Genomic DNA, 113,245 nt, shown 5'->3' on the forward strand with positions numbered 1-113,245 from the left:
GTCTGTTGTTGTGCTGGTGTTGCTGGCTGCGTCCGTGATCGCCGGTGTCGGTGCGATCGCCGCGATGTTGGTGAAGAAGGAGCCTTTCTACGGCGTGGTGGGGCTCTGCATCGTCTGCTTGCCGAGCTCGCTGCTGGCGTTCCTGTACCTCACGGTCGCGTGATGCCTCGCGCGATCCCGAGCTCGACCAGGTCCTGCGGCCTCAGCTTGAGCTGGTCGGCGGTGGCCTGCGTCTGCGCCGGATCCCGTTTCAGGATCTGCGCCGCCAGTTCGGGCGAGATCACCGCGAGGTAGCTGTCGGGCGTCACCCAGGTCCGGTCGGGTGCCGCGAACGCCAGCGCCCCACCGGACCCGCCCTCGCCGATCAGCAACGTCGTCACCGGCACCCGCGCGGCGGCGACCGCGGTGAACATGTCCGCGATGGCAGCGCCGATCCCTGCCTTCTCGGCTTGGACGTCGTTGGCCGCACCCGGTGTGTCGACCAGCGTCAGCACCGGAATCCCGAGCCGGTCCGCCAACCGCACCAGGCGCGCGGCCGTGCGGAACCCCGCGGGTTGCGTGGCCGTGCCGCACTGGGCGGCGTACGCGATCGTCTGCCCGTCACGGCTGCCGAACCCGCACAGCACCCCGGCGTCGATGCCACCGCACCGGTCACCGCTGATCGGTTCGTGCCAGTCGAAGTACGCGCCGAGGTACACCTCCGCCCGTGGACGGGTCGTCTTCCGTGCGCGCTGCACGGCTTCCCAACCGGTGGCCGGCAGGTCGGGCTCACCCAGCGCCGCCGGGACTTCTGCCGGACCGGTCAACGGATTGGCGAGCAACCGCAGCCAGCGTTCCAGCCTCACACGCAGGTCGTCGGCCGGCACGAGCTGGTCGACGAGGCCGACGGCGAACTGCTGCGTCACGGTGTAACCCGGCGGCCGCACCCGTGATCCGGCGAAACCCACCTGCGCACCTCGCAGGCCGAGCACGACGTCGGCACCCGCGCCCAGCGTCGCCCACCCGCCGCCGGTGGTGGGGTCGCGCAGGACGGAGAGGTGCGGCAGGCCTGCCTCGCGGGTCAGCGCGAGCTGGCGGGCGATCCGCTGGAGCTGGGTCAGCGCGGGGGTGCCCTCCTGCATGCGGCTGCCGCCGGTGGCGACCAGCGACACGACGGGCACGCCCAGCTCGCGGGCCAGGGTGAAGGCCTGCTCGATCCGGTGGCCGGTCCGGGTGCCCAGGGATCCGCCCAGGAAGCCGAACTCGAACGCGATCACCACCGCCGTCACGCCACCGATTTCGGCGACACCGCAGACGACGGACTCACGCTCGCCGGTGCGTTCGGCCGCGTCGGCGAGCGCATCGCCATAGCCCGCCCAGCCGAGTGGGCCGTCCACTTCGGACCCGCCGCCCTCGGCCGGCAGCTCCGCGAACGACGACGCCACCTCTCCGATCAACGCGCGAGCGGACTCAAGCTCGGAGCGCACGCTTCACGACCTTGCCCATGTCGTTGCGCGGCAACGACTCCACGAACCGCACGACGCGAGGCCGTTTGTGCGGGGTCAGCAACCGGGCGACGTGGTCGGCCAGCTCGTCGGCGGCGGGCCGGGCGCCGACCGGCACCACCCAGGCGATGATCCGTTCGCCGAGGTCGTCGTCTGGCTCGCCGGTCACCGCCACCTCGGCCACGCCGGGGTGTTCCAGCAGCGCGTTCTCGATCTCGCCGGCGCCGATCTTGTAGCCGCCGCTCTTGATGATGTCCGTGGCCTTGCGGCCGACGATGCGGTAGTAGCCGTCGTCGTCGCGGGTGCCGACGTCGCCGGTGCGGAACCAGCCGTCGGCGAACGCCTCAAGAGTGGCGTCCGGGCGGTTGAGGTACTCGGTGAACATGTTCGAGCCGCGCACCTGGATCTCGCCGACAGCGCCGGAACCGGACAGCGTCGAGCCGTCGTCGTCGACGAGCCGGACCTCCACGCCGGGCAACGGAACGCCGACCGCGCCGGGCTTGCGGTCGCCGTCGGCGCGGACGCTGGTGTTCATCAGCGTCTCGGTCATGCCGTACCGCTCGACCACGCGCTGCCCGGTCGCCAGGAAGATCCGCTCGTGGTCGCGCACCGGCAGCGCCGCCGAGCCCGACACCAGCAACCGCGCCTGCCGCAACGCGTCGGCGAGGGCCGGGTTCGTGTCGACCTCCTCGGCGATGCGGTGGTACATCGTCGGCACGCCGAACATCATCGTGCCCTCCGCGGAGAGCGCCCGCGCCAGCTCGGTCGTCGAGAACTTGCCGAGGTGGTGCAGGGTGCCACCGCGCCGCACCGGGCCGAGCACGCCGAGGATCAGGCCGTGCACGTGGAACAACGGCAGCGCGTGCACCAGCACGTCGTCAGGAGTCCACTCCCACGCCTCCGCCACGGCGTCCAGTGTGGACACAAGAGCGCGGCGCGGCAGCACGACGCCCTTGGGTGAGCCCGTGGTGCCGGAGGTGTAGACGATCAACGCGGGCGTCAAAGGACCAGGCTCCGGCAACAGGTCGACCGGGCCGCCGTCGAGCGTGACATCCCGGCGTGGCACCGACTCCAGTCCCGCAGGCAACTGCACGCCCGGCGCTACGAGAACGCAAGCGGGCGCGCTGTCGGCGACGATGTGTGCGAGCTCGCGTTCGCCGACCTTCGGGTTCAGCGGCACGGCGGGCACGCCCGCGAGCAGCGCGGCCACGACGGCGACGCAGGTCTCGATGGTCGGTGTCGCCCAGATCGCGACCCGAGGCAGCCCAACGAGCTGTGAGGCCAGGGTTCCCGCGCAGGACGCCAGTTCGGCGTGGGTGAGGGTGCGGTCGCGGAAGCGGAGTGCGACGCGGTCGGAGGACAAGGGGAACATCACGGGTTCACCAGATTTCGGGGACGACGAGGGCGAGCCAGACCAGCGGCGGCGCTGCCGCGACCATGATCCCGCCGTAAACCATGAGCTGCTTGAAGAACTTGTCGCGGTCGACGTCCTGTGCGCCGGCCAGCACCAACGCTCCGTTGGTGGAGAACGGGCTCACGTCGACCACGGTCGCGGACACCGCGAGGGCCGCGATCAGGCCTACCGCGCTGACCTCGCCCTGGAGCAGGAACGGCACGGCCAACGGGATCAGGGCGCCCATGATGCCGACCGACGAGGCGAACGCGGACACGATCGCACCGATGTAGCAGATCAGCAGCGCGGCGAGCAGTGGTGCGCCGACGCCTGCGACCGAATCGCCCGCCCACTTGATCGTGCCCATGGTCTGGAGGACGGCGACGTAGGTCAGGATGCCGCAGATCAGCAGCACGGTCGGCCAGGTGATCTGGCTGATGGCCTGCTTGGACGTCTCGGGCCACACAACGCTGAGCAGCACGGCGACGGTGATGGCGGCGAGGCCGACGTCGAGGTCGAAGACGAGAGCGGCGACGACGAGGGCCGCCAGGCCGGCCAGGGTGGCGATCCGCGGGGTGGTCAACCTGATGCGCTCGCCGGCTCCGCCGTCAGCCTCCCCGTTGCCACCCGCGCGCTCACCGTCATCCCCTCCACCGGCCCGACCGCCACCACCCACGTGGCCACCGCCATCCCCGCCGCCACGGCGAGCGAGGGCGGGCGCGTGCAGCGGCTGCCGGGCGAGCTTCAACCCACCGCACACCACGAACACCACGGCGGCGATCAGCAGGTTCACCACAAGGCTGGCCAGGAACAGCACGATCTCGTTGCCCGGCAACCCCTCCTTGTCCACGATGCCGTTGACGATCGTCCCGTAGATGGAGATGGGCGAGAACCCGCCGGCCTGCGCCCCGTGCACCACCATCACGCCCATCAGCAGCGGGCTGATCTTGTACTTGGCCGCGAACCCCATCGCGATCGGCGCCACGATCGCCACGGCGGCCGGGCTGACCGCTCCGATCGCCGTCAGCACGCCGGTGATCGCGAACATCACCCACGGCATCAGCGCGATCCGCCCGCCCACCAGCCGGATCGCCGCGTGCACCAGCCAGTCCGTCGTGCCGTTGGCCCTGGCGATGGCGAACAGGAACGTCACCCCGACCAGCACGACGAACAACGAGCCGGGGAAGCCCTTGAAGATGTCGTCGGCCTTCATGTCCGCGACCAGCGTGCCGACCCCGAACGCGGCGGCGAACGCGAGTGCGCCCATGTTGATCGACCGGGTCGTGGCGACGACGAAGACCACGACCAGCACGAGTATCGAGATCAGTTCGGGGGACATCGGCAGGGCTCCCGTCGTTGGGTTGTCCCAGAAGCAACAGTGGCAAAGTGGCTGAGCCACTTTCCGCCCTCTGTCCACCGGCTGTCAAGAGGTGGCCTAGTGGCTGAGCCACTTCACCCGATATCCTGGGCCGATGTCCGAGGCACTGAGGCCCATGGTGAAGTCCCGCCTGTACGAGCAGGTGCTCGAACGCCTGCGCGCGTACGTCAGCGAGGCAGGGCTGAAGGCGGGGGACAAGCTGCCCGCCGAACGCGACCTCGCCGCCAGTCTCGGCGTGAGCCGCGCGTCGGTGAAGCAGGCGATCGTCGTGCTGGAGGTCCAGGGCCTCGTCGAAGCACGTCACGGCGGCGGTACGTACCTGGTGCGCGACACGCTCGACGTCGAACCGGTCGACCAGCTCGTCGAACGCCGCAAGCGCCTCCCGGAGGTGCTGGAGGCGCGTGAGGCACTGGAGACCAAGCTCGCCGAGCTCGCCGCCGAACGTCGCACCGAGACCGAGCTCCAAGACATCCGCGAAGCACTCGACTTCATGCGCGACGAGATCGAGAACGGTGAGAACGGCGTGGAGGGCGACCGCCGCTTCCACGCCGCCGTCACCGCCGCCGCGCACAGCTCGTTGCTCGCCGACTTCATGAAGACCATCGCCGGCCAGATCACCGAGAGCCGCACCGAGTCGCTGCGCCAGCCGGGGCGTCCGTCCCGTTCGCTGGCGCAGCACACGGCGATCTACGAGGCCATCGCCGCGGCCGACCCGAAGAAGGCGGCCGCGGCGATGCGCAAGCACGTCCGCACCGTCGCGAAGGTGCGACTGCTCACGTGGGTTCCGGAGGACTGACCCGGCTGGAACCGTCGGGGTTGTGCACGACGACCGTCCAGTCGCGTTTGGTCGCTGAACGCACCACCACCTTGCCGTTGTCGTGGATGATCCGAGTGCCGTCGTACAGCGTGAACTCGCCGCGTGCACCGGCCGTCACGTGCACGGTCAACGCGTCCACCGCGTGCTGGTCGTTCACAACGTCACGAGTCCGCTCGACCAACGTGCCGCCCGCCCGCAGGAACACCGGCATGGTGTCCCACCCGGCGCTCACCGTCGCCCAGCTGTTGCCCTGATACACCTGACCGGTGAAGTAGTCCGTCCACTGGCCAGGAGGGAACCAGACGCGCGTTGAGCCGATCAAGCCAGGCGTGGTGATCGGCGCGACCAGGACGTCCGGCCCGAGCAGGAACTGGCTGTCCACAGTGGAGTAAGCCTCCGCCGAACCCGGATAGTCGACGTAAGCCGGACGCACCACCGGCACGCCCGTCCGATGGGCCTGCTCCGCCAACGTGTAGACGTACGGCACGAGCCGTTCGCGCAGGTTGAGGAACTTCGTCGCGGAAGCCTGCGCCTCCGGACCGTACTGCCACGGCAGGCGGTCGCCGTGGTTGCTGTGCAGGCGCATGATCGGCTGGAACGCGCCCAGCTGCACCCACCGCGCGTACAGGTCGTCCGGCAGCTTGGTGGTGTACCGCAGCTGGCCGTTCTCCAGGTAGGTCTCCGACCCGCGCAGCCCGGTGGTGTCGTTGTGACCGCCGATGTCGTGGCTGATCGCCGACATCCCGGTCGAGACGGCCTCGGCCGAGGTGTAGCCGATGGTGGCCTTCATGGCACCCCACGTCGACGAGGTGTCGCCGGTGAAGTGCAGCGTGTTGCGCTTCTCCGCCCACGGCCCGGTCTGCAACGGCCCAGAACCGCTGTAACCGCCGGCCTGCAACGAACCGAACCCGCGCGAGAACGCGAACGAACCCATCCGAGCGTACTGCTCGTTGATCCACGAGTCGGCCGTGACCCCGCGCAACGACGAACCCGAGCCGTCACAACACCAGTCGAGCCACCAGAAATCGGTCGGCATCGAGCGGTGCAGCTCCACGTAGGCGCGCAGCTGATCCGGGTCACCCCAGTCGAACACGTAGCAGTCCGCGCAGGAACCCTTGGCCAGCTTGCCCTTCGCGGTGGCCTGCGCCCGTGCGAAGTCCGGATCCGTGCCCTGGATGCTCGGGTGGATGTTCAACGTGCTGTGCAGGCCCTCGCTGTGCACCCAGTCCAGGAACCCTTGCGGATCAGGGAACTTCGACCGGTCCATCTGCCAGCCGTTCCACGTGTTGTGCGCCTTGAAGTCCGTGTCGACCACCAGGACGTCCAGCGGCACACCGTGCTGCCGGAACGCGGGCAGGATGCGATCGCGGTAGTCCGCGGCCGTGCGGTCGATGTACTCCGAGTACCAGACACCGTAAGCCCAGCGCGGCAACAACTTCGGCCCACCGGTCAGCGCGGCGAGATCGCCCAGCGCTGTCCGGTAGTCCTGGCCGTAGCCGAACACGTACCCGTCTTGGTACGGCTGCGCACCCCGATCGGGCCGGGGCGTGCCGTTCGCATAAGCGGAAGCCGTGTCGTCCAGCAGGCACCAGCCATCGCGGTACATCAGTCCGGGGTAGAGCCGCGGATCGCCGCTGTTCCCGGTGTAGCCGTCCAGCGAGCGCCGATAGCCGCCGAGCGCAAGGTGCTGCGCCGACGCGTTGATCCCGATGGTGTCGAGGTTGACATGGCACCCGGCAGACGGGCACGTGATCGCGAGCGAGGAACTGCCTGCCGGCAACGGGATCTGCGCGGAAACGGTGGCCCAGGTGGTCCAGCCGGCCGTCGTCGGCAACGTGACCGCCTGCCCGTTCACCAGCACAGTCCGCGGTTCGTGCTTGCCGTCACCGCCAACACCGTTGCTGTACCGCAGAACCACGGGATAGGTGCCCGCGGTCGGAACGGAACTCACCCGCTGGCTCACCCGGGTCCCACCGACGAGCTCGGCGACGAACCCGGTTCCGGCGTACCCGACGTGCTCGTCGGCGATCTCGGCGGCACCGGTCAAGGTGCCGTTCTCCGCCTCGCACACCGTGCCGAACCGGCAGTCGTCCATCGCGCGCCCGCCGGGATAGGGCTGGCCAGCAGCGAGCAGCGCGAGGCTGTCAACGTTGACGTTGCCGGAATCCGCAGCCCGCCGGGTCAAAGCGACGCGGTGTTCGCCGGCGGGCAGATCGATCTCGGTCTCCAGGAGTCGCCAGTCACGCCAGTCCGCGGTCGCCGGCAACGTCACCTGGCGCGCAGCCTGACCGTCGACGCTGAGCCCGAGCGTGCGGTTCTCGTGCTTGCCGTCGCCACCACGCCCGTTGGTGTACCGGAAGACGAGCCGGTGCCGGCCAGCGCTAACGGCTCTGACCGTCGCCGTGATCCCGTTGTTGGCATAAGAGAACCCGGCGACGAAGCCCGCGCCGGTGTGGCCGGGGTGCTCGGCCGCGACCAGCATGCCCTCCCGTTGCTGGTCCTCGGCCTCACAGAGCTGACCGGTCGCACAGACCACCCGCCGCCACGGGGACGCGGTCGTGCCGGCCGTCCTGAGTTCGAGGTTGTCCGCGCGGAACGGCCCGGAACCCACGCGGTAGCGCAAGGTCAGCGCCGAGGTGGTGATGACCAGCCACCCGTTCTCGACCCGCGACCGGTAGGCCGTGCGCGGGAAAGATCGATTTACAACGTTGTAAGTGCCCTGGTTCTCGAAGCGGTGATCCCCGGCGAACTCCGTCCGCACGAGGGTGGGGGAGAGGATCTGGAACCTGGCCTGCCCCGAGACGACCGTGTTGGTCGGCTGTGCGATCGCGGGAGTGGGCAGAACCAGGGTCAGTAGGGCGAGCAGTGCTGTACGTTTCCGCATCCGTGCTCCTCGTCTGACGCCGTCGGCTTCCGAGGTGTTCAGGTACGTGAACGTTCCTCAGCTTGGCGTGACGATGTTGAGCGATCAAGACGCCAGTCGGCGCACGATCTCGACGAACGAACGGACCAACGGGCTGGCCGAGTGCTCCGGCCAGGCGAGCGCGATTCGAAGCGGTTCGATGTCGACGATCGGCCGCCAGGTGAGGTCCGGGTGCACGTAGAAGCTCTTCATCGACTCCGGCCCGATGCACACCCCGGACGTGGTCGCGACGTGCTCCAGCATCTCCTCGACGTTCTCGTTCTCCGGCCCCCACAACGGTGTCGACCCGTCCGGCCGCGGGTTGACCGCCCAGAAGTCGACCCACTCCGGGGGCGCCAGGCGAGTCCACATGAGAGGTTCGTCGCGCAGGTCGTCGATGCCGACGTTCTCCTGTGCCGCCAAGGGATGCGAGGACCTCACGGCCACCCACCGCTGTTCCAGGGCGACGGTCTCCGACCGCAGCCCGGTCAGGTCCGCGGGCAGCCAGGTGAAGGCGACGTCGGCCAGCCCGTCGCGCAACGCCCGTGCCTCACCGCCCCAGTCGAACCGCTTCGGTTCAACTGTCACCGACGGATTCCGCGCGGTGAACACGTCCCTCGCCCGGCGTGCCAGCTCACCGCCACCGGTGGCCACAAAACCGATCCGCAGCACGTTGAGGGAGGACGCCGCTGCGGTGCGGGCGAGCCTGACGGCCTCCTGCCACTCGGTGAGCTGACGTCGTGCGGCGGGCAGCAAGGCTCGGCCCGCAGCGGTCAGCGAGACCGCGGAACTGCTCCGGACGAAGAGATCCGCGCCGAGCCGGGACTCCAGCTGCTTGATCTGCCGGCTCAACGACGGCTGCGCGACGTACAGCTCCTTGGCCGCCGCGGTGAAGCTGAGGTGGTCCGCGACCGCGACGAAATACCGCAACAGCCGGGTGTCGACGTCCATGCCTGAAACGTATGGACGCGGGTATTGGACCGCTGTGAGGCACGCTGGTTGCGTTGTGGTCGTGCAACGACGAACCGTGATCCTGACCGGCGTGGCAGGTCTGGCGGCAACCACCGTGCCGACCCCATCCGCTTCCGCCGCACGCGAGCACCCCAACGTCGCGCTGATCCGCCGCTACTACGAGGCTTACGGCTCGGGCGACCTGGAGTCGTTGCGGCAGTTCTTCGCCACCGACATCCGCTGGACGATCCCCGGCCACCACCCGCTCGCCGGCACCAAGACCGGTGCCACCGAGCTCCTCGCGTTCTTCGCCCAGCTGGCGAAGTCCGGGTTCCGCGCGGAGGTCCTGTTCCTCGCAGCTGACGGCGAGTGGGTCGTGGACATGCACCGCGGCTGGAGCACGACCCCGGCCGGACTCGACATCACCTGGACGCTCGCGTACCGGATCCGCGGCCGCAAGATCGTCGAAGCGGTCAACTTCGCCGCCGACCAGCACGCCGCCGACGCGTTCTTCTGGCGCCAGTACCCGTTGGCGCCGATCCCGAAGCGTTTCGACTAGTCGGGCAGCAGCGGCACGGAGATGCCGGGATCGCGGCCGAGCATCGCCGCACGGGTCACCGCCGCACTGCCGAAGCGGTCCTTCACGTGGTCCAGCGCGGCGTCGAGCGCGGCGGGTTCGCAGTCCTCGAACGGCAGCATCAGCTGGATCGTGTCCTCGTCGCTGAGGTTGGCCAGCGACACGCCCAGCAACGTGATGCCGCGGTTCGTGATCATCGGCATCGCGGCGACGAGCAGCTGTCTCGCGGCCGTCAGCAGAAGCTCGGTCTCCGCCGTCGGGTGGATCAACGTGTGCGAGCGCGTCGCGCGCGTGAAGTCGGTGAACCTGAGGCGCAGCACCACTGTCCGAGCTGCGCGGTGGGCGTTGCGCAGCCGTCGCGTCACGCCGTCGATCAACGAGGCCAGCATGGCGTCGAGATCGTCCTGCGTCCGCTCGCGGCGGCCCAGCGCCCGTTGCGAGCCGATCGAACGGCGGCGGCGTCCCACCTGGACCGGACGCGGATCCCGGTTGTGCGCCAACGCGTGCAGGTGCCGGCCCGCCGCCCGGCCGAGGATCGAGACCAGGTCGTGCTCGTCGAGCCGTGCGACCTCGCCGACCGTGCGGATGCCGAGGGCGTGCAGCTTGGCCGCCGTCACCGCGCCGACACCCCACAGCCGTTCGACCGGCAGCGGGTGCAGGAACTCGAGCTCGCGGTCCGCCGGCACGACCAGCAGCCCGTCGGGCTTGGCCACCGCGCTCGCGACCTTGGCGAGGAACTTCGTCCGCGCCACCCCGACCGTGATCGGCAGGCCGACCTGCGCGAGCGCGTTCGCGCGCAACCGCTGGGCGATCACCTCGGGCGGCCCCGCGATCCTGTGCAGGCCACCGACGTCGAGGAACGCCTCGTCGATCGACAGGCCCTCGACGAGCGGTGTGGTGTCGCGGAAGACCTCGAAGACCGCCTTGCTGGCCGCCGAGTACGCCGACATCCGCGGCGGCACCACGATCGCGTGCGGGCACATCCGCAACGCCCGCGCGCCACCCATCGCGGTCCGGATCCCGAACGCCTTGGCCTCGTAGCTCGCGGCCAGCACCACTCCGCCGCCCACGATGACCGGACGGCCGCGCAGGCGCGGGTCGTCCCGTTGCTCGACGGAGGCGTAGAACGCGTCGAGGTCGGCGTGCAGGATGGGCGTGGCGCTCACGAACACATGTTCGCATCCCTCACCCGATCAGCACAGTGCTCACTCCGTCCACCCACGACAGTCGCCAGCGTCTCGATGCTCGGCAGGTCGGTCGCGGACGTCGGATCGTCGGAGAGGATCACGAAGTCGGCGTACTTGTTCGGGGCCAGACTTCCCTTCACGTCCTCCTCGAACGTCCCGTACGCGGCGTCGACCGTGAACATCCGCAGCGCCTGCTCGACCGTGAGGCCGTGACCGACCGCCTGGTGGACCGCCTCCAACGGCGTTCCGTGCGGCATGTCGGTGGCATGCCCGCCGTGGACGAGCACCAGCCACGGCATGTCGGTGCTCCCGATCGTGCGGACACCTTCGTCCAGGAGGTCTTGCCACCGCGCGATCCACCCCGGTTCGCCGCGTGCCACGAGTGCCGGGAAGCCTGCCTCCTTCGCGGACTCGCCGGGCAGTCCGGGTTGGATCGACGCGATCAGGCCCAGCTCGCGCATCCTGGCCAGCTGGTCGTCGCGGAGCTGGATGACGTGCTCGACGCGATGGCGTGCGTCCGGGTTCGGGTGTGCCTTGAGTGCTTCGGTGATCGCGGTCAGGTACTGGTCGTGGGCTTCGGCGCTGACCACGTGCGCGCTGATCTGCCAACCGTTTCGATGGGCGACCCCGACGTAGTCGTTCAGCTCGGCCTGGTTCCAGTGGAACGTGGTGCCCCAGTCGTGGTCGAGGAACAGCTTGATGCCGGCCACGCGCAGGTGCGGGCTGTAGGACTGTCGTGGCTGGATTCCGAGGTACCAGCCGCCGAACTTCTCGTCGCCGTAGTTGACCGGCAGATAGGCGTTGACCCGCAGTCGTAGCGCGCCGGCCCGGTCCAACGAGCGCAGGTTCCCGAACCGTTCGATGTCGACGAACTGCTCGTTGATGCTCGTCCAGCCTCGTGTCAACGCCGCGGAGACAGCCTGCTCGGCGGTGTAGCCGATCATCTCCCCGTCGCCGATCCAGTGTGCGTGGGAGTCGATGAACCCCGGCATCACCGTGTGCCCGTTGAGGTTGATGAGACGGGTGGTGCGACTTGCCAGTGACAGCACGGTTTCGTCGTCGCCGACCGCCACGATCCGGTCGCGCAGGATCGCGATCGCCTCGGCACGCGGCTGCGTCGCGTTCATGGTGAGCACGACACCGTGGTGGTAGATGGTGTCGGGCGCGGCCGGACTGATCGCGTCCGGCGGTGCGCCGAGGACGGTCAGGCACCCCAGGAGGGCGGCCGTCAACGGGAGTGTTCCGTTCATCGACACACCTCCTCCCGCAATGACAGCACCTGCGAGGCGCCGGGCATACCCTCCGCTCATGCGCCTGCACGTGCACCGGTGGGGCCGGGGACCTCGGGTCGTCCTGGTGCACGGTGGCGTGCTCGGCGGCCGGGAGACGTGGCGGAACCAGCGTCCGCTCACCGAGCGGTGGACCCTGCTCGCCCCCGACCGCCCCGGCCACGGCCAGTCGCCGCCCGCAAGGCAGGACTTCGAGCCCGAGGCCGCGCTGATCGCCGACCAGCTGCTCGACGAGCCGAGCCACCTCGTCGGCCTGTCCTACGGCGGAATCGTTTCGATGTACGCCGCCGCTTTGTGCCCGCAGAACGTGCGCTCGCTGACCGTCCTCGAACCGCCGTCCGCCGGCGTGGCTCGCGGAGTTCCGGCTGTGGACGAGTTCGGCGCAGCGACGCGTGCGGTGATCGAGTCCGACCTGGACGCCGTGGAGGCGTTGCGGCGCTTCTTCCCGGTCGCCGGAGTTCCGCTCACAGTTCCGGACGAACCGCACGAGGTCCTGCTGAAGGGGATGCGACAACTGCTGGGAGCAAGGCCGCCGGACGAGGCCGAGCCGCCGCTCGAAGCGTTGCGTGCCGCCGGTTTCCCGATCCTGGTGGTCTCCGGCGGGCACACCGAGGCGAACGAGATCATCTGCGACACGATCGCCAGCGAGACCGGTGCGGAACGGGCCGTGTGCCGCGGCTGCGACCACCTCGTGCCGGACGCTCCCGGCTTCAACGAGCTGCTCGAGAACTTCCTCACTCGCGCTTCGTAAAGCGCCGATTCTCGCCGTCTCTCGCATGTGGACAGCCAGGCCGCTGTGCGCGTGATCCGTTTGCGCTAGCCAGATGAACCGGTCCTACCAGGTAGTGACTTGACGGACAACCGCCGGTATAACTTGTTCTCATACGGCTAGAGTGAGGAAGATCACATGGCCCACACAATGACGTGTGACAACGGTTTCAATGGTCCCTCTCGACGTTCGTTCATTACTGGAACCGGTTCTATTCTGGGTGCGCTGGCCCTCGGCGGTCTCAGTTCCCGGGCACGAGCCGACACGTCCACTTCGATCTCCGATGCCGCCAGCGTCCCTGCTCTGGTGATCGGCACCGGTTACGGCGGTTGTGTGACAGCCCTGCGTCTCGCCCAGGCCGGCGTGGACGTCCACATGATCGAGATGGGCATGGCCTGGGACACGCCAGGCGCGGACGGCAAGATCTTCGCCAACACGACGACTCCGGACCAGCGGTCGTTCTGGTTGCGCACCAGGACGAAGCAACCGCTGAGCAACTTCCTGGGTTTCCCGCTCGACAAGGACATCCCGCGCTACACCGGGATTCTCGACGCCGAGGAGTTCAGCGGCATCACCGTCTACCAGGGTCGTGGCGTCGGTGGCGGCTCGCTCGTCAACGGCGGCATGGCGGTCACGCCCCGGCGCGAGTACTTCGGCGAGGTGCTGCCGACGGTGAATCCCGACGAGATGTTCGGCACCTACTACCCGCGGGCCAACGCGGAGCTCGGCGTCAGCGTCATCGATCCGGCCTGGTTCGACAGCACCGCGTGCTACCAGTACGCGCGCGTCGGCCGGAAACACGCGCAGCGGTCCAACTTCCCGTTCGTCTACGTGCCCAACGTGTACGACTGGAACTACATGAAGCAGGAGGCGGCCGGGACCGTTCCCAAGTCGGCGCTGGCCGGCGAGATCCTCTACGGCAACAACCACGGCAAGAAGTCGTTGCAGAAGACCTACTTGCCGAAGATCGCGGCGACCGGCCGCGTCACCATTTCACCGCTGCACCGGGTCACGTCGGTCGTGCCGGCGTCCGGTGGTGGCTACACGGTGACCATGGAACAGCTCAACACCACCGGTGGTGTGGTCACGACCAAGGCCGTCACCGCGGCCAGGGTGTTCTTCGCGGCGGGCAGCGTCGGCACGAGCAAGCTCTTGGTCAAGCTCAAGGCGACCGGCGCGTTGCCGAACCTCAACAACGAGATCGGCAAGGGCTGGGGCGACAACGGCAACGTGATGTGCGGTCGTGCCAACCACATGTGGGACGCGACCGGGGCGCTGCAGTCGTCCATGCCGACCGCCGGCATCGACAACTGGGCCGCCGGGGGAGCGTTCGCCGAGGTGGCGCCGCTACCGACCGGGATCGAGACGTACGCGTCGTTCTACCTGTCCATCACGAAGACCTCTCAGCGTGCGGAGTTCTCCTGGAACGCCGGGGCCGGGCGGGTCGACCTGAGCTGGCAGACCGCCTGGAAGCAGACGTCCATCAACGCGGCCAAGACCATCTTCGACAAGATCAACGCGAAGGAGGGCACGATCTACCGCACGGATCTCTTCGGCATCTACAAGATCTGGGGAGACCACCTGACCTACCACCCGCTCGGCGGCGCGATCCTGAACAAGGCCACCGACAACTACGGCCGCCTGCACGGGTATCCGGGTCTGTACGTGATGGACGGCGCGCTGATTCCCGGCAACACGACCGTGAACCCGTTCGTCACCATCACCGCTCTGGCCGAGCGCAACATCGAGAAGATCATCGCTACCGATCTGTGAAGCTCGGCAGCACGCACATCGCGTCCAGTCCCAGCACGCGGTTGAGCCTGCCGAACGCCAGCCAGGAACCGATGCTCATGCTCAGTTCCGCGATCTCGACCTGGCTGTAGTGCTCGCTCATCCTCGACCAGAACTCGTCGTCGATGCTGTGGTGATCCAGTGCGTACCGCTCGGCGTACTCCGCGGCCAGCCTCGTGCGGTCGTCGAAGGCGTCGGTGGTGCGCCACTGGGTCACCGCGTCGAGGAACCCGTCCTCGACCTTCTGCCCGTCCCGTTCGGTCCGCCAGTCCAGGCAGAACATGCACCCGTTGATCTGCGCGATCCGCAGCCGCGCGGCCTCGAACTCGCGCAGGCCCAACGTGGTGTGCTGGTAGACGGCGAGCGAGAAGTTCGCCGCGGCGACCCCGATCCCGGGCACCATCTCGCCCCACACGTACGCGATCGGGTCCTTGCCCTCGGGGATGTCGAGGTTCATCGCGGTGTCCTTCCCAGCTTGCCGGCGGCGGGTCGCAACGGGACGTCGAGCGCGTCGTAGAGTCCGGACTCCGCCTCGACCAGCCAGTCGATCGCGTTCACCAGACGCCCGACCGCAGTGGCGTTGCCGCCGGCGGCCCGGTTCTCGCCCTCGTCGGTGGCCTCCACCGAGACCTCGATGCGCGGGCGCCCCTCGATGATCACCTTGTGCGCGCCGTCGCCCGACGGCGGCATCGGCCAGTCCGTGGCGCACGACGCGTGGATGCGCGTGACGTGCTCGATGACGATGAGCGGCTCGCCGTTGACGATGCCCTGCACCTCGAACCGGATCGCGCCCTGCGTGCCCTTCTCGAACTCGCCCATGGTCCGCGTCTGGACTGTTTCGTCGAGCGCACGCCGGTCGACGGTCTCGCGGATCTCCTCGACCTCGACGCCCAAGGCCCTGGCCATCAACCGGATCTGCCCGCCCCACACCATGGTCGGCACAGTCGGCATGAGCATCGGCGCCTGGTAGTCGAGCGGCTGTCCGAAGCCGATCAGCCACCGCACCGCGTCGGGCTGGTCGTAGGTGGAGTAGTCGAAGATCTCCTGGCAGCGCACGGCGTCGATCTCGCTGCCGAGCCCGCTGATGAGCATCGGGAGCACGTCGTTGCCCCAGCCCGGATCCACACCGGAGACGAACAGCGACCCGCCGCCTTCTTTGATCGCGGCTAGAACCGGTTCCCGTAGCTCTTCCGGCGCGCTGCGATGGTCGTAGAGCGCGTACAGCGACGGCGTGACGACCACCGCCCCGGCCCGGATCGCCTTGGTGATGTCGGCGAGCGCGTCGTCCGGCCGAATGTCACCGGAGGCCGCGTACATCACGGCACCCGGACTCGCGGCCAGCACCGCGTCGACGTCATTGGTCGCAGCGATCCCGAGTTCGTGGCTCAGGCCGGCGAGATCGCCCGCGTCCCTGCCGACCTTCTCGGGGTTGTTGACGATCACCCCGGCCAGCTTCAGCCCCGGATGGGCCTCGACGGCCCGGATCGCGGCGCGACCTACGTTTCCCGTGCCCCACACCACTGTGGCGATCATGCCACGCAGCATAACTAGAACACGTTTCAGTTGTGAAGCGGTGCGGGAGGTCCCGGTACGAGATTTACCTGCGGGGAGCAGTGTCAGCGGGTGAGGCGGGTCAGGATCTCCTCGACTTCACTGACCTTCGTCGTGATCCGCTCACTGTCGGCGGGGAGTCCGCGCAGCAGGTCCAGGCTTGCCGTGAGGACGCTCATCGCCCCCTGGCCCGGTGCGGTCTTCGACATCGTCACGGCGTGAGTGTGGAGAATCTCTGCCAGGTAGAGGGTGTACAGCTCCGGTCTTTTGGTGATCGCCGGTGTGAGCATGGTCAACGCTTCGGTGGACGACCAGAGCGACTCCTCGTGCCGGTCGAGGTGGCGCAACACGATCGCGCGAGTTTGCAGGGCGCGTGCCAGGTTGCCGAGAAAGGTGTCGGGATACCTGGGGTGGAGTTTCCTCAGCACTGCGAGCGCGTCGTTTGCTGACTGCAGCGCTTCGGCGTGCCGGCCGAGGTGGCGGAGGCTGAAGGCCCTGTTGCCGAGTGTCGTCGCCAGGTTGTCGGCGTATTCGACGGTGTTCGTGTGGAAGGGGAGTCCGAGCAACATCAGTGCCTCGTCCGCTGCATCGAGCGCCTCCTGGTACTTCTCCAGGGCTGTCAACGCGTTGTTGAGGTTGAGCAGGCTGATGACCAGGTCGATGTTGTACTTCTCGATGTCGGTTCCGTGGAGAAACCGGAAGATGTCGACCGCCTTCAGCGCCCACACCGCGGCTTCGGGAATTCTGTCGAGGTTGCGCAGGGTGCTCGCGCCGCCGGAGTACGTGTTCGCGACCCTGCGGTAGCCGTCAGCGTCGTCCTGGTTGTCGTGGACGTAGGCGATCGTCAGTTCGAGCAGGGTGGTGTCCTGGGTGAACGCTTCGGCGAACCGGCCGAGTTCTCTCAGGGTGAAGGCGCGCGCGGAAATCACGTCAACGAGGTTCAGCCTGAATTCCGGCGTCTCCGGAAGCACGTCGCGAGTCCGGGCCTCGGCTTCGTCGATGAGGGTCAACAGGCCCGCGGATTTCGTGGTTCTGGTCAGGAGCGCGCAGTGTCTTTGGAGCTGGAGGGCGAGCAGCTGGCGATTTCGCAACGACGGGTCATTCGTCGCGAGGGCGCGGGCGATCCTCACCGTTTCGTCCTGGTGTGCCACGGCTTCAGTCAAGTTGCCGGCTTCCTGAAGTCTTTCCGCGAGCTCTGAGACGAGGACGGCGAGTTCCTCGGTGCCGGGGCTGTGTTCGCGCATCTCGTTGACGATCGATTTCAGCTGTGCGCAGCGACATTGCACGTACGGGTGCGGGATGGTGAGTGAAGTCAGGGCGGAGCCCGCGGTGACCAGCGCGCTGTCGAGCTCGTGTGAGTACGGCGCGTGCTCGAACACCGCCGTGACGATCTCAGCGGCGTGCGCCGGGTTCGCCTTCAGCACTGGTTCGACCATGGTGAGGTTTTCCGGGTTGCGCACCATCCTGGCGATGAGCGTGCCGAGGCGCCTCGCCTCGCCGGCGCCGACGTCGATGAGCGCCGGAACACGGGAGACCGTCGTCCTGAGCAGGTGTTCCGCGAGCAGTTGCGGATGCAGGTCCAGGTAGCCACCGCAGGTCTTGGGCAGGCGGTCGTGGGTCCATTCCGCGATGGCGCTCAGCACCGCTGTGTCCGTGCTGGCGAATCGCGGCAGCCTGCGCAACGACTCGGCTGACTCCGGCACGGTGGCGGCGGGTTGAAGGACTTGTGCCGCAACGATTTCGGCCAGGGCGGCGGGGCTTCGTACCGTTGCCGGCAGTCTGGTGTCGGCCGACCACCGGTTCGCGGTCTCCTGCCACAGGACTTCCAGGAGGTCGCTGAGTGCCGGGCCGGTCGTGTGCCCGAGGACGGTGAGCAGGGCACGAATCTGGATCACGCCGATGGCGTCCGCGAGGCCGCCGACAGGGCCGCGGGTTTCGGGCGGCGCCGGCACCTTCCAGGCTTCCGCGTACGCCCGCACCGCGTCCCAGTACCAGCGGTGGAGGTCGCTCACGTCGCCGACCTGCGTCAGGTGGATGGTCGAGGACGAGGTGAGGACGTGCCGCAGTTCCTCGGGAAGCTGTGGCCGCCAGGCCGTGGGGGAGCGAGAGCAGAGGACGAGCCGTACGGGAACGGTCGTCGGTGCCAGAGCCATGACGAGCGCGGCGAGATGATCGGCCAGGTCGGCGTCGTCCACGAGCACCAGGCACGGATCTCCGCACGCTTCCACGGCTTCCGCGACGCCGACCGCCGTGATGGCGCGGCCCGTGTACCAGTTGTCCGGCAGCTTGCGGGCGAGTTCCACGACGAGACGGGTCTTGCCCACTGCGGCGTCGCCGATCAACGCCGTGACGCTGAGGCCCGGCGAGTCGTCCAGGCACCAGTCGGTCAGCTCGGTGAGAACCTTGCTGCGGCCCCACATCCGCGTCGGAGTGTTCTTGGCGGACAGCCATTCGATCAGGTTCGTCGGTTCGGAGCTGGTGCCGGGCGGTGGTGGCGGCGGGCCGCCGAGGAGCGGGATCAACACTCGTCTTCGGGCGGCTCGGGCCGCTTGCAGGTCGCTTCGGACGCGCCGCAAAGCCAGTACTGCCAAGGCGAGCAGGGCTACCGCCAGTGCGACGGCCATGGCCGTGGTGGGGTTGTCGCCGGTCAGGATGTTCGTCGCCGCGCCCACCACGGCGCCCAGCAGGATGGACGCCACCGCGTCGGTCGCCGCGAACGATCGCCACCAGTGTCGGCTCATGACCTTGGTTTCGTGGCGGGTTCCGGCTCCGTTAGCCGCGTCAAGGGCGGACGCGGTCCGTTGCGCAGGCGACGAGAAGCATCGCCGTGGTGACCGCGAGCACGTGATCACCGCTGAGCGCGCACATGCACGCCAGCGCGAACCACAGCAGCAGTCTCATGATTCGAGGCTAGGGGGTGTGACCTACGTCATTCCCGCTCCTTTACCAAGGCTTGAGGTAGGTCACCCGTTCGCCAGACTCGGATGTTGTTATCATCTGGATGTCGTGAGTATTCTCGCGGCGGCGAGATGAGGTGGCGATGGTTCGGCTGACTCGGGTGCAGCAGCAGGAGCGCACGCGTGCGTCCGTGCTGGTGGCGGCGCGGGACGAGTTCACGGAGCACGGGTACGCGTCGGCGAAGGTGGACCGGATCGCTGGGCGCGCCGAGCTCACGCGCGGAGCGGTGTACTCGAACTTCCCCAGCAAGCGGGCGCTGTACCTGGCGGTGTTGACCGACCTGGTCGAGAGCGGTCCGACCGCGGAGGCGCCGGGCGATGTGCTGGGTGCGTTCGCCAGGGTCTGGCTCGAACGGCTGCCGCTGGTGGGTGATTCCGCGGCGGCGGGGCGGCTGCAGTTGCGGTCGTTGGACGGCGTTCTCGACGATCATGGGCGAACGGTGCTGGCACAGGTCGCCCGGCTTGAGGCGCTGCTGCTCGGCCTCGCGCTGGAATCCCCGGGAGACAGGCGGGTGCGGTTGGCCTCGCTCGTGCTGACGTTGCTGGACGGTGCGGGGCACTCGGCCGAGATCGCGCCGGGAGCGGGTGATCCGTTCGACGTGGCGCTCGCGTGTGAGCAGCTGGCCGGGATCGATCTCGCCGACACCTGGGCGCCGCCGCACCTGCAGTTCGTCAAGCCGGCTGTGTCGTGCGCGGAGGCGTTCGAGCCGCCTGGGGACCTCGTGGACCAGATCAGCGGGGCGCCTGCCGACCTCGGCGCCGACGGGGTGATCGTGGTGCTGGGGGCCGGTCGTCTTGGTGCGGCCGAGGAAGCCGTTCGGACTGCTGGGCCCGGCGAACAGGTGACGGTGGTCGTTGTCGCGAGCGATCCGGCCGAGACCAGTGCGCTTGTGCGGTTGCGGGTGGCGGATCTGACGGGCTGTCTGCGGCGGGTGTGCACGTTGCCGTTGTTGCGGCTGGTGCTCGACGACCGTGCCGTGGTGGCTGCCGCGCTCGGGGTCGCGGATCCCGGCGACGAGACCGAGGCCGCGGTGCGCGTGCGGGGTGGTGTGATCGTTGCCCGTGCCGCGGGTCGCGGTGCCGGGCACGCGGCGGCGGTCGCGAGATGAGGCTCGTGGTGCTGCACACGTTGCGGTGCATCGGGTTCGCGGGCGCTGGGCGGGTCGCCGGCGCGACCGGGTTGAGCGAGTCCGAGGTGGAGTCCGAGTTGATCGATCTCGCGGTCGACGGGCTCGTCACGCACCTGTCCGGTGAGTTCGGTGGGTGGGGGCTGACGGACGCCGGTCGGGCCGCGGACGTCGAGCTGATCACGGATGAGCTGGACTCGGTTGGGGCACGGCCTGCGATCACCGTGGCGTTCAAGGGTTTCATGGAGCTCAACCCGGAACTGCTCGACCTCTGCACGGCCCGGCAGCTCCGGTCCGTCGACGGCGTCACGACGATCAACGACCACCGCGACCAGGCCTATGACGACCGGGTGTTGAACCGCTTCGCCGACTTCCATCAACGCGCGGCCGTCGTTCTCGGTGAGCTCGCGGCGGCTCAGCCTCGGTTCGGGCGTTACGGGGTCCGACTCGGCGAAGCGCTTCGACGTGTCGCAGCGGGAGAGTTGGCGTACCTGGCCGACGAGATCGGTTCGTACCACGCAGTCTGGGCGGAGCTGCACGAGGATCTGCTCGCCACGCTCGGGATCCCGCGGTGAGGTGGATCCGGCGGCTGTCCGCCTCGCTGGACGCGACCGCGGAGACGATCGGCGGCAAGGCGCACGGGCTCGTGCTCCTGCATCGGCTCGGGTTGCCGGTGCCCGCGGGGTTCGTCGTCACGACCGAGGCGTGCCGGGAGTTCCTGCGGGACGGGGGTTTTCCCGACGGACTCGCGGACGAGCTCGGCAAGATCGACCTCGGGGGAGCGGTGTCGGTTCGTTCCGGTGCAAGCGTTTCGATGCCGGGCATGATGGACACGGTCCTCAACGTGACCGGGCAACTGGAGCCGGTGGTGTCGGCCGTGTTCTCGTCCTGGAACACGCCGCGCGCCCGCACCTACCGCGAACTCCACGACATCCCGCACGACCTCGGTACCGCCGTGATCATCCAGTCGATGGTCCGCGGCGATCGCGATGACCACAGCGGTACCGGCGTCGCGTTCAGCCGCGATCCCAACACCGGCGCCGCGGTCCCGTTCGGCGAAGTCCTTTTTGGACATCAAGGCGACGCCGTCGTCTCCGGCAACTCGCAGACCTTGCCGCTGGGAGAACTCGCCGATCGCGAGCCTGCGGTGTGGGCCGGACTGCTCGACGCGTTGAGCAGGATCGAGGCGCACTACCGGGACGCGTGCTACGTCGAGTTCACCTATGAGAGCGGCGAACTGTGGCTGCTCCAGGTGCGGCCCGGCCGGTTCGTCGGTGCCGCCGCGGTCCGGGTGGCCGCGGAACTGGCCGACGAGGGCACACTCTCGCGGGTCGAAGCACTTCTGCGGGTCTCACCGAGGCATCTCGTGCACACGCCGCGGATGGCCGCCGAGAAGGTCTTGGCTCGCGGGCTCGGTGCATGTCCTGGTGTTGCGACCGGCCGGGTGGCGACCACCGCGGACCTGGCGGTGGAGATGGCCGCGGACGGGCCCGTGATCCTGGTGCGTCCGGAGACTTCGCCGCACGACATGCGCGGTCTCGCTGCGGCTGCGGGCATTGTGACGGCCCGGGGTGGCCCCGCCAGCCATGCCGCCGTGGTGGCGCGAGCGATGGGAAAGCCGGCAGTCGTCGGGGTTGGCGGCTTGATCGTCGGGGAAAGCGCCGTCGTCGTAGGGGGCAACGGTCTCACCGGCGAAAGCGCCGCTGTCACCGTCGACGGGGGCACCCTCATCACCATCGACGGGACCACGGGCGAGGTGGCGCTCGGCGCCGTCCCTGCCACCACCACCGCGGTCGACGCCCACTTGGACCGGTTGCTCGCTTGGGCCGATGACGTCTCGGGCGACCACACGCCACGTGACGAAGCCGAACGTCTCAGCGCGGCCCACGCCGTCCTGCGCCGCTAGGGCCGCACCCCGGGCCCGAAACCAGTCCAGCGCAACTCGGCCGGTAGATGGCTCATGTCGTTGTACACCAACAACGTCGGCGCCAGGCCAACGCGATACTCGATCGCCGTCAGCGCGGTGTTTCCGCAACTCAACCCCAACCACCTGGCGGGCGGCGCGTCCAACGCGTGCCGCACCAGCCAAGCCACCGGGTAGGCGTGCGTCACCAGGACCTCGTGGGTCTCGACGTCGGCAGGACGGGCGAACCTGGCGATCAACGCATCCGCGATGCGTGCACCGGCTGCAGCTTCCGACGCGTCGTACCCGTCGAAGAACCCGGCCCACGCGGGAGGAATGTCGTCCGGAACGTGCGGCACGTGGTCTACCAGCTCGGCAGCTTCCCGCACCGCGACGCCCGCCCGCTCACCCACGATCTGTGCGCACCGAACCGCTCTGGGCAGCGGTGAGTGCCAAACGGTGTCGATCGGCAACGCGGCCAGGCGTTCGCCGAGCAGTTCCGACTGCCTGCGCCCGACGTCGGTGAGCTCACCGAACGCGTCCGCCGCACCGTGCCGCACCACGTACAAGTGCCTCGTAGCCACGCTGGCCAGGATATTCAGGTCATCCAGATGTTGACAACATCCGAAGTGGAACAGCGGCCAGCACCACGTAGGCCGCCGCGAGCACGACCACTGCGATGGCCGTGGATCCCGTGAGCAGGAGGCCGCCCGCAGCGCTGCCGAGGGGATAGCCCGGTGAGGTCATCGCGGCACGCGCGCCGGTGACCTGCCCTCGCACGTCGTCGGGAACAGCGCGCTGGAACATCGAGCGTTCGATCGCGTAATACGGCCCCCACAGGAACGACGACACCGCCACGAGCACGGCGGCGACCGGCAACACCTCCGTGAACACCAGTGCCGCCAAGGCCGGCGCCCCCGCCGCGATCACGAACGGGAGTCGCACCCGTTGCGGCAGCCGGAGGAACATCGGCAGTCCGAAGAGGACTCCGCACAACCCACCTGCCCCAGCGGCTCCGAGCAACACTCCGAACGCCAACGCGCCGTCGTGCAGAACGTTGCGCGCGTACACCGGGTACAGCAGGTCGGTCGCGCCACTCAGGAATAGGAAACCCATGGCGCACAACGTGAGCACCACGGCCGGTCGATACCGCGCCAACAGTGCGAATGCCGGGCGGCGTTCCGGCCGGGCGGGCACGCGAAGATCGGGCAACCGGAAGCACAACCAGCTCATCACCGCGAAACTGGCCGCGTCGACCAGCAGCGCCGCGTCGACTCCGGCCGTGCCGACCAGGAACCCGGCGGCCGGCGGTCCGGCCACGTACGCCAGCTCCCAGTTCACCGAGAGCAGGGAGTTGGCCGACTCCAGGTCGCCGTCCTCGACGAGCCGGGGCACCAGCACCCCCTCCGCCACCTCGCTCATCGCCGCGAGTGCCGCGCTCGCCGCCGCCACCACGCAGATGTGCGCGACGTGCAGCCGTCCGAACTGCCCGAGCACCGGTAGCACTGCGATGAACAGGCCGCGCAAAGCGTTGTCCCAGCCGAGCAGCAGTCGCACCGGGTAGCGGTCCAGCAGCCGTCCGGCGATCGGTCCGCACACCAGAATCGGCAACCCCGAACACAGCAGCACCAGCCCCAGTTCGCGCGGCCCGGCCAGGTCCAGGACCAGCCACGACAACGCCACCACGGTGAACGCGCTGCCGCACCGCGACACCATCATCCCGAGCCAGAACCTCCGGAACGCGGGAATGCGGACAGCACGCAGATAGCCCTGGAAAGTGATTCGCATGGTTCGGACGCTAACGGGATGTTAAATCGAATACCATTTCCGAAAGCAACGGATGATTAATTTAAATGGTCCATCAATGGCGATTGATGTATCGTCGGGGCCATGTCGGTGCCGCTGTACATCCGGCTGCTGGCCGACCCGCTCCGCTGGCAGCTGGCGCAGGAGCTCGCCGAAGGTGACCGCCGGGTGCGCGAGCTGGTGGCCGCCGTCGACCAGCCGCAGAACCTGGTCTCCTACCACCTGCGGCAACTCCGCGACGCCGGCCTGGTGATCGCCCGCAGGAGCAGCTTCGACGGCCGTGACACCTACTACCACCTCGACCAGGAACGGTGCGCGCAGGCGTGGTCCGAAGCGGCACTCCACCGAAACCCGATCACACCGACCGAAACATCGCGCCGGGTGCTGTTCCTGTGCACCGGCAACAGCGGCCGTTCCCCGATGGCCGAGGCGCTGCTCAGGCATCGGACGAAAGGGGACGTGACCAGCGCCGGCAGCCACCCGAAACCCCTGCACCCCAACGCCGTCCGCGTGATGGCCGAGTACGGCATCACGCTCGAGCACCAGCCGACGCACCTGGACACCGTGCACCACAACAGGTTCGACCTGGTGATCAGCCTGTGCGACCGGGTGCGCGAGGTCCTGCCCGCGTTCCCCGGCCCACCGCGCCTGGTCCACTGGAGCCTGCCCGAACCCGACAACCTGAGCTCGTTCCGAACCGTCGCGGCAGAACTGGACAGCCGCATCCGCTACCTCCCCAAGGAGGCCTGACATGACCGCAGATCTGGCCAGCCTCGTCAGCGTGCGCTACCTCGTGGACGACGTCGAGGAGTCGCTCGCCTTCTACACCAAGCACTTCGGCTTCACCGTCCGCACGAACTTCGCCCCGGCGTTCGCGGACGTGGTGCGCGGCAACCTGCGCCTGCTGCTGAGCGGCCCGACCAGCTCGGCTGGCCGCTCGATGCCCGACGGCACCACGCCCAGTCCTGGCGGCTGGAACCGCATCCACCTGATCGTCACCGACATCGAGGCCGAAGTGGCCCGCTTGCAGGGAGTTCGGTTCCGCAGCGACATCGTGAAGGGGCCCGGTGGTCAGCAGGTCGTGCTCGACGACCCGTCCGGCAACCCGATCGAGCTCTTCCAACCCGCCTGAAGGTAGGTGAGCGTCGCGAGCACCCGCCGGTTGCGGTCTTCACCCGGCGTGAAGCCGAGTTTGGTGAAGATGTTGCCGACGTGCTTGTTCACCGCGGCCTCGGACACCACCAGCTTCGCGGCGATGCCGGCGTTGGAGTAGCCCTCCGCGACCAGCCCGAGCACCTCGCGCTCGCGGTTGGTCAGCGCAGCCAGCGGGGTGCGCTTCAGCAGTTTCCGCACCACCTCCGGGTCGATGACCGTCTCGCCGGCCGCTACGCGGTGCAGGACCTCGACGAACTCCCGCACCTCACCGACCCTGTCCTTCAGCAGATAGCCGACGCCACCACCGGAATCCAGCAGGGCAGCGGCGTAGGACGTCTCCACGTACTGGCTCAGCACCACGACGCGCAGCTCCGGCCGGTCCTCTCGCAACCGCACAGTGGCCCGCAGACCCTCGTCGGAGAATCCCGGCGGCATCCGGATGTCGGTGACCACGAGATCCGGCGTGTGTTCAGCAACCGCGGCGACCAACGCGTCCGCGTCCCCGACCGCCGCCACCACCTGGAAACCGAAGCGGTCGAGCAACGCCGCGAGCCCTTCCCGCAGCAGGGTGTTGTCCTCTGCGAGAACCGTACGGATCAACGGCATGGGAACTCCGCTCGTACGGTGGTGGGCCCGCCGACGGGGCTGGAGAGCGACAGGGTGCCGCCGAGGGCCGCCGCGCGGTCGGCCAGGCCGGTGAGTCCGGTGCCCCGGTCCGCGTCCGCGCCGCCACGACCGTTGTCGGTGATCTCCACGGTGAGGGTGGCGTGCCGGACCTCGGCCGAGACCTGGATCTCGGTGGCACCGCTGTGCTTGGAGGCGTTGCTCAACGCCTCGGCGACCACGAAGTACCCCGCGCCTTCGACCACACCGGACAGTCGCTCCGGGACAATGCACGACACGGTCACGGGTGTCGGCGACCGGTCCGCGAGGTCGTCCAGCGCGCTCGGCAGTCCCAGGTCCGACAGCGCCTGCGGGTGGATCCCGTGGATGAACTCCCGCAGCTCCGTCAGCAGCTGCTTGGCCTGATCGTGCGCGGTGGCCACGGACGCGGCGCCGGGGGAGTCCGGTGGCACCTCCAGCTTCGCCAGTCCCAGCTGCAGGATGAGCGCGACGAGCCGTTGCTGCGCGCCGTCGTGCAGGTCCCGCTCGATCCGCCGCCGTTCCGCGTCGAAAGCGTTGACCAGGCGTTCCCGCGACTGCGAGACCTCGACCAGCTGGACTCGCAGATCGGACGGTCCGCGCAGCAACCCTCTGGCGGCCGCTCCGTGCAGCCCGGCCAGCCCCGCGAACAGGTACAGCAGCACCGGGAACAGCGCCAGGCCGGCCAGCGAGTACGGCAGGGCCTCCGCGACTGTGCTCGCCTGCCCGAGGCCGAGTGCGAGGGGTCTTCCCGGCGCGACCACGAGCGGGCTGACGATCAGCGCACCGACCGTGACCAGGGCGAGGAACAGTGCCGTGCTCGGCAGCGCCGCCACCGTCACCACGACCAGATAGGAGACTTCCCGCCACGTCGCCGGTGAGGTGTACCGGTGGCGCAACGGAATGCGCGGCGCCCGCACCGGATCCGCGTCGATCAACCGCAACCGCAGCCGTTCCACAGCGGCCACCACCAGCGCCGCCAGCGGACCTCCCGTGCCGAGCAGCACCAGCCCTGCCAGCCCCACCAGCACGAACTCGCCCAGCACGACCGGCCGGGTGAACAGGTACCACCAGGGCAGCGACAGCACAGCCAGCAGAACGCCGGCCAGCCCCGACACGAGCAAAGTGCTCAGCACGTACGACAAACCGCGCCACGGCCACCAGGTCAGCAGGAACCGGCGAAGACCGACCGACTCCCAGATCGTGCGCACCCCCATGCCGTCCACCGTAGTGAAGGCGTCGGGAGGTAGAGGTTCTGCTACCCCGGATTCGGGAGTTTTGAGCAGTGACGCCCGCGGTCGGCACGCGGTTGGCTTGCCCCGCCATGAGATCAGCACTGGAACTGCATCAGGTCACCCGTTTCCACGGACCGAAGAGCACCGGCGTGGCCGCGCTCGACGACGTCAGCCTCAGCTGCCCGCACGGCACCTGGACCGCGATCATGGGCCCGTCGGGCTCCGGCAAGTCCACGTTGCTGCACTGCGCCGCCGGACTGGACCAGGTCACGAGCGGCCGTGTCGTGCTCGCCGGCCGCGACATCACGACCGCGCCGGACAGCGTGCTCACCGAACTGCGCCGCCGCACCGTCGGCTTCGTGTTCCAGAACTTCAACCTGATCAGCTCGCTGACCGCCGAGCAGAACGTCGCTTTCCCGGCGAAGCTGGCCGGGGTCAGGGTGTCCAGGAACGACGTCCGCGAGGTCCTGGCCGCCGTCGGACTCGCCGACCGCGGCGGCCACCGCCCCCGCGAACTGTCCGGCGGCCAGCAGCAGCGCGTCGCCATCGCCCGCGCGATGATCTCCCGCCCGGCCGTGCTGTTCGCCGACGAACCCACCGGTGCCCTGGACTCCGGCTCGGCCAGGACGGTCCTGGGGTTGTTGCGGCACATGGTGCGGACGGCCGGCCAGACCATCGTGATGGTGACGCACGACCCCGCGGTGGCGGCCGGCGCCGACTCGGTGATCTTCCTGGCCGACGGCCGGCTCGTGGACCGCCTCGACCGCCCGACCGTGCACGACGTGGCCGAGCGCCTCGCGAAGCTGGAGAGCTGAGCCGTGTTCCAGATGTCGTTCAGCACGTTCCGCGAGCGGTGGGAGCTGTTCGTCGGCGCCGTCCTCAGCGTGGCCGTGGGTGTCGCCCTGGTGCAGGCTTCGATGCTGGTCCTGGCGGCCACGGGCGATCCGCGGATCCCAGCGGGCCTGTCCCGTCAGGACGAGAGCAGGATTCGCGAGGGGTTCGTGGGTGCCGCGACGGTCATGGGCATGACCGCGTTCCTGGCCATGTTCCTCGCCGTCTTCATCGTGAGTTCCACGTTCGGCTTCACTGTTGCTCAACGTCGTCGTGACCTGGCGCTGCTTCGGCTCACCGGGGGAAGCCGGGCGCAGCTGCGGGCGTTGCTGCTCTCCGAGTCCCTCCTGCTGGGCGTGGTCGGATCCGCGCTGGGTGTGCCGTTCGGGGTGATCGCGAAGTACGCGCAGACCTGGCTGCTCATCGAGATCGGTCTGCTGCCGGACGGCTTCACAGCGCCGTGGCGGCTGTGGGCGGTGATCGTCGCCGGGGTCGCCGGCATCGGTGTGGCGTTGACGGGGGTCTTCACCGCGTCGCTGCGGGCGGCGCGCATCCGGCCGCTGGAAGCGTTGCGGGAGACCGGAAAGGCCGCCAGGGTGATGAACGCGTCGCGGTGGCTGTTCGGCCTGGGTTTCGCGGCCTGCACCGCCGCGATGGTGGTGTGGGCGCAGGGCGCCAACCTGATCGGTGCGATGATGGCGGCCCTGGGCATCTCGATGTTCGGCGCGGTCGCGACGAGTCTGCTGAGCCCGCTGGTCGTGCCGTTCACCGCCTGGCTGTTCGGGATTCTGGTACCCGGCAACACCCTGGCGGGCCTGGTGCGGGCGAACCTGCGGGACGGCGTGCGGCGCAGTGCCGCCACCGCCTCGCCGTTGATCGTGCTGGTCGCCCTGTTGCTGGGCTTGGCGGGCACCTTCGGCTCGCTCGCCGCGGCGGGTGGTGAAGAAGCGAAGCGCTCGGTGAACGCCCACCTGGTGGTGACCTCGACGGGCGAGCAGGCGGAACTTCTGTCCACTGTGGAGGGTGTTGCGGTGGCGTCCAGGCAGAACCTGGTGGACATCGCCATCACCGTGCGGAAGAGGACCGTTTTCGCCGGGATCATCGCGGTGGACGCGACCGACTACGCGCGCACGCACAACCTGCCTCCGGCTGTGGGGGACCTGGCTGCGCTGACCGGGAACACCGTGTTCACCGGCCCGGCGACGCACTCCGAACGAATCGCCGTCGGTCAGGTGCTCATGGCCGACGTCGGTCATCCGGTGCCGTTGACCGTCGTCGGTGGGCTGCCCGAGACCCTCGAAACGGGGGACAGTTTTCTTGTTCCGCGCCAGGCGTTGCCGCGTTCGGTGTGGGCCGGGGCGCCGACCGAGACCGTCGTCCAGGTGGCGCCGGGCCAGGATCCGGCGGCGGTGGCTCAGCGGATCGTGCGGGCGGGGTTTCCGGACGTCCGGACGGTCTCCGCCTGGGCGACGGCGCGGGCGGAGCAGGCCCAGGACGGCAACGTGAAGATCCTGACCGTGCTGATGGGCCTGGCCGGGCTGTACGCGTTGATGGCGGTGGTGAACTCGGTGGTCATCGCCGGAGCCGAACGCCGGCGGGAGTTCGCTGTCTCCAGGGTGACGGGCCTGACGAGGCCCCAGGCGGTCCGGACAGCCGTGGTGGAGGCTGTCGTGGTCGCGTTCATCGGCCTGGTGCTGGGGTGTGTGGTGGCGGGCGCGGGTCTGGTCGGTATCGGCGGCGCCGTGCACAAGGCGATCGGTGTGACGGTGGTGTACGTGCCGTGGACGCTTTTGGCGATCGTCGCGGCCGGCGCCGTGGCCGTGGTGGCGCTGACGAGTGGGATCACCGCCGCCCTTGCGACGCGGGAGCGGCCGGTTTCCCTGGTCACCAGCAGGGAGTGAACCTGGCACAGTGTTCGGTCGTGGAGGAGTTGCCGGAGTGGCTGCCGGGCTGGTGCGCGGACCGGCTGGGGGCGGTGCCGATCGCCGTGCTGTTCGAGCGGCTGTCGATCTCGCAGGTCTTCGGGCTGCGGCTCGCTGGCGGGCGCGACGTCGTGGTGAAGGTGCGGGAGGACGACGGCCGTGCCGAGTCGTGTCTCACCGCCCAGGCCCGCCTGGCCTCGCGCGGGTTTCCGTGTGCACGGCCGATCACGCCTGTGGTCGCGGTCGGCGCGCTGGCCGTGCACGCCGAGGAGTCGTTGCCAGGCGGCGAACTGCTGCGCGGTGACACTCCGGACATCGCTGAGCGCTACGCCGCTGTGTTCGCCCGGCTGATGGCCGAGCTCGTCGACGTGAGCGTCGCGCCGCCGCTGCCGAACCCGCGCTGGTCGCGGTGGGACCACACGGATTCCGGGCCGTGGCCGGCGATCGGCTTCCTCGACTCGCGTGACCAGAGCGTCGTTCCGGCGTTCGTCGTCGACACCGCCGAACGGGCCCGCAAGCGGCTGCTCGCGGCCGATCTGCCGTGCGTGCTGGGCCATGCCGACTTCGAGGCGCAGAACCTCCGTTGGCAGGACGGGGAGGTGTGGGCGGTGCACGACTGGGACAGCCTGGCGTGGCAGCCCGAGGCGGCGCTGGTGGGTGCGGCGAGCGGGGCGTTCTCCAGTGCTTCGCCGCCGACGCTGGCTCCGGTCGGGAGTTCGGAGGCGTTTCTCGCGGTCTACCAGGAACTTCGTGGGCACGCGTTCACCGCGGAGGAGGTCGAGGTCGCGTGGGCCGCCAGCCTGTGGGCGGCGGCGCACAACGCCCGTTGGGAAGCGCTGCACGGAGACCGGCCGGTGTCCATCGAAGCGGTTCGATCGCAGGCCTCCGAACGGCTCCGTCGGGCTAGGGCGTGAGCACGATCCGCCCGTTGGTGCTGCCTTCGGACTGACGGCGCCAGGCGTCGGCGACGTCAGCTAGTGGCACGACCTCGTGGTCCACGGTGAGTGCGCCCTGTGCGGCGAGGTGCGCGACGGTCGAGATGGCCTCCGCCCGTTGCTGGGTGCTGAGCTCGTTGTTGGTGTAGCCGGAGAGCCGCAGCGAGCGGCTGCGCAGGGTCGAGGACGTGACCGGACAGGTCTCGCCGGCCGAGCCGCCGAGGTTCACCCACCGTCCGCCGGGTCTGAGCGCCTGGGCGGCCGCGGCGGCGGGACGGCCGAAGAGGGGGTCGAGCACGAGATCGGCTTGAGGGGCAGCCTCGGTGAAGCGTTTCGACAGTTCGGTGACGTCGTCGGTGTCCAGGGCGATCACGGCGTCGGCGCCTGCTCTGGTGGCGCGTTCGCACGCTTTGCTGGACCTTGCGGCGGCGACCACGCGGCCGGCTCCGGCGGCACGGGCGAGCTGGATCGCGGCCTGGCCGACGGCGCCGCAGCCCAGGACGATGACGGACTCACCGGGCTTGAGCTCGCCACGCCACGTCAGTGCCATGTGTGCGGCGACGGCGGAGAGTCCCAGGGCGGCCATCGCGATCGGGGGCACGTCGTCGGGGAGGAAGACCAGATCGGCCTGGCGGGTCAACGCCTTCTCGGCCATGCTGCCGTCGCCCGCGGTCATCCCTGCGGCGGTGGGGAACCAGACTGTCCGGCCGCCTACCGTGCCGATGCCCTGCACTCCGGGAACGTACGGCGTGGCCGGGGTGCCGAAGTACGAGGTTCCGGTGGCGCACAACAGGTCGAGCGGGGTGATCGGGGCGGCCAGGACGTCGACGACGACGTGCTCGGCGAGGACGGCCGGTTTGGCGTGGTCGGTCAGGGCCGGTGGCCGGCCGAGCTGGTCGACTACTGCTGCGCGCATGGCTGCAGCACGAAGTCGTAGCGGGCTTCCAGCCACGGCTCGGCGCACGTGCCGCCGTCCGGGGCCGGGCCGGGCTCGTGGCGTTCGAACGCCACCACCAGCTCCTGCTTGGTGCCGAAGACGACGTCGCTGTCCAGGTACTCGGCGCCCTCCTCGAACAGGTGCGTGATCAGCGGTTCGTATCCGTCGGCGGTGACCAGGAAGTGGATGTGCGCCGGGCGGAAGTGGCTGATCGCGGTCTGGCCGATCAACTCGCCGACCGGGCCGTCCATCGGGATCGAGTACCCCTTCGGCGCGATGGTCCGCACGCAGTACGTGCCGTCCGGGCGGGCCTGGTACTTGGCACGCAACCGCGCCTCGTCGACGTCGGGCAGCTGGGCCTCGTAGGCGCCGTCCGCGTCGGCCTGCCACACGTCGAGCACGGCTGCTACCGGCGCGCCGTCGAGTGAGCGGACGGTTCCCGTTACGTAGAGCGGAGTTCCGGCCACGTCGTCGGACATGTCGCCGCCGAAGCCGAGCTCGGGGGAGCCGTCGACGTGGAACGGACCGAGCACGGTCGCGGGCGTCGCGGCCGGGTCGAACCGGTGGTTCATCTGCACGACCAGCATGCTCAGGCCGAGCACGTCGGAAGCGAGGATGAACTCCTCGCGCTTGGCGTCGCTGATCTGACCTGTCGCGGTCAGCCACTGAATCGCGGCCATCCACTCGGCCTCGGTGAGCCGGACCTCGCGGGCGAAGTCGTGCAGGTGCCGGACGAGCGCGGTGACCAGCTCGGCGGTGCGCGGGTCCTTGGCGCTGCCCCAGCGTTCCACCGCGAGCTCGGTGATGTTGTCCTCGGTGACCAGCTGCATGCTCACTCCTCCAGCGGCGCGACGGAGCGCGTGTTCGAGTCCACGGACAGGAAGATCCGGTTGGCGACGGGGTGGCGCAGCTCCTCGGCGAGCTGGCCGATCAACCCGGCGGTCCGGGCGAGCAGGGCGAAGCCGCGCAACAACTCCAGCGGCAGGCCGAGGTCGGCCAGCACCGCACCGCACGTGCCGGCGCCGTTGAGCGGCAACGTTTTGCCGAGCACCTGCGGGTGCACGCGGCCGATCGCGGCGAAGAGCTGGAGATGCGGTCCGACGAGGTCCTCCTCGGCGGCGATCTCGAACAGGCGGGCGGTGCGCGGGTCGCCGTTCTTGTGCACGTGGTGCCCCAGTCCGGGGATGCGTGCTTTCCCTTGGTTCTGGACGGTTTCCAGTGCGAGTGCGTCCCAGTCGGTCTGTGGTCCGGCTGAGCTGACGACGTCGTGCAGGAACCGGCCGCAGTCCTCGGTGACGCCGAGGAACCGGGAACCGCCGCCGAGCAGTCCGGCCGCCAGCGCGCCCTGCACCGAGTCGGGCGCGGAGAGGAACGTCAGGCGGCTGACGATCGCGGTCGGCGTGAACCCGTGGTCGGCGAGCGCGGCCAGCACGGCCTCGAACAACCGCGTCTCGCCAGGGCTCGGCCGGCGTTGGGCCGCCAGCCAGAACGCCAGCTCGCCGAACCCGACTTTGCCCATCACGTCGTTGGCGAGGTCCTTGCCCAGCAACGTGATCGTGTCGGGCGTGGACGCACCGAGCGCGGTTTCGTAGGCCTCAGTCACGAAGGTCCTCCTTGAGCCACGTGCGCAGTTCCTCGCCGTGCTCGTCCAGCTCGGGTGGTGGCAGTTGGTAGACCGCCGGTGTCTCCGAGAACCGGATGGGGTGCCGGGTGGTCGGCACGCCCCCGACCTCGACGACCGGGTCGAGCCCGAACCGTTCGGCCATGGCGAACCCGCCGTCGATCGTGTTGATCGGCCCGCACGGCACGCCCGCTTTCACGAGCAGGTCGAACCACTCGTCGGCGCCCTTGGTGCGCAGGCGTTCGAGCAGAAGCGGCCGCAGCTCCTCGCGGTTGCGGGTGCGGTCGGCGTTGCGGGCGAACCTTTCGTCGTCCGGCACCTCCGGCAGTCCGAGCACCTCGCAGAGCTTGCGGAACTGGCCGTCGTTCGCGGCCGCCACGATCAGGTCGTTGTCCGCGGTGGGGAGCGGTTCGTAGGGGAACACGCTGGGGTGCGCGTTGCCCATGCGGAACGGCACGACGTCACCGGCCACGTACGCCGAGCTGTGGTTCACCAGGCCCGTCAACGCCGACGACAGCAGATTCACCTCGACGAGCTGACCCTGTCCGGTGGCGTCGCGGTGCCGCAGCGCCGCGAGGATGCCGATCACGGCGTGGTTGCCCGCCATCACGTCGAACACCGAGATGCCCGCGCGGTACGGCGGTCCGTCCGGATCACCGGTGAGGCTCATCAGGCCGGAGATCGCCTGCACCATCAGGTCGTAGCCGGGGACGTGCCTGCCCTCGCCCGCGCCGAAGCCGGTGATCGACGCGTAGATCACTTTGTCGTTCGTGGCGCTGACTTCTGCGTAGTCGAGTCCGTACTTGGCGAGGCCGCCGGGTTTGAAGTTCTCGATCAGCACGTCCGCTCTGCGCGCCAGTTCGCGGGCCAGCTGGACGTCGTTCTCGTCGCGCAGGTCCAGTGCGATGGACCGCTTGCCGCGGTTGATCCCGAGGTAGTAGGTCGAGACGTCGTCGCGCACGGGCGGCATCCACGTGCGCGTCTCATCTCCTTGCGGGCCTTCGACCTTCACCACCGACGCGCCCATGTCGGCGAGGAGCATCGTCGCGTACGGGCCTGCGAGCACGCGGGAGAAGTCGGCGATGAGCAGTCCTTCCAGTGGGCCCATCAGACGGACGTCCGGGTGTCGCCGCGGTACTCGGTGTAGGTGTAGGGGTTGTCCAGCACCTTCGAGGCCGGGATGTCCGGGTTCATGCCCTTGGCCCACGCCTCCTCGCCGAGTTGCGCTTGCAGGTACTCGACGGTCTGCTCGACCTGTGTGCGGATTGCTTGCAGGTCAACGTTTGTCAGGTGGCGGTCGCGTTTGACGATCCGGCCGTTGACGATCACAGTGTCCACATCGGACCGTTGGGCCTGGAACGCCACGTGTCCGTACGGGTTGAGGATCGGGAACATCGCGGGCGAGTTCTCGTTGCGCAGCAGGACGATGTCGGCCTTCTTGCCTGGTTCGATGCTGCCGAGGTCGTTGCGTCCGAGCGCCTTGGCGCCGCCCATCGTCGCCCATTCGACAACGTGCTCGGCTCGCAGCGACGAGTGTGTGACGGTGTCGTTCTTGGCGTGTGCGGCCATGTGCTCGCGCGCCCGGTCGGCGCCGAGTGTCGTGCGCATCGCGGAGAACAGGTCGCCGCTCCACCACACCGAGGTGTCCATCGACAGCGACACGGGGATGCCGTGCGCGCGGATCGCCCAGGTGGGCGGGTAGCCCTGGCCCGCGCTCTGCTCGCTCTCGGTCGACACGGAGATCGACCCGCCGGTGGCCGCGATGCGGTGGTAGGAGTCTTCGGAGAGTGTTGCGGCGTGCACGTAGATCGACTGCGGCGTCATGAACCCGTTGTCGTGCATGAGTCTGATGCCGTCGTCGTTTGTCGCGCCCCAGACGCCCGCGTGGGTGGTGACGGGGACTCCGAGCTCGCGGGCGACTTCGAACGCGGGCTTCTCCGGGAACGTCGGGTCGCCGGTGACGTCGAACGCGAGCTGGAAGCCGAGCATGTCGTCGTTCTTGACGCGGCGGCTGATGAAGTTCTTGAACTCGGGCTTGGCGGTCCAGTTCGCGGGGCTGTCCTGGATGTTGCCGTAGGCGAGGACGAACCTGCCGGGGACCGCTTCGAGCGCGTCTGCCGCGGCGTCGGCGTGGTCGGTCGTCTGCAGGCCGTGCGACCAGTCGACGGTCGTGGTGACTCCGGCGTCGAGTGCTTCGGCCGCGGCGAGGAGGTTGCCCGCGTGGATGTCCTGCGGGCGGAAGATCTTGCCCCACTCCAGGTAGTACCAGACGAAGTACTGGGTGAGGGTCCAGTCGGCGCCGTAGCCGCGCATCGCGGTCTGCCACATGTGCCGGTGCGTGTCGATCATGCCCGGCATGACGATGCCGTTCGTGGCGTCGATCTCCTCGGTGCCTTCCGGCACTTCGAGGTTCGGCCCGATCGCCTCGATCCGGTCCTTGCTCATGAGCACGTCGTGGCCGGTCAGCACTCGATGCCTGCCGTCCATCGTCAGGACGGTGCCATTTCTCAGGACAATGCTCTCCATCGGGGGACCTCCTCGACCGGCATGCGGACAAGTGTCCGTTGAATCCTCAACCTTCGCCGGTCCAGCGTCAACCCCGCTCAGGCCACGACCACGTGCGGCACCGTTTCAAGCCTCGCGAAGTCGGCGCTGATGTCCCCGGCGGTCTGCAGCAACAACGGCAGGTGGTGCTCGACCATCTGCTCGATCGAGGTCTCCGACGCGTGGCAGTTGACGTTGAGCCCGGCCACCACCACCCCGTTCCCGTCCCGCAACGGCGCCGCGATCGACCGGATGCCAGGCGCGAGCTGCTGGTCGGTCAACGCCCACCCGCGCGCCCGCACATCCCGCAGCTCCTCGTCCCGCTCGGCCTTCTCCGGCTGCCACCTCGGCGTGAGCCCCGACCGCGTCGGCTGAGCGAGCACGGCCTCAAGCTCCGCCGGCGCCAACGCGGCGAGCTGCACCTTGCCGAGCGACGTCTGCAACGCCGGGAACTTCGTGCCGATCTGCACGGACAGCGTGACGATCTTCGGCACCGCCACCCGCGCCACGTAGACGATGTCCGACCCGTCGAGCTGCGCGATCGAGACGGACTCGTTGGTGCGCGCACACAGCCGTTCCATGTGCGGGCGGGCAACCTCCCACAACCCGGTCGACCGCACGTAGGCGACGCCCAGCTCGAGGACGCGCGGGGTGAGCGCGAAGCCGCTCTCGTCCTGCCGCACGTACCCCAGCTCGGTCAGGGTGAGCAGGATGCGCCGCGCCGTGGGCCGGGCCAGGCCGGTGGCCGTGGCCACCTCGCTGAGCGCCATCACCGGGCGCCTCGGCTGGAACGCGCGGATCACGTCCAGGCCGCGGGCGAGTGCCTCGATGAAGTCGGGGCCGGTGTCGGGACGAGCAGGCATGAGCCCAGGTTAGCGGACACTTGTCCGTTGTCAGGGACGTGCAGCGAACCAGCGGAGCTCCGGCGGGGCGGGCTCCTCGATCACCTGGCCGTCCCGGACGGTCCACGAGACCGACTGCTGCCGCTCGTCGCCCAGCATTAAGAACCCGGCCGGCCAGTCCTGGTCGTCGTCCACGGGCTCCAGCGCGGCGAGTGCGGCGACCTGCGCGCGCAACGAGCCCACGGCCTGCTCCCGAACGTCACCGCCGTAGCTCAGGTAGAGCGTCCAGTTGAACGGTCGTGGCGGCAGCATCCACCCGCCCGAGCAGTCGTGCTCGGATTCGGCGAGCACCCGTTCGATCTCCGGCCGCTGCTCGTGGTCGAACTCCAGCCAGCCGCGGACCGCGACGTACATCCCCATGCGCGCAGTATCAGCCAGACCGGCCGAGGTGCTCCTTCAAATAACGCCCGGTCGCGCTCTCCGCCACAGCGCACACCTGCTCAGGCGTCCCGGCCGCGACGATCCGCCCTCCAGCCGCCCCGCCACCGGGCCCCATGTCCACGACCCAGTCCGCGTTGGCGATCATGTCGAGATCGTGCTCGATGACCACAACAGTGGCCCCGTTGTCCGTCAGTCTCTGCAACACATCCAGCAGCACCCGCACATCCAACGGATGCAACCCCACACTGGGCTCGTCGAACACGAACAACGCGTCCGCCTGATCCCGATGCAGCTCGGACGCGAGCTTGAGCCGCTGAGCCTCCCCACCCGACAACGCCGGAGTCGCCTCCCCGAGCGTCAGATACCCCAGCCCGAGATCGACGAGAGCCTGCAGCCGAGCACCGACCCGCCGAAGGTCACCGACCTGATGCACCGCCTCCGCCACGGTCAGAGCGAGCACAGCAGGCAGCGACAGATCACCCCGCAGGATCGAGAAAGCCTCAGGCGCGTAGCGCGACCCCGAACAGTCGGGACATTCGATGTCGACATCGGGCAGGAACTGGACGTCCAGCGACACCTGCCCGGTGCCCTCACACCGCGGGCACCGCAGCGACCCGGTGTTGTAGGAGAAGGCGCCAGCACCGAGCCCCAACGCACGAGCCTGCGGGGTCTGCGCGAACGCACGGCGGAGATCGTCGAGCACGCCGCTGTAGGTCGCGACAGTAGACCGCACGTTCACGCCGATAGGAGTGGCGTCGACGACGTTCACGCGCGCGATCGGACCCGCGGACACCGAGCGGACGTGGGGCGGAGGCACAGAAAGCGCCGGCACCAGGCTGTCGAGGACGAGTGTGGTCTTGCCGGAACCGGACGCGCCGGTGACCGCGATCAACCGCCCCACCGGCAGCGAAAGATCCAATGCGTGCACGGTGTGCAGGGGAGCGGTCGACAGGAGAATCCGGCCCAGCGAGAACATCTCGTCCTCGCGGGCCCGTTTGCGCACCACGACCGGTTCGCGGCCGGTGAGGAAACCGCCCATGCGCGACGCCGGGTCAGCACCGATGGACGGCACGGATCCGATGGTCACGACGCGGCCGCCGTCAGAACCGGAGCCGGGGCCGATCTCGATGATCCAGTCCGCGGCGCGCACCACCTGGACGTCGTGGTCGACCAGCACCACGGAGTTGCCGTCGGCCAGCAGGTCGCGGACGACGCCGAGCAGACCGTCCACATTCGACGGATGCAGGCCGACGGACGGTTCGTCGAGCACGTAGAGCACGCCCGTGGTGCGGTTGCGGACCGCGCGGGCCAGCTGGACGCGTTGCCGTTCGCCGGTGGACAGGGTCGAGCCGGCGCGGTCGAGGCTCAGGTAGCCGAGGCCGAGGTCGACCAGGCGCCGGGCGTTCGAGGCCAGTTCGGCCACGATGTTCGTGGCCATCTGGGTCATCGACGGCGGCAACTCGGGAATCACGCCGGGCGCCCACGAGAGCAAGGCGTCGAGCGTCAGAGCGGTGGCTTCGGCGAGGTTCACGCCGGAAACCAGCGTCGAGCGGACCTCAGCACTCAACCTGGTGCCGTGGCACGACGGGCAGACCTGGGTGCTGATGAACCTGTTGACGCGGCTCAGGCCGCGTTCGCTGTTGGCGTTGTTCAACGCTTCGAGCACGGCGGTGCGGGCGTTGCGGTAGGTGAAGTTCAGCTCGAACAGCTTGCCGCTCTTGGACGGCGCGGTGATGCGCCGCTTCTCCGCGGGGCCGTGCATGACGATCTCGCGCTCATCCAACGTCAAAGAGGAGTACGGCACGTCGGTGCGCACCCCGAACTCGGCCACCACCTGCGGCATGATCGTCAGACCGAACATCGACCACGGTGCGACCGCACCCTCGCTGATCGACAGCGACGGATCGGGGACCAGCGCGGCCTCGTCGACTTCGCGGACGACGCCCGTGCCGGTGCAGCGCGGGCAGGCGCCGTCGGAGTTGAACGCCATCGCCTCCGCACCGGGAGCCGAGAACGAAACACCGCACTCCGGGCACGTCAGCGGCCGTTCGAGGGCGACATCGATGGTCGGCGCCTGGCGGTGGCCGTTCGGGCACACGTGCGAGCCGAGCCGGGAGAACAGCAGGCGCAGGACGTTCAACAGCTCCGTGGAGGTGCCGAACGTCGACCGCACACCGGGAACGCCCGGCCGCTGGCGCAGGACCAGTGCGGCCGGGACGTGTTCCACGCTGTCGACCGACGCCCGTGCCGCCTGCGACAGCCGGCGGCGGGTGTACGTCGAGAGCGCCTCGACGTACCGGCGTGACCCCTCGGCGTAGAGCACGCCGAGCGCCAGGGACGACTTCCCCGAGCCGGAGACCCCCACGACGGCGACCAGCTGTCGCAAAGGGACGGACACGTCGACGGAGCGGAGGTTGTGGACGCGGGCGCCGCGCACCTCGATCGCGATCGGGCCGGTGTTCATCGGGACCTTTCGAGCCGGGTGTGCCCCGAGCGTCCCACCACGACGCCGGTTACCTCAACGTAACCGGTCGCGATCACCGGCGCTCGATCACCGCGCTGACGGTGATGTCCACGTACCGGCCGATCAGGAACCGCGGTGCGCGGATGCCGAGAGTTCTGCGGTCCAGCCGCGCGGTCGCGGTCAGCACGACCTCACCCTCCACAGTGGACAATTGGGCGACGCCGCTCAGCTCCGTGGCGGTGCCCCGCGCGGACAGCGTGCCGGACACCTGCCAGCCGCCGTCGACGGGTGAGCAGGAAGTGGCCCTGAACGTCATCGAAGGGTGCCGGTCGAGGTCGAGCAGGCTCGGCTTGCGCAGGTCCAGGTCCCGCTTGGGGATCCCGGTGTCGATCCCGCTCAGGTCCAGCGTGCCGTGCACGGCAGCGAGCGAGCCGTCCGTGCCGATCTCGACGGTCCCGCCGGTGACCGGCACGGTCCCGTGCGTGGTCCGTCCCAGGTTGCCGACGTCGAACGACGCGGTGCTCCGGGTCAGGTCGGCCCGCCAGAAGCCGGCGGCCAGCGTCGTCGAGGCGGTCATGACCGGGCTCCGGGGTGCTCGTAGTACACGTGGACGGGGTAGATCTCGACCCGGTCGGGGCCCGGCAGCAGCGCCGGGTCCTCGTCGGGCAGCAGTCCGGTGCTCATGATCGCCTTGCCGGTGTCGATGAGCGCCTGCTCGGTCTCGGCGATCGACACGACCACCTCCGTGCCGTCGGCGCGCCGCAGCACGTAGGTGCTGATGTTGCCCGGCACGGACGCGGCGGCGGGCTTGATGCGTGCCTCGGCCGCGAAGTCCTCGGCGGCCAGCAGTTCCGGGCCGCGGGGCCGGTCGAAGTAGGTGAGCTGCGCGTACATGGGATTCGCCTTCCTCGATGCTCTGGTGGCTTCGAGTTTTGGCCAGGCGGAGGCGATGCGGATCAGTGCCAGCACGGAGATCGGTACTGAACCCGCACCGGGCGGCGATACTCCTGGGGTGGAGGAACCGATCCTCGGACGTGACCGCGAGCTGGCCGAGCTGCGTGCCGGCCTCGTGGCGGCGGCGGGTGGCGCGGGGCGGTTGGTGCTGGTCGGCGGCGACGCGGGCATCGGCAAGACGCGGCTCGCGGCGGCCGCGGTGGCGATGGCCGGCGAGTACGGCGTGCCGGTCGCGCGCGGCCAGGCGGTCGGACTCGGCGACCGCGCGCTTCGCCATGCGGGCCGACGCCACCGACGCGCTGGTCACCACCACAGGCCTGTTGATCGTGCTCGAAGACCTCCACCGGGCGGACCGCACGTCGTTGCGGCTGCTGGCACACCTCGCGGGCGAGCTCGCCACCGCGCGGATCCTCGTCATCGCCACCTACCGCGACACCGTGTCAGACGTGCTGCCCGACCTGCTGCGCACCGTCGACCCGCGCGGTCCGGCTGGGGTTACTGCGCGGCGACCGGAAGTCCACCGTGGACTGAAGCGAACCGGAACCGCGAGCACGCGAACGTCACCGCGGTGAGCGCGAACCCGGCCGTGGCGACGCCCAGCGCCACCCGATGTCCCGCCGTGTCCGCGAGCAGACCGCCCAGCGGCGCACCGATCGTGACCATGCCCCAGTTCAGCGACCGGATGGTGGCGTTCATGCGCCCCTGCAACCGGTCCGGCGTGACGGCCTGCCGGAACGCGATGGTGCTCGGGCTCTCCACGCTGATCCCGAACCAGAACAGGAACTGCCCGGCTGCGGCCATCACCCAGCCGTCGGACACCGCGATCAGTCCGAACGCGACGATCGGCAGGAACCGCGCGGTGACGGCTGAGCGGCCAAGCCCGAGCCGCTCAGCGACGGTCGTCGAGACGGCACCGCCGAGCACCCCGCCGACACCGGCCGCGGCGAGCGTCGCCCCGAGCTCGAACGGGCTCAGCCCCAGCACCCGCAACGCGAACGGGACGTACACCGCACCAGCAGCCGCGGAGAAGATCATCCAGGCGTGGGTGTTGAGGGCGAGCGGCCGCAGCATCGGGTGTCCGTAGACCCAGGCGAGGCCTTCCCGGATCGTGCCGCGCTTGGCGGGCGCCGGTGGTTCCGCGGTCTTCAGGGTGGCCAGCAGCAGGCCGCAGACCAGGTACGACACCGCGTCCAGCACGATCGACAACGGGGCACCGAGCGCGCCGACCAGGCCACCGCCGACGAGCGGACCGGTCGCGGCGGCCGCGGATCCGGTCTGCGCCAGGCGTGCGTTGGCCTGGGGGAGCCTCGACCGGTCGACCAGCCGCGGCAGGAACGACTGCGACGCGATGTCGTGGCCGAGCGACAGCAGGCCCACGAGGAACATGATGACCAGGAGCAACGTCAGGTCGCGGACGAACAGCGCGGCTGTGCCCAGCAGCAGCGCACGGCCCAGGTCCGCGGTCACCAGCACCGGCAGCCGGCGCCAGCGGTCGATCAACGCGCCCGCGAGCAGCCCGCACAGCAGGTAGGGCGCCCAGCGGGCGGCGTTGAGCAGGCCGACGTCGGTGGCCGAGCCGTTGAGGGTGACCAGGACGAACAGCGGCATCGCGAGCGTGGTGACCTGCGTGCCGAACTCCGACACGGTGACTGCGGCCCAGAAGCGGTTCATGATCCGCAGCGTGACCGCAGGGGGATGTGCGAATGTTGTGTCGTGGAGTTCGCGCTGCTGGGGCCGGTCGAGGCCGGGGTGGACCTCGGTCCGCAACGGCAGCGCGCGGTGCTCGCGGCGGTCCTGCTCGACACGCCCGTGCCCGTCGACCGGCTCGCCGAACGAGTGTGGGGGCCGGACGTGCCGCGAACCGCGCGACGCACCCTGTTCAGCTATCTCTCACGGCTCAAGTCAGCCGGGGTGCCACTGGTGCGCACGCCCGCCGGCTACCTGGTCGAACACTCCACTGTGGACGTCACCGAGTTCCGTGCGCTCGCGGCGGCGAACCGTTTCGACGAGGCGTTGAAGCTGTGGCGAGGAGAGCCGTTCGCCGAGCTGGACTCGCCCTGGTTCACGTCGATGCGCGCGGCTCTGCTCAGCGAACGCGAGGCGGCCGAGCTGGAGATGGTCGACCACGCGTTGCGCGCCGGCGCCCCGATCGACCTGGTCCGCCTGGCCGCGCGCTGCACCGAACGCCCGTTGGACGAACGCCTTGCCGCGCAACACATGCTCGCGTTGCACCGCGCCGGACGCACGGCAGACGCGCTGGATCACTACGCGCGGACCCGCAAGGTGCTGCGAGACGAGTTGGGCGTCGAGCCGGGACCGTTGCTGCGCCAGCGACACGTCGAGATCCTCGGCCCGCGGCAGCTGCCCGCGCGCCCCAGAGCGTTCGCCGCCCGAGAGCAGGACCTCGCAAGCATCGAACCCGGCCGGATCTCCGTGATCAGCGGACCGGGCGGCGTCGGCAAGACCTGGCTCGCGCTGAGCTGGGCGCACCGGACCCACTTCCCTGACGGCGAGCTGTACGCCGACCTGCGCGGCTTCGACCCGGCCCGGCCACCGGTGCCACCCGAGGTCGCGCTGCGCGGTTTCCTGGTGGCCCTCGGCGTGGCCGAACCACCGGCCGAGACCGACGAACAGGTGGCGCTGTACCGGACGATCACCGCGGGCAAAGAACTGCTCGTGGTCCTGGACAACGCCCGCGATGCCGCCCAGGTCGCGCCGTTGCTGCCCGGCTCGGCCGCGACCGTGCTGGTGACCAGCCGCAACCGACTGCACGGCCTGGTCAGCGGCCACGGCGCCCGACCGGTCCCGCTCACCCCGCTCGGCACCGAAGACTCACGGCGCGTCCTGGCCGCACACCTCGGTGAGCACGGCCGGTGGGACGAGGTGATCGACCTGTGCGGTGGCCTGCCGCTGGCCCTGGGCATCGCCGCCGCCCGCGCGCACGCTGTTCCCGACCTGGTCCGAGAGCTGCGGGAAGACCGCCTCGGCGCACTCGACGGCGGCGACCTCACCGCCAGCCTGCGCGCGGTGTTCTCCTGGTCGCTGCGCGCTCTGGACCCGCCGACCGTGCAAGTGTTCGCTCAACTGGGCCGGGCGCCCGGCCCGGATGTGAGCCTCGAAGCCGCCGCCGCGATGGCCGGTCGGGACGTCCGCGCGGACCTGCGCCGGCTCGAAGACGCCCACCTCGTCGAACAACACCGCCCCGGCCGCTACCGCCTGCACGACCTGGTCCGCATCTACGCCACCGAACGACCCGCGCCCGCCGGCACCGTCCGCAGGCTCGTCGACCACTTCCTCGGCACGGCGTTCGCGGCGGACCGCCACCTGCAGCGCTACCGCCTGCCGATCGAGGTCACGCCACACCCGGAACCTGACGACCCGCTCGCCTGGTTCGCCGCCGAGCACGACTGCCTGTGCGCCACCCAGCAGCTGGCGGTCGAGCTGGGCTGGGACGAGGACGTGTGGCGCCTGGCGTGGGTCCAGGACGGCTACCACTCGTGGCGCGGCCTGCTCCTCGACGCCAGAGCAGCGTGGACCGAAGGCCTCCGAGCCGCGGAACGACTGTGCAACCGTGAAGCGACGCACCTGGCCAACCGCGCCCTGGCCATCGCGAGCTCCCAGATGGGCGACACCGCGGCCGCGTCCGAGTACCTGGACCGAGCGATGGAGTTCGCGGACGGCATCAACATCACCCACACCGAGTTCTCGATCGCCCGCGTGGCCGCCCACCGCGGCGACTTCCAGCGCGCGCTCGAACTCGCCGAACGCGGTCTGGAGACGTACCAGCACGCGGGCAACGACCTGTGGCTCGCGCTGGCCCACACGGCCGTCGGCTGGTTCTCGATCCAGCTCGGGTCCACCGAGGACAGTCACCTCCAGCAGGCGATCGCGTTGTTCCGCAAGCACGACGACCTGATCGGCGAGGCGGAGAACCTCGCGAACCTCGGCTACCTCCGCGCGGTGCAGGGCCGTGAGGACGAGTCGCTCGACCTGTACCACCGCTCGCTCGCACTGATGCGGCGCGCGGACAGCCCGTTCGGTGAGGCGATCACGCTGGAGGAGATGGGCAACGCGCTCAAGCTCCTCGGCCGCGACCCGTCGGCGGCCTACTCGGAGGCGGTCGAGCTTTACCGGGCGCAGTACAGGATGCACAAGGTGCTGGCGCTCGCATAGGCGTGCCATTGCCTTTCGAGGGTGCGTCATGCATGCTTCCGCACAGCTTGAGACAGAACGCGGGTTGTCGGGGGACACGCGCGGACGCCTGGGGGCATCACTGTGGGACGCGCTTCAAGAGCGCGCGGCTTTGGGCTGCGCACGATTCTGATCGCGGCGGCGATGGCGTTGCCGGTTCTACCCGTGCCGGCGGCTGTGGCGGCACCGAACTGCGTTGACGCACAAGAGACCGCGCAGGCCGCCACTGAGATGGCGAAGCGCTGCGACCGGAAGGTCGAGATCACCTCGCTGCGCACGGAGACCGCGCAGACCTTCGCGAAGCCCGCCGGTGGCTTCACGACCGAGCAGTCGGCCCAGCCGCGCTGGTCCCGCCAGGCCGACGGGTCGTGGGCGCCGATCGACACGACCCTGCGCGCCACGGGCAAGACGATCAAGCCCGCCGCGGCCGCGTTGCCCGTCGAGTTCTCCGCCGGTGGCGACGGTCCGGCCGCCAAGCTGCGCGACGGTGACCGCGAACTGTCGATCACCTGGCCGTTCGGGCCGTTGCCGAAGCCGGTGCTGTCCGGCGCCGAGGCCACGTACCCCGAGGTGCTGCCGGGCGTCGACCTCAAGCTGACCGCGTCGTCGCTGGGCTTCTCCGAGGTCCTCGTGGTGAAGAACCGCGAGGCGGCGAAGAACCCCAAGCTGGCGAAGGTCAAGTTCGGTTTCGCGACCAAGGGCGTCACGACGAACGCCAACGGTGGTGGGCTCGACGCGAAGGACTCGGCCGGCAAGGTCGTGTTCTCCTCGCCCGCACCGACCATGTGGGACTCCGGCCAGGAGAACGTGGCGCACGTCGGTGTGCTGTCGAAGTCCGCTGTGGAGGCCAAGAAGAAGCGCACGGCGATCATGCCGGTGAGCGCTGCCAACGGTGAGCTCACCGTCACCCCGGACGCCAAGCTGCTCGACGAGGCCCAGTACCCGGTCATGATCGACCCGTCCTGGTCGGGCCACGTGCAGAACAACGCCTGGACGCTGGTGTCCAGCAAGGACGCGGGCTCGGGATTCTGGCAGGGCAAGAACAACCAGGGCCAGGACTACCTCGGTGACACGGGCACCTATGGTGCCGCCGGAACCGGTCCGATCTGCGACAGCGTCTCGTCCAGCGGCACGTGCCTGAGCTCCACCTACAACGTCCGCTCGTACTTCCGGATGGACCTCACCGGTGTGAAGGGCAAGAGCGTCACCGGTGCCTCGTTCCGCATCGAGCAGAAGTGGGCCTTCACCTGCAACAACGGTGGATCCGACGCCACCGTGCGGGTGACGAACTGGTTCGACGGCGGCACCACCTGGAACAACCAGCCCGGCTGGTGGGGTCACGAGTGGGCGTCGTCGGCACCGGCCAACCGCAAGGTCGGGTCGGCGCACAGCTGTGCGGGACCGGGTGACGTCGAGTTCAACTTCACCGGTGTCGTCGCGCACGGAGCGCGCGAGAACTGGGACAGCGTCAGCGTTGTCCTGCACGTCGCTGAGAGCAGCGTCAACCAGTGGAAGCGCTTCAACGCGGGCTCCGCGGTGCTGGCCATCGACTACAACTCGGTCCCGAACCAGCCGGACCAGGTCACCGTCGACGGCAAGGCCTGCGCCCCCGCCTACACCCCGCGCCCGGTGGTGCCGACCGCGACGCCGACGATCCGCGGCAGGGTCAGCGACCCGGACGGCGCGGACACCATGAACTCCCGGTTCGAGTGGCGCCGCATCCGTGAGAACGGCGTCCACGGACCGATCCAGTCCGCCGACCACTACCCGTTCGCCAACGGCGGCATCGCCCAGCACACGATCGAACAGCCGAACGAGCTGCCGTCCGGCGTGATCGAGGACACGGACGCCATCGTCGCCACCGGTGACTACGACGGGGACGGCAAGCCGGACGTGATCATCAGGGACACCGACGGCACCCTGTACATGTTGCCGACCACGGAGACGCCCAGCGGATGGCGTTCGGGTGCCCGTGTGGAGATCGGCACCGGCTGGCGGGACTACACCATCGCGGGCCTGGCGGACTACGACCGCGACGGCAAGACGGACATCGTCACGCGGGAGGACTGGTCCGGCAAGCTCCTGCTCTACCCCGGTGAGGGCAAGCGCGCGCCCTCGACCGTGGCACCGGTCGAGATCGGCACCGGTTGGGGCGCCTACACCTTCGCCGGTGTCGCGGACTACGACCGCGACGGCAAGCAGGACGTGATCGCCAAGGACTCCAACGGCGAGCTCTGGCTGTACCCCGGCAGCGGCAGCCGTTCGGCGTCCGCCGAGGCACGGGTGTCGCTCGGTGTCGGCTGGCAGGACTACAGGTTCTTCGGTGTCGCGGACCGCACGGGTGACGGCGCTCCGGACATCTTCGCCGAGAACAACAACACGATGTGGCTGTACCTCGGCAGCGGCCAGCGCGCGCGGTACACCGGCAGCCCGGGCCGTTACGACATCGGCGTCGGCTGGTCGCAGGCCACCGCGCGGACGATCGGCGACTTCAACTGGGACGGCGCGGTCGACATGGTCGCCAAGCTGCCCTGGTCGGAGGACTACCTGCTGTACCCCGGTGTGGTCGGCACCGGCTACGGCGCCAACCAGTGGAGGATCGCGGAACGCGGCATGACCACCGGCTACTACGCCTACCGCGTGACGGCCGGCGACTGGCAGATGTGGGGCCCGGCGTCCGGCTGGTGCGAGTTCACCGTCGACCTCACCCCTCCTGCCGCGCCCACGTTGGAGTCTTCCGTTTACAAGACAACGGGTTGCCCGGCTGAAGGCTGTGGTTCGCTCGGTGTCGCGGACACGTTCAAGTTCGCCAGCACGTCCGACGACGTGAAGAAGTTCCGCTGGGGCTTCACGGATCCGCCGTCGGTGGAGGTCACCGCCACCGAGCAGCACACCGCTGAGGTGAGGTGGACGCCTCCGTCGGGTGGCGCGAAGACGCTGTTCGTGGACGCGGTCGACAGCGGTGGTCTGGCGACGCGCCAGACGTTCCAGTTCACCGTGGCGGGTGCCAAGCCCAACGTGGCCACGTGGTTCAACGGTGACGACCCGGCGTTCGACGGCACGGGCAACGGTCACGACCTGACGCTGACCGGTGTCGATCCGGCTGCCGCTGGTCGCACGGTCGGTGGGCAGACGTCGGTCGGTTTCAACGGTTCGAACACCGCCACGACCGCGAAGGTCTTGGACACCAACAAGGACTTCTCGGTGTCGGCGTGGGTCCGTCTGACGAACGACACGGCGAGCCGCACCGTGGTGAGCCAGCAGGGGTCGGCGACCTCGGCGTTCAAGCTCGGCTACGACGCCGGCGAGCGCCGGTGGAACTTCTCCCTGGCGGAGACCGACTCCACGAGCGCGCAGCAGAGGGTCGCGAAGTCCGACGCCTTGGCCGTGAAGGACGTGTGGACGCACCTGACCGGCACCTATGACACCGCCTCCAACGAGGTTCGGTTGTACGTGGACGGCGCGCTGCAGCGCGAGACCGCGGAGGTGGGCAAGGACAAGGGCTTCAACGCCACGGGTCAGCTGCGCATCGGTCAGGCGTGGCAGGGCGACCTGGCGGAGGTGCGGGCCTGGAACCGGGCCATCACGCCGCAGGAGTCGCTGTCCATGGCCGACGCGTCGCAGGTGAGCGGCGTGGGCGAGTGGAAGTTCAACGAGGGCAGCGGTTCCATCGCGCGTGACTCGTCGCCGTACGGCCGTGACGTGACGCTGAACCTCGCCGGCGGTGCGTCGTGGAGCCAAGGTGTGCAGGGTGCCGGTGGTCTGGCGCTCAACGGCACCAACGGCTCGGCCAGCACCAGCGAGGCCGTGCTGAACACCGACCAGTCGTTCTCGGTCGACGTGTGGGCGAAGGTCAACGACACCGGTACCGCACGTACTGTCGTGGTGCAGCGCGGTCCGTCCACTGTGGATCCGTTCGCGCTGAAGTACGACGGTTCGCAGTGGTCGGCGGAGATGCCGAACGCGTCGTCGAACCCGTCGACGTGGTGGCGCGCCAAGGCTGCCGCCGAGGTGGGCAAGTGGACGCACCTGGTGGCCACGTACGACGCGGCTGCGCGCACGTTGAAGCTGACCGTGGGCTACCAGGACAGCCCGGACACCTTGAAGAGCACCGTGACCGGCGTCGTCGGCTGGAACTCCACCGGCGTGCTGTCGGTCGGCCGCAGCAGCGCGGGTGAGTTCTTCAACGGCAACGTCGACGAGCTCAAGACGTGGCAGGGCGCGCTCGCTCCGGCCGCGCTGCCCGCGGCACCGCGCACCGGTTCGTCGGTGTCCGGCGACGCGAACGACGAGATCATCATGGTGGAGGCGAACGGCCTTGTCCGGGCGTACCTCAACGTGGGAGGCGACTACCCGCACGCCTCGCAGGACATCGGCTCCGGCTGGTCCAACGACCGGACCTGGTTCGCGGACATCGACGGTGACGGCAAGTCCGAGATCATCGGCGTCGAGGCGGACGGCCGGATCAAGGCGTTCAAGAACGTCAACGGCATGAACGGCTTCCCGTACGTCAACCAGATCTTCATCGGCTCGGCGCCGGGGGAGACGAAGCGGATCAGGTTCGCCGACGTCGACGGAGACGGTCGCGCCGACCGCATCTCGCTCGACGCCGATGGCAGGGTTCGTGTGTACCGCAACCTGTTCGGCATGAACGAGCGCGGCCAGTCGACGGCTTTCTCCACCACGCCGGTGATCGTCAAGGTCACGAAGACGGACACCGCGCAGGAGACCGCCCCGGAGCGCATCCGGTTCGCCGACATCGACGGCGACGGCAAGGCCGAGTTCATCACCGTCAACCCCGACGAGCGCACCACCGTGTCCGCCTACCGCAACCTCAGCGGCCTGGGCTACGGCAGCTACGACACCTCGCAGGAGATCGGCTCCGGCTGGACCCCGGATCGGACCTTCTTCGCCGACGTCACCGGCGACGGCAAGGCCGAGATCATCGCGGTCCGCCCGGACAGCTCGGTCTGGTCTTACACCAACCACAACGGCCTGACCTCGTTCCCGTACGCGGAATCGAAGATGGTCGGCAACGGCTGGACCGATCCCTCCCGCGTGTTCTTCAGCTGACCCGGCCCGTCCACCCCTGATCTGGAGTTGTGACTTGTCTTCCTCAGCCATGCCCAAAAAGGGACTTGTCGTCGCTTTAGCAGCGTCGCTCGTGTCCACCGTCCTGGTCGCCATGCCCGTGTCGGCGGCCCCGTACAGACCGCCCGCACCGACCAAAGAACGCGTGATCGCCGGCAAGAAGGCCGATCGCGTGAAGACCGAGGAAGTCCGCACCGGCAAGGCTTTCACCGGCAGCGCGCCGGTGTGGCCGAAGGCCGGTGTCGCCGAAGTCGACGCCGTCACCGAGACGCCGAAGAAGGTGGCCGACACCCCGCTGTCGGTCGCCGCGGCCGACGCTTCGGCCAAGCCCAAGGTCAAGGTCGAGACGTTCGACCGCGACAAGACCCGCAAGGCGGGCGTGGAAGGCCTGCTGTTCAAGGTTTCCGGTGGTTCGGCGAAGGTCGAGGTCGACTACTCGTCGTTCCGCTGGGCCTACGGCGGCGACTGGTCCTCACGTCTGCGGTTGGTGCAGCTGCCCGAGTGCGCCCTGACGACTCCGGACAAGCCGGAGTGCGCGGCGAAGCCCGTGGCCTCGCGCAACGACCCGGCCAAGGGCAAGGTGACCGCGGCGGACGCATCCCCGGCGGCCGGCACGCTGATGGCGCTGACGGCCGGCACCTCCAGCGGCTCCGGCACGTACTCGGCGACGAGCCTGTCGCCTTCGGCGTCGTGGTCGGCGGGCAGCAGCACCGGTGACTTCTCGTGGAACTACGAGCTGCGCATGCCGCCGTCGTTGGGTGGCCCGACGCCGTCGTTGGCGCTGGGGTACTCGTCGTCGAGTGTCGACGGCCGGATGGCGGCGTCGAACAACCAGCCGTCGTGGATCGGTGAGGGTTTCGAGCTGGGTTCGAACTTCATCGAGCGCAAGTACGTGGGCTGTGGCGAGGACATGGCGAACGGCGCGCGCAACACCGAGAAGACCGGTGATCTGTGCTGGCGCAACGAGAACGCCACGTTGTCGATGAGCGGTCACGGCGGTGAGCTGATCAAGGAGAACGACACCCGCTGGCGGTTGCGCAAGGACGACGGCACCCGCGTGGAGTTCCGCACCGGTGTCGACAACGGTGCGCGCAACGGTGAGCACTGGGTGGTCACGACCCCGGATGGCACGCAGCACTGGTTCGGTCGTAGCGCGCAGTCGGTGCTCAACGTGCCGGTGGCGGGCAACCACGCGGGGGAGCCGTGTGCGGCCAACGCGTTCAAGGACTCGTTCTGCTCGCAGCCGTACCGCTGGAACCTTGAGTACGTCGTCGACACGCACAACAACACGATGACGTACAGCTATGACAAGGAGACCAACAAGTACGCGCGCAACAACAAGACGGACGATCTGGCCGAGTACGACCGCGCGTCGGTGCTCAAGCAGATCGACTACGGCACTCGCACGGACCGTTCCGAGTCCGCGCCGATGCAGGTGATCCTGGAGCCGGCCGATCGCTGCCTGGCGGACTGCGGCACGAAGGACGCCGCGCACTGGCCGGACACGCCGTGGGACCAGGAGTGCACGACCAGTCCCTGCCGCACCGGTTCGCCGACGTTCTGGGGCACCAAGCGGCTGGCGGCCGTGACCACGAAGGTCGGCGGCAACGCGGTGGAGAAGTGGACCCTGGGGCACTCGTTCCCGGATCCCGGTGACGGCACGCGCGCCGGTCTGTGGCTGGACAAGATCTCGCACTCCGGTCTGATCGGAGGGCAGCAGACGGACCTGCCGGACGTGCGGTTCGGCGGTATCCAGCTGAGCAACCGGGTGGACACCCACTCCGACCAGCTCGCGGCGATGAAGTGGTGGCGGCTCAAGACGATCCACTCGGAGACCGGTGGCCGCATCGACGTCACCTACTCCGACGCGGACTGCGTCGTGGGTTCGCGGATGCCGAACCCGAACGCGTTGCAGGACAACGACCTGCGTTGCTACCCGGTGCGCTGGACGCCGGAGGGCAACAAGGACCCGATCTGGGACTACTTCCACAAGTACGTCGTGAACAACGTTACCGAGACCGACACGACCGGCGGTTCGGTCCGGGTGGTCACCGCCTACGAGTACGTCGGTGCGCCGGCGTGGCACTACTCCGACGACGACGGCCTGATCAAGGCCGAGAACAAGACCTGGTCGACGTGGCGCGGCTACGGCGCGGTGAAGGCCTTGAAGGGCGATCCCGGTGAGCAGACGCTGACCGAGACCCGCTACTTCCGCGGCATGCACGGTGACAAGCTCCCGTCCGGCACCCGCAACGTCGTCCTGCCCGCGATCGCCGCGGGCAACGTCCCCGCGGTGAACGACGAGGACGCGTTCGCCGGCATGGCGCGGGAGTCGATCACCTACAACGGTCCGGGCGGGTCCGAGGTGTCGGCGACGGCGAACGTGCCGTGGCAGTCCGAACCGACGGCGAGCCGCACGGTCAACGACTTCACCGTGCACGCCCGTTTCTCGGCGACGTCGAGCACGCACTCGCGGACCGCGCTAGACGGCGGCCGTGGCTACCGCACGACCAGCACGGCCACCGAGTTCGACCAGACCTATGGCCTGCCGACGCGCACCGAGGACCGCGGCGACGACGCCGTGACCGGTGACGAGAAGTGCACGCTGGTCGACTACGCGCGCAACACGACGGCCTGGCAGATCGCCTCGGTGTCGCGTGAGCGCAAGTTCTTGGTGAACTGCACGAAGGCCCAGGCGGGTGTGGGGCTGCAGGACGCGGACCTCGCTTCGGACTCGAAGACGTACTACGACGGCCAGGCGCACGGCGCCGCGCCGACCAAGGGTGACGCCACCAAGGTCGAAAGCCTGAAGTCGTACGTCAACGGCGTCGCGGCCTACCAGACCGACGCGTCGTCGGAGTACGACAGCTACGGCCGTGTCACGAAGCTGACCGACCCCAAGGGATCGTCGAGCACGGCGTTCACCCCGGCCGCGGGTGGCCCGGTCACCCGGACCGACGCGACCAACCCGCTGGGCTGGGTCACGACGACGCACCTGGAGCCCTCGCTGGGCCTGCCGGTCGCCGTCGTGGACCAGAACCAGCAGCGGACCGAGATCAAGCACGACGGCCTCGGCCGCACGACCGCCGTGTGGTTGCCGGGCGCCGACCCGAGCACGCCGAACAAGAAGTTCTCGTACGTGCAGCGGACGAACGGCCCTGCGGTCGTCACGACCCAGACGCTGAACGCCGCCGGCAACCGGTACATCGACTCGTACGAGCTCTACGACGGGTTGCTGCGGACTCGCCAGATCCAGAAGCCGGACGCGGTGGGATCGACGAACGCGGTGGTCACCGACACGTTCTACGACTCGGCGGGCCGGGCCAAGCGGTCGAACAACGCGTACCTCGCGAACGTCGCCCCGAGCACCGAGCTGTTCCTCGCGACCGACACCATCCCGTCGGCGGTGATGACGAGCTTCGACGGCGCGGGTCGCACGACCGTTCAGGCGCTCAAGAAGAACGTGTCGACCGCGAGCCCCGGTGGTGAGGAGATCTCCCGCACCACCACCTACTACGCGGGCGACCGCACGGACGTGACGCCGCCCGCCGGTGGTGTCGTGACGTCGACGCTCGTGGACGTGCTGGGCCGCAAGTCCGAGCTGCGGCAGTACCACTCGGGCGTCGCCGCGGGTAGTGCTTCCGGCTTCGACGCCACGAAGTACGGCTACGACATCAAGGGCCAGCTGACCGAGGTCACCCACCCGTCGGGCAAGAAGTGGGAGTACTCCTACGACCTGCGCGGCAGGCAGGTCCGCACGGCCGACCCGGACAAGGGCGTCACCACGTCGACCTACGACGACGCGGGCCAGCTCGTGTCCACAACGGACGCTCGTGGCAAGACCCTCGCGTACACCTACGACGGGTTGGGCCGCAAGAAGAGCCTGCGCGACGACTCGGCGACCGGTGCGGTGCGCGCGGAGTGGTCCTACGACGTGCTGGCGGACGGCACCTCGGTCAAGGGCCACCTGGTGAAGTCCGTTCGGCACGGCGAGCACGGCGCCTACATCACCGAGCACACCCAGATGCAGCAGAAGGACGGCCTGCCGGTGGCGACCGACATCACGATCCCGGCAGGGGAGACCGGTCTCGGCGGCACCTACAGCTACGTCAACAGCTACTTCTCCAACGGTGCGCTGCGCTCCACGCGCATTCCGGCCGCGGGCGACCTGCTGAAGGAGACGCTCGAGTACGACTACGACGCGCTGAACCAGGCGACCACCCAGAAGAGCGGGTACGGCACGAAGGCGCAGACGGATCTCGTTGCCAGCACCGGCTACACGTCGTTCGGTGAGCTGGCCACGTACCGGATGCAGAACGGCGGCAGCGGTTCCGTCGACGTCACCCGCAACTACGACCAGCACACCCGTCTGCTCAAGCAGATCCAGACCTCGAAGGTCACCGGGCCCACGGACGTCGCCAACGTGACGTACGACCACGACCCGGCCGGCAACATCACCCGTGTCTCGGACTCGGTCAGCGCGGACACGCAGTGCTTCCGCACCGACTACCTGCGCCGACTGACCGAGGCGTGGACTCCGGGGTCGGGCAACTGCGCGGCCGAGCCGTCCGCGGCTGGGCTCGGTGGACCGTCGAAGTACTGGCAGTCGTTCACGTACAACACCGCCGGTGACCGCACGAAGCTGATCGAGCGTGCCACCAGCGCCGGCGACCGCACGACGAACTACACGCCGGCGGCCGGGAAGCACACGCTCGCGTCGACGTCGACCACCGACAACGCGGGTACCCGCAACGCCTCGTACACCTACGACGAGGCGGGCAACATGCTCACCCGTCCCGGGCCGTCGGGCACGCAGACGATGACCTGGGACCGCGAGGGACGGGTTGCCACCACGGTCGACGGTTCCGGCGAGTCGTCGTACGTCTACGACGCCGACGGCAACCGGTTGATCAAGCGCGATCCGACCGGCCGCACGCTGTACCTGCCGGGTCAGGAACTCCGGTACACGACGTCGTCCGGCGCGAAGACCTGCACCCGCTACTTCACGCACGCGGGCCAGTCCATCGCGATGCGCACGTCGACCGGCCTGACCTGGCTGTCGTCCGACCAGAACGGCACGGCGCAGATCTCGATCAACGCGCTGAGCCAGCTCGTCAGCACCCGGCGCACGCTGCCGTTCGGTGAGGTCCGCGGTGGTTCCGGCACCTGGCCGTCCAAAATGGACAAGGGCTTCGTCGGTGGCACGCTGGACAGCACCGGGCTCACGCACATCGGTGCCCGCGAGTACGACCCGGCACTCGGCCGGTTCATCTCCGTCGACCCGGTGATGGACACGTCGGACCCGCAGCAGTGGAACGCCTACAGCTACTCCAACAACAGTCCGGTGACCTTCAGCGACCCGACCGGGTTGTGGTGCGACTCGTGCAACGGCGGTGCCGGCTGGCCGACCGAGCACGGTTACGACGAGAACAACCCGCCGGGGCAGTCTCCCGCGGCGTCGCCGACCCAGGAGTGGCCGCTGGAGCGGATCCTGGAGGAGTACCAGGTCGCCACGGATCCCCGCGGGTCCATCAAGGTCGCCGGCAAGGACGTGGTCTGGGCCGAGCTGGACGTCGTGACCAGGTACGCGTGCGGTGACGAGTGGAGCTTCGTGAGGTTCGCGGCCGAGGGCGGATGCGGGGCGTTCGACAACATGCAGTTCGGCAACACCCTCGCGATGATGAACAAGTACCAGAAGCTCGCGAAGGAGGAAGCGGTCAAGCGCTACCCCAACGAGTTCGAGGTCGGTGGTCGCCAGGACGCCTTCCGGCACGCGTACTGGAACATGATGATCGCCCACGAGTACGGCGAGAAGTTCGCGTTCGAGCTCACGACCGCGCACGAGCGGAACAAGGTCGCCAAGGACGTGCAGGAGGCGATGGACCTCTACAACAACGAGCAGGGCAGGCTGGCCGCGCAGAAGTTCAAGAACGATCCGTTGTTCTTCGAGTCCGGGCCGTTCTACATCCAGTACCTCGTGGACACAGGACAGTTGCTGGCGGCTACGAGTGACAAGGTCGGAGACACCTATGCCAACCACCGGCTCATCCGCAGCAACGAGGCGCCGAAGGAAGGCAGTCAGTACTGGGACTGGAACGAGGACCAGAAACGAGCAGGTGTCCAGCCCGGCCAGTTGCCCTGTGGCACGACGGCAGGTGGCAGATGCGCGGACCGTTAGTCCGGTTTAGCTAGGCGTTGGCGGCGATCACCAGGAGGTTCTGGTGATCGCCGCTACTGCTTTGCCCGAACGGCGAGGATCGCGCCCAGCCCGAGGAACACCGCGAACATCCCGTACGCGAGCCCGAGCTCCCCGACCGACACGATCGCGCCACCCACGGCCCGGCCGAGCAACAGGCCGAACGCCTCCGCCGTGATCACCGCCGCCGCCAGCTCGGTGGCCCCGAACTCGGCCCCGGAAGTACACCGCAGGTACAGGCTCGGATAAGCGAGCCCGACCCCCATGCCACCGAGCGTCCACGCCACCAGTGCGACCGGAAAACTCGGTGCGCCCAAAGCAAGTACGCCGACCGCGACCGCAGTGAGGGAAAGACCGACTGCAGGCGGTGGCTCCTTCCCGAGGCTCCTCAGCCGGGGCACCGTCAAGCTGGTCACCGACCAGGCCAACGGCGCCGCGCTCAACACGACCGCCGCCCGCGCCATGCTCGTGCCGTAGCCGTCGGTCAGCAGCACAGTTATCAAACTGTCGGCGCCGAAGTACCCGACGCCGAACAAGGTCATCACCACCAACGCGGCCGGCGCACCGCGCTTCAGCCTCAACGTTCCGGCGGGCATGAGCGACGCGACGCCGACCAACGCGACCGTCAATCCGACGAGAGCCAGAGGCCACCAGTCGCTGAGCACCACACCGCTGACCCCGAGCGGCACGAGCAGGGTGCGCCACAACGGCCGTTCGGAAGCGTCGTCCGAATGCGCGCCGCTGCTCGCGCGCAGGATCAGCATCCGGCCGGCGATCACCACGGGCACCGGCACGAGCAACGTCCACCGCCACCCGACGAGGTGTTCCAACGCCAGGGTCGCGGCCGGACCGACCAGAGCGGGCAGGAGCCACATCGCGGACGACGCGGCGATCACGCGCATCCGCCACTGGTCGTCGAGGTGCTGGATCGCCGCGCTGATGCCGAAAACGGCCAGCAGCCCGCTCGCGCAACCGGAGGCGAACTGCCCGGCTGCGAACACCCAGGCAGAACGAGAAACAGCGGAGGCGGCCGTGCCCGCGAGGTAGGCGACCATGCCAACAGCGAGCGTGCCGCGCGGGCCGATGCGGCGGACTACTCGTGTTGCCAACGGAAGCGCCACGAACAGACCGAGTGTCGAGCCCGCGATCAACAGCTCCACCGAGTCGCGCGCGGACAGGTCGCGCACGATCGCGGGCAGCAGCGTGGAGGAGACGAACGTCGAGACGGCAGCCGCGAACTCCAACGACACGACGCCGATGGCCAGAGTCCGGGGCCGGGTCACGTGTAGAGCTCGCGGTCGAGCAGGTGGATCTGCACCCACACGCCGTCCGGATCGCGCACGCGCAGGGACTGGCCGTGGTTCTCGTCGAGCACCGGGCCGGGGGAGAAGCCCGCCTCACGCAGCCGCGCGGCCACGTCCTCCAAAAGCTCGTCGGTCTTGAACGCCAGCTCGCACGTTCCCGGCGCCACGTCGGCGGTGTGCAGTGCCAGCATTCCTGATGCCGCGGGGAGTTCGACCCACGCACCCGGCCGTGACGACGCGCCTGTCGAAAGCCCCAGCGCCAGGTAGAAGCGCTTCGACGCGGCGACCTCGGCGGTGTAGCGAATCGGCACGATCCTCATCGCTGCTCCTCCAGGGTGCGCAGGTAGCTCTCCAGCGCCTCCTCCACGAACGCCGACAACGACACGTTCGCGTCCACCGAGGCGTGCTTGACCCGTCTGACCAGCGCGGCGGGGAGGTAGATGTTGAACTGCTGCTTCTCACCGGCCATGGCTAGGATGCCAGCAAACTAGAACCGGCCGTGCCTGCCTTCGCCGCCCGCGAACCGCGCGGCCCCGGACACACCCTCCCGTGCCACGATCGGCACGCCCGCCGCACCCTCGGCGCGCAACGCCTCGGCGAGCGGCAGATCAAGGCCCGCGTAGGTCGAAGCCCGGTCCGCGAGCACGCACTCGAACGGGAACCCGGCGATCTGCTCGGCCAGCTCCAAGGTGACGGGCACCGCCTGACCCGGTGAGACGACCCGGTTGGCCAGCCCCATCGCCAACGCCTCGTCGGCCGCGACGGGCCGCCCGGTCAGGATCAGGTCCAGCGCACGTCCCAGACCCACGATCCGCGGCAGGCGCACCGTGCCCCCGTCGATCAACGGCACACCCCATCGCCGGCAGAACACCCCGAACACCGCGTCGCTCTCGACCACCCGCAGGTCGGCGAGCAGCGCGAGCTCCAGCCCGCCCGCCACCGCGTACCCGCTGACCGCCGCGATCAGAGGCTTGGTCAACTGCAACCGGGTCGGCCCCATCGGCCCGGCACCGCCGCCGTCGGGGTCGAGCTCGTTGCGGCGGGCGGGATCCCCGACACTGCTGAGGTCCGCGCCCGCGCAGAACGTGCCGCCCGCGCCGGCCAGCACCGCCACGCGCTGGGCCGGGTCCGCCTCGAACGCCAGGAACGCGTCCCGCAGCTCGGCGGCCATCGGGCCGTCGACCGCGTTGCGGCGGTCCGGGCGGTTCATCCAGATCAGCGTGGTGGTGCCGGTGGTCTCGACTCGTACGTCCATCGCCCGAGGTTAGGGCGAGAGCCTGAACAAATGGCACCACGGCCGGGCCGAAGGGCATCTACGCTCCCGGCGTGAAGAGATTCCTCGTGGCATTCCTGTGCCTGTTCGCGGCCGCTTGCGGCACCACAGCACCGGGAACCACCACCACCCCGACCTCCACGCCGACGTCGGTCTCGGCCGACGAGGCACCGGCGATCAAGACAGCCTTCGAGACCTATGTGGAGGCCGCGCTGTCGAAGGACGGCGCCACGGGCGTGTCGCTGGTGGCGAGCCCGATCATGGGGCTCTACGAGGAGGCCAGGAAGCTCGCGCTCACCGGCACCGAGGAGCAGCTCTCGGGCTTGCAGTTCCACAAGCGGTTCGTCGTGTACCTGCTGCGCGGTGAGATCGATCCGGCGACCCTGCGCTCCGCGTCGGCGAAAGACATCGTGAAGATCGCGCTCGACAAGGGACTGGTCGCCGAGCAGAGCATCAGCAACCTCTCGCTCGGCGAGATCGAGGTCAACGGCGAGACGGCGCAGGCCGAGGTGCTGTCCAGCGGCAAGAAGGCGCCGTGGAAGTTCCGCTTCGTCCGGGAGGACGGCGCCTGGAAGATCGACCTGCAGCCGCTGCTCGAACTCGCCGAGCCGGCCATGCTCGACCTCGCGAAGCAGCGGAACCTGACGGTCGACGAGCTGCTCGAACAGCTCCTGGTCGCGAAGTACGGCCCGGCGAAGGCGGCAGAGCTGCGCAAGCCGCTCGGCGCCTGAGTCACGGGGACGGGACGGGAGCGCCCGCGCAGCTCTTCGTCGTCGTGCGGCCGGTGTCGAAGAACGTCACCGCGGCCTCGGCGCACGGCAGGTCGGACAGCGAGCCGTGGGCGTCGTCCTCGATCGTCATCAGGTCGCCGCCGATCCGGTCGCGCATCGCCAGCGCCCAGCCGATCGGCGTCACCGGTTCGTAGAGGTGCCCGACGAGCTGCACCTGGCTCTTGCCCGCGGTGAGCTGCCACGGCCGGCCGGCGGTCGGCCAGCCGACGCAGCGCTGCTCGTAGATCCCGAACCGGCCTGCGACCGGGTTGCGGGCGCTGCGATCCTCGTGGTGCTGCCAGACGGTGTCGAAGTCGCGCGGGCTAGGGGAGTCGTTGCACAGCAACGCGGTCTGCGGGAACGGGTCGTAGCGGTGCAGCTCGGAGTCCCAGCCGAGGCCGGCCGGCCGCGCCGGAATGTCGCGAATGGACCGGAGCTCAGCCGCGGCGCCGGCCCACTGCTTGCGCGGGTAGGCGAACATCATGTTCACCGTGTCGCCGTCGATCACGGTGCCGTCCGGGCCGGTGCGCGGGTGGGCGGTCAGCTCGGCGCGCAGGTCGAGCAGCGTTTGCACGACGGTGGTCTGAGTCGCACCGAAGTGGTAGACGGAGTCGTAGCGCGCGAGCCACGCGGCGAACTCGTGGAAGGTGTTCTCGCCCGCGACGGCCTGGTCGTCGTCCATGGTGGTCACGTTCAGCACCGGCGGCACGACCGAGTCGAGCAGCATCCGGGACACGTGCGCGTCGAACAGCGTCCGGTACATCGCGCCGAGGCCGGTGCCCCAGGAGATGCCGTAGTAGCCGATCTTCTCCTCGCCGAGCGCCCGCCGGATGACGTCCATGTCGTGCGCGACGTTCGCGGTTGTGAGGGAGCGCGCGAGATCGGGATCGCGGTCGAAGCACTCGCGGTTGCGCTTGGCGTCGCGTTCGGCGGTGAACCGGGCCTTTTCCTTGGGGGACAACGACGGGTCGGGTTCGGTTTCATCTCGGGTGCACGGAACGGAGGTGCTGTAACCGATGCCTCGCGGGTCGAAGCCGATCAGGTCGTGGTGGACGTTGAGCCCGGCGGCCTTGCTCTTGGCGAGGTGGCCCGGCATGGTCACGCCCTGCTGGCCGGGGCCGCCGGGGTTCACGAGGACGACGCCGGTGCGGTCGCCGGTGGCCTTGAGCCTGCTGACCGCGATGTCGATCTTGCGTCCGCCGGGGTTGGCGTGGTCCAGCGGTACCTGGACCATTCTGCACTCCGTGCGCTGGTCGGCGGGATCCCAGCCGGTGGCGACCGCCGAGCACAGCTGCCACTCGGGGGCCGACGCGGCCGCGACACCGGTGCTCAGCAGTAGCGCGGAGCTGGCCAGGGCAGCGGAAAGCATGGGACGCAAGGGTTTCCTCCAGATCGATGGACAGGTCGATCGTCCACCGCGCGCGAACGAGCGGACAACAACCTGGAGGATGGTGCGGTGTCAGACCACGGGCTGATCTTGGGTCACCGCCGGGGTGGGCACGATCCGCTCCGCGACGGACGGCGGTGGGGCGGCGAGGCCCGGTCCGCCGGCGCCGACCCAGTCGATCACGCCCCGCACCGCGTCGTCGTCCAGGACCGAGCCGACCCACACCGGTTTCGCGCCCGCGGCCCGCGCGGCCGGGCTGGGCTGCACGACGACCACGTTCGAGACCTCGCACGCGTCCAGGCAGTCGGCGACGCGCACCGACGTGAGGTGCTCACGCAGCACCCGGAGCTGGCGGTCGTGGTCGACCTCGGGGTGCTTGCGCTCGGTGCCGCAGCAGCATCCCCGGCAGACCGTGATCCGTGAAGTCATGATCTTCGTTCTACCCAGTCGGCGGCCGGGCCGGGTGAGAACGTGCCGAGGTTCTCACCGGCTCCCGGCTGTGGACGTGAGCTGGCGGCGCATCCGCCCGAAGAGCTTGGCGTTGTTCATGGCGAGCACACCGACGGCGATGCCGTCGCGGCGGAACTCGGCGACGAACTTGCGGTCGTCCGGCGAGCCGTCGACCACGGTGATCTCGTCCGCACCGCTGGTCTCGCCCGCGAGCTGCAGGCGCACCCCGTACTGGTCGGACCAGACGTAACCGGACGGTCGAAACGCTTCGATCGTTGTCCCCGCGAGGAGGTTGCGCACGGCCACGACGGGCTGCTCGGAGGCGTTGGTCCAGTGTTCGTGCCGGACCTGGCTGCCGGAAGCGCTTCGATACCTGGCGACGTCGCCGACCGCGACGACCGAGGGGATCGACGTGACGCAGCCGGTGCCGCACAGCACGCCGTTGTCGAGCGGTAGACCTGATCCACGCAGCCAGTCGGTCGCGGGCTCCATGCCGATGCCCGCCACGACCACGTCGGCGGGGAGGTGGGTGCCGTCCTGCAGGACCACTCCGGTCACCCGCGTGCCATTGGATGCGAACGACGCGACCCCAACGCCTAGACGCAGATCGACGCCGTGATCTGCGTGCAGCTCCGCGCAGAGCGTTCCCATCACCGGTCCGAGCGCGCGTTCCATCGGCACGGGCGCCGCCTCGACGACCGTCACCTCCAGGCCCAGCGCACGGCACGTGGACGCGACCTCGGCCCCGATCCAGCCCGCGCCGACGATCACGACGCGCGCGCCGGGACGCAGGTCCGCGCGCAACAAGACGGCATCGTCGAGGGTGCGCAGGGTGTGCACGCCTTGCAGAGCCGCGGTGCCAGGGAGCGTGCGAGGACGGCCACCGGTGGCGATCACCAGACCGTCCGTGCGGAGCACCGACCCGTCAGACAGGTGGATCTCACCCGCACGAGGGTCGACCCGGTCGGCGCGCACCCCGAGCCTCCACTCCGCCGCGAAGTCCTCGTCGGAGAGCGCGAGCTCCTCAGCGGGCAGGGTGCCTGAGAGGAAAGCCTTGGACAGCGGCGGCCGGTCGTAGGGCGCGTGCGGTTCCTCGCCGATCACCACGATGCGCCCGGAGAAGCCCTGGTGGCGGAGCTCCTCAACAGATCGCAGGCCGGCGAGCGACGCGCCGACGACCGCGATCGTCCTCATGCGACGGCCTCGCGGCTGCCCGTGTCCACGTAGATCACGCCGTCCTGCACCACGACCGGGTAGGTGCGCACCGCCTTCTTGGCGGGCAGGCAGGTCGGCACACCGGTGCGCAGGTCGAAGCTCGCGGCGTGCAGCGGGCACTCGACGAAGCAGCCCTCCAGCCAGCCTTCGGACAGCGACGCGTCCTGGTGGCTGCAGGTGTCGTCGATCGCGTAGAACTCGCCGTCCGCGTTGAAAACCGCGATCGCGACCTCGCCGGGAACTCGCACGGACTCGCCGACGGGCAGCTCGTCCACGGTGCAAGCGGTGATCATCTCAAACCCTCCGTTGCGTATTACGGAACACGGTGTGCGATACGCAACAGCAGGATGACCCAGAACGTGGAAGTGCGTCAAGGAGCGTTTTGGCTGATCCGGGGTGGTTGCACCAATCGGTTACCGTTGCGCCATGGGCAACAACGGGGAGGAGCGCGATCCTGCGCTCGTGCAATCGGTCGATCGGGCGGTGGCCGTTCTGGAGCTGCTGGCCCGCAACGGCGAAGCGGGGATCACCGAGATCGCCGCCGAGCTCGGCGTGCACAAGTCCTCCGCGTCCAGACTCGTTTACACACTTCAGGCCCGTGAACTGGTGGAGCAGGACGGCGAACGCGGACCCTTCCGGATCGGCATCGGCATGCTGCGCTTCGCCGGCGCGGTGACCGGCCAGCTCGACTACGCCCGCGTGGGCGGCCCGGTCTGCTCGGAGCTCGCGGACCGCCTCGGTGAGACGGTCAACATCGCGGTCCTGGACGGCGATGTCGCGCTCAACGTGAGCCAGGCGCGGGGCGGTTCCGCGGTGGCGGCGCAGAACTGGGTCGGTCAGCGCACGCCCCTGCACGCGACGTCGAGCGGCAAGGTCCTGCTCGCCGCGGCGTCGGACGCGGAGCAGGACCGCCTGCTGTCCGGCGAACTGGAGTCCTGCGCGCCGCGCACGATCACCGATCCCGTGAAGCTGCGGTACGTGCTGCGCCGCACCGCCGAGGACGGGTTCGCGACCTGCATGGAGGAGCTCGAAGCCGGGCTGCACGCGGTCGCCGTTCCGGTGTTCGGTGCCCACGGCGACGTGGTCGCGGCGATCAGCGCCGCCGGTCCCGCCTACCGGCTGTCGCAGAAGCGCATGCCCGAGATCGTCGAGGAGCTGCGGACGGCGTCACGCGATCTGTCCCTCCGGATGGGTCACCCCTCCTGAGCGATCTCCGCACGACCGCGAGCCCCCGGTGAACGCCGGGGGCTCGTTCGTGTTTCAGGGCTGTGACCACTCGGAACGGCGCAGTCTCGGATGACTCCGTCCGTGCGACAGGGTCTTGACAACGACCTGAGCGAGGCTCACGGTGATGCCGCTGCAGTTGCATAATGCGAACAACGTTGCGTATTACGGAACTCGCTCGGAAGGGTCGGCCCGTTGTCACTCTCACTTCTGGACCAGAACCTCGACGAGCTCGACCCCGAGGTCGCCGCCGCGATCCGGGCCGAGCTGCACCGCCAGCAGTCGACGCTGGAGATGATCGCCTCGGAGAACTTCGCGCCGGTGGGTGTGCTGCAGGCACAGGGATCGGTGCTGACGAACAAGTACGCCGAGGGCTACCCGGGACGCCGGTACTACGGCGGGTGCGAGCACGTCGACGTCGTCGAGGCGCTCGCGATCGAGCGGGTCAAGGCGCTCTTCGGTGCCGAGCACGCGAACGTGCAGCCGCACTCCGGTGCGCAGGCGAACGCGGCGGCGATGGCGGCGGTGCTCCAGCCCGGTGACACGATCATGGGCCTGGACCTGGCGCACGGCGGTCACCTGACGCACGGGATGCGGATCAACTTCTCCGGCCGGCTCTACAACGTCGTGGCCTACCACGTGGACCGGGAGTCCGGCCGCGTCGACATGGCCGAGGTCGAACGGCTGGCACACGAGAGCAACCCGAAGCTGATCATCGCGGGCTGGTCGGCCTACCCGCGGCAGCTGGACTTCGCCGAGTTCCGCCGGATCGCCGACGCGGTCGGCGCCAAGCTCATGGTCGACATGGCGCACTTCGCCGGGTTGGTCGCGGCAGGCCTGCACCCCAGCCCCATCCCGTACGCCGACCTGGTCACCACCACGACGCACAAGACGCTCGGCGGTCCCAGGGGCGGAGTGATCTTCTGCAGGCAGGAGCTGGCCAAGAAGGTCGACTCGACGGTGTTCCCCGGCCAGCAGGGCGGTCCGCTGGAACACGTCATCGCGGCCAAGGCGGTGGCGTTCAAGGTCGCGGCCGGTGAGGAGTTCCGCGAACGCCAGCACCGGGTGCTGGAAGGCGCCCGCCTGCTGGCCGAACGGCTCGCGCGACCCGACTGCGCCGAGGCCGGCGTGAAGGTCCTCTCCGGCGGCACCGACGTGCACCTCGTGCTGGTCGACCTCGTCGAGTCCTCTTTGGACGGCAAGCAGGCGGAGGACCGGCTGCACCGCATCGGGATCACGGTCAACCGCAACGCCGTGCCGTTCGACCCGCGCCCGCCGATGGTCACCTCGGGCCTGCGCATCGGCACACCCGCGCTGGCCACCCGCGGCTTCACGGCCGACGACTTCGCCGAGGTCGCCGACATCATCGCCGCCGCGCTCAAGCCCTCCTTCGACGAGACGGTGGAGGTCGACCTGTCGGCCCGCGTCGCGTTGCTGGCCAAGAACAACCCCCTCTACCCCCACCTCTGACAGGAGCGATTCAAGTGGCACACGCGGTGAACGGTGTCGTGGCGGCGGGGCGCGGAGCCAAGGTCTCGGTCGAGACCATTCTCGTGCCGGACCCCGGACCGGGCGAGGCGCTGGTGAAGGTGCAGGCCTGCGGGGTCTGCCACACCGACCTGCACTACCGGGAGGGCGGGATCAACGACGAGTTCCCGTTCCTGCTCGGGCACGAGGCCGCGGGCGTGGTCGAGGCGGTCGGCGACGGTGTCGTGGACCTGGAGCCCGGAGACTTCGTCATCCTCAACTGGCGCGCGGTGTGCGGCTCCTGCCGTTCGTGCCTGCGGGGCCGGCCGCAGTACTGCTTCAACACCCACAACGCCTCCCAGCCCATGACGCTGGCGGACGGCACGCCGCTCAGCCCGGCGCTCGGCATCGGCGCGTTCGCCGAGAAGACCCTGGTCCACAGTGGACAATGCACGAAGGTGAACCCGAAGGCGCCGGCCGAGGTCGCGGGCCTGCTCGGCTGCGGCGTGATGGCGGGCATCGGCGCCGCGATCAACACCGGCGGGGTGACCCGGGGTGACAGCGTGGCGGTGCTGGGCTGCGGCGGTGTCGGCGACGCGGCCATCGCCGGCGCACGGCTGGCGGGCGCGCGCACGATCATCGCCGTCGACCTCGACCACACCAAGCTCGAATGGGCGCAGCGGTTCGGCGCCACGCACACGGTCAACGCCCGTGAGCAGGACGTCGTGGAGGCGATCCGCGCGCTCACCGACGGGAACGGCGCCGACGTCGTGATCGACGCGGTCGGCCGCCCGGAGACGTTCCAGCAGGCCTTCTACGCCCGTGACCACGCCGGCATCGCCGTGCTGGTGGGTGTCCCGACTCCGGACATGAAGCTCGAACTGCCGTTGATCGACGTGTTCTCCCGCGGTGGTGCGGTGAAGTCGTCCTGGTACGGCGACTGTCTGCCGTCACGTGACTTCCCGATGCTGATCGACCTCCACCTGCAGGGCCGGCTGGACCTCGGCGCGTTCGTGAGCGAGACGATCGGGCTGGGAGACGTCGAGAAGGCGTTCGAGGACATGCACCACGGTCGTGTGCTGCGTTCGGTGGTGGTCCTGTGAGCGCGCGGATCGAGCACGTCGTCACGTCCGGGACGTTCAGCCTCGACGGTGGCACCTGGGACGTCGACAACAACGTGTGGCTGGTCGGCGACGACTACGAGGTGCTGGTGATCGACCCGGCGCACGACGCGGAAGCCGTCCTCGCAGCCGTCGGCGGCCGGATCGTGACCGCGCTGGTCTGCACGCACGGGCACGACGACCACATCAACGCCGTCGCCGAGGTCGCGGACAAGGTCGGCGCGCCGATCCTGATCCACGCGGACGACCGTGCATTGTGGACGGCCCTGTACCCGGACCGCGAACCGGACGTGTGGCTGACCGACGGAGCGACCCTGACCGTCGCGGGCACGGCACTCGAAGTGCTCAGCACGCCGGGCCACACCTATGGCTCGATCTCGCTGTACGCGCGGGATCTCGGAGCGGTCTTCAGCGGAGACACCTTGTTCGAGGGCGGTCCGGGCGCCACCGGCCGCTCGTACTCGGACTTCCCGACGATCGTCACCTCGATCCGGGAACGGCTGCTGACCCTGCCGACGGAGACGATCGTCCACACCGGACACGGTCCCACCACGACGATCGGCGCCGAAGCACCGCAGTTCGAAGGCTGACTGCCAGAAGAAAGACGGCACCGGCCCCACCACACGGCAGGAGAACAGCCATGGCAACGCAACCACGCGTTGTGCTCATCGGAGCGGGCATCGTCGGATGCGCGCTCGCGGACGAGCTGACCGCGCGCGGGTGGACCGACGTCACCGTCCTCGAACAGGGACCGCTGTTCGCGACCGGAGGGTCGAGCTCGCACGCCCCGGGCCTGGTCTTCCAGACCACCGGCTGCAGGACGATGACCTCGTTCGCGAAGTACACGGTCGAGAAGTACACAGCGCTGACGATGGACGACAAGTGGTGCTTCCAGCAGCTCGGCGGGCTGGAGGTCGCCACCACGCCGGAGCGCTGGACGGACATCAAGCGCCGGCACGGCTGGGCGACGTCGTGGGGCGTCGAGAGCTACCTGCGCGATCCGGGGGAGTGTGCGGAGCTGCACCCGTTGCTCGACCCGGACAAGATCCTCGGCGGGTTCCACATCCCGAGCGACGGCCTCGCCAAGCCGCTCCGGGCGGCGGAAGCGCAGGCCCGCCGGGCGATGGACCGCGGCGCGAAGTTCCTGGCACACCACAAGGTCACCGGCATCGAACGCACCAGCCGCCGCGTGAAGGCCGTCATCACCGAGCACGACACGTTCGCCGCCGACATCGTCGTGTCCTGCGTGGGAATGTGGGGCCCGCGGATCGGGCGGATGGTCGACCTCGACATCCCGCTGGTCCCGATGGCGCACCAGTACGCGAGAACGACACCGCTCAAAGCCTTGCAGGGCGTCAACAGCGAGCTCAACGAGATGTCGAAGCCGTTGCTGCGCCACCAGGACGCCGACCTCTACTTCCGCGAGCACGTCGACCGCCTCGGCATCGGCGCGTACGGCCACCGGCCCATGCCGATCTCCGCGGACGACATCCTCGACTTCGACGTGGCGCCGACCATGCCGTCCGAGATCGCGTTCACCCCGGAGGACTTCGAGACCTCCTGGGACGCCGCCGTCGACCTGCTGCCGGTCCTCGGTGACGCCAAGGTCGAGGAGGGCGTGAACGGCCTGTTCTCCTTCACTCCGGACGGGAACCCGCTGCTCGGCGAACACCCGAACCTCAAGGGGTTCTGGGTGGCCGAGGCCGTGTGGATCACGCACTCCGCCGGCGTGGCGAAGGCGATGGCCGAGTGGCTGGTGGACGGCCAGCCGCAGATCGACCTGCACGGCTGCGACCTCAACCGGTTCGAGGACGTCCAGCGCTCGCCCGGCTACGTGCACGAACGCAGCTGCCAGAGCTTCGTCGAGGTCTACGACATCCTGCACCCGTTGCAACCTGCCGAACGGCCACGGCCGTTGCGCACGAGCCCGTTCCACGAGCGCCAGCAGGAGCTCGGCGCGGTGTTCCTGGAAGCGTCGGGCTGGGAACGGCCGCACTGGTACGAGGCCAACGCGAACCTGCCGGAGGTCGCGGAGATCCCGGAACGCAACGAGTGGGCGTCCCGGTTCTGGTCGCCGATCGCCGGTGCCGAGGCGCTCGTCGCCCGCAAGCGGGTCGCGATGTTCGACATGACGGCGTTGAAGCGGCTGGAGGTCAGCGGCCCCGAGGCGTTGGCGTTCCTGCAGACCATGACCACCAACCAGCTCGACCGCAAGCCGGGCGCGGTGGTCTACACGTTGCTGCTCAACGAGGACGGGGGAGTGCGCAGCGACCTGACGATCGCGCGGCTCGCCGAGGACCGCTTCCAGGTCGGCGCGAACGGCCCGCTCGACGTCGACTGGCTGCGCAGACACCTGCCCCCGAACGGTGGCGTGCACATCACCGACATCACCCCGGGCACCTGCTGCATCGGCCTGTGGGGACCGGAGGCGCGCAACCTCCTGCAACCGTTGACACGTGACAACTTCTCCCACGAGGCCATGGGCTACTTCAAGGCGAAGCAGACCTTCGTCGGCGAGGTGCCGGTCACCGCGATGCGCCTGTCGTACGTCGGTGAGCTGGGCTGGGAGCTCTACACCACCGCCGACATGGGCCGCCGCCTGTGGGACACGCTGTGGGAGGCCGGTCAGCGGCACGGGGTCATCGCCGCTGGTCGCAGCGCGTTCACGAGCATGCGGCTGGAGAAGGGCTACCGCTCGTGGGGCGCGGACGTGACCACCGAGCACGACCCGTTCGAGGCCGGGCTCGGGTTCGCGGTCCGCATGAACAAGGGCTACTTCCACGGCCGCAAGGCGTTGGAGGGCAAGTCCGAGGACACCGTGGCGCGCAAGCTCACCTGTCTGATCATCGACGACGACCACCAGGTCGTGATGGGTTCCGAACCGGTGTTCGCCGGCGGGGTCGCGGTCGGCTACGTCACCAGTGCGGCGCGCGGTTACTCGATCGGCAAGAACATCGCGTACGCCTGGCTGCCCGCCGAGGTCGCGGTGGAGGGAACGCTCGTCGAGATCGAGTACTTCGGCGAGCGCGTCCAGGCCGTGGTCACCTCCGAACCGCTCTTCGACCCAGAGATGAAGCGGATCCGATCATGAGCCACGACGTGATCGTGATCGGGCTCGGCAGGCTCGGCGGGGCGGCCGCACACCGGCTCGCCTCGCGCGGCCTGCGCGTGCTCGGGCTGGACAGCCGCCCGCAGGCCGAGCTCCCCGACGCCGACGAGGCTCTGCGGGCGGGCGCTGACCTGCGCTTCGAGGAAACGGTGATCGACTTTCACGTCGAGCCCGCCGGAACGGGAGCCCGCGTGCTGACGCGGTCGAGCACCCACGCCGCACCGCTGCTGGTCATCTGCGCCGGCGCGGACGCGCGAACCCTCCTTCTCTGACCAGACTTTCACGGAGTGACCATGACCGCGACCGAGCTCCCGTCCAGCCTGATCCCCACGCTGCCCGGCAGCACCTACACCGACCCGGCGATCTTCGAGCTGGAGCAGGAGAGAATCTTCGAGCGGATGTGGTTCTGCGCGGTCCGCAGCGCCGATCTGCCCGTCGCCGGCAACTTCCGGACCGTCCAAATCGGACGCGAGAGTGTGCTGGTGACACGCTCTCGTGACGGTTCGCTGCGCGCGTTCCTCAACATCTGCCGGCACCGCGGCGCGAAGCTGTGCACCGAGGAGACCGGCACGGTCAAGCGCAACTTCCAGTGCCCGTACCACGCCTGGACCTACGGGCTCGACGGCAAGCTCGTCGCCGCCCCGAACCTGACCTCGATGCCGGACATCGACCGCGTCGAGTACGGCCTGAAGACCGTCCACCTCCGCGAGTGGCTCGGCTACGCGTGGCTGTGCCTGGCCGAGGAGCCGCCGTCGTTCGAGCAGACCGTCCAACAGGACGTCCTGGAACGGCTCGGCAACCTCGACGCGATCGGCAACTACCAGGTCAGCGAGCTCGACCTCGGCCGGCGGATCACCTACGACGTCAAGGCCAACTGGAAGCTCATCATCGAGAACTTCATGGAGTGCTACCACTGCGCGACCATCCACCCGGAGCTCACGGAGGTCCTGCCGGAGTTCGCGGACGGGTACGCGGCGCAGTACTACGTCGGCCACGGCGCGGTGTTCGGTGAGGAGATCAAGGGCTTCACCATCGACGGCAGCGAGGGTTTCGACACGCTGGACGGCGTCGGCNCATCCACCCGGAGCTCACGGAGGTCCTGCCGGAGTTCGCGGACGGGTACGCGGCGCAGTACTACGTCGGCCACGGCGCGGTGTTCGGTGAGGAGATCAAGGGCTTCACCATCGACGGCAGCGAGGGTTTCGACACGCTGGACGGCGTCGGCTCCGACCAGGAACGCCGGTACTACGCGATCACCGTGCGGCCGCAGGTGTTCATCAACCTCGTGCCCGACCACGTGATCATCCACCGGATGTTCCCGATGGCCGCCGACCGGACGATCGTCGAGTGCGACTGGCTCTACGCCAAGGACGTCGTCGCGACCGGCAAGGACGTCTCGCGGTCCGTCGAGCTCTTCCACCGCGTCAACGAGCAGGACTTCGAAGCTTGTGAACGGTGCCAGCCCGCGATGTCGTCGCGGGCCTACGCGCAAGGGGGTGTGTTGGTTCCCTCCGAGCACCACATCGGGGAGTTCCACCGCTGGGTACAGGAAGTCACATCAACTACTAGGTGGTAGTTGCCATGCCCGACCTGAAGTTCCTTCCCACCACGAAAACGAGTACGGACAAAGTCGTCTTCACGCTGTCCGCCGTCGTCGCCGCGGCCTTCCTGGCGTGGGGCGTGTTCGGCACGGACAGCCTCGGCAGCGTGTCCTCCGCCGTGCTCGGCTGGGTCATCCGCAACACCGGCTGGGCGTTCCTCACCGCGGCGACCGGGTTCGTGATCTTCGCGCTGTGGCTGGCCTTCAGCCGCTACGGCCGGATCCCGCTCGGCCACGACGGCGAGCGGCCCGAGTTCCGCACGATCTCGTGGGTCGCGATGATGTTCAGCGCGGGCATGGGCATCGGGTTGATGTTCTACGGTGTCGCGGAACCGTTGTCGCACTTCGTGAAGCCGCCGCCAGGCACGGTGGAGGGCGGTACGGACGCGGCGGTCGAGACCGCGATGGCGACCTCGCTGTTCCACTGGGCGATCCACCCGTGGTCGATCTACGCGGTGGTGGGCCTGGCGATCGCGTACGGCACGTTCCGGCGTGGCCGCAAGCAGTTGATCAGCGCGGCGTTCGCGCCGCTGTTCGGTGACCGGGTGTCGGAGGGGCCGCTCGGGCGGTTGATCGACATCCTGGCGATCTTCGCGACGCTGTTCGGCTCGGCCGCGTCGCTCGGGCTCGGCGCGCTGCAGATCGGCAGCGGGTTGAAGGCCGGTGGGTTCGTGGCCGAGAACCCCGGTGTCGGCGTGCTCATCGGCGTGATCGCGGTGCTGACCGTCGCGTTCGTGGCGTCGGCGGTGTCCGGTGTGGCCAAGGGCATCCAGTGGCTGTCGAACATGAACATGGTGCTGGCGACCGTGCTGGCGGTCTTCGTGTTCGTCGTCGGGCCGACGGTGCTGATCCTCAACCTCGTGCCCGCGGCCATCGGCGACTACTTCCGCGAGATGGGCGACATGATCTCCCGCTCCGGCGCCTCGGGTGGCGAGGCCATGGAGAGCTGGCTGTCGTCGTGGACGATCTTCTACTGGGCGTGGTGGATCTCGTGGACCCCGTTCGTGGGCATGTTCATCGCACGGATCAGCCGCGGCCGGACGATCAAGCAGTTCGTCAGCGGCGTGATCCTCGTGCCGTCGGTGGTCAGCCTGATCTGGTTCACGATCATGGGCGGCACCGCGATCACGTTGCAGCGCGGCGGAACCGACCTGGCCGGCGCGGGCACGCCGGAGTCGCAGCTGTTCGGCGTGCTCGACCAGTTCCCGCTGGCGGGTGTCGCCGGTGTGGTGGTGATGGTGTTGGTGGCGATCTTCTTCGTCTCCGGGGCCGACGCCGCCTCACTGGTGATGGGCACTCTGTCGCAGCGCGGCGCCATCGAACCGCATCGACGGCTGGTGGTGTTCTGGGGTGTGGCGACCGGTGGCGTGGCCGCGGTGATGCTGCTGGTCGGTGGCGGTGGCGCAGCCGCGTTGACCGGCCTGCAGAACCTCACGATCATCGCGGCGGCACCGTTCGCGCTCGTCATGGTCGTGCTGTGCGTGGCGCTGGCGAAGGACCTGCGCAGCGACCCGATGGTGTTGCGCGAGAAGCACTGCGCGGAGATCGTCGAGCAGGCCGTGGCCGTGGGCAACGAGGAGTACGACGGCGACTTCTGCCTGCAGGTGGCACCGATCCAGGTCAAGGCCGGCAGCAACGGGCACGTGGTGGCACGGGAAGTCGTCGATGAGAAGACCTGAGCGGTCCGCGGCCGGCTTCACCGGGGTCCTCGTTGTCCGAGCTGCGCGCGCTGCCCGGCCGGAGGCGGCCGCCTTCCACACCAAGGCGATCGTCATCCGGCTGGAGCGGCCATGAGCTCAGATCAGGGCGCGAATGGCGCGTTCGAACCCGACGACGTGCTGAAGGGCGAGCTCCGAGGCCTTCTTGCTGTCACCCTCGACGATGGCGGTGAGCAACGGGACGTGCTCGTCGACGTGACCGGCCATTCCGGACAGCCGCGGCAGGAACACGCACCAGATGCGCGTGGCCAGGTTGTCGTAGGAGATCAGGGTGTCTTCGAGGAACGGGTTGTGCACGCACCCGTAGATCGAGCGGTGCACCCCGACGTCGACGCGGAGCAGTTCCGTGTTGTCGCCCGACGGCGGCGCCGTGTCGAGCCGGGAGCGCAGCTCGGTCAGCGCGGCGCGGTCTTCTGCTGTGGCCCGCTCGGCGGCAGCGGCTGCGGCGAGGGGTTCCAGGGTCCGGCGCACCTCGGAGATGTGCGAGAGGTCGGAGATGTTCACGTCGGTGGCGAACGTGCCGCGGCGCGGGTAGGCGACCACGAGCCGTTCCTGCTCCAGCCGCTTCAGGGCCTCGCGGATCGGGGTGCGGCCGACGCCGAGCTCGGTGCGCAGCCGCTCCTCGTTGATCGGTTCGCCCGGCTTGATCTCCAACATCACCAGGCGGTCGCGCAGGACGGCGTACGCCTGCTCCGTGAGTGAGGAGGCCGCGGGCTCGTCGTTGACCCGAGTGTTCATGTGACCTACCGTACTGCACAGACTGATATACCAGTAGTCGACCAGATGATTTCGCTGGAGGCGTCGCAATGACCAGCCCGCCCGGAGCACATCTGCCGGAGCACCCGGACTTCCTGTGGGAGAACCCGGAACCGAAGGCCTCCTACGACGTCGTGGTCGTCGGCGGCGGAGGGCACGGCCTCGCCACCGCCTACTACCTCGCCAAGGTCCACGGCATCACGAACGTGGCGGTGCTGGAGAAGGGCTGGCTGGCCGGCGGCAACATGGCCCGCAACACCACGATCATCCGGTCGAACTACCTGTGGGACGAGAGCTCCGGCATCTACGAGCACTCGCTGAAGCTGTGGGAGGGCCTGGAGGAGGACCTCGGCTACCCGATCCTGTTCGACCAGCGCGGTGTGCTGAACCTGGCGCACAGCCTGCAGGACGTGCGCGACAGCGTGCGGCGGGTCAACGCCAACCGGCTCAACGGCATCGACGCGGAATGGGTGGATCCCGCCGGGGTCAAGGAGATCTGCCCGATCGTCAACGTCTCGCCGGACGTGCGTTACCCCGTGCTGGGGGCGACGTACCAGCCGCGCGCCGGTATCGCCAAGCACGACTACGTGGCCTGGGGCTACGCGCGGGCGGCGCACGCGATGGGCGTCGACCTGATCCAGAACTGCGAGGTCACCGGGCTCGAAACCGCAGGTGGCCGGATCACCGCCGTGGAGACTTCACGTGGCCGGATCGCCGCGGGCAAGGTCGCGTTGTGCGCGGCCGGCCACAGCTCGGTCCTCGCGGCGATGGTCGGGCTCAGGTTGCCGTTGGCCTCGCACCCGTTGCAGGCCTTGGTCTCCGAACTGCTGGAGCCCGTGCACCCGACCGTCGTGATGTCCAACGCCGTGCACGTCTACGTCTCCCAGGCGCACAAGGGAGAACTGGTGATGGGCGCCGGCATCGACAGCTACAACGGTTACGGCCAGCGGGGTTCGTTCCACATCATCGAGCAGCAGATGTCGGCGGCGCTGGAGCTGTTCCCCGTGTTCGCGCGCGCCCACCTGCTGCGGACGTGGGCGGGCATCGTCGACGTGTCGCCGGACGCGTCACCGATCGTGGGGCTCACCCCGGTCGGCGGGCTGTACCTGAACTGCGGCTGGGGGACCGGCGGGTTCAAGGCCACGCCCGGTGTCGGTGACTGCTTCGCGCACACCATCGCCCACGACAAGCCGCACCAGTACAACGAGCCGTTCACCCTCGAGCGCTTCACCACGGGCGCTCTCGTCGACGAGCACGGCGCCGCCGCCGTGGCCCACTAGGAGCCTGAGATGCAACTCATCCCGTGTCCGTGGTGCGGGCCGCGCGAGGAAGCGGAGTTCCACTACGGCGGCCAGGCCCACGTCGCGTACCCCGAGGACCCGTCGGCGCTGACCGACGAGCAGTGGGCGCAGTACGTGTTCTTCCGGGACAACCCGAGCGGCCCGTTCGCCGAGCGCTGGAGCCACAGCGCGGGGTGCCGGCGGTGGTTCAACGCCGTCCGCGACACCCGCACCCACGACCTGCTCGCCGTCTACCGCGCCGGTGAGCCGATGCCCGAGGTGACCGCATGACCCTCCGCACGCCCACCGGTGGCTCGATCGACCGGAACACCTTGCTGCGCTTCACGTTCAACGGCCGGGAGTACACCGGGCATCCCGGCGACACGCTCGCGTCGGCGTTGCTCGCTCACGGCGTGCATGAGATCGGCAGCAGCGTGAAGCTCGGCCGGCCGCGCGGCATCGTCGCGGCGGGCTCGGAGGACCCGACGTCGCTCGTGCAGATCGAGGCGCCCTTCTCCGAGCCGATGCTGCTGGCCACGACCGTGGAGCTGTACGACGGCCTGGTGGCGCGCGGGCTCGCGGGTCAGGGTCGGTTGGCCGACGAACCGGATCCGGCCCGGTACGACGCGAAGCACGAGCACTGCGACGTTCTGGTGGTCGGCGCCGGTCCCGCTGGTCTGGTGGCGGCACTGACCGCTGCTCGCAGTGGCGCGCGGGTCGTGCTGGTGGACGAGCAGAACCAGGCCGGTGGTGCGCTTCTGGGTGTGGACGAGTACCTCGACGACCGGCCGTCGGCCGAGTGGGTCGCCGACATCGTCGCGGAGCTGAAGACCACGCCCGGTGTGCTGGTGCTGGAGCGGACCACGGCGTTCGGCATGTACCAGGACGGGTTCGTGCTGGCGTTGCAGAAGCGCACCGACCACCTCGGGTTCGCGGCGCCCGCCGGTGTGGCGCGGCAGCGGGTGTGGCGGATCAGGACGCGGCAGACCGTGCTCGCCACCGGTGCGCACGAACGCCCTGTGGTGTTCGCGGACAACGACCGGCCCGGGATCATGCTGGCCTCCTCCGCCCGGACGTTCCTGCACCGCTACGGCGTGCTGCCCGGTTCGCGGGCGGTCGTGTTCACCACCAACGACAGCGCGTACTGCGCGGCGATCGACCTCGCCGAGTCCGGTGTGGACATTCCACTGATCGTCGACGCGCGGCCGGAAGCTCCTGCCCGGCTGGCAACGGAGTGCGCGGCGCGAGGGATCGAAGTCCGCGCGGGACAGGTGGTGACGGGAACCGGAGGTGCCGGCCGGATCAGCGCGGTGGTGATCGGGAGCGAGAAGGTCGCCTGCGACACCCTTCTCGTGTCGGGCGGCTGGAACCCCGTGGTCAGCCTGTTCAGCCAGGCCCGCGGAAAGCTGCGTTACGACGCCGAACTCGGCGCCTTCGTGCCGGGCGAGGAGCTGCCCACCGTCCGGGTCGCGGGCTCCGCGACCGGTGAGCTGGACCTGACCTCGTGCGCCCGCCAGGGCCGGATCGCGGGCACCGAAGCCGCCATCGCGGCCGGGTTCAGCCCCGGTGGCCAGGTCCCGCTACCCGCCTCCGACTCCCGGTGCACCTCACGGTCCGGCCTCGTGCTGTGGCGCGTGCCCGGCGACGACGACGCGACCTTCGTCGACCTGCAGAGGGACTCGACCGTGGCCGACGTGCTGCGGGCGACCGGTGCCGGTCTGCGGTCGTTGGAGCACATCAAGCGCTACACGACCATCGGCACGGCGCACGACCAGGGCAAGACGTCCGGCATGATCGCGGCGGGCATCGTGGCCGAGGCGCTGGGTGTCGAGCTGGCCGACCAGCGGCCCACGACGTTCCGCCCGCCCTACACCTCGGTGTCGTTCGCCGCGCTGGCCGGCCGGGACCGCGGTGAGCTGCACGACCCGGTGCGCGTCACGTCGATCCACCCGTGGCACGTGGCTCACGGCGCGCTGTTCGAGAACGTCGGGCAGTGGAAGCGGCCCTGGTACTACCCGCAGGACGGCGAGGACCTGCACACGGCCGTGCTGCGGGAGTGCCGGGCGACGCGCGAGAGCGTCGGCATGATGGACGGCTCGACGCTGGGCAAGATCGACGTGCAGGGCCGCGACGCCGGCAAGTTCCTGGACATGCTCTACACGAACATGATGAGCACGTTGAAGGTCGGCAGGATCCGCTACGGCGTCATGTGCGGTGTCGACGGGATGGTGATCGACGACGGCACCGTGATCCGGGTCGGCGAGGAGCGCTATCTGGTCACGACGACCACCGGCAACGCCGCGAAGATCCTCGACTGGATGGAGGAGTGGCTGCAGACGGAGTGGCCGCACCTGGACGTGCACTGCACCTCGGTCACCGAGCACTGGGCCACGATCCCGTTGGTGGGCCCGCGATCCCGCGACGTGCTCGGTGCGGTGGCACCCTCGCTGGACGTCAGCAACGAGGCGTTCGAGTTCATGACCTGGCACGACACGGTCGTTGCCGGTGTGCCGGCGCGGGTCTGCCGGATCAGCTTCTCCGGTGAGCTGGCGTACGAGATCAACGTGACCGCCTGGCACGGCCTGGCCGTGTGGGAGGCGTTGATGGAGGCAGGTGCGGAGTACGGGATCACGCCGTACGGCACCGAGACCATGCACGTGCTCCGCGCCGAGAAGGGCTACCCGATCATCGGCCAGGAGACCGACGCCACGGTGACCCCACAGGACCTGGGCATGTCGTGGGCCGTGTCGAAGAAGAAGCCCGACTTCATCGGCAAGCGCTCGTTCGCTCGCGCCGAGAACAACCGCACGGACCGCAAGCAGCTCGTCGGCCTGCTGCCGGTCGACCCATCGGTGCTGCTGCCGGAGGGATCTCAGATCGTCGAGACGGACCGCCTGCCGGAACCACCGGTCAGGATGCTCGGGCACGTCACCTCCAGCTACCCCAGCGCGGCGCTGGGCCGCACGTTCGCCCTGGCCCTGGTGCGCTCGGGCCACGAACGCATCGGCGAGACGCTCTACGTGCCGGTCGAGGACGCGCTCGTTCCCGTCACCGTCACCGAATCCGTGCTGTACGACAAGGAAGGAGCTCGTCGTGACGGCTGACCTGACCAGCCCGCTGGCGGCCTGGACCGACCGGCTGGCGGCGCTCCCGGTGAAGGCTTCGGAGCGGCCTTTCCTCTCCCAGCTCACCGTCCGCGTGTCGGATCCCACGGCGCTGGGGGTCGCGCTCGGCGTTCAGTTCCCGTCGGTTCCGTGCACTTTCACGGCCGGCTCCGGGGAGTTCGGTGACATCGAGGTGTTGTGGCTGGGGCCGGACGAGTTCCTCGTCGTCGCAGAACCCGGTCGACAGGTGCAGATCGAGGAGGTGTTGCGTGGCGCGCTCGGATCGGCTCGTGGGTCCGTTGTGGACACTTCGGCGCAGCGGACGACTGTGGTCCTGGAGGGGCCGCACGTCCGCGACGTTCTCGCTCACGGATGTTCCGTGGACCTGCACCCGTCTGCGGCTCCCGTCGGCACTTGCGTGCAGACACTCCTCGCCAGGACGGGGATCATCCTGCAGGTGACCAGCACTTCCTCGGTCACGCTGCGGGTGCGCTCGTCGTTCGCCGAGTACCTCGCGGCCTGGCTGAGCGACGCGTGCGCCGAGTACCGGGTGGTGTCGTGATGCGGAACTTCACCCTGACCCTGGACTGTCCGGAGCGGGCGGGCATCGTCCACGCCGTGACGTCGTTCCTGGTCGAACACGGCTGCGACATCGCGGAACACCAGCAGTTCGACGACGACGCACGCGGCAGGTTGTTCCTGCGCACCGCCTTCTCCTGCGCCTCCGACGACATCGGCGTGGACGACCTCGTCCGCGAGTTCGACCCCGTGGCACGCGAGTTCTCGATGAGGTACGGCCTGTGGGACGAGCGCCGCACGCGCATCCTCGTCATGGTGTCGAAGGCGGGCCACTGCCTGAACGACCTGCTGTTCCGCTGGCGCGCGGGCAGCCTCGGCGGCGAGATCGCCGCGGTGGTGTCCAACCACGAGGACCTGCGCCCGATGGCGGAGGCGGCCGGGCTCGACTTCGTGCACGTGCCGAACACCGCGGACACCAAGCACGCCGCCGAGCAGCGCCTGCTGGAACTGGTCGAGGAGTACCAGGCCGACCTGGTGGTGCTGGCTCGCTACATGCAGGTGCTCTCGAACGACCTGTGCGCCAAGCTCGCCGGCCGGGTGATCAACATCCACCACTCGTTCCTGCCGGGCTTCAAGGGGGCCAAGCCCTACCACCAGGCGTACGACCGGGGCGTGAAGTACGTGGGCGCGACCGCGCACTACGTCACGCCCGACCTCGACGAAGGGCCGATCATCGAGCAGGAGGTGCTGCGGGTCGACCACTCCTTCGATCCGCGCGCCCTCACCGCCGTAGGTCGTGACGCCGAGGCGCTCGCGCTCTCCAGAGCCGTTCGCTGGCACTGCGAGCACCGCGTGCTCCTCAACGGCAACGGCACCGTCGTGTTCCGCTGAGCCGAGAGGGCGCACCGCGCTGCACGCGGCCCGAGCGGCGCCGTCGGTAGCGACTGCCCCCGTTGCGCTGACCACGCCGAGGAGATCTCCGGCATCCTGACCAACGAGGACCGCTTGCGCGCGGAGGCTCTCCGGCTGGCCGAGAACGACGTGGCCGCGACCCCGGCGTGCACGGCATCATCTTGCAGCCTCCGCTGCTGCCATGGCGTTGGACGCGACGTCCAACGCCATGGCGATCTGGTCCGTCGTCCACCGCGACGTTCACCGCATCGCCGCAGCGATCTCAGCGTCGAAGAACTCCTCGCCCTCACACTAAATGGCGTAGTCAGCGAGCACCCGCATCTGCTGCGCTTGGTGATGAGCGAGAGCGTCCAGAAACTCGACGTCTTCCATACCTTCAATTCTGTTCTTGATCAAATCTTGATTCTCCAGACGCAACGCAACCACTAGCAACCACGCACGCAACAGATACGCAATCGCACGCAAAACAACCACGCCCCGCAACCGCCTGCGAATCCGCACCACAGAAATTCATTCCGGCAGACGCCCGACGAAGGAGGGCATGTGCCGGCTCGGCGAAGCCGTGTACGCAATCTGACGTACACGAGATCAGAACGTGAGCGGATGAGGTGACCGCCCGAAACCCGGAGAGTGGAGCCAGACACCACGAGACGAAGGAGCGCCACCGATGACAACCACCCGCAAGCTGAGTGGCCGAGCCCGCAAGGCCGTGCTGCTAGTGCACGTCCTCTCGGCGGCGGCGTGGCTCGGCATCGACCTGGCACTGGGAATCCTCGTCGTAGTCGCGCTGAACACCGACACCCCAACCACCGCAGCCATCGCGATCCAGTCCATCGACCTCTTCGCGATCTGGCCGATGTTCGGAGCCAGCGTCGTCTGCATGATCTCCGGCGTCGTCCTGGGCCTGGGCAGCAAGTACGGCCTGATCCGCTACTGGTGGGTCGCGATCAAGCTGTTCATGAACGTCGGCATGTCCCTGCTGATCGCGTTCTCGCTGCGCCCAGGCGTAGCCGAGGCGGCACGTATCGGCGAGCGGATGATGGCGGGTGACCCGACCGCAGTGATCCCGGACGGCTTGATGCACCCGGTCGTGGTCGCCCCGACGTTGCTGCTGTTCGCCTACATCCTGTCCGTCTTCAAGCCGTGGGGCCGGATCCGCAGGTCAGCGGAACCAGTCAAGCGCCAGCGCCGCGACCTCGTCGGGGCGGTCTAGCTGCAGAAAGTGCCCGGCGCCCGCCACGATCTCGACCCGCGAACCAGGGGCGAGGCCCGTGGCGGCGTCGGCGTACTTGTCCGGCGTGATGCAACCGTCGTCAGCACCGGCAAGCACCAGCATCGGCAGCGACGCAGGCTTCTCGGAAACCGACGCCAGCGACGACAACGCCGGATCGTGCAGCGACCGGTCGAAGTTCGCCCGGTACAACTTCAAAGCGTTGGCCCGCACCGCAGGATCCGCGTACAGCTCCTGAACGTACGAAGGCACCGACAGTCCAGGCGACCACGTCCGCCACAGGTAGTCGATCAACGTCGCGTTCAACAGCCCCTCGGCCAGCCCGGGGATCTGGAACATGAACACGTAGAAGAACCTCTGCTGCTGCGCCGGATCCTCGAAGATCGTGCGAAGAGCGGCCGGCGGCGGCACCGACATCGTCACAACACGACGAACCCGCTCCGGCCACACAGCAGCAAGCCGCCCAGCGACACCGGCCCCGATGTCGTGCCCGATCACGTCCAACGGCTCATCAGACAAAGCCGCGTGCACCGCAGCCGCATCAGCAGCCAGCGTCAGACCATCCCCGAAAGCCAGCTGATCGAGCGTCGACGGGTGATGCCCGCGCAGAAACGGCGCGACGACCCGGCGCCCAGCCCCCACCAACCGTTCGGCGAGCGGCCCGAACGACTCCGGATGATCCGGAAACCCGTGCCAGCACACAACGATCGGCCCGGACCCCACCGCGAGAGCGGGGAAATCAATCCGATCGGTCCGGATGACGATCTCTTCGAACGACCCCATCAGAAGTCCACCCGCATCACGAATCGCCGCTTGGTCGGGTGCGTGACCTCCACGAACCCGGCCTCCTCGAACACCTGACGAGCACCGACGTGCATCTCGCCCCACGTCACCGTCTGTCCGGGCGGGGCGAACATCGGATAGGCCTCGACCGCTCGGGCACCGTGCGACCGGGCGTGCGAGACGGTGGCCGCGGCCAGCTCGTACGTGAGGCCCTGGCGCCGAAAACCCTTCCGCACCACGAAACACGTCACGGCCCACACCCCGTCGTCGTCCTTGTCCTCGGATCGCCCCTTCCACGGAACGGGCATGCCGAGCAGCTTCGGGTAGTCACAACGGGGTTCGACCGCGACCCACCCGGCCGGCTGATCGTCCACATAGGCCACGAGACCGCTACCGCGCGCAGACTGCTCGCAGTGCGCGTCGACGCGTTCGTCCTGCGTCGAGTCGCGCCAGATCCAGCCCTTCACCTTGTACCTCTGGCAGTGGCACTTGCTGGGCTCGGAGCCGTCGAAGATCGCCTCGACGTCCTCCCACGGCACCTGGTCCGACGACACGATTCGGATCACGCACAGCAGCCTAGAGGTTCTGGGTGAGGTTCACGGGGTTTCCAGCGGGATCGAAGACGTGCGCTACACGTTGCCCCCACGGCATGTCGTTCGACGGCCCCTTCACCCGTCCACCGGCGGGCTCGACCAGCGGCAGCAACGCGTCGACGTCGTTCACCGCGATGCTCAGCACCATGCGCGCCGGCGCGGACGCATCGGCCGGTTGAACGACAAGCCCGAGCTCGGCGTCACCGATCTTCAGGGTCTTGAAGAACACCTTGCCCTTCGCCGGGTACCGGAACACCTCGGCCGCACCGAAGACCTGCTCGTAGAACGCCTGCACGGGCTTCAGGTCCGGGGTCAGGATGATGGGCTGGATCGTCATGGTTCCTCCTAGTCGTCCACCGTCATACGGGGCGACTCGCCAGAACTCATCGGTGATCCGAAAAGCGGCAGGAGCTCGGGCACGTTGAGGAACGTCGTGTTGCCCGTGACCAGCCCGCCACGAACATCGAGGAACACCAGCCCGAACGGCTGATCCATCCCCGGCCGCATCTGCCAGAACGCGGGGGAGGCGTTGGCGCGAACCGGAACCAGCCACGCGCCCTTGCACGACGCGTTGGGATCCGACAGGGCAACCGAGATCGGACCGCGACCGCGCAACCACCAGCTGAACGGCGGCATCGACATCGTGGCGTCCTCGTGCAGCAAAGCCACGAGAGTGCGCACGTCGTGCCGTTCGAACGCCTCGCAATAACGGCTGAGCAGCGCCTTCTGCTTGGGATCTGAAGCATTCAAAGGCTCGCCAGGATCCACCGTCTGCAAGGTCGCGCGCGCCCGTTGCAACGCGCTGTTCGCCGACGCCACCGAGATGTCCAGCAGCGACGCGACCTCGTCGGCCTTCCACGCCAGCACGTCCCGCAGGATCAGCACGACTCGCTGCTTCGGCGGCAGGTGTTGCAACGCCGCCACGAACGCCAGCCGGATGGTCTCCTTGCGGATGGCCTGGTCCTCCGGCAGGACCTTGTGATCAGGCACGGGCTGCACGAAGACTCGCTCGTGCAGGGGTGCGCCGATGTCGCCGCCGGCCGGGCCGAGGTCGATCGCGAGGGCCCGGCGCTGGGCGCTGCGCTGCATGTCGATGCAGATGTTGGTGGCGATGCGGTACAGCCAGGTGCGCAGCGACGCGCGCGACGAGTCGAAGCTGTCGAACGCCTTCCACGCGCGCACGAGGGTCTCCTGCACGGCGTCCTCGGCCTCGAACCCGGAGCCGAGCATTCGGTAGCAGTAGCCGGTCAGCTCGATCCGGAACGGCTCCAGCGTCTCGATCACGACACGGACCCTACGCGGACCGATGAGTTTTCGTCGGTTGGTCCGTACCAACTGCCATGACCGAAGACATCCGGGCCGCAGTGGCGGCGGAACGACGTGACCAGGCAGAACTCCTAGCTGAGCTCACCGAGGAGCAGTGGAACGCACCCAGCCTGTGCGAGGGCTGGCGGGTCAAAGAGGTCATCGCGCACACGACGTTGCCGTTCCGCAGCTCAGGCGGCCGCGTGATCCTGGAGATCCTCAAGTCGGCGGGCCGCTTCAACCACGCGTCCGACCGCATGGCCCGCAACGACGCCGCCGCGCTGTCCACGAACGACCTGCTCGGCTCGCTCAAGGCCAACATCGACCACCCGTGGACCCCGCCCGGCGGCGGTCCGACCGGCGCGCTTTCGCACGACGTCATCCACGGACTCGACATCACGGTCGCGTTGGGACTGGACCGCAGAGTGCCGCACGACCGGCTCAAGCTGGTGCTCGACGGCATGAAGCCGAGCAACGTCAAGTACTTCGGCGCCGACCTCGACGGCAAGCGGCTCGAAGCGACCGACATGAACTGGACGTTCGGCGAGGGCACGCCGGTGCGCGGCCTGGCTCAGGAGTTGTTGCTGCTCGTCTGTGGACGCACGCTGCCAGAAGGCTGAGCGATCACTGCCTCGCGCACCCGCGCCGTCGCCTCGGTTGTCGTCGCGAGAAACCGCGCCACGACCTGACGGTCCTCCGGGCTCAGCTGCTCCCAGGTCGCGGCGAACTCGCGGGCCAACGGCTGGAAGAACGTCGCGGTCAGTGCCGCCGCCGTGGTGAGCACGCGGAGCTCGACCCGGCGGCGGTCCTCGGGGTCACGATCACGGGTGACGTGACCTGCGCGTTCGAGGCGGTCCAGGACGGACGTGGTGGCGGACGCGCTCAGGTTGAGCGCCTTCGCGAGCGCGCCGGGCGTCATGGGGGAGCGGGCCGTCATGATCAGGTTCAGCGCTGTCATGTCGGTGGGGTGCAGTTCGTGGGCGGCGCTGAAGATCTCCAGGAATCGGTTCGACTCCACGACCAACGCACGGATGAGCATGCTCAGGTCGTAGTCACTTGCCTCGGTCACGTCGTCAGCATACAGTTCGACCACCGAAAGGTTCGACGATCGAAGGAATGCTGATGCGAGTCCTGGCCGGAGTGCTGCTCGTCGTCTGGCTCGCGCTGGGTGGGTTCACCGGGCCCTACGCCGGCAAACTCTCCGAGGTCGCGGAGAACGACAGCAGCGCGTTCCTGCCGAACTCCGCGGAGTCCACACAGGTCGCGGAGCTGCAGAAGAAGTTCCAGCGCGCCAACGCCATCCCGGCGATCGTCGTCGTCGAACGGGCCGGTGGGCTGACCGAGGCCGACAAGGCGTACCTGGCCGAGCGCGGCAAGGGTTTCCAGGCGTCACCGGTCATCCCCGCACCGAACGACAACGAGGCCGCCCAGCTCGTCGTGCTGCTCGACCCGACCAAGGAAGTCCGCGACTCGGTCCTCGCGCTCCGGGACGGCACGCGCGGTGCCCCGCCGGGGCTGACGGTGCTGGTCACCGGCCCGGCCGCGCAGGTCGCGGACCTCGTCGAAGCGTTCGGCGGCATCGACGGACTGCTGCTGATCGTCGCCGGCGCGGTGGTCGCGTTGATCCTCCTGGTCGTCTACCGAAGTCCGTTGCTGCCGATCGTCGTGCTGATGTCGGCGGTGTTCGCGCTGGGGCTCGCGAGTTTCGTCGTCTACCTGTTGGCGAAGAACGACGTGCTGGCGTTGAACGGCCAGAGTCAGGGCATTCTCTCGATCCTCGTGTTCGGTGCGGCGACGGACTACGCGTTGCTGCTCGTCTCGAGATTCCGCGAGGAACTGCGCGACACCCAGGACAAGTACGCGGCGATCCGCACGGCCTGGCGCGGCACGATCGAACCCATCGCGGCGTCGGCCGGCACGGTGATCCTCGGCGTGCTGTGCCTGCTGTTCAGCGACCTCGACTCGAACAAGGGCCTCGGACCGGTCGCGGCCATCGGCATCGGGGCCGCGCTGCTGACCGCGATGACCTTCCTGCCCGCGGTGCTGGCGTTGTGCGGCCGGGCCTCCTTCTGGCCGTTCGCACCGAAGTTCGGTTCACCGCACCCGGAGACCACCGGGTTGTGGGGCCGCACGGCGGATCTGGTGCGCCGCAGGCCGCGCGCGATCTGGATCACCACCGCGATCGTGCTGCTGGTCGGCGCCGCGTTCCTGCCGCAGCTCAAGGCCTCCGGCACCGCGCAGTCCGACGTCTTCCTGACCGAGGTCGAATCCGTTGCGGGACAAGAGGTCCTGTCCAAGCACTTCCCCGGCGGGACCGGATCGCCGACAGTCATCATCGCCGCTGAGGGCAAGACGGCCGAAGTGCTGCAGAAGTCCAAAGTAGAGGGTGTGGCGGACGTCAGGCCCACCGGCACGGCCGAAGGGCTGGTCCGGGTCGAGGCCACGTTGAAGGACGCGCCGGACTCGGACGCGGCAGTCGAGACCGTGCAACGGATTCGCGCCGCGGTGCACGGCATCGACGACGCGAAGGTCGGTGGGCAGACGGCGACGTTGCTGGACACCCGGAAGACCTCCGAGCACGACCGGTTGCTGATCATCCCGATCGTGCTGGTGGTGATCTTCCTGGTGCTCGCGTTGTTGCTGAGGTCGTTGCTGGCGCCGGTGTTGCTCATCGGGACCGTGGTGCTGTCGTTCGCCGCCACGATGGGTGTGTCGGCGCTGGTGTTCAACCACGTCTTCGACTTCCCCGGATCGGACCCGGTGGTGCCGCTGTTCGGGTTCGTGTTCCTGGTGGCACTGGGGATCGACTACAACATCTTCCTGATGACCAGGGTCCGTGAGGAGACGCAGCGCCTGGGCACGGTCGAGGGGACGCTCAGGGGGCTCAGCCTGACCGGTGGCGTGATCACGTCGGCCGGTGTGGTGCTGGCGGCGACGTTCGCGGCGCTCGCGGTGCTGCCGATCCTGTTCCTGACGCAGATCGCGTTCATCGTGGCGTTCGGTGTCCTGCTGGACACGTTGCTGGTGCGGTCGTTGCTCGTGCCGGCGCTGTCGGTGGACATCGGTGGGCGAATCTGGTGGCCGTCGAAGCTGCGGTGAGTGAGGATCACGGGCATGAAGCTCAGCCCACGGCAGCTCAACCGCGCGACGCTCGACCGGCAGATGCTGCTGGAGCGTGGACCGGTGGACCTGCTGACGGCGGTGGACCGGATCGTGGCGATCCAGGCACAGGAACCCGCGTCGCCGTACATCGCGTTGTGGAACCGGATGCGGCGGTTCGACCCGGCGGACCTGGACGAGGCGTTCACGAGCGGCGCGATCCGCAAGGCCACGCTCATGCGGATCACGCTGCACGCCGTGACGGCCGCCGACCACGGGGTGTTCCACCACGCGATGCTGCCCGCGTTGCGCGCGTCCCGGCTGCACGACAAGCGGTTCAAGGCGATGGGGCTGACCATCGAGCAAGCCGACGAGGTCCTCGCGCACATGCTGGAGTTCGCCTCCGAACCGCGCACGAAGCCGGAGCTGGAGGCGTTGCTGCACAGCCACGTCGGTGACGTGGGGGAGCCGGGCATCTGGTGGGCGCTCGCGTCGTACGCGCCGCTGGTGCGCGTGCCGACCGGCGGACCGTGGGCGTACGGGCCGAAACTGTCGTTCCAGACTTCAGTGTTCGAGACGCACGAACGCATGCCGGCGCTCGCCGAGCTGATCCGCCGCTACCTCACCGGGTTCGGCCCGGCGACCATTCCGGACATCAACCAGTTCACGATGCTGCCCCGCACGTCGATCCGCGAGGCGATGGCACTCCTGGACCTGGTGGAGCTCGACGGCGGCTACTACGACGTTCCGAACCGGACGATCCCGGACGAACAGACGGAGGCGCCGCCGCGGCTGATGGCCATGTGGGACAGCACGTTGCTCGCCTACGCCGACCGCAGCCGGATCATTCCGAATGAGTATCGGAAGGTCGTCATCCGCAACAACGGCGACACACTGCCGACACTTCTCGTCGACGGGTACGTGGCCGGTGTCTGGCGTCCGGCCGAGGGCGGCGGCATCGAAGCGACCGCGTTTCACCAGCTCAGTGAGGCGCAGTGGGCCGGTCTCGCGGAGGAGGCGGCCGGGCTGCACAAGTTCCTCGGCGAACGGGAACCTCAGGTCTACCGGCGGTTCGCCCGGTGGTGGAGCGGCCTTCCGGCCCACGACGTTCGTATTGTGTGAAAACGTCAAGATCCACAAAGGACGCCCGCTGAGTCACTATTCCTCCACCCTGCATGGAGGAAAGCTCAATGTTCCAAACGAGAAAGCGCGTCCACGCGGCCTTCGCGGCCGGTCTGCTGGCCGCGGGTGCGATCACCCTGCTCGGCGGTGCTCCCGCTACCGCCGTGAACAACTCCGCCGAGTGCGTCGACGAACACGCCGACGAACACTCGGCGGCGCGCGGCAAGCCCGGCAGCACCGGGCACGACCGCAACGAGATCTCCGACGCCCAGGCCGCCGCGATGAACGCGGACCTGCGCCAGAAGATCGCGCTCAACAAGCAGCTCGGCGAGTTCGGCGCGCTGGCGGCCGGCGGCACGATCAACGTCGTGTTCCACGTCATCACCACCACGTCCGGCAAGGGCAACATCACCGACGCCACCCTGGACAAGCAGCTGAAGGTCCTCAACGACGGCTTCGCCGGCGTGGAGTCGAGCGTCGCGGCGAACACCGGCTTCAGGTTCGTGAAGCAGGAGACCAAGCGCTACCAGGACAACACCTGGTTCAACGGCGGCTTCGACAAGGCCAACACCGAGCGCACGATCAAGACCCAGACCCGCGTCGGCACGGCCGCGACGCTCAACGTCTGGTTCGCCGACATCGACGGCTTCGGGTTCGCGACGTTCCCGAGCTGGTACGCGGGTGACAAGAAGATGGACGGCGTCGTCGTCGACTACGCCACCGTTCCCGGCGGTTCCGAGGTGAACTTCAACCTCGGCAAGACGGTCACCCACGAGGTCGGCCACTGGATGGGCCTCTGGCACACCTTCCAGGGCGGCTGCACCGCGACCAACGACGAGGTCGCGGACACCCCCGCGCAGGGAAGCTCCACCTCGGGCTGCCCGACCGGCCGCGACTCCTGCACGCGACCGGGCCTGGACCCGATCCACAACTACATGGACTACTCGTTCGACTCTTGCTACAACCAGTTCACGCCTGGTCAGAACACCCGGATGCAGAGCGCCTGGACGGCGTACCGCAACGGTAAGTGAGTTTGCTCAAGGAGAGGCGCCGCTCTTGCGCGGCGCCTCTTTCGCTTGCGCTGACAGCAAAAGGAACCGCAGGGCTTCCTGTGAGGCGTCATCCGTTGCCGTGTACGCGACGAGCAGCTGGTCGGGGTGAGTGTCCACAGAGAACTGTTGCACGTCGAGGGTCACCGTGCCCGCCACCGGGTGTTGATAGGTCTTCACGAGCTGGCGCGGGCCGCGGACCTGATGGGCCGCCCGCCACGTGCGGAAGTCCGGGTCGCGGACGCTCAGCTCACCGACCAGCGCGGTGAGCACCGGGTCTCGCGGGGTACGTCCGGCTTCCATCCGCAGCACCGCGACGCACTCGCGGGCCGAGAGCTCCCAGTCGCGGTAGAGGGCGCGGAACGAGGGGTCGAGGAACGTCAGGCGGATGAGATTGCGTTCGGACTGGGGGAGTGCGCCGAAGTCGGTCAGCAGTGCGGCGGCTCCGCGGTTCCAGGCCAGGACGTCCATGCGGCGGTGCAGGACCATCGCCGGGATGTCGGGCATGCCGTCCAGCAACTGTTGCAGCCTGGGCGCGACCTCCGGGGGCGCCGAGGGCCTGGCCGGTGCCACGTCCGCGACCGTGAACAGGTAGGCGCGCTCGTCCGGGGCGAGTTGGAGGGCGTCGGCCAGGGCGTTGAGGACGGTCCGCGAGACCCGATTCGTGCGGCCCTGTTCGAGGCGGACGACGTAGTCGACGCTGACGTGCGCGAGCTGGGCCAGTTCCTCGCGGCGCAGGCCCGGGACGCGGCGGTTTCGGCCGTCGTCGGGCAAACCCGCGCGGTGCGGGTCGAGGGCGGCGCGGCGGGTGCGGAGGAACTCGCCCAGTTCGGTCATGCCTCCAGTGTCCGCGGGTTCGTGTCCGTGTGCCTGGTACTGGTTTGCATGGGCTGGGTCGTCCCTGGTTGCTCCGCCGCGTCGGGATCAGCGTTGTGGTCATGGAAACCGTGACTTTTCCCAGCAACGGACTTGAGATCGTCGGCCACCTCCACCGTCCTCAAGGGACGCCGCGTGGGGCGATCGTCGTCGGTCACCCCGGCACCGGCGTGAAGGAACAGACGGCAGGGCTCTACGCGGCGCAGCTCGCTGAGCAGGGCTTTCTGGCGTTGGCGTTCGACGCCGCCTACCAGGGTGAAAGCGCGGGCGAGCCGCGCGGACTGGAAGACCCGGCTCAACGGGTCGAGGACATCCGGGCGGCGGTGACGTTCCTCGGCGAGGAACGGGTCGGTGTGCTCGGCATCTGCGCTTCAGGCGGGTACGGGCTAGCGGCCGCCGGGACCGACCAGCGGATCAAGGCGATCGCCACCGTCAGCCTCGCGGACATCGCGCGGCAGTTCCGGTTCGGTGCGGACGGGACCCAGGATCCCGCTGTGTTTCCAGGGATGTTGGCCTCGGCCTCCGACGGTGGGAGCTTCCCGCTCTTTCCGGACAGTGAGGAGGCGGCTCGCGCGTTGGGTGACCACGCTTACGAGGGCTGGCAGTACTACTGCACGCCGCGCGCCGCACACCCCCGTTCGGCGAAGACGTTGACCTGGAACAGCGTCGCGCGGATCGCCGCCTTCGACGCGTTCCGGACCGTCGACCTGATCGCGCCGCGGCCGTTGCTGCTGGTCGTCGGACGGGAGGCGGTGACGTCGTGGATGAGCGTCGAGGCCTATCAGAGGGCGGCCGGCCCCAAGGAGATCCAGTGGATCGAAGGGGCCGGCCACGTCGACCTGTACGACAGGTACGTGCCGCAGGTCGTCGAGCGGGTGGCGGAGTTCTTCGCGGCGAACCTCTAGGGCGCGAGGCGTTCCTTCATCGTGCCGACCGATGGCGTGCCCTCCGGCGACGGCAACTTGCCCAGCAGGTAGCCGGCGTGGCTCACGCCCAGCAGGATGAGGAACGTGTCGGAGAACGCCGGCAAGCCGCCGATGCCCGCCGGGTTCGGCACCGCCCGCAGTGCCGCGGCGGCTTGCACGACGTAGCCCAGCACCAGCAGCACCGTGATGATGAAGTTCTGGAACTTGGCCACGTCGATCGCCTTGCCCGCGGACTTGCCCTCCTCGATGGTCAGCATCTCCAGGAACTTCCCGGTCTCCTGACCCAGCGGGTAGGCGGCCACCGACTCCGGCCGGGTCGCGCTCTTCGTGACCTTCACCGCGCCCGCCACCACGGCGGACCCCAGCGAGATGCCGAGCAGCGTCAGCACCTCGTTGGGCACGGTGAAGCCGAGCACGTCGGACTGACCCGCGATGGCCCGGCCCGCGGCCATACCGCTCATCAGCGACAACATCACCACTGTCCACACGACGACCTGGAAGCGGGTGAGGCTGTAGCGGCCTCTGCTGTCGTGCAGGATGTCCTTGATGCCCAGAGCCTTGGGTATTCCGATCGCCAGCCCCAGGATGACGGCGGCGGACACGGCCCAGGCCCAGAACGTGGTCGCCATGACGACCTCCTCGGTGCGCGGTGCGATGGTGACGCTGTGGTGAGTAGTTCGCACCGAGGAGACCTGGCGTTATCACGTTGGGTAACGATTTGGGGCTTACTCGCGCCGGCTGGCCAGCCGGTAGGCCGCTGCGCCGATCAGCTCAAGGGAGACCTGCAGGCGCTCCAGGCTGATGTTGTCGCGGATCGTGTCCTCCGGCGTGTGGTAGATCGGCTCCAGCAGCTGAGGGCCACCCTCACCGCGCCAGCTGAAGTTCGCGGACGCCATGCCCTTCTCGTGGAACGGCACGTGGTCGCTCGACCCGCGCGCCACCGGGCCGTGCACCCGCGGGTCGTAGCCGAGCCGTTGCGCCGCCGCTCGCACCTCGGCCGTCGTGGCGTTGTTGGCGCCGTCCACCGAGAGCAGCCAGTACGCCGTCGCCGGGTCGTGGCTGGTGGCGACCATGTCGTTCTGGAACACGCCCTTGATGCGTGCGATCTCTTCGGGCGTGAGCTGGTTGACGTAGTACCTTGAGCCGAGCAGACCCTGTTCCTCAGAGCCCCACAGCGCGAACCTGATCGCCTTGTGCGTAGGCAGATAACGCAGCACTCGCGCGAGTTCCAGGCACAGCACGGTTCCGCTGCCGTCGTCGTTGGCACCCGGCGAGCCCGGCACGCTGTCGTAGTGCGCGGTGACCATCACGACCCCGTTGTCGCGCCACGGGAAGGTCGCCGGGCGTTCCGCGATCACGTTGTAGGACGTCAGGTTCGGGTGGTGCGTCGTGGTGATCGTCAACTCTCCGGTGCCCTGGGCGCGGAGCTTCTCGGTGTGCGCCTGAGCGAGGCCGATGACCGGCACGGTGACGTTGCGGTCGAGCGCGGGGGAGAACGCGCTGGACTTGCTGGCCGTGGCGGAGATCCGGCCGAGGATCACGGCGACCGCGCCGCGTTCGATCGCCGCGTGCGTCGGCGCCGAACCGGCCGGGGCGTTGACGTAGAAGGCGATCTTGCCGGTGAGGTCGGGCAGCTGGCCGTCGACGACCTCGACGAACGGCGCCTTGACCGTCGCGCCGAGTGCGCCGAACCGGGAGGCACCGGCCTGCCACCTGCCGTTGATGTCCGCGAGGTACTTGTCCGGCACGGTGAACGGCTGCGTCGTCACCTGGTATCGGAGGCTCTTCAGCTCCCGGACGAGGTAGTCGCGGGCCCGGTGCTCGGACGCGGTGCCGCCGATCCGCGGCCCGATCTTGTCGCTCAGCACCTTGAGGTGTTCCAGCGCCTTGCGGGCCCGAACCCTTGCCACGACGGGGAAGTCGCCGAGGTTGAGGTCCGGCACCCCTGCGGCGCCCGGTCGTTGTTCGGTGGCCGCGAGCGCGCTCGCGGGGTTGGTCACCACGGCGGCGACCCCGGCCGCCGCGGCCAGGAAGTCACGTCTGCGCATGTCGTCCCCCATCTCCCGATGTTCCAGCCGTGAGAACGTAGGCAGGCCGGGAGGTGCGGGGCAACCGACTAGTGGCTGGCTTTCGCGGCGTGGTCGAGCACGAGATCCTGCACTTGCCTCCGAGCATCCGATCGCGCCCGTTCGATGCACGCCATCAGCCGTGCGGCGAGCAGGTCCGGATCGAGCTCGCGGACGTCCGGGCTGAGCGCGATGCCGGTCGTGACGCCGTTCGAGTCCACCGTGACGGTGACGCCACCGCGCGTCGCCTCACCGCTGACCGCCGCGAGCAACCGGACCAGGTCGAGATAGCGGCGGCGTTCGCGTTCGGCGGCAGCCAGCCGGCGCTCCTCCCACCACGTGATCCGGCGACGCAACAGGGCTTGCGCGGTCGCGGGATCCGGCACGGGCACCTGCCACGAACCGGAAGCGGTGTGCAGCACGATGGCGTTCGCTTCGGTCGTCACGCGGATGATTCGCGCGAACGAAACCCCGGCACCGACTCGGTTCGTGGTCCAGTCGAGCCGCTCGGTGCCGATCACGACTCGCGTGTCGCCGTCGGTGAGCACGAGGGTGAACGCGGTCGACCCGAGTTCGATGACGGGCGCGGCGAGCAGCGACCGCCGGGCCAGCCGGGCGAGCGAGCACGCCGAACCGGCGCCGAGCACCCCGGCTGCGCACAAGGCTTTCACCGCGAGCGCCGCGCCGGGACTGAGCCGCAACGCGATGCCGGAGCCGGGCAGCACGCCGAGCACCAGCTGTGCGCCCGTCATCAGGGTGGTGGCGGGCAGCCACGAGTGCGGATCGCTCAACCCGTTGCGGCGCAACCAGGTCAGCAACGCCCACGCGCACGCCGCCGCGGCCACGGCCGGAATCGCCGACCACCACGGCATGATCCGCTGCCCGGCCGAGGTCATCCCGGCGAGCACGACGCAGACCAGCCCGATCGCGACGGGCAGCACACCGGCGGCGAGCAGCAGCAACGTCCTGGTGCGGCGCCACCTCGCAGCCAGCGCGTGCACGACCTGGGGATCGTTGATCAGAGGGATGGCGTGGGGAATGAGCGTCATCAGCGCGCCCCTCGTCAGCTCTCCGCCGTCACCGCGTGTGACGTGCGGGCCGACCAGACTTCCCGGCTCACCTGGGCGTCAATATGCCGTAAATGTCCAGATCAGGCAAGCCTCGTCCACAATGGACGGTGTGGCGCCGGGTGCGTGCGCCACACCGTTTCCATTGCGGGAGTTAAGAAGCCGCCTTCTGTTTTGCGCGCAGACCGAGCAGTGCGTCGATCACCAGGAACAGGACCAGGCTGACGCCCAGCAGCGGCACGAACCAGCCGACCAGCACGGCGCCGACGCCGAGTCCGACCAACGCGACCGGCGGAGCCTTGCGCCACTGACCGCGCGGCGTCGGGCGGCCGAACCCGCGGGTGGGCCGGCGCTTCCACCACATCCGGTAGCCGAGCACGACCAGCGCCACCAGCCCGCCGCCGAGCAGCAGCAACAGCAGCTGGTTGGGCCAGCCGAACAACACACCCATGTGCGCGTCGATGCCCCAGCGCGTCAGCTTCGCGGCCAGCGGGTAGTCGGTGAACTTGACCGAACTGACCACCGAGCCGTTCTGGATCGCCACCGCGTCGACCTGCGTTGGCCAGCCGCGGCCGATCTCGGCGACCTTCCAGACGCCGTCGGAGGTGGTCGGCAGGCCGATCTCGATGGGCTTGGCATCGATGCCGGACGCCCGTGCCGCACCGAGCACGGAGTCGACGTCGCGGTGACCACTGCCGGACGAGCCGTGGTCGCTGTGGTCGCCGTGGTCGCTGCTCGCACCGGGCATCTTCAACGACGGCGTGGTCCAGCCCATCGTCTTGCGCAGCGTGGCGACGTTCTCGCCGGCGTAGGCCGACCACGTGAGGCCCGTGGCGGACAGGAACAGCGCGCCCGCCAGCACCCACACGCCGATCAGGCCGTGCCTGCGGATCCGCTTGCTGTTGCGGGGCCTCGTGATCCACAGCACCAGCCCGCCCAACGCGACCACCCACAGCCAGGAGGCGGCGAGCTCGCTGTAGAGCCGGCCGGGTTCGCCGAGCATCAGGTTGCGGTGCAGCTGATCCAGCGTCGTGCGCAACGGCAGCACGCCGCTCGTGCCGTAGACGACCAGGTCGCCGGTGATCTTCCCGGTTCCGGGATCGACGAAGACGGCCCGGCGTTCGGACTCGCCGAGCCCCTCCTCGGCGAACAGCACACGGGTGGTGTCACCGGGTTCGGGTGCCGGCCGGACAGCGACGAGCGTGCCCTGAGGTGAGGTGGCGAGTGCGGCGTCGACCTGCTTGGCGAGCGGAAGTTGTTGCGCGGAAACAGGAACGCGGAGCTGGTCGGCGTATACCCAGGACTCCAGCTGCGGCGTGAGTGCGTAGAGGACGCCGGTGAGGGAGGCGATCAGGATGAACGGGGCGACGAACACGCCTGCGTAGAAGTGCAGGCGCAGGAAGAGTCCCCGCCACGCGAACGATGTTCGAGGCGGAGTGGCTGTGTCCGGTGTTGGAGATGTGGTGGTCATGGCAAAGCTCCAATGGGCGTGAACAGGTTCAGGACCGCGAAGGCGGCCCTGTGAAGGGGTTTCAGACCTGTTCAGCCGGAGGACCGCGCCATGACAGCACGTCCAGGAAGACGATCGTGGCCGGCGCGATCAGAGGAGTGGCGACGACCAGAGGTGCCGTGGCGGGCAGGGGAGCGAGCCTGCGGGGGAGGGCCGACGCGATGGCGCGGGCGAGTGACAACACCGTGCGTTCGGCGACGGTGAGGACGATCACGGTGAGTGCGGTCGCGACGACGTGCGAGGCGACCATGTTCGCCGGGTCGGCGTGCTCGTGCCTGGACGCGGCGAGCGACACCATGAAGTGCATCGCGATCTGGCCGCCGCCGACCAGTGCGAGCAGCCGGCCAGGAGTGAGCTCGTGCCGGGCGAACCCCGAGCAGGCCCACGTGAGCAGCGCGACGAGGGAGAACACCAGGCCGGCGTCGGGCAAGTGGCCGTCCGCGGTCGAGTGCGCGAGCACGGCGAGTGCGCCGGTGACAGCACCAACAGCAGCACAGCGCGCACGGCGCAGCGGAGCTGGAGGCAGGGTCACGCGCGGAGCTTAGCTGGCAGAAGAGGACAGACCACACCCACGAAAGAACCAGGAGTGCGGTTCAATCGGGTTGTGATCACGTACAGCACCGACCTCACCGCACTGACCGAGGAAGACCTGGCCGGGTTCTTCGTGGACTGGCCCAAGGCACCGTCACGCGCACAGCACCTCGCCGTGCTGCGCGGGAGCTACCGGGCGGTGCTCGCCTTCGCGGACGACCAGGTGGTCGGGTTCGTGAACATGATCAGCGACGGCGTGCTGACCGCGTTCGTCCCGTGGCTGGAGGTTCTGCCCGAGTTCCAGGGGCAGGGGATCGGGACCGAGCTGATGCGGCGGATCCTGGCCGAGGGACAGCACCTCTACTCGGTGGACCTCGTGTGTGACGAGTCGTTGCGGCCCTACTACGAGAAGCTCGGCATGGTCGCGTTGACCGGCATGATCGTGCGCAACCGCGACGCGTGTGGGTAGACGCACCCATCGAGGCGTGGGCAGGACTGGGCCTGGTTGATCTTGGCGTTGGGCCAGAGGATCTAGGACATGAAGCCTACGGTTGGGGGAACCGTTCGCGGCCATAGCGGATCAGCTCGGAGCGCCGGTGGGTTCCCAGCTTGGCGCGGATGTTCTCGAGATGACGGTTGATCGTGCGGACGGAGATGCCGAGATCGCCGGCGATCTCCCGGTTGTCGTAGCCCTTGGCGAGAGCGCGCAGGACCTCCTGCTCGCGTGGCGTGAGCTCGCCGCTCTGGAACGCGCCGATGACGAGCGCGGCGACCTCGGGCGGCAGCACCGGCCCCGCCAGTACGGCATGCACGGCCTCTGCGACCTGATCAGCGGTCGACCCTTTGTCGAGATACCCGTGGGCACCGGCCCTGATCGCCTCGACGACAGCGCCGACCGGGGCCTGCGACATCACGATGATCCTGGTGGCGGGCGGGAGCGCCGCGATCACGACCCGCCCGTCGCCGTCCTCCAGGCCTAGGTCGACCAGCGCGACATCGGGTGCCAGCGCGGCCAGTTGTTTCGCTGCCGCAACGGATCCCGCCTCGCCGACGACCTTCGCGCGGCCGTCCCGTTCGACGCACGCGCGGATGCCGTCGCGGGTGACGGGATGATCCTCGACGATGATCACCCTGATCGGGGAATCCACATCTCCACCTCGGTGCCACGTCCCTTGCGGGACTTCACTTTCACGGTGCCGCCGACGTTCTCGACCCGTGCCTTGACGCTCAGGGACAGCCCGAGCCGGCCGCGTTCGGTCAGCGCGGCCTCGTCGAAGTCGAAGCCGATCCCGTTGTCCCGCACGGTGACCAGCACACCCTCCGGGTCCTCCAGGATCGCGATCCACACCCGGTTGGCCTGCGCGTGGTTGCGGACGTTCGTCAACGTCTCTTTGACCGCCGCGACGACGATCGTGACGGTCTGGCGCGCCATCGGTGCACGGCCCGTTGAGGCGACACGCACCGGCACGTCTGAGAACTCCTCCACCAGCCGATAGATCTCTTCAGCGAGTGAGCAGTCCTCGTGCGGTGTGTCCTCGTCGAGGTGGATACGGCGGAGTTTGCGCTCTTGGCGTTCGAGGGCGGCGCGCGCGGCAGCATCGGGCAGGTCGCGACGGATGGCGGCCAACCGTTGCAGCACGTCGTCGTGGATCTCGGCGGCGAGCCGTGCGCGTTCTTCGAGCCGTGCGCCGTGGTCGGCCAGTGCGGTGAGTCGCAGCAGCTGGCCGGTGACGATGCCGACGACGGCGCCGATCAGCGGGTACGACAGCATCGTGCCGAGCAGCGCCAGTGTCTCCAGGTGCAGCAGGCCGACCGGGGTGACGCCGTTGAAGTAGTACTGCAGCGGGACGACCGCGGCCAGCATCGCACCGGCCGCGAACCCGCCGCGCACGCCGTGGATCACCGCCCACGCCGCCACCGCCGCCGTCGGGTAGATGCCGGCGAACGACGGATGCGCCGTCAGCACCCGGCCCGCCGGCTCGACGAACCCGCCGACCACGATCGTCACCGCGGCCAAGCCGAGGTCGATCGCTGCCGAGCCCTTGCGCTGCGGCGTGAGCGTGACGATCAGGGTCCAGACGAAGACCACCGCGAGCACGGCGGCGCCGATGTCGGTGCGCACGATCTGGCCGCCGAACGCCGCGACGAACGCCATCCACCCGAACGCCGCCCACCGCAGGACGAGGATCAGGGTCATGGGGGCCGGGTGTCGCGCGCGCATTTGGTGTTGATGGTCCGGGCGGTTCGCCGTGTTCGGCAAGGAAAGTTCCTTCCAGCGGAACAAAAGTGGACTTCCGGTGGAACGGGGCTGAACGCTGCCGCTATGAGGCTGAGCCAGATCGTCGGCGCGCAGGTCGCGTGGTGGCAGCTCGGGTTCCGCGCCCGCCGCGCAGCACTGCGCCAGCTCGCCTCACCCGACGTCATGGCCGTGGCACGCGAGTGGTCGCATCAGGTGCTGTCCGCGCCGTGGTGGTGGCGCCTCACCAGAGTGCTGATGCTCGGCGCTGTGGCCGTGCTGGGCTGTGCGTCCGTGCTTGTCGTTGCGCTGGACGGCAAGGATGAGAGCGTGATGGTGCACTACGCGCTGTTGACCGCCTTGCCCGTGTTGGCGGCGTCGGCGTGGTGGCAGACGCACTGCGCGCGCAAGCTGGCCGTGCAGATCGGGCCGCCACCACCACGGCGTTCACGGGCGTGGATGGCTGTGCAGGCGTTGGCGTTCATCGTGGCGGTGAGCGTGTTGATCGCGGCGATCGTGCGTGCTGCGGTGGTGGAGTCGGAGCAACACGCGCGATGCCCGGCGGTCATCGTCGACGACGACGTTCTCGAATTCACCGAGGACAGGAGCGTCTGCGCGTTGGCGAGCACCGCCACCGACTTCACCGGTTTCCGGCACACGCCCGTGGGAGACGTTCGGGTGCGCAACCACGTGTACGCGATTCCCGGCGTCGGCACGATGATCATCACCCACTCGATGGTGCGGGCGTGGCACTCACAGCTGCGGGAACTCGGGGCGCCGGTCGACTACCCGCGCTCGGACGGCCAGATCTGGTTCCTCAACTTCGAACACGGGTACGTCTCCGCGGACCTTTCGGTCGACGAGACGGGCGCTTCGGTGTCCGCGGTGGTGGGACGACGCTACGAACCGGTGAGCAAGGTCGGCGACTGCCCGTACCCGGACAGGCCGTGTGTTGTGTCCGTGGAACGCACCGAGAACAGCCTCACGGTCGTGTGGAGCTCTCCGGACGCCGACGCGTTCAACGTGCAGTGGTGGGAAGAACGGACCAAACCTGGGCCCGGCGTCGAGGTGGCCGCCCGCCGCTTCACGATCCGCGACGCCGATCCCGGCCGCAGCTACGGGTTCTCGATCGAGTCCTGCAAGAAGCGGTTCCTCGGCCGTTCGACGTGCACCAAGTGGTCGCCGACAGTCGTTGTTCCTAGATCCCTTCCAGATCCAGGGTCTGCTGGTGCGGGCCGCCGGTGAACGAGCTGGTCAGCAGTCCTGCGCTGCGGCAACGCCCGCACGTCACGGGTGAGGTCGTCGCCTTGAACCGGGTGAAGTCCCAGCTGCCTGTGCCGACGTGACAGCCGGGGCCGGGCACCTCCAGCCCGAGCCAGCCCTGCAGCCGCACGGCGTGCACGATGTCGGACCCCTCGAGGTATCCGTTGAGCCGCCCCGCGAACCGGTTGCGCGCCTCTTCCGCGGGCGCGCTGAGTGCCTCCTGCAACAACGAGATGCCGTTCATGTGTTCGATTCAACCTCACCTGGACGCGTCGAGGCGGGCACCACGCCGCTCCAGCACCGTGAGGCAGCGCGCGCACCACCGCACGTTGTCCCGTTCGAACGACAGGCCGCGCAACAAGGTCAGGTACGGCCCGACCCGCTCGGCCTCGCTCAGGTACTCGTCCTCAGTGCGACCGGCGAGCATCCGCGCTTTGAGTCGTTCGTAGCGCTCGATCTTGGCTTCGGCCCACTGCTTGCGTTCGCGCAACGAGGCTCGAACCGCTTCGACGTTCCCGGCGTCGGCGGCCATCACCGCGACCATGAGCTCGTCGCGGATCGCGGTGGGCTTGTGGGGCTGTCCGGTGAAGGATCGAAGCGCTTCGAGCCCGGCAGGCGTCAGGGAGAACAGGCGTTTGTTCGGGCGGCGCTCCTGCTCGACCGTCTCCGCGCTGATCAGGCCGTCGGCCTCCATCCGGTCCAGCTCGCGGTAGAGCTGCTGCGGCGTGCACATCCAGAAGTTCGCGACGGACGCGTCGAACGCCTTGGCGAGGTCGTAGCCGGACGCGGCGCCGTCGAGCAGCGCGGCCATCACGGCGTTGCGCAGGGACATACCAGCAGGTTACGGTGCGGCGACCTAGTCAACAAGTTGAGTATTCGGGGTGCCGCTCATGAACGCCTTCCGCGCAGCCGTCGAAGCACGGGACACCGACGCGATGGCCGCCTGCCTGGCCGAGAACGTGGTGTTCACGAGCCCCGTCGCGTTCGCCCCGTACCCCGGCAAGCCGCTCACCGCCGCGATCCTGCGCGGCGTGATGCGGGTGTTCGAGAACTTCCGCTACGAGCGCGAGATCGCGGACGGCGAGAACCACGCGCTGGTCTTCCGGGCCGAGGTCGGTGGCAAGGAGATCCAGGGCTGCGACTTCCTGCACCTCGACGCCGACGGCCTGATCGACGAGTTCACCGTGATGGTGCGGCCGCTGTCCGCCGCTCAGGCTCTCTCGGAGGCGATGGCGAAGCAGTTCGAGCAGATCAAGGCAGAGGTCACGGCCTGAGCTCGTACACGCTCACGGGCTGAACCGGATGCCGTCGGCGCTGATCTCCACGTGGTTCTCGTCGAGCATCTGGGTGACCGGGTCGTACCGGTTGACGCCGAACCCGACGTGGTCGACCTCCAGCGTCTCCACGTCGATGAACTGGTGGCGCAGCCGCGCCGCCCAGCTCGGCAGGCCGCACTCGATCCGGTGCCGATCGTGAACTCCAAGGCGGAGCTGCCGAACCCGGCGAGGAACCGGACCGTGTCGGCCTCGTCGCCGCGGGACGAGTTGTCGTAGGTCAGGGCTTTTTCAGGGCCGAAGGTCGGGTTGAATCCCTTCACTCGTCGCACGCTGGCCACCGGCGCCAACTAGTTTCGCGGTCATGGACTTCAACGAGGACCTGCGGGATTCGCGGTTCGAGCGCGTCGACCTGAGCGGCGCGCGGTTCCGCGAGGTGATCATGAACCGCGTCGTGCTGCGAGGCGCCTACGTGGCCGACGTCGAGATCGACGGCTACATCGGCAAGCTGGTGGTCAACGGCGTGGACGTGGCGCCGCTCGTCGAGGCCGAGCTGAACCGGCGTGATCCTGAGCGGGCCAAGATGAAGCCGACGGACCCGGCCGGGTACCGCGAGGCGTGGGAGATCATCGAACGGTTGTGGGCGGGCACGGTCGACCGTGCCCGCGGCCTCGACCCGCGGTTGCTGCACGAGTCGGTGGACGGTGAGTTCTCGTTCATCGAAACGCTTCGGCACCTGGTGTTCGCGACCGACTCGTGGATCAGGCGGGCGATCCTCGGCGAGCCGGCACCGTGGCACCCGCTCGGCCTGGGATGCGACGGGATGGAGGACATCCCGAACATCCCCAAGGACTACGCGGCGCGGCCGTCGCTCGACGAGATGCTCGAACTGCGGCGCGACCGGATGGCCGGAATGCGCGAGGTGCTGGCGAACCTCACCGAGGAGCAACTCGCGTCGGACACGGTCGCGGTGCTGGAACCGCCCGGCTGGCCGGAGTCGCGCAGCTACCCGGTGGCCAGGTGCCTGCGGTGCATCCTCAACGAGGAGTGGGAACACCGGCGGTTCGCCGAGCGCGACCTGGACGTGCTCACGGCACGTCCCACGTGATCGGCAGGTGCTTGACGCCGAAGATCGTCGACGTGGTGCGGACGCGCACCTCCTCCGCGGGAACGGCGAGCCGCAGGCCGGGCAACCGGCGCAGCAGCTCGCGGAAGCTGACGGACATCTCGATGCGGGCGAGCTCGTTGCCCAGGCACTGGTGCACGCCGTGGCCGAACGAGAGGTGCCTGCTGCGCGGGCGGTCGATGCGGAACTCGTCCGGTGCCGGGCACTCGGCTGCGTCGCGGTTCGTAGCGATCACCGAGCACATCACCGTGTCGCCCTCCAGGATCATCACGTCGCCGATCTCGATGTCCTCCACCGCGTACCGCACGATTCCGGTGTCGATGATGGACAGATAGCGCAGCATCTCCTCGACCGCGGTGTCCATCAGGCCGCCGGGATCTTCGCGCAGGGCGTTGAGCTGCTCGGGGTGGTCGAGCAGCACGAGCACGCCGAGTCCGAGCATGTTGGTCGTGGTCTCGTGGCCGGCGATCAGCAGCAGGTTCGCCAGGCCGACCATCTCGTCGTCGGACATGTCGCTCGTGGCGGCGAGCTCGGACAGCAGGTCGTCCGCGCGGTTGGCTCGTTTTTCCTGCACCAGTCCCCACATGTAGCGGTGCATGCGGGTGCCGACCTCGATCAGGCCGTCCAGGTCGGTGGCCATGTCGAGCAGCTCGATGGTGTCGTCCTGGAAGTGCCCGCGATCGGCGACCGGCACGCCGAGCAGCTCGCAGATCACCAGTGACGGCACCGGCAACGCGAAGTCGCGGATCAGGTCCGCCGGCGGCCCGGCGGCGATCATGGCGTCGATCCGCGCCGTGACGATGTCCTCGATCTGCTCGGTGAGCGCCCGCATCCGCCGCATCGTGAACTGCCGGGCGAGCAGCCTGCGATAACGGGTGTGCTCGGGCGGATCGGTGGTGATGAACGACCCGGCACGGCTCTCGGCGTCGGCGAACTTGTCGCGCATCTCCGGGGTGAGTTTGTCGCGCAGCCGCTTGACCTTGAACCGGTCCGCGCTCATCCGCGGGTCCGCCAGCAGGGTCCTGGCGGTGCCCTGGCTCGTGACGAGCCACAGGGTCTCGTCGTGGTGCTCGATCTTGTGGATCGGGCCGGCCGCGCTGAGCCGCGCGAGCCGCGGTGAGGGGTCGAACGTGCCCGAGCGTTCCATGAGGTCGCCCGGTAACACGGGTCTCATGGCGTCGAGCGCCGCGTCCGGATCTGAGGCAGTCGTCATCGCGTCTGTCATCGCATCCTCTTCGGGAATGTTCGGTCGGTGGCAATGCGAGGGATGTGCGAGTTTTAAGCTGCGAGAAACTGGGGAAAGAACTGGACCTCGGCACGTTCCGGAAGTACCAAAATTGGTTCGCGTCCAACCGATTTTGTTCCTGTATCGCTCTGACCTGGGCATATGCGGTTGACAGAAGAATGACTCCTCGTGTCAACAGGAATGCTGATGAAGAAGATTTGCCCTTTTGGGCGGACGTCTTCATTGGTATTTCAAATCGCAGGTGGGGGCAGATGGCGGAGTTGCCTGCGTGCGATCGGTCTACGACTGACGGAAGTGGTTCCTCAGCAGGGCCAGGTCGTGCAGGTCGCGTTCGCGCGGCTCGTAGCCCTGGTGGAAGTAGAGCTGCTGCTCCGCGGACAGGCACGGCACGGTGGTGCCGAGGATCGCGCCGGTGACGAAGCACCTCGCCGGGTAGAGGAACGGTTCGCCCGGGGTCAGGGACGACTGCTCGGCACTGCCGTCCTCGGCGAAGCGCAGCGGGTGCAGGTCGATCTCCCGGCCGGCGGGATCGGTGACGACGAACCGCACCGGCCGCCACGACAGGGTCTCGGTGAACCCCAGCGCGGCGAGAGCGGCGAGGACCTGTGGTTCCTGTTCCTCGCGGTGCATGAGGTCCAGGTCGTCGTGGGGGCGGGTCTGCTTGCCCACCAACGCGTCGACGCCCCAGCCGCCGCCGATCCAGACATCGGCGCCGTCCAGCGCGGCCAAGATCTCCAGAACGTCCTCAGCGGTCACCACGAAATGCTACGTTGGAGATCGTGCCGGACTTCAAGCTGCCGCTCTACGGCGCTGACACCGAACGTGGCGACCTCGCTCCCTGAGCCGCCCGGTCCTTCCCGTCACCCTTCACCTTCTTCGCCTCAGGGAGCTTTGCCATGCGCTCTTTCGTTCACGCACTGCCCAAAGTGGAGCTGCACGTCCACCTCGTCGGCTCGGCCGGCGTCGACACCGTGCTGGAGCTCGCCCGCCGTCACCCCGAGGCCGGGGTGCCCACCGACCGCGCCGAGCTGGAGCGCTTCTACACGTTCCGCGACTTCGACCACTTCCTGAAGGTCTACTGGGCGGTCCAGTCGATGCTGAAGGGCCGCGACGACATCCACACGCTCGTCGTCGGGCTCGCCGCTGACCTGGCGCGGCAGAACGTGCGGTACGCCGAGGTCACCGTGACTCCGTACAACCACCTGCTCGACGGCATGTCCGGTGACGAGCTGCTCGCCGGGCTGGCGTCCGGTCGTGCCGCTGCCGCCGCGATGGGCGTGGAGCTGGCCTGGTGCTTCGACATTCCGGGCGAGAAGGGCCTGGAGGGGGCGCGCGAGACGCTGGCGTTCGCGCTGCACGAACGGCCGGAGGGCCTGGTGTCGTTCGGGCTCGGCGGGCCCGAGGTCGGTGTCGGCCGCGCCCAGTTCGCGCCCTTCTTCGACGCGGCAAGGGATGCGGGCCTGCACAGCGTGCCGCACGCGGGGGAGACGTCCGGTCCGGAGACGATCTGGTCGGCGGTGCGCGACCTGCGCGCCGAGCGGATCGGGCACGGGACGAGCTGCACGCAGGACCCCGCGCTGGTGGAACACCTTGTGCTGAAAGGGATTCCGCTGGAGGTGTGCCCGACCTCGAACGTGCGCACGCAGCAGGTTTCCTCGATCGCTGAGCATCCCGTGCGGCAGATGCTCGACGCCGGGGTGGTCGTCACGCTCAACACCGACGACCCGCCGTTCTTCGGCGCGACGCTGGAAGGGGAGTACCTGGCGGTGGCGTCGGCGTTGGAGCTGAGCCACTCGGAGGTCGCGCGACTGGCCGAGAACGCCGTGCTGGCCTCGTTCCTGCCGAACCAGCGCAAGACCGAGCTGTTGGAGGAGATCTCCGCGGTGCTGGCTGCGGTGTGAGCGGGTGGCCCGCCGGTTGTTCGCCGGCGGGCCACGCTCTTACTGCGGTGGTACGTGGAATCCGCGCTCGATGCTGCCGGACTCCAGGCCGTTCGGCGTGCGGCTCGACACCGTCACGTAGAACGACTGGCTGGACGTCACGGTGTGGGTGAAGCGCGCCTTGCCGTCCTCACCGACCGGCAGGACCTGGGGTGTGCCGCCCCAGTGGAAGTTCAGCAGCACCTCGTGCGAGCCGGGCAGGTTCGGCGTCACGACGAACTCGATCGGCTGGTTCGGACGCGCGGTCACCGGACCGCCCTCCGGGTACTGCGGGCTCGTCAGGGTGGGCGGGAACGCCTTGACCCGGAACGAGTACGACCGCCTTTCGGTCTCCACGCCGCTCGCGGTCACACCGAACACGCTCAGGTAGTAGTAGCCCGGTCTCGTGGGCGTCCACTGGACCTGTGCGTCCGTGGTGGTCTGCTCCGGACCGTCGTTCCACCTGTACTTGTAGGTGACGATCGGCAGCTGCGACGTGAACTTGAACGTGCCGGTGAGGCCCGGTGCGCCGGTCTCCCCGTACTCCGGGTACTCGGCGCTGGTCACGTTCGGCGCGGGTGCCTCGGCGAGGAAGCTGCTCTCACCCCAGCCGGACCGGATGCCCTTGGCGTTGACACTCGCCACCAGAACGGGGAAGTCGCCCTTCTGCTCCGGCGTGTACTCGAACGTCAACGACCCGTCAGCGTCGGCGGGCACCTGCTTCTCGGGCTCGTCGGCGATCTTGTACACGTAGGACACGACGTTCTCGCGGTTCGGTGTGACCGTGAACGTGCGCTTCAGGCCGATGGGCCCCCACCACGGCTCGACGTCGATCCAGGGCTGCGCCTGGTTGACGAAGAGCGTGTTGTCCGTGACACCCGACTTGACCCCGGTGCCGTTGACCGTCCAGAGCTTGAACTCGTGCCGGTCCTGGCCCGGTTCGGGGAACACGAACGTCGTGCGCGCCTTGCCGTCCTCACCGACGGGCAGGCTCTGCTCCGGGCCCGCGTCGAGCTGGTAGACGAACCGCGTGGCGCCGTCCTGGTTGGCCGTGAACTCGATCTCGCGCGGTTCGCCGATCTCGAAGTACGGGTGGGTCATGTACGGCGCGGTCGTGCGCACCCAGTACCGGTAGTCCATGGCCGGTGACACGTGGCCGGCCTTGTCGATGCCGCGGACGGAGATGTACATCGGACCGTCGCTCGTCGGCGTGACCGCGATGGTCGCCTTGCCGCCCGGTGCGTCGGCGTCGACCCGGCCGTAGACCCCGATTCCGTCGTACGCGAATGCGATGATGTCCTTGTCGCCCTTGGCGTCGAACGTGAAGTCACCCGGCAGGCCTTCGCCACCGTCACCGGGTGGGCCTGCGTTCTCCCGGTAGGTCGTCGACGAGATCGCCGGCGCGGTGGCCGGCGGGGTCAGGTCGGCGGTGAACTGGCAGGGCGCGGACCACTCGGAGTTGGCGGTGCCGTCCTCACCGCGCGCGGCGAACGCGTAGGTGCCGCCGTCCTGGACCATGCCCGCGGGGAACCAGCTGCTGATGTAACCGCCGCCGGCCCAGATCAGTCCGCTCTCCACCCGCTGCTCCGGCGCGTTCACCGGCCAGAACGCGAGCCGTCCCTCCAGCCCGTACACGCCGTCCGCGTCGTGCGCGATCGCCGTGACCTGCGGCTGCCGGTCGTAGAAGTAGATCGGCGTGCCGTCGCACTTCTGGTTCGCGATCGTCAGGTCGGTCGGAGTGCCCGGCGGCGTGTTGAACGAGGCCGTGATGGACGCGGCCGGGTCGTAGGTGCGGCCGTACTCCGTCTTGCCCTGGAAGCGCTCCTCGATGCGCAGCACGAAGGTGATCTCGGTCTTGCCTCGTTCGAGCGCCTTCTTGATGGGCTCGGCGACGTTCCACCCGAGCCACGGCGAGATGCAGTCCTCGTTGGGGAACTGCTCGACCTTCGTGATCTCCCACGGCTGGTGCGCCCAGGTGATCTTTTCCTGCGGCTTCACGACCCACAACTGCGTGGCACGCGGCTTGGTGCAGTCGTTCGCGGCCTTCTCCGGCGTGCGCAGCGAGGCCGTGAACAGCTGCGTGCCCTTGAACCGGGAGATGTCGAACGTGAAGTACGACTTGCCGATGTGGTGCTTGTCGTCCCTCCAAGCGCCGACGCGCGCATCACCTGTCGTGATCGACCTGTGCGGCTGCTTGGAGTCGGTGGTGACCCATGTGGACGGGGTCACCGTGGCCCAGCTGGGTGGCTGGGCGGCGTTCGCGGTGCCCGGAGCCACCACGAGGCCAACGGTGAGCGCAGCGACCAGTGCCCCGGCGCTACGCCAGGGTCTTCCCGAGGTTCTCATGTTCCCCCTAGAAACGAACCGTTCGGCGGATCGTGTCACCCGACGAACGCTTCTGTCCGGGGTTTTTGTTGAGTTCAGGCGAACAGCTCGGCGGCAGGGCGCACTTTCACGGTTCCGCCGGGGTGGACGGCGCGGCTGAGGATCCGGTTGTGCCTCGCGACGACCTGCTCGGCGGTCAGCCCGGCCTCGGGGTCGTCGGTGGTCGAATGGCCGTCCTCCACCAGGATCACGTCGAAACCGCGGCTGACGGCCGCGCGGGCGGTCGCGTCGACGCAGTAGTCGGTGCCGACACCGGTCAGCACGATGGTGTCGACGCCGTCGAGCGCCGCTGCGAGGTCGCTGCGGTAGAAGCCGTCCGTGGCGGTCTTCTGGATCACTGTGTCCTCTGGCCGGAGGTTCAGGCTTTGGCAGAGCCGCGTGCCGGGTGCGTCGGGTGCGAAGTGCGGTCCGCCGATCTGTTGCAGCGCGATGACCGGCACGCCGTTCTCGCGTGCTCGGTTTGCGAGGTCTCTGATCCGGTCCGCGAGTTCCGGCCCCTGCCAGACGACCGGCATGAGCACCTCTTGCATGTCGACGATCACCAAGGCCGCCTTCACGGGTTCCACGCTATCGCTTCGTTTCGCGGCGGGCACGGCGTCCGCTAGGGCAGGATGGCCGGTGGTACAACATCAACATTGGGGGTTCTGTGAAAGAACGATTGTTGTCCTCACGGCCGTTTTAGCAGCTCTTGGGATCGCTCCCACGGCCAACGCTGCCCGTCCGACCTCGTTGGTCGTGCTGGGCGACTCCTACGCGTCCGGCACCGGGGCGGGCGCCTATCAAGACGGAACCGCCGGCAACTGCTGGCGCAGCAACAACTCCTACGGCGAACAGGTGGCCGCCCGCCTGCGCGCCCAGGGCAGGCTCGCCTCGTTCACGAACGTCAGCTGCAGCGGCGCCGCCACCGCCGACCTGTCGCGCCCGTTCAAGGACCGCCCGGCCCAGCTCGACGCCCTGCGCAAGGACACCTCGCTGGTGCTCCTGAGCATCGGCACGAACGACATCGACTACGCGGCCTACGGCGGCACCTGCATCCAGGCCGACTGCACCGGCGCGCCGACCGAAGCGATCTTGGCGCGGTTGCCCCAGATGGGCCGCAACGTCACCGCGTTGCTGGGCGAGATCAGCAAGCGCAGCCCGTACGCCCGCATCGTGCTCGTGGGTTACGGCCGCCAGGTGTCCACTTCGGACAACCCTCCCGGCGCGACGCTCGACCCGGTCTGCGGCGACGGCATCCTGACCACCGCGGAACGCCGCGAGGGCAACAAGGTCGCCGACGCCCTGGACGCCACCCTCAGGTCCGCGGTCCGCTCGTCCTACCCGCGCGCGATCTTCACCAGCCCGTTCGACCGGCCCGAGACCTTCGCGGGTCACGCGCTTTGTGAGGCTGGGACGCCGTTCCTGCGCGGGTTCGACGCGCTGGCGCCGGGGCAGGAGGGGCCGGAAGCCGTGTTCCACCCGAACCAGCAGGGTCAGGCGGCGCTGGCCACGCTCGTGAGGGTCTGAGTCAACTGCGGGCGGAACGCTCTACAGGGGTTCGAGATAGAGCGTTCCGCCTGCCTGCAGTGCTTTCTGGACCAGCACTTCGTTGGCTGCCTGCATGGCCGTGGCGTCTTCGGGCGCGTAACGCAGTGCTGCCACCAGGAAGACGAGCTCGCTGTCCGGGAGCTCGAGCCTGCTGATCCTGTCACGTAGCAGGGGATAGGCCAGGATCAACCCGAAGTCGCTGTACAACTCGGGACCTTCGCTCTCCAGGTGCCGCAGCGTGGACTCGACGGCGTGGTCGGGCAGAAGCACGTTGCACCACGGGTGCGGCGAGTCCCACAGCCCGGCCGCCCTGATCACGGGTTCACCGGCCGCGAGCCGGTTCACGAAGTCCCAGTAGCTCGTGACCTGCGTGTCGGACTCCTCGAACCGCAGCCCGTCGAGGCTGGCGCTCGTGAAGCTGACGGCCTCCAGCTCCCTGACGCGCTGCCCGTCGCGGATCTTGAGCTGACCCTCCACGTAGTCGAACGAGCCGGCCCGGACCAGAAGGCGTTGGTCGGCAACGAGCTCCGAGGTCGTGCCGTAGTGGAGCCGGTGCCACTGCACGGTTTCCGGCGCCGGGACCAGTCGCAGCATGGCTGTGACGATGATGCCGTTGCGGCCCCGGCCGCCCAGCACCGCGTCGAACACCTCGCGGTTGTGGTCGGGCGTGCAGGTGACGAGGCTGCCGGTCGGGGTGACGACGTCGAGAGCGAGAACGTTGTCGGTCTGGGCGCCGTGGTGGTGGCTGGCGCCGCCCAGGCCGCCGACCGACAGCGTGCCGCCGACGGTGAGTTCGAGGTAGTCGGTGAGCACGGGTGGGGTCAGGCCGCGGGGGAGGGTTGCGCGGAGGACCTCGCTCCAGCGTGCGCCCGCGTCGACGGTCACGTGGCCGGGGCGGATCTCGTGGACGGTGTTCAGGACGGTCATGTCGACGACCACGCCGTCGCGGGCCTGGGCCTGGCCCGCGGTCGAATGGCCGGCGCCGCGGGGCACGACCAGGGCGTTCGCCGCCATCACCGCGCTGATCTCGGCGGCGTCGGACGGGCGCAGAACCGCGGCCGGGCGGTGTGGACCAGGTCGCCGTAGTCCTGATCGGCCCAGTCCAGGGTGGCCTCGTCGGTGTGGAGGGGCATGGTTGTCACGTTGCCAGAGGAAGCGACCGTCCTGGCGATGGACACCGCCGGGCCGGGCGAGGATCGTGCAACACGTGGAGCAGGTCGTCGAAGTGACCGACTTGGACGCGGCACACGAGGTCTTGAGCGCGGCCTATGCCCGGATACGCATCGCCAGCGGGCGCGATCGGTCGCTGATGACGATGACCTCGCGGATGCTCGGGCATGTCCGGTTCGACCGGATCAGCGGGCGCATCGGGTTCGAAGCCACCGGGGAACCGTTGCGCAACTACGTGTTCGGGTACCTGGAGTCGGGGCTGCTCCGGCACAGTTCGGACGGCGAGGACCGGTTCTCGAGGCCGGGAGACGTGTTCCTGAGCGCGCCGCCCGACCGGCCGTTCGCGGCGGCGATCGACGACCCCGAGGCGTCGATGGTCGTGCTGAGCCAGGCGGTGCTCGACGAGGTCGCTGACGGCGTGAGCTTCGCCGGATGCCGTCCTCTCTCGCTTGTTCACGCCGCCGCGTGGCGCTCGATGTGTGTGCACTTGCGCAACGAGGTGCTTCCGGTGTTCGAGGACTCACCGCTGGTGGTGGCGAACGCGACACGTCTGCTCGTGGCCACGACTTTGGCCACTTTCCCGACCAACGCGCTCAACGAGACGTGCGTGGATCGGCGTGATGCACACCCGTGCACCGTGCGGCGTGCAGTGGCGTTCATTGAGAACAACGCCGCGAAGGACATCACCGCCGCCGACATCGCGAACGCCGCACGAGTGTCCATCCGCGCGATACAACTGGCCTTCCGCCGCCACCTCGACATGACCCCGATGTCCTACCTCCGACGCGTGCGCCTCTCATGCGCAGACGCCGACCTACGGGCGGCAAACGGCTCAGTCACCGCGATCGCCGCCCGTTGGGGCTACGCCCGTCCGAGTGTCTTCGCGGCCCACTACCGCGCTGCCTACGGTGTCTCGCCTTCGCAGACCCTGCGGTCAGGCTGAGGCACTTCGCTTTCCCGGTCGCCCCTTCGCTTCCGCTGCTATCGCGCCCTGCCGCGGTGCGGTGAAGTGGTGTCCCATTTCTCCCGATGTGAGGTCCGATGACCGCTTGTGAGATCAGCCCGTTCGCCGTGCGGACACAGCGCTCGGGCACGCGTTTCGTGGCCACCTGCCGAGGCGAGATGGACGTGACCACGTGCGACCTGTTCTTGGCCGCCGTGCTCCCCGGCATCACCGACACCGCCACCCGCCGCGTGTCGATCGACCTGGCCGAGGTGACCTTCCTGTCCGCGAGCGGCCTGCGCAGCCTGCTGCTCCTGTTGTGCGCCGCGCACCACAACGGCAAGTCGTTCGACCTGCGCCGCACGCAGCCTTCCGTGCGGCGGGTGCTCGACCTGTTCGGCTTCGACCAGTTCCGCGGCACGCTCGGTTGAGCCTCAGAACTCGATCAACGGAATCGGGCCGAACGTCTCGGCGGGCAGCCGGGTCATCCGTCCGTCTTCGACGACGGTCCAGCCCAGCCAACGCCACGCACCCTTGGTGGCGCCGAGGATTTCGTTCGTCGACCGGTCGTAGACGGCGATCTCGTTTCTGTTGGGAGCGAGGAAGGTCGGTCCGCCCGGTCCTCCCGTCGCCGCGTCCCAGATCCGGACGGTGTTGTCGTCGCCAGTGGTGAGAACACGGGTGCCGTCCGGAGACCACGAGACGTTCAGAACCCAGTCGGTGTGCCCGACGAGATTGTGGATCTCCTCTCCTGTCGTGGCGTTCCAGATGCGGGCGGTCTGATCGTCGCTGCCGGTGATCACCCTGGTGCCGTCCGGGGACCAGGCCGCGGCCGACACCGAGCCGACGTGCCCGGTGAGTTCGTGGATCGGCTCGCCGGTGGCCGCGTCGCAGATGGTGGGATGACCTTCGATGGCACCAGTGATCACGCGGCTGTTGTCCGGCGACAACACGGGCAGGAAGTAGGAGCCGAACGGACGATCGACGAACTCTCCGGTGGAGATCGTCCACAGCCGGATGCTGTTTCGTTCGGTGACCGTGAGAACGCGCGTTCCGTCCGGCACCCAAGCGACCGCCTTCACCGGCTGCGCATCGCAGCTGAGTTGAAGAACGGGTTCGCCCGTGGTGGTGTTCCAGATGTAGGCCGTGCCGTCCTGGCTACCGGTGATGACCATGGAACCGTCCGGGGACCAGGCGACGTCGTTGACGGCCCCCTCGTGGCCGGTGAGGTGAAGGACAGTTTCCGCGGTGGCGACGTCCCAGATGCGCGCGGTGTCGTCGTAACCGCCGGTGATGACCTTGGATGCGTCCGGTGACCAGGCAACGGATCTGACGGGCCTGAGGTGGCCGGCGAGGCGCATCGCCGGCTCTCCGGATGTGGTGTTCCACATGCGTGCGGTGTTGCCTTCGCTGCTCATGAGGAGGTGCGTACCGTCCGGCGACCAGTCGACGGCCTGCCTCGCCAAGTAGTTGAACTCGGGCGCCAGGGTCTGGTCGGCTTCGCCGCTGGAGTGCCAGATCTGGGCGTGCGAGCCACTGCAGACAACGACGCGCGAACCGTCGGGCGACCACGCGAGGGCCTGGCTTCTGCGGTCCTCGTCGAGTCGCATGACGAGTTGCTTGGAGTCGGCGTTCCACACGGCCGCGCTGTCGGTGTCACTTCCGGTCAAGAAGTGGGTGCTGTCCGGCGACCACGCAACCACATCGACAGCGCCTGACAGATCAGAAACACAGTGAACGAGTGCGCCCGACATGGCGTCCCAGACGTACGCGGTGTGGTCGCCACCGCCGCCAGTGACAATCCGGCTTCCGTCCGGGGACCACGCCACTGTGCGGGTTGAGCCGTCGCCGTGACCGACGAGCCGGAGGATGCGGTCGCCGGTGGTGGCATCATGGATGTCAGTCGCTCCGTCTTCCGCGTCGGCCCGCGCGAGGACAAGACGGGTGCTGTCGGGCGACCACGCGACGGCGATCACGATGCCGTCTCCGGGGTTGAGCAATCGGGTCGTGCGGCCGGTCGTGGTGCTCCAGATTCGAGCGGTGCCGTCGTCGCTTCCAGTGAGAACGTGCGTGCCATCCGGTGACCAGGCGACGGACTGGACCCAGTCCGTGTGGCCGGTGAGCAGGTGGGTCGTCTCCCCGGTGACCGTGTTCCAGACGCGCGCCGTTTGATCATCGCTGCTGGTGACGATGCGTGTTCCGTCGGGAGACCAGCTCACGGCCCGTACCCAGTCGGTGTGACCGATGAAGGTGTGAACGAGCTCGCCGGTGGTGGCGTCCCAGAGGCCTGCCGTGCCATCGCTGCTCGCGGTGGCGATGTGGCTGCCGTCGGGTGACCACGCTGTTCCGCAGATCGTGCTGGCGTTCGCGGTGAAGTGACCGACGCGGGGGTGCGGGAACTGCCCGGGATCCGCGTGAGGTGCGACGAGCAGCCCCGGACGAGGGTCCGGTGACGGCGTGCAGTTGAGCACCTGGGTTCGGTGCAACGAGGCGCCGCCCAGGACATCGCCGTCGACGCGGCATTCGCGCAGGATCACGCCTGCGGCTCGTGTCTCCTGCCACGAGCTCCCGGTCAGGGTGGAGGAGTGGAACTCGGCGGAAGCCAGGTCGGCCCCGGTGAAGTCGGCATGTGCCAGATCGGTCTTGGCGAACGACGTGTGGCGCAGGTCGGCTCCGGCGAAGTTCGCTCGAGCCAGCAGGAGCGACACGTCTCGATCTTCAGCGCCGAACTCCCAGTCACGCAGGTCCGCCCCTGCCAGCTGCACGCCGACCAGCGACTGGTGCGGATGTCCGTGTCGTTCCGCGTGCAGCGCATAGGCGAGTGCGAGCTCGGAGACTTCCGGCTCGTAACTGGAAGCGATGAGCCGCAGGGAGTTCAGCGCCGCTGCACGGTGCTTGTCGGGTGC

Annotated in this window: 102 protein-coding genes and 3 pseudogenes (2 of these 105 only partly in view); 49 read left to right on the forward strand and 56 right to left on the reverse strand. The window is 68.9% G+C overall.

What is annotated here, in order from left to right:
• Positions 1–163, forward strand: partial view of a hypothetical protein gene (locus LFM09_RS08880; RefSeq protein ID WP_414095833.1) — the 3' portion only. The gene continues 2 nt to the left of window position 1, outside the view; only the last 163 of its 165 coding nucleotides appear in the window; only part of the start codon is in view: it crosses the left edge, with 1 base visible at position 1; it ends in the stop codon at positions 161–163.
• Here LFM09_RS08880 and LFM09_RS08885 read toward each other — a convergent pair.
• Genes LFM09_RS08885 through LFM09_RS08895 form a run of 3 tightly spaced genes read right to left on the reverse strand, consistent with a single transcriptional unit; the run spans position 150 to position 4,216 of the window.
• Positions 150–1,466: a carboxyl transferase domain-containing protein gene (locus tag LFM09_RS08885; protein ID WP_414095834.1), complete on the reverse strand. Its 1,317-nt coding sequence runs from the start codon at positions 1,464–1,466 to the stop codon at positions 150–152. The genes LFM09_RS08880 and LFM09_RS08885 overlap by 14 nt on opposite strands.
• Positions 1,450–2,856, reverse strand: a complete 1,407-nt coding sequence (locus tag LFM09_RS08890; RefSeq protein ID WP_414095981.1) for an acyl-CoA synthetase — start codon at positions 2,854–2,856, stop codon at positions 1,450–1,452. Before LFM09_RS08890 ends, LFM09_RS08885 begins: the two co-directional genes overlap by 17 nt.
• Before the next feature lie 7 nt (positions 2,857–2,863).
• Positions 2,864–4,216, reverse strand: coding sequence for an SLC13 family permease (locus LFM09_RS08895; protein ID WP_414095835.1), 1,353 nt, complete (start codon positions 4,214–4,216; stop codon positions 2,864–2,866).
• A gap of 133 nt (positions 4,217–4,349) precedes the next feature.
• Between LFM09_RS08895 and LFM09_RS08900 the strand changes: the two genes are divergently transcribed.
• Positions 4,350–5,051, forward strand: a complete 702-nt coding sequence (locus LFM09_RS08900) for a FadR/GntR family transcriptional regulator (RefSeq protein ID WP_414095836.1) — start codon at positions 4,350–4,352, stop codon at positions 5,049–5,051.
• On the opposite strand, the gene LFM09_RS08905 is transcribed toward LFM09_RS08900, so the two are convergent.
• Positions 5,029–7,956 carry a TIM-barrel domain-containing protein gene (locus LFM09_RS08905; protein ID WP_414095837.1) on the reverse strand — a complete coding sequence of 976 codons (2,928 nt, stop codon included), beginning with the start codon at positions 7,954–7,956 and terminating at the stop codon, positions 5,029–5,031. The two genes, LFM09_RS08900 and LFM09_RS08905, sit on opposite strands and share 23 nt — an antisense overlap.
• Positions 7,957–8,040: 84 nt before the next feature.
• Positions 8,041–8,925: a LysR family transcriptional regulator gene (locus LFM09_RS08910; protein ID WP_414095838.1), complete on the reverse strand. Its 885-nt coding sequence runs from the start codon at positions 8,923–8,925 to the stop codon at positions 8,041–8,043.
• 61 nt (positions 8,926–8,986) lie between these two features.
• Between LFM09_RS08910 and LFM09_RS08915 the strand changes: the two genes are divergently transcribed.
• Entirely contained in the window at positions 8,987–9,484 is a 498-nt protein-coding gene (locus LFM09_RS08915; RefSeq protein WP_414095839.1) for a nuclear transport factor 2 family protein, read from the forward strand.
• On the opposite strand, the gene dinB is transcribed toward LFM09_RS08915, so the two are convergent.
• Both dinB and LFM09_RS08925 read right to left on the reverse strand, forming a co-directional pair.
• Positions 9,481–10,674 carry a DNA polymerase IV gene (dinB, locus tag LFM09_RS08920; RefSeq protein WP_414095840.1) on the reverse strand — a complete coding sequence of 398 codons (1,194 nt, stop codon included), beginning with the start codon at positions 10,672–10,674 and terminating at the stop codon, positions 9,481–9,483. The genes LFM09_RS08915 and dinB overlap by 4 nt on opposite strands.
• Positions 10,665–11,939, reverse strand: coding sequence for an amidohydrolase (locus LFM09_RS08925; RefSeq protein WP_414095841.1), 1,275 nt, complete (start codon positions 11,937–11,939; stop codon positions 10,665–10,667). Before LFM09_RS08925 ends, dinB begins: the two co-directional genes overlap by 10 nt.
• A 58-nt stretch (positions 11,940–11,997) precedes the next feature.
• Between LFM09_RS08925 and LFM09_RS08930 the strand changes: the two genes are divergently transcribed.
• Entirely contained in the window at positions 11,998–12,729 is a 732-nt protein-coding gene (locus LFM09_RS08930; RefSeq protein ID WP_414095842.1) for an alpha/beta fold hydrolase, read from the forward strand.
• Positions 12,730–12,963: 234 nt separating this feature from the next.
• On the forward strand, positions 12,964–14,520 hold the full coding sequence (locus LFM09_RS08935; RefSeq protein ID WP_414095982.1) for a GMC oxidoreductase: 1,557 nt from the start codon (positions 12,964–12,966) through the stop codon (positions 14,518–14,520).
• Here the strand turns inward: LFM09_RS08935 and LFM09_RS08940 are convergent.
• From LFM09_RS08940 to LFM09_RS08950, 3 genes are all read right to left on the reverse strand, one after another.
• Complete coding sequence (locus LFM09_RS08940; RefSeq protein WP_414095843.1) at positions 14,507–14,995, reverse strand: carboxymuconolactone decarboxylase family protein; 489 nt, start codon at positions 14,993–14,995, stop codon at positions 14,507–14,509. The two genes, LFM09_RS08935 and LFM09_RS08940, sit on opposite strands and share 14 nt — an antisense overlap.
• Positions 14,992–16,071: a dihydrodipicolinate reductase gene (locus LFM09_RS08945; RefSeq protein ID WP_414095844.1), complete on the reverse strand. Its 1,080-nt coding sequence runs from the start codon at positions 16,069–16,071 to the stop codon at positions 14,992–14,994. The genes LFM09_RS08940 and LFM09_RS08945 overlap by 4 nt, the downstream gene beginning before the upstream one ends.
• Positions 16,072–16,154: 83 nt before the next feature.
• The gene (locus LFM09_RS08950; RefSeq protein WP_414095845.1) at positions 16,155–18,830 is read right to left on the reverse strand and encodes a tetratricopeptide repeat protein; all 2,676 of its coding nucleotides are present in this window, start codon (positions 18,828–18,830) and stop codon (positions 16,155–16,157) included.
• Positions 18,831–19,129: 299 nt separating this feature from the next.
• Between LFM09_RS08950 and LFM09_RS08955 the strand changes: the two genes are divergently transcribed.
• Genes LFM09_RS08955 through LFM09_RS08965 form a run of 3 tightly spaced genes read left to right on the forward strand, consistent with a single transcriptional unit; the run spans position 19,130 to position 22,079 of the window.
• Positions 19,130–20,155 (forward strand): TetR/AcrR family transcriptional regulator, encoded by a 1,026-nt coding sequence (locus LFM09_RS08955; protein WP_414095846.1) that lies wholly within the window; start codon positions 19,130–19,132, stop codon positions 20,153–20,155.
• Entirely contained in the window at positions 20,152–20,748 is a 597-nt protein-coding gene (locus LFM09_RS08960; protein ID WP_414095847.1) for a transcriptional regulator, read from the forward strand. The genes LFM09_RS08955 and LFM09_RS08960 overlap by 4 nt, the downstream gene beginning before the upstream one ends.
• Entirely contained in the window at positions 20,745–22,079 is a 1,335-nt protein-coding gene (locus LFM09_RS08965; RefSeq protein ID WP_414095848.1) for a PEP/pyruvate-binding domain-containing protein, read from the forward strand. The genes LFM09_RS08960 and LFM09_RS08965 overlap by 4 nt, the downstream gene beginning before the upstream one ends.
• Here the strand turns inward: LFM09_RS08965 and LFM09_RS08970 are convergent.
• The gene (locus LFM09_RS08970) at positions 22,076–22,660 is read right to left on the reverse strand and encodes a histidine phosphatase family protein (RefSeq protein ID WP_414095849.1); all 585 of its coding nucleotides are present in this window, start codon (positions 22,658–22,660) and stop codon (positions 22,076–22,078) included. The genes LFM09_RS08965 and LFM09_RS08970 overlap by 4 nt on opposite strands.
• Positions 22,661–22,679: 19 nt before the next feature.
• Positions 22,680–23,864, reverse strand: coding sequence for an MFS transporter (locus tag LFM09_RS08975; protein ID WP_414095850.1), 1,185 nt, complete (start codon positions 23,862–23,864; stop codon positions 22,680–22,682).
• A 102-nt stretch (positions 23,865–23,966) separates the two neighbouring features.
• Between LFM09_RS08975 and LFM09_RS08980 the strand changes: the two genes are divergently transcribed.
• Positions 23,967–24,632: a metalloregulator ArsR/SmtB family transcription factor gene (locus LFM09_RS08980; RefSeq protein ID WP_414095851.1), complete on the forward strand. Its 666-nt coding sequence runs from the start codon at positions 23,967–23,969 to the stop codon at positions 24,630–24,632.
• 1 nt (position 24,633) lies between these two features.
• Positions 24,634–25,014: a VOC family protein gene (locus tag LFM09_RS08985; RefSeq protein WP_414095852.1), complete on the forward strand. Its 381-nt coding sequence runs from the start codon at positions 24,634–24,636 to the stop codon at positions 25,012–25,014.
• Here the strand turns inward: LFM09_RS08985 and LFM09_RS08990 are convergent.
• Together LFM09_RS08990 and LFM09_RS08995 are read right to left on the reverse strand one after the other, a co-directional pair.
• Positions 24,954–25,643, reverse strand: coding sequence for a response regulator (locus LFM09_RS08990; RefSeq protein ID WP_414095853.1), 690 nt, complete (start codon positions 25,641–25,643; stop codon positions 24,954–24,956). The two genes, LFM09_RS08985 and LFM09_RS08990, sit on opposite strands and share 61 nt — an antisense overlap.
• Positions 25,634–26,896, reverse strand: a complete 1,263-nt coding sequence (locus tag LFM09_RS08995) for a sensor histidine kinase (protein WP_414095854.1) — start codon at positions 26,894–26,896, stop codon at positions 25,634–25,636. The genes LFM09_RS08990 and LFM09_RS08995 overlap by 10 nt, the downstream gene beginning before the upstream one ends.
• 107 nt (positions 26,897–27,003) lie before the next feature.
• Between LFM09_RS08995 and LFM09_RS09000 the strand changes: the two genes are divergently transcribed.
• From LFM09_RS09000 to LFM09_RS09010, 3 genes are read left to right on the forward strand one after another with little or no spacing between them, the layout of a single operon-like run.
• A complete protein-coding gene (locus tag LFM09_RS09000) occupies positions 27,004–27,729 on the forward strand; it encodes an ABC transporter ATP-binding protein (protein WP_414095855.1) in 726 nt (241 codons plus the stop codon).
• Positions 27,730–27,741: 12 nt separating this feature from the next.
• Positions 27,742–29,646, forward strand: coding sequence for an FtsX-like permease family protein (locus tag LFM09_RS09005; RefSeq protein ID WP_414095856.1), 1,905 nt, complete (start codon positions 27,742–27,744; stop codon positions 29,644–29,646).
• Positions 29,647–29,666: 20 nt separating this feature from the next.
• The gene (locus LFM09_RS09010) at positions 29,667–30,581 is read left to right on the forward strand and encodes a phosphotransferase (protein WP_414095857.1); all 915 of its coding nucleotides are present in this window, start codon (positions 29,667–29,669) and stop codon (positions 30,579–30,581) included.
• On the opposite strand, the gene LFM09_RS09015 is transcribed toward LFM09_RS09010, so the two are convergent.
• The 10 genes from LFM09_RS09015 to LFM09_RS09060 all read right to left on the reverse strand — a co-directional run bounded on the left by LFM09_RS09015 (position 30,571) and on the right by LFM09_RS09060 (position 40,345).
• Complete coding sequence (locus tag LFM09_RS09015; RefSeq protein ID WP_414095858.1) at positions 30,571–31,518, reverse strand: quinone oxidoreductase family protein; 948 nt, start codon at positions 31,516–31,518, stop codon at positions 30,571–30,573. The genes LFM09_RS09010 and LFM09_RS09015 overlap by 11 nt on opposite strands.
• On the reverse strand, positions 31,503–32,369 hold the full coding sequence (locus tag LFM09_RS09020; RefSeq protein ID WP_414095859.1) for a dioxygenase: 867 nt from the start codon (positions 32,367–32,369) through the stop codon (positions 31,503–31,505). Before LFM09_RS09020 ends, LFM09_RS09015 begins: the two co-directional genes overlap by 16 nt.
• Before the next feature lie 2 nt (positions 32,370–32,371).
• Positions 32,372–33,142, reverse strand: coding sequence for a citryl-CoA lyase (locus LFM09_RS09025; protein ID WP_414095860.1), 771 nt, complete (start codon positions 33,140–33,142; stop codon positions 32,372–32,374).
• Positions 33,135–34,268, reverse strand: a complete 1,134-nt coding sequence (locus LFM09_RS09030; RefSeq protein WP_414095861.1) for a CaiB/BaiF CoA transferase family protein — start codon at positions 34,266–34,268, stop codon at positions 33,135–33,137. The genes LFM09_RS09025 and LFM09_RS09030 overlap by 8 nt, the downstream gene beginning before the upstream one ends.
• Positions 34,268–35,686, reverse strand: coding sequence for an amidohydrolase family protein (locus LFM09_RS09035; RefSeq protein ID WP_414095862.1), 1,419 nt, complete (start codon positions 35,684–35,686; stop codon positions 34,268–34,270). Before LFM09_RS09035 ends, LFM09_RS09030 begins: the two co-directional genes overlap by 1 nt.
• Before the next feature lie 77 nt (positions 35,687–35,763).
• The gene (locus LFM09_RS09040) at positions 35,764–36,567 is read right to left on the reverse strand and encodes an IclR family transcriptional regulator C-terminal domain-containing protein (protein ID WP_414095863.1); all 804 of its coding nucleotides are present in this window, start codon (positions 36,565–36,567) and stop codon (positions 35,764–35,766) included.
• 30 nt (positions 36,568–36,597) lie between these two features.
• On the reverse strand, positions 36,598–36,966 hold the full coding sequence (locus LFM09_RS09045; RefSeq protein WP_414095864.1) for a hypothetical protein: 369 nt from the start codon (positions 36,964–36,966) through the stop codon (positions 36,598–36,600).
• Positions 36,967–36,976: 10 nt separating this feature from the next.
• Entirely contained in the window at positions 36,977–39,451 is a 2,475-nt protein-coding gene (locus tag LFM09_RS09050; protein ID WP_414095865.1) for an excinuclease ABC subunit UvrA, read from the reverse strand.
• Between the two features lie 73 nt (positions 39,452–39,524).
• A complete protein-coding gene (locus tag LFM09_RS09055; protein WP_414095867.1) occupies positions 39,525–40,028 on the reverse strand; it encodes a YceI family protein in 504 nt (167 codons plus the stop codon).
• Complete coding sequence (locus LFM09_RS09060; protein WP_414095868.1) at positions 40,025–40,345, reverse strand: hypothetical protein; 321 nt, start codon at positions 40,343–40,345, stop codon at positions 40,025–40,027. The genes LFM09_RS09055 and LFM09_RS09060 overlap by 4 nt, the downstream gene beginning before the upstream one ends.
• A 55-nt stretch (positions 40,346–40,400) precedes the next feature.
• On the opposite strand from LFM09_RS09060, the pseudogene LFM09_RS09065 reads away from it, so the two are divergent.
• Positions 40,401–40,625, forward strand: a pseudogene (locus LFM09_RS09065) (AAA family ATPase); the annotation flags it as partial.
• Positions 40,626–40,680: 55 nt separating this feature from the next.
• Complete coding sequence (locus LFM09_RS09070; protein WP_414095869.1) at positions 40,681–40,977, forward strand: hypothetical protein; 297 nt, start codon at positions 40,681–40,683, stop codon at positions 40,975–40,977.
• On the opposite strand, the gene LFM09_RS09075 is transcribed toward LFM09_RS09070, so the two are convergent.
• The gene (locus tag LFM09_RS09075; RefSeq protein WP_414095870.1) at positions 40,901–42,076 is read right to left on the reverse strand and encodes an MFS transporter; all 1,176 of its coding nucleotides are present in this window, start codon (positions 42,074–42,076) and stop codon (positions 40,901–40,903) included. The two genes, LFM09_RS09070 and LFM09_RS09075, sit on opposite strands and share 77 nt — an antisense overlap.
• 42 nt (positions 42,077–42,118) lie before the next feature.
• Here LFM09_RS09075 and LFM09_RS09080 point away from each other — a divergent pair, with 42 nt between their 5' ends.
• The 3 genes from LFM09_RS09080 to LFM09_RS09090 all read left to right on the forward strand — a co-directional run bounded on the left by LFM09_RS09080 (position 42,119) and on the right by LFM09_RS09090 (position 55,865).
• The gene (locus tag LFM09_RS09080) at positions 42,119–44,578 is read left to right on the forward strand and encodes an AfsR/SARP family transcriptional regulator (protein ID WP_414095871.1); all 2,460 of its coding nucleotides are present in this window, start codon (positions 42,119–42,121) and stop codon (positions 44,576–44,578) included.
• Positions 44,579–44,680: 102 nt separating this feature from the next.
• Complete coding sequence (locus LFM09_RS09085) at positions 44,681–49,669, forward strand: LamG-like jellyroll fold domain-containing protein (RefSeq protein WP_414095872.1); 4,989 nt, start codon at positions 44,681–44,683, stop codon at positions 49,667–49,669.
• A gap of 91 nt (positions 49,670–49,760) precedes the next feature.
• Positions 49,761–55,865 (forward strand): DUF6973 domain-containing protein, encoded by a 6,105-nt coding sequence (locus LFM09_RS09090; RefSeq protein ID WP_414095873.1) that lies wholly within the window; start codon positions 49,761–49,763, stop codon positions 55,863–55,865.
• Positions 55,866–55,918: 53 nt separating this feature from the next.
• Here the strand turns inward: LFM09_RS09090 and LFM09_RS09095 are convergent, their stop codons facing one another.
• The 4 genes from LFM09_RS09095 to LFM09_RS09110 are packed head-to-tail and all read right to left on the reverse strand — an operon-like array spanning position 55,919 to position 58,442.
• Positions 55,919–57,166, reverse strand: a complete 1,248-nt coding sequence (locus tag LFM09_RS09095) for an MFS transporter (protein ID WP_414095874.1) — start codon at positions 57,164–57,166, stop codon at positions 55,919–55,921.
• Positions 57,163–57,507, reverse strand: a complete 345-nt coding sequence (locus LFM09_RS09100) for a VOC family protein (protein WP_414095875.1) — start codon at positions 57,505–57,507, stop codon at positions 57,163–57,165. Before LFM09_RS09100 ends, LFM09_RS09095 begins: the two co-directional genes overlap by 4 nt.
• Positions 57,504–57,656 carry a CopG family transcriptional regulator gene (locus tag LFM09_RS09105; RefSeq protein ID WP_414095877.1) on the reverse strand — a complete coding sequence of 51 codons (153 nt, stop codon included), beginning with the start codon at positions 57,654–57,656 and terminating at the stop codon, positions 57,504–57,506. Before LFM09_RS09105 ends, LFM09_RS09100 begins: the two co-directional genes overlap by 4 nt.
• A gap of 18 nt (positions 57,657–57,674) precedes the next feature.
• The gene (locus LFM09_RS09110) at positions 57,675–58,442 is read right to left on the reverse strand and encodes a crotonase/enoyl-CoA hydratase family protein (protein WP_414095878.1); all 768 of its coding nucleotides are present in this window, start codon (positions 58,440–58,442) and stop codon (positions 57,675–57,677) included.
• A gap of 71 nt (positions 58,443–58,513) precedes the next feature.
• On the opposite strand from LFM09_RS09110, the gene LFM09_RS09115 reads away from it, so the two are divergent.
• Positions 58,514–59,191: a hypothetical protein gene (locus LFM09_RS09115; protein WP_414095879.1), complete on the forward strand. Its 678-nt coding sequence runs from the start codon at positions 58,514–58,516 to the stop codon at positions 59,189–59,191.
• Position 59,192: 1 nt separating this feature from the next.
• On the opposite strand, the gene LFM09_RS09120 is transcribed toward LFM09_RS09115, so the two are convergent.
• The 4 genes from LFM09_RS09120 to LFM09_RS09135 form a co-directional block, all read right to left on the reverse strand.
• Positions 59,193–60,599, reverse strand: a complete 1,407-nt coding sequence (locus LFM09_RS09120) for an alpha/beta fold hydrolase (RefSeq protein WP_414095880.1) — start codon at positions 60,597–60,599, stop codon at positions 59,193–59,195.
• A 90-nt stretch (positions 60,600–60,689) separates the two neighbouring features.
• Entirely contained in the window at positions 60,690–61,046 is a 357-nt protein-coding gene (locus tag LFM09_RS09125; protein WP_414095881.1) for a hypothetical protein, read from the reverse strand.
• Positions 61,047–61,100: 54 nt separating this feature from the next.
• Complete coding sequence (locus tag LFM09_RS09130) at positions 61,101–62,261, reverse strand: NAD(P)/FAD-dependent oxidoreductase (RefSeq protein WP_414095882.1); 1,161 nt, start codon at positions 62,259–62,261, stop codon at positions 61,101–61,103.
• Positions 62,258–62,575: a bifunctional 3-phenylpropionate/cinnamic acid dioxygenase ferredoxin subunit gene (locus LFM09_RS09135; RefSeq protein ID WP_414095883.1), complete on the reverse strand. Its 318-nt coding sequence runs from the start codon at positions 62,573–62,575 to the stop codon at positions 62,258–62,260. Before LFM09_RS09135 ends, LFM09_RS09130 begins: the two co-directional genes overlap by 4 nt.
• Positions 62,576–62,708: 133 nt before the next feature.
• Between LFM09_RS09135 and LFM09_RS09140 the strand changes: the two genes are divergently transcribed.
• The 10 genes and pseudogenes from LFM09_RS09140 to LFM09_RS09185 all read left to right on the forward strand — a co-directional run bounded on the left by LFM09_RS09140 (position 62,709) and on the right by LFM09_RS09185 (position 72,597).
• Complete coding sequence (locus LFM09_RS09140) at positions 62,709–63,488, forward strand: IclR family transcriptional regulator (protein ID WP_414095884.1); 780 nt, start codon at positions 62,709–62,711, stop codon at positions 63,486–63,488.
• A 213-nt stretch (positions 63,489–63,701) separates the two neighbouring features.
• Positions 63,702–64,976 (forward strand): serine hydroxymethyltransferase, encoded by a 1,275-nt coding sequence (gene glyA / locus LFM09_RS09145; protein ID WP_414095885.1) that lies wholly within the window; start codon positions 63,702–63,704, stop codon positions 64,974–64,976.
• A gap of 14 nt (positions 64,977–64,990) precedes the next feature.
• Entirely contained in the window at positions 64,991–66,076 is a 1,086-nt protein-coding gene (locus LFM09_RS09150) for an S-(hydroxymethyl)mycothiol dehydrogenase (protein ID WP_414095886.1), read from the forward strand.
• Complete coding sequence (locus LFM09_RS09155) at positions 66,073–66,684, forward strand: MBL fold metallo-hydrolase (RefSeq protein ID WP_414095887.1); 612 nt, start codon at positions 66,073–66,075, stop codon at positions 66,682–66,684. The genes LFM09_RS09150 and LFM09_RS09155 overlap by 4 nt, the downstream gene beginning before the upstream one ends.
• A gap of 50 nt (positions 66,685–66,734) precedes the next feature.
• Positions 66,735–69,185 carry a GcvT family protein gene (locus LFM09_RS09160; protein WP_414095888.1) on the forward strand — a complete coding sequence of 817 codons (2,451 nt, stop codon included), beginning with the start codon at positions 66,735–66,737 and terminating at the stop codon, positions 69,183–69,185.
• Complete coding sequence (locus LFM09_RS09165; RefSeq protein WP_414095889.1) at positions 69,182–69,475, forward strand: hypothetical protein; 294 nt, start codon at positions 69,182–69,184, stop codon at positions 69,473–69,475. Before LFM09_RS09160 ends, LFM09_RS09165 begins: the two co-directional genes overlap by 4 nt.
• 126 nt (positions 69,476–69,601) lie before the next feature.
• Positions 69,602–70,078 (forward strand): annotated as a pseudogene (locus tag LFM09_RS09170) (aromatic ring-hydroxylating oxygenase subunit alpha); the annotation flags it as partial.
• Between the two features lie 200 nt (positions 70,079–70,278).
• Positions 70,279–70,779 (forward strand): annotated as a pseudogene (locus tag LFM09_RS09175) (SRPBCC family protein); the annotation flags it as partial.
• A 5-nt stretch (positions 70,780–70,784) separates the two neighbouring features.
• Positions 70,785–72,482: a BCCT family transporter gene (locus tag LFM09_RS09180; RefSeq protein WP_414095890.1), complete on the forward strand. Its 1,698-nt coding sequence runs from the start codon at positions 70,785–70,787 to the stop codon at positions 72,480–72,482.
• Positions 72,469–72,597 carry a hypothetical protein gene (locus LFM09_RS09185; protein ID WP_414095891.1) on the forward strand — a complete coding sequence of 43 codons (129 nt, stop codon included), beginning with the start codon at positions 72,469–72,471 and terminating at the stop codon, positions 72,595–72,597. The genes LFM09_RS09180 and LFM09_RS09185 overlap by 14 nt, the downstream gene beginning before the upstream one ends.
• A gap of 2 nt (positions 72,598–72,599) precedes the next feature.
• Here the strand turns inward: LFM09_RS09185 and LFM09_RS09190 are convergent, their stop codons facing one another.
• A complete protein-coding gene (locus LFM09_RS09190; RefSeq protein ID WP_414095892.1) occupies positions 72,600–73,259 on the reverse strand; it encodes a GntR family transcriptional regulator in 660 nt (219 codons plus the stop codon).
• 68 nt (positions 73,260–73,327) lie between these two features.
• Here LFM09_RS09190 and LFM09_RS09195 point away from each other — a divergent pair, with 68 nt between their 5' ends.
• From LFM09_RS09195 to purU, 5 genes are read left to right on the forward strand one after another with little or no spacing between them, the layout of a single operon-like run.
• Positions 73,328–74,557, forward strand: a complete 1,230-nt coding sequence (locus tag LFM09_RS09195; RefSeq protein WP_414095893.1) for a sarcosine oxidase subunit beta family protein — start codon at positions 73,328–73,330, stop codon at positions 74,555–74,557.
• Positions 74,558–74,566: 9 nt separating this feature from the next.
• Positions 74,567–74,848, forward strand: coding sequence for a sarcosine oxidase subunit delta (locus LFM09_RS09200; RefSeq protein ID WP_414095894.1), 282 nt, complete (start codon positions 74,567–74,569; stop codon positions 74,846–74,848).
• On the forward strand, positions 74,845–77,661 hold the full coding sequence (locus LFM09_RS09205) for a 2Fe-2S iron-sulfur cluster-binding protein (RefSeq protein ID WP_414095895.1): 2,817 nt from the start codon (positions 74,845–74,847) through the stop codon (positions 77,659–77,661). The genes LFM09_RS09200 and LFM09_RS09205 overlap by 4 nt, the downstream gene beginning before the upstream one ends.
• Complete coding sequence (locus LFM09_RS09210) at positions 77,651–78,223, forward strand: sarcosine oxidase subunit gamma (RefSeq protein WP_414095896.1); 573 nt, start codon at positions 77,651–77,653, stop codon at positions 78,221–78,223. Before LFM09_RS09205 ends, LFM09_RS09210 begins: the two co-directional genes overlap by 11 nt.
• The gene (gene purU, locus LFM09_RS09215) at positions 78,223–79,071 is read left to right on the forward strand and encodes a formyltetrahydrofolate deformylase (protein ID WP_414095897.1); all 849 of its coding nucleotides are present in this window, start codon (positions 78,223–78,225) and stop codon (positions 79,069–79,071) included. The genes LFM09_RS09210 and purU overlap by 1 nt, the downstream gene beginning before the upstream one ends.
• Positions 79,072–79,383: 312 nt before the next feature.
• On the opposite strand, the gene LFM09_RS09220 is transcribed toward purU, so the two are convergent.
• On the reverse strand, positions 79,384–79,593 hold the full coding sequence (locus LFM09_RS09220; RefSeq protein WP_414095898.1) for a hypothetical protein: 210 nt from the start codon (positions 79,591–79,593) through the stop codon (positions 79,384–79,386).
• 166 nt (positions 79,594–79,759) lie between these two features.
• Between LFM09_RS09220 and LFM09_RS09225 the strand changes: the two genes are divergently transcribed.
• On the forward strand, positions 79,760–80,305 hold the full coding sequence (locus LFM09_RS09225) for a hypothetical protein (protein WP_414095899.1): 546 nt from the start codon (positions 79,760–79,762) through the stop codon (positions 80,303–80,305).
• Here the strand turns inward: LFM09_RS09225 and LFM09_RS09230 are convergent.
• From LFM09_RS09230 to LFM09_RS09245, 4 genes are read right to left on the reverse strand one after another with little or no spacing between them, the layout of a single operon-like run.
• On the reverse strand, positions 80,255–81,106 hold the full coding sequence (locus LFM09_RS09230; protein WP_414095900.1) for an alpha/beta fold hydrolase: 852 nt from the start codon (positions 81,104–81,106) through the stop codon (positions 80,255–80,257). The two genes, LFM09_RS09225 and LFM09_RS09230, sit on opposite strands and share 51 nt — an antisense overlap.
• On the reverse strand, positions 81,106–81,672 hold the full coding sequence (locus LFM09_RS09235) for a GNAT family N-acetyltransferase (protein ID WP_414095901.1): 567 nt from the start codon (positions 81,670–81,672) through the stop codon (positions 81,106–81,108). Before LFM09_RS09235 ends, LFM09_RS09230 begins: the two co-directional genes overlap by 1 nt.
• 10 nt (positions 81,673–81,682) lie before the next feature.
• The gene (locus LFM09_RS09240; protein WP_414095902.1) at positions 81,683–82,036 is read right to left on the reverse strand and encodes a VOC family protein; all 354 of its coding nucleotides are present in this window, start codon (positions 82,034–82,036) and stop codon (positions 81,683–81,685) included.
• An 8-nt stretch (positions 82,037–82,044) separates the two neighbouring features.
• Entirely contained in the window at positions 82,045–82,983 is a 939-nt protein-coding gene (locus LFM09_RS09245) for a sigma-70 family RNA polymerase sigma factor (RefSeq protein WP_414095903.1), read from the reverse strand.
• A 56-nt stretch (positions 82,984–83,039) separates the two neighbouring features.
• Between LFM09_RS09245 and LFM09_RS09250 the strand changes: the two genes are divergently transcribed.
• Positions 83,040–83,624 carry a maleylpyruvate isomerase family mycothiol-dependent enzyme gene (locus LFM09_RS09250; protein WP_414095904.1) on the forward strand — a complete coding sequence of 195 codons (585 nt, stop codon included), beginning with the start codon at positions 83,040–83,042 and terminating at the stop codon, positions 83,622–83,624.
• Here LFM09_RS09250 and LFM09_RS09255 read toward each other — a convergent pair.
• Positions 83,576–84,073: a MarR family winged helix-turn-helix transcriptional regulator gene (locus LFM09_RS09255; RefSeq protein WP_414095905.1), complete on the reverse strand. Its 498-nt coding sequence runs from the start codon at positions 84,071–84,073 to the stop codon at positions 83,576–83,578. The two genes, LFM09_RS09250 and LFM09_RS09255, sit on opposite strands and share 49 nt — an antisense overlap.
• A 47-nt stretch (positions 84,074–84,120) precedes the next feature.
• On the opposite strand from LFM09_RS09255, the gene LFM09_RS09260 reads away from it, so the two are divergent.
• The 3 genes from LFM09_RS09260 (at position 84,121) to LFM09_RS09270 (ending at position 88,256) form a co-directional block, all read left to right on the forward strand.
• Positions 84,121–86,103: an MMPL family transporter gene (locus LFM09_RS09260; RefSeq protein ID WP_414095906.1), complete on the forward strand. Its 1,983-nt coding sequence runs from the start codon at positions 84,121–84,123 to the stop codon at positions 86,101–86,103.
• A 15-nt stretch (positions 86,104–86,118) separates the two neighbouring features.
• Positions 86,119–87,225 (forward strand): winged helix DNA-binding domain-containing protein, encoded by a 1,107-nt coding sequence (locus tag LFM09_RS09265; protein ID WP_414095907.1) that lies wholly within the window; start codon positions 86,119–86,121, stop codon positions 87,223–87,225.
• A 68-nt stretch (positions 87,226–87,293) separates the two neighbouring features.
• Positions 87,294–88,256, forward strand: coding sequence for a zinc metalloprotease (locus LFM09_RS09270; RefSeq protein WP_414095908.1), 963 nt, complete (start codon positions 87,294–87,296; stop codon positions 88,254–88,256).
• Between the two features lie 6 nt (positions 88,257–88,262).
• Here the strand turns inward: LFM09_RS09270 and LFM09_RS09275 are convergent, their stop codons facing one another.
• A complete protein-coding gene (locus LFM09_RS09275; protein WP_414095909.1) occupies positions 88,263–89,111 on the reverse strand; it encodes a helix-turn-helix transcriptional regulator in 849 nt (282 codons plus the stop codon).
• 101 nt (positions 89,112–89,212) lie between these two features.
• On the opposite strand from LFM09_RS09275, the gene LFM09_RS09280 reads away from it, so the two are divergent.
• Positions 89,213–90,055, forward strand: coding sequence for an alpha/beta hydrolase (locus LFM09_RS09280; RefSeq protein ID WP_414095910.1), 843 nt, complete (start codon positions 89,213–89,215; stop codon positions 90,053–90,055).
• Here LFM09_RS09280 and LFM09_RS09285 read toward each other — a convergent pair.
• The 5 genes from LFM09_RS09285 to LFM09_RS09305 all read right to left on the reverse strand — a co-directional run bounded on the left by LFM09_RS09285 (position 90,052) and on the right by LFM09_RS09305 (position 95,251).
• A complete protein-coding gene (locus LFM09_RS09285) occupies positions 90,052–90,759 on the reverse strand; it encodes a hypothetical protein (protein ID WP_414095911.1) in 708 nt (235 codons plus the stop codon). The genes LFM09_RS09280 and LFM09_RS09285 overlap by 4 nt on opposite strands.
• Before the next feature lie 42 nt (positions 90,760–90,801).
• Positions 90,802–92,124 (reverse strand): M28 family peptidase, encoded by a 1,323-nt coding sequence (locus LFM09_RS09290; RefSeq protein ID WP_414095912.1) that lies wholly within the window; start codon positions 92,122–92,124, stop codon positions 90,802–90,804.
• 68 nt (positions 92,125–92,192) lie between these two features.
• Complete coding sequence (locus LFM09_RS09295; protein WP_414095913.1) at positions 92,193–93,191, reverse strand: YbaB/EbfC family nucleoid-associated protein; 999 nt, start codon at positions 93,189–93,191, stop codon at positions 92,193–92,195.
• A 172-nt stretch (positions 93,192–93,363) separates the two neighbouring features.
• A complete protein-coding gene (locus LFM09_RS09300) occupies positions 93,364–94,680 on the reverse strand; it encodes a PepSY-associated TM helix domain-containing protein (protein WP_414095914.1) in 1,317 nt (438 codons plus the stop codon).
• 61 nt (positions 94,681–94,741) lie between these two features.
• Positions 94,742–95,251: a hypothetical protein gene (locus LFM09_RS09305; RefSeq protein ID WP_414095915.1), complete on the reverse strand. Its 510-nt coding sequence runs from the start codon at positions 95,249–95,251 to the stop codon at positions 94,742–94,744.
• A gap of 72 nt (positions 95,252–95,323) precedes the next feature.
• Between LFM09_RS09305 and LFM09_RS09310 the strand changes: the two genes are divergently transcribed.
• On the forward strand, positions 95,324–95,719 hold the full coding sequence (locus LFM09_RS09310) for a GNAT family N-acetyltransferase (protein WP_414095916.1): 396 nt from the start codon (positions 95,324–95,326) through the stop codon (positions 95,717–95,719).
• 76 nt (positions 95,720–95,795) lie between these two features.
• Here LFM09_RS09310 and LFM09_RS09315 read toward each other — a convergent pair whose 3' ends face one another.
• Positions 95,796–96,398, reverse strand: coding sequence for a LuxR C-terminal-related transcriptional regulator (locus LFM09_RS09315; protein ID WP_414095917.1), 603 nt, complete (start codon positions 96,396–96,398; stop codon positions 95,796–95,798).
• Positions 96,377–97,447 (reverse strand): sensor histidine kinase, encoded by a 1,071-nt coding sequence (locus LFM09_RS09320; protein ID WP_414095918.1) that lies wholly within the window; start codon positions 97,445–97,447, stop codon positions 96,377–96,379. Before LFM09_RS09320 ends, LFM09_RS09315 begins: the two co-directional genes overlap by 22 nt.
• 126 nt (positions 97,448–97,573) lie before the next feature.
• Here LFM09_RS09320 and LFM09_RS09325 point away from each other — a divergent pair, with 126 nt between their 5' ends.
• Positions 97,574–98,731, forward strand: coding sequence for a fibronectin type III domain-containing protein (locus LFM09_RS09325; RefSeq protein ID WP_414095919.1), 1,158 nt, complete (start codon positions 97,574–97,576; stop codon positions 98,729–98,731).
• Here the strand turns inward: LFM09_RS09325 and LFM09_RS09330 are convergent.
• Together LFM09_RS09330 and LFM09_RS09335 are read right to left on the reverse strand one after the other, a co-directional pair.
• Positions 98,685–98,993, reverse strand: coding sequence for a hypothetical protein (locus tag LFM09_RS09330; RefSeq protein ID WP_414095920.1), 309 nt, complete (start codon positions 98,991–98,993; stop codon positions 98,685–98,687). The genes LFM09_RS09325 and LFM09_RS09330 overlap by 47 nt on opposite strands.
• A 15-nt stretch (positions 98,994–99,008) precedes the next feature.
• Complete coding sequence (locus LFM09_RS09335) at positions 99,009–99,581, reverse strand: PadR family transcriptional regulator (RefSeq protein ID WP_414095921.1); 573 nt, start codon at positions 99,579–99,581, stop codon at positions 99,009–99,011.
• Between the two features lie 58 nt (positions 99,582–99,639).
• Here LFM09_RS09335 and LFM09_RS09340 point away from each other — a divergent pair, with 58 nt between their 5' ends.
• The 3 genes from LFM09_RS09340 (at position 99,640) to LFM09_RS09350 (ending at position 101,131) form a co-directional block, all read left to right on the forward strand.
• Positions 99,640–100,023, forward strand: a complete 384-nt coding sequence (locus LFM09_RS09340; RefSeq protein ID WP_414095922.1) for a nuclear transport factor 2 family protein — start codon at positions 99,640–99,642, stop codon at positions 100,021–100,023.
• 144 nt (positions 100,024–100,167) lie between these two features.
• A complete protein-coding gene (locus LFM09_RS09345; RefSeq protein ID WP_414095923.1) occupies positions 100,168–100,302 on the forward strand; it encodes a hypothetical protein in 135 nt (44 codons plus the stop codon).
• A gap of 85 nt (positions 100,303–100,387) precedes the next feature.
• Positions 100,388–101,131, forward strand: a complete 744-nt coding sequence (locus LFM09_RS09350) for a DinB family protein (protein WP_414095924.1) — start codon at positions 100,388–100,390, stop codon at positions 101,129–101,131.
• Here the strand turns inward: LFM09_RS09350 and LFM09_RS09355 are convergent.
• Both LFM09_RS09355 and LFM09_RS09360 read right to left on the reverse strand, forming a co-directional pair.
• Positions 101,112–102,374 carry a cytochrome P450 gene (locus LFM09_RS09355; protein WP_414095925.1) on the reverse strand — a complete coding sequence of 421 codons (1,263 nt, stop codon included), beginning with the start codon at positions 102,372–102,374 and terminating at the stop codon, positions 101,112–101,114. The two genes, LFM09_RS09350 and LFM09_RS09355, sit on opposite strands and share 20 nt — an antisense overlap.
• A gap of 300 nt (positions 102,375–102,674) precedes the next feature.
• Entirely contained in the window at positions 102,675–103,151 is a 477-nt protein-coding gene (locus tag LFM09_RS09360) for a nucleotidyltransferase domain-containing protein (RefSeq protein WP_414095926.1), read from the reverse strand.
• A 140-nt stretch (positions 103,152–103,291) separates the two neighbouring features.
• On the opposite strand from LFM09_RS09360, the gene add reads away from it, so the two are divergent.
• Positions 103,292–104,296 carry an adenosine deaminase gene (gene add / locus LFM09_RS09365; RefSeq protein ID WP_414095927.1) on the forward strand — a complete coding sequence of 335 codons (1,005 nt, stop codon included), beginning with the start codon at positions 103,292–103,294 and terminating at the stop codon, positions 104,294–104,296.
• Positions 104,297–104,335: 39 nt separating this feature from the next.
• Here the strand turns inward: add and LFM09_RS09370 are convergent, their stop codons facing one another.
• Both LFM09_RS09370 and LFM09_RS09375 read right to left on the reverse strand, forming a co-directional pair.
• On the reverse strand, positions 104,336–106,594 hold the full coding sequence (locus LFM09_RS09370) for a hypothetical protein (RefSeq protein ID WP_414095928.1): 2,259 nt from the start codon (positions 106,592–106,594) through the stop codon (positions 104,336–104,338).
• 140 nt (positions 106,595–106,734) lie between these two features.
• Positions 106,735–107,256, reverse strand: coding sequence for an isochorismatase family cysteine hydrolase (locus LFM09_RS09375; protein ID WP_414095929.1), 522 nt, complete (start codon positions 107,254–107,256; stop codon positions 106,735–106,737).
• Between the two features lie 178 nt (positions 107,257–107,434).
• On the opposite strand from LFM09_RS09375, the gene LFM09_RS09380 reads away from it, so the two are divergent.
• On the forward strand, positions 107,435–108,205 hold the full coding sequence (locus LFM09_RS09380) for an SGNH/GDSL hydrolase family protein (RefSeq protein WP_414095930.1): 771 nt from the start codon (positions 107,435–107,437) through the stop codon (positions 108,203–108,205).
• 21 nt (positions 108,206–108,226) lie between these two features.
• Here LFM09_RS09380 and LFM09_RS09385 read toward each other — a convergent pair whose 3' ends face one another.
• Complete coding sequence (locus LFM09_RS09385) at positions 108,227–109,240, reverse strand: FAD-binding protein (protein ID WP_414095931.1); 1,014 nt, start codon at positions 109,238–109,240, stop codon at positions 108,227–108,229.
• Between the two features lie 193 nt (positions 109,241–109,433).
• Between LFM09_RS09385 and LFM09_RS09390 the strand changes: the two genes are divergently transcribed.
• Both LFM09_RS09390 and LFM09_RS09395 read left to right on the forward strand, forming a co-directional pair.
• Positions 109,434–110,339, forward strand: coding sequence for a helix-turn-helix transcriptional regulator (locus tag LFM09_RS09390; protein WP_414095932.1), 906 nt, complete (start codon positions 109,434–109,436; stop codon positions 110,337–110,339).
• Between the two features lie 98 nt (positions 110,340–110,437).
• Entirely contained in the window at positions 110,438–110,770 is a 333-nt protein-coding gene (locus LFM09_RS09395; protein WP_414095933.1) for an STAS domain-containing protein, read from the forward strand.
• Between the two features lie 3 nt (positions 110,771–110,773).
• On the opposite strand, the gene LFM09_RS09400 is transcribed toward LFM09_RS09395, so the two are convergent.
• A protein-coding gene (locus LFM09_RS09400; RefSeq protein ID WP_414095934.1) for an eIF2A-related protein crosses the window boundary here: on the reverse strand, positions 110,774–113,245 show its 3' portion. 1,152 nt of this gene lie beyond the right edge of the window; 2,472 of the gene's 3,624 nt are visible here — the last part of the coding sequence; its start codon lies beyond the right edge, outside the window — the gene reads right to left on this strand; the stop codon is at positions 110,774–110,776.

Source organism: Lentzea alba (assembly GCF_047445655.1).
Classification (GTDB): domain Bacteria; phylum Actinomycetota; class Actinomycetes; order Mycobacteriales; family Pseudonocardiaceae; genus Lentzea; species Lentzea alba_A.

What these genes read in the sequence shown, in the direction of transcription:
- LFM09_RS08890 (WP_414095981.1), bottom strand. Translation starts at nt 2,856, where the DNA reads ATGTTCCCCTTGTCCTCCGACCGCGTCGCACTCCGCTTCCGCGACCGC.
- LFM09_RS08895 (WP_414095835.1), bottom strand. Translation starts at nt 4,216, where the DNA reads ATGTCCCCCGAACTGATCTCGATACTCGTGCTGGTCGTGGTCTTCGTC.
- LFM09_RS08900 (WP_414095836.1), top strand. Translation starts at nt 4,350, where the DNA reads ATGTCCGAGGCACTGAGGCCCATGGTGAAGTCCCGCCTGTACGAGCAG.
- LFM09_RS08905 (WP_414095837.1), bottom strand. Translation starts at nt 7,956, where the DNA reads ATGCGGAAACGTACAGCACTGCTCGCCCTACTGACCCTGGTTCTGCCC.
- LFM09_RS08910 (WP_414095838.1), bottom strand. Translation starts at nt 8,925, where the DNA reads ATGGACGTCGACACCCGGCTGTTGCGGTATTTCGTCGCGGTCGCGGAC.
- LFM09_RS08925 (WP_414095841.1), bottom strand. Translation starts at nt 11,939, where the DNA reads ATGAACGGAACACTCCCGTTGACGGCCGCCCTCCTGGGGTGCCTGACC.
- LFM09_RS08930 (WP_414095842.1), top strand. Translation starts at nt 11,998, where the DNA reads ATGCGCCTGCACGTGCACCGGTGGGGCCGGGGACCTCGGGTCGTCCTG.
- LFM09_RS08940 (WP_414095843.1), bottom strand. Translation starts at nt 14,995, where the DNA reads ATGAACCTCGACATCCCCGAGGGCAAGGACCCGATCGCGTACGTGTGG.
- LFM09_RS08945 (WP_414095844.1), bottom strand. Translation starts at nt 16,071, where the DNA reads ATGATCGCCACAGTGGTGTGGGGCACGGGAAACGTAGGTCGCGCCGCG.
- LFM09_RS08950 (WP_414095845.1), bottom strand. Translation starts at nt 18,830, where the DNA reads ATGAGCCGACACTGGTGGCGATCGTTCGCGGCGACCGACGCGGTGGCG.
- LFM09_RS08955 (WP_414095846.1), top strand. Translation starts at nt 19,130, where the DNA reads ATGGTTCGGCTGACTCGGGTGCAGCAGCAGGAGCGCACGCGTGCGTCC.
- LFM09_RS08960 (WP_414095847.1), top strand. Translation starts at nt 20,152, where the DNA reads ATGAGGCTCGTGGTGCTGCACACGTTGCGGTGCATCGGGTTCGCGGGC.
- LFM09_RS08975 (WP_414095850.1), bottom strand. Translation starts at nt 23,864, where the DNA reads ATGCGAATCACTTTCCAGGGCTATCTGCGTGCTGTCCGCATTCCCGCG.
- LFM09_RS08980 (WP_414095851.1), top strand. Translation starts at nt 23,967, where the DNA reads ATGTCGGTGCCGCTGTACATCCGGCTGCTGGCCGACCCGCTCCGCTGG.
- LFM09_RS08985 (WP_414095852.1), top strand. Translation starts at nt 24,634, where the DNA reads ATGACCGCAGATCTGGCCAGCCTCGTCAGCGTGCGCTACCTCGTGGAC.
- LFM09_RS08990 (WP_414095853.1), bottom strand. Translation starts at nt 25,643, where the DNA reads ATGCCGTTGATCCGTACGGTTCTCGCAGAGGACAACACCCTGCTGCGG.
- LFM09_RS08995 (WP_414095854.1), bottom strand. Translation starts at nt 26,896, where the DNA reads ATGGGGGTGCGCACGATCTGGGAGTCGGTCGGTCTTCGCCGGTTCCTG.
- LFM09_RS09000 (WP_414095855.1), top strand. Translation starts at nt 27,004, where the DNA reads ATGAGATCAGCACTGGAACTGCATCAGGTCACCCGTTTCCACGGACCG.
- LFM09_RS09005 (WP_414095856.1), top strand. Translation starts at nt 27,742, where the DNA reads ATGTCGTTCAGCACGTTCCGCGAGCGGTGGGAGCTGTTCGTCGGCGCC.
- LFM09_RS09015 (WP_414095858.1), bottom strand. Translation starts at nt 31,518, where the DNA reads ATGCGCGCAGCAGTAGTCGACCAGCTCGGCCGGCCACCGGCCCTGACC.
- LFM09_RS09020 (WP_414095859.1), bottom strand. Translation starts at nt 32,369, where the DNA reads ATGCAGCTGGTCACCGAGGACAACATCACCGAGCTCGCGGTGGAACGC.
- LFM09_RS09030 (WP_414095861.1), bottom strand. Translation starts at nt 34,268, where the DNA reads ATGGGCCCACTGGAAGGACTGCTCATCGCCGACTTCTCCCGCGTGCTC.
- LFM09_RS09035 (WP_414095862.1), bottom strand. Translation starts at nt 35,686, where the DNA reads ATGGAGAGCATTGTCCTGAGAAATGGCACCGTCCTGACGATGGACGGC.
- LFM09_RS09040 (WP_414095863.1), bottom strand. Translation starts at nt 36,567, where the DNA reads ATGCCTGCTCGTCCCGACACCGGCCCCGACTTCATCGAGGCACTCGCC.
- LFM09_RS09045 (WP_414095864.1), bottom strand. Translation starts at nt 36,966, where the DNA reads ATGGGGATGTACGTCGCGGTCCGCGGCTGGCTGGAGTTCGACCACGAG.
- LFM09_RS09050 (WP_414095865.1), bottom strand. Translation starts at nt 39,451, where the DNA reads ATGAACACCGGCCCGATCGCGATCGAGGTGCGCGGCGCCCGCGTCCAC.
- LFM09_RS09055 (WP_414095867.1), bottom strand. Translation starts at nt 40,028, where the DNA reads ATGACCGCCTCGACGACGCTGGCCGCCGGCTTCTGGCGGGCCGACCTG.
- LFM09_RS09060 (WP_414095868.1), bottom strand. Translation starts at nt 40,345, where the DNA reads ATGTACGCGCAGCTCACCTACTTCGACCGGCCCCGCGGCCCGGAACTG.
- LFM09_RS09070 (WP_414095869.1), top strand. Translation starts at nt 40,681, where the DNA reads ATGCGGGCCGACGCCACCGACGCGCTGGTCACCACCACAGGCCTGTTG.
- LFM09_RS09075 (WP_414095870.1), bottom strand. Translation starts at nt 42,076, where the DNA reads ATGAACCGCTTCTGGGCCGCAGTCACCGTGTCGGAGTTCGGCACGCAG.
- LFM09_RS09100 (WP_414095875.1), bottom strand. Translation starts at nt 57,507, where the DNA reads ATGAGGATCGTGCCGATTCGCTACACCGCCGAGGTCGCCGCGTCGAAG.
- LFM09_RS09105 (WP_414095877.1), bottom strand. Translation starts at nt 57,656, where the DNA reads ATGGCCGGTGAGAAGCAGCAGTTCAACATCTACCTCCCCGCCGCGCTG.
- LFM09_RS09110 (WP_414095878.1), bottom strand. Translation starts at nt 58,442, where the DNA reads ATGGACGTACGAGTCGAGACCACCGGCACCACCACGCTGATCTGGATG.
- LFM09_RS09120 (WP_414095880.1), bottom strand. Translation starts at nt 60,599, where the DNA reads ATGCTTTCCGCTGCCCTGGCCAGCTCCGCGCTACTGCTGAGCACCGGT.
- LFM09_RS09125 (WP_414095881.1), bottom strand. Translation starts at nt 61,046, where the DNA reads ATGACTTCACGGATCACGGTCTGCCGGGGATGCTGCTGCGGCACCGAG.
- LFM09_RS09130 (WP_414095882.1), bottom strand. Translation starts at nt 62,261, where the DNA reads ATGAGGACGATCGCGGTCGTCGGCGCGTCGCTCGCCGGCCTGCGATCT.
- LFM09_RS09135 (WP_414095883.1), bottom strand. Translation starts at nt 62,575, where the DNA reads ATGATCACCGCTTGCACCGTGGACGAGCTGCCCGTCGGCGAGTCCGTG.
- LFM09_RS09140 (WP_414095884.1), top strand. Translation starts at nt 62,709, where the DNA reads ATGGGCAACAACGGGGAGGAGCGCGATCCTGCGCTCGTGCAATCGGTC.
- LFM09_RS09160 (WP_414095888.1), top strand. Translation starts at nt 66,735, where the DNA reads ATGGCAACGCAACCACGCGTTGTGCTCATCGGAGCGGGCATCGTCGGA.
- LFM09_RS09165 (WP_414095889.1), top strand. Translation starts at nt 69,182, where the DNA reads ATGAGCCACGACGTGATCGTGATCGGGCTCGGCAGGCTCGGCGGGGCG.
- LFM09_RS09180 (WP_414095890.1), top strand. Translation starts at nt 70,785, where the DNA reads ATGCCCGACCTGAAGTTCCTTCCCACCACGAAAACGAGTACGGACAAA.
- LFM09_RS09185 (WP_414095891.1), top strand. Translation starts at nt 72,469, where the DNA reads ATGAGAAGACCTGAGCGGTCCGCGGCCGGCTTCACCGGGGTCCTCGTT.
- LFM09_RS09190 (WP_414095892.1), bottom strand. Translation starts at nt 73,259, where the DNA reads ATGAACACTCGGGTCAACGACGAGCCCGCGGCCTCCTCACTCACGGAG.
- LFM09_RS09195 (WP_414095893.1), top strand. Translation starts at nt 73,328, where the DNA reads ATGACCAGCCCGCCCGGAGCACATCTGCCGGAGCACCCGGACTTCCTG.
- LFM09_RS09200 (WP_414095894.1), top strand. Translation starts at nt 74,567, where the DNA reads ATGCAACTCATCCCGTGTCCGTGGTGCGGGCCGCGCGAGGAAGCGGAG.
- LFM09_RS09205 (WP_414095895.1), top strand. Translation starts at nt 74,845, where the DNA reads ATGACCCTCCGCACGCCCACCGGTGGCTCGATCGACCGGAACACCTTG.
- purU (WP_414095897.1), top strand. Translation starts at nt 78,223, where the DNA reads ATGCGGAACTTCACCCTGACCCTGGACTGTCCGGAGCGGGCGGGCATC.
- LFM09_RS09225 (WP_414095899.1), top strand. Translation starts at nt 79,760, where the DNA reads ATGACAACCACCCGCAAGCTGAGTGGCCGAGCCCGCAAGGCCGTGCTG.
- LFM09_RS09230 (WP_414095900.1), bottom strand. Translation starts at nt 81,106, where the DNA reads ATGGGGTCGTTCGAAGAGATCGTCATCCGGACCGATCGGATTGATTTC.
- LFM09_RS09240 (WP_414095902.1), bottom strand. Translation starts at nt 82,036, where the DNA reads ATGACGATCCAGCCCATCATCCTGACCCCGGACCTGAAGCCCGTGCAG.
- LFM09_RS09250 (WP_414095904.1), top strand. Translation starts at nt 83,040, where the DNA reads ATGACCGAAGACATCCGGGCCGCAGTGGCGGCGGAACGACGTGACCAG.
- LFM09_RS09260 (WP_414095906.1), top strand. Translation starts at nt 84,121, where the DNA reads ATGCTGATGCGAGTCCTGGCCGGAGTGCTGCTCGTCGTCTGGCTCGCG.
- LFM09_RS09265 (WP_414095907.1), top strand. Translation starts at nt 86,119, where the DNA reads ATGAAGCTCAGCCCACGGCAGCTCAACCGCGCGACGCTCGACCGGCAG.
- LFM09_RS09270 (WP_414095908.1), top strand. Translation starts at nt 87,294, where the DNA reads ATGTTCCAAACGAGAAAGCGCGTCCACGCGGCCTTCGCGGCCGGTCTG.
- LFM09_RS09275 (WP_414095909.1), bottom strand. Translation starts at nt 89,111, where the DNA reads ATGACCGAACTGGGCGAGTTCCTCCGCACCCGCCGCGCCGCCCTCGAC.
- LFM09_RS09280 (WP_414095910.1), top strand. Translation starts at nt 89,213, where the DNA reads ATGGAAACCGTGACTTTTCCCAGCAACGGACTTGAGATCGTCGGCCAC.
- LFM09_RS09290 (WP_414095912.1), bottom strand. Translation starts at nt 92,124, where the DNA reads ATGCGCAGACGTGACTTCCTGGCCGCGGCGGCCGGGGTCGCCGCCGTG.
- LFM09_RS09295 (WP_414095913.1), bottom strand. Translation starts at nt 93,191, where the DNA reads ATGACGCTCATTCCCCACGCCATCCCTCTGATCAACGATCCCCAGGTC.
- LFM09_RS09300 (WP_414095914.1), bottom strand. Translation starts at nt 94,680, where the DNA reads ATGACCACCACATCTCCAACACCGGACACAGCCACTCCGCCTCGAACA.
- LFM09_RS09320 (WP_414095918.1), bottom strand. Translation starts at nt 97,447, where the DNA reads ATGACCCTGATCCTCGTCCTGCGGTGGGCGGCGTTCGGGTGGATGGCG.
- LFM09_RS09325 (WP_414095919.1), top strand. Translation starts at nt 97,574, where the DNA reads ATGAGGCTGAGCCAGATCGTCGGCGCGCAGGTCGCGTGGTGGCAGCTC.
- LFM09_RS09330 (WP_414095920.1), bottom strand. Translation starts at nt 98,993, where the DNA reads ATGAACGGCATCTCGTTGTTGCAGGAGGCACTCAGCGCGCCCGCGGAA.
- LFM09_RS09335 (WP_414095921.1), bottom strand. Translation starts at nt 99,581, where the DNA reads ATGTCCCTGCGCAACGCCGTGATGGCCGCGCTGCTCGACGGCGCCGCG.
- LFM09_RS09340 (WP_414095922.1), top strand. Translation starts at nt 99,640, where the DNA reads ATGAACGCCTTCCGCGCAGCCGTCGAAGCACGGGACACCGACGCGATG.
- LFM09_RS09350 (WP_414095924.1), top strand. Translation starts at nt 100,388, where the DNA reads ATGGACTTCAACGAGGACCTGCGGGATTCGCGGTTCGAGCGCGTCGAC.
- LFM09_RS09355 (WP_414095925.1), bottom strand. Translation starts at nt 102,374, where the DNA reads ATGACAGACGCGATGACGACTGCCTCAGATCCGGACGCGGCGCTCGAC.
- add (WP_414095927.1), top strand. Translation starts at nt 103,292, where the DNA reads ATGCGCTCTTTCGTTCACGCACTGCCCAAAGTGGAGCTGCACGTCCAC.
- LFM09_RS09385 (WP_414095931.1), bottom strand. Translation starts at nt 109,240, where the DNA reads ATGGCGGCGAACGCCCTGGTCGTGCCCCGCGGCGCCGGCCATTCGACC.
- LFM09_RS09395 (WP_414095933.1), top strand. Translation starts at nt 110,438, where the DNA reads ATGACCGCTTGTGAGATCAGCCCGTTCGCCGTGCGGACACAGCGCTCG.